The organism is Pseudomonas sp. MF09150 (assembly GCF_059862355.1).
Genome location: NZ_JCBCUS010000003.1, coordinates 1 through 113,237 on the forward strand (window position 1 = coordinate 1; position 113,237 = coordinate 113,237).

General features: G+C 61.1%; 114 protein-coding genes, 1 tRNA gene and 2 pseudogenes (1 of these 117 running past the window's edge). 67 read left to right on the forward strand and 50 right to left on the reverse strand.

The features are described from left to right. Positions 1-232, forward strand: a pseudogene (locus AC19YX_RS12810) (hypothetical protein); the annotation flags it as partial. Positions 233-354: 122 nt separating this feature from the next. Here the strand turns inward: AC19YX_RS12810 and tyrS are convergent. Then, complete coding sequence (gene tyrS, locus AC19YX_RS12815) at positions 355-1,554, reverse strand: tyrosine--tRNA ligase (protein ID WP_500606381.1); 1,200 nt, start codon at positions 1,552-1,554, stop codon at positions 355-357. 209 nt (positions 1,555-1,763) lie between these two features. Between tyrS and AC19YX_RS12820 the strand changes: the two genes are divergently transcribed. Beyond that, entirely contained in the window at positions 1,764-3,185 is a 1,422-nt protein-coding gene (locus AC19YX_RS12820; RefSeq protein WP_500606382.1) for a peptidoglycan DD-metalloendopeptidase family protein, read from the forward strand. Between the two features lie 3 nt (positions 3,186-3,188). Beyond that, a complete protein-coding gene (locus AC19YX_RS12825) occupies positions 3,189-4,280 on the forward strand; it encodes an anhydro-N-acetylmuramic acid kinase (RefSeq protein WP_078472900.1) in 1,092 nt (363 codons plus the stop codon). 66 nt (positions 4,281-4,346) lie between these two features. Here the strand turns inward: AC19YX_RS12825 and erpA are convergent, their stop codons facing one another. Both erpA and argC read right to left on the reverse strand, forming a co-directional pair. Then, a complete protein-coding gene (erpA, locus tag AC19YX_RS12830) occupies positions 4,347-4,697 on the reverse strand; it encodes an iron-sulfur cluster insertion protein ErpA (RefSeq protein WP_007947969.1) in 351 nt (116 codons plus the stop codon). Between the two features lie 138 nt (positions 4,698-4,835). Then, positions 4,836-5,870 carry an N-acetyl-gamma-glutamyl-phosphate reductase gene (argC, locus tag AC19YX_RS12835; protein WP_421549384.1) on the reverse strand — a complete coding sequence of 345 codons (1,035 nt, stop codon included), beginning with the start codon at positions 5,868-5,870 and terminating at the stop codon, positions 4,836-4,838. A 135-nt stretch (positions 5,871-6,005) separates the two neighbouring features. Between argC and hemJ the strand changes: the two genes are divergently transcribed. From hemJ to coq7, 6 genes are all read left to right on the forward strand, one after another. Next, positions 6,006-6,437, forward strand: a complete 432-nt coding sequence (gene hemJ / locus AC19YX_RS12840; protein ID WP_078472898.1) for a protoporphyrinogen oxidase HemJ — start codon at positions 6,006-6,008, stop codon at positions 6,435-6,437. A gap of 33 nt (positions 6,438-6,470) precedes the next feature. After that, positions 6,471-7,439 (forward strand): NAD(P)H-dependent flavin oxidoreductase, encoded by a 969-nt coding sequence (locus tag AC19YX_RS12845; protein WP_201128258.1) that lies wholly within the window; start codon positions 6,471-6,473, stop codon positions 7,437-7,439. Positions 7,440-7,531: 92 nt separating this feature from the next. Continuing rightward, the gene (locus AC19YX_RS12850) at positions 7,532-8,461 is read left to right on the forward strand and encodes a DUF805 domain-containing protein (RefSeq protein ID WP_500606383.1); all 930 of its coding nucleotides are present in this window, start codon (positions 7,532-7,534) and stop codon (positions 8,459-8,461) included. A 60-nt stretch (positions 8,462-8,521) separates the two neighbouring features. Beyond that, on the forward strand, positions 8,522-9,310 hold the full coding sequence (locus AC19YX_RS12855; protein ID WP_500606384.1) for an SDR family NAD(P)-dependent oxidoreductase: 789 nt from the start codon (positions 8,522-8,524) through the stop codon (positions 9,308-9,310). Between the two features lie 76 nt (positions 9,311-9,386). Then, on the forward strand, positions 9,387-9,725 hold the full coding sequence (locus AC19YX_RS12860; RefSeq protein ID WP_020295495.1) for a histidine triad nucleotide-binding protein: 339 nt from the start codon (positions 9,387-9,389) through the stop codon (positions 9,723-9,725). A gap of 126 nt (positions 9,726-9,851) precedes the next feature. Continuing rightward, entirely contained in the window at positions 9,852-10,499 is a 648-nt protein-coding gene (gene coq7, locus AC19YX_RS12865; RefSeq protein ID WP_500606385.1) for a 2-polyprenyl-3-methyl-6-methoxy-1,4-benzoquinone monooxygenase, read from the forward strand. Positions 10,500-10,560: 61 nt separating this feature from the next. On the opposite strand, the gene speD is transcribed toward coq7, so the two are convergent. After that, positions 10,561-11,355: an adenosylmethionine decarboxylase gene (gene speD / locus AC19YX_RS12870; RefSeq protein ID WP_020295493.1), complete on the reverse strand. Its 795-nt coding sequence runs from the start codon at positions 11,353-11,355 to the stop codon at positions 10,561-10,563. A gap of 239 nt (positions 11,356-11,594) precedes the next feature. After that, on the reverse strand, positions 11,595-12,017 hold the full coding sequence (locus AC19YX_RS12875; protein WP_421549386.1) for an OsmC family protein: 423 nt from the start codon (positions 12,015-12,017) through the stop codon (positions 11,595-11,597). 235 nt (positions 12,018-12,252) lie between these two features. Between AC19YX_RS12875 and crp the strand changes: the two genes are divergently transcribed. Beyond that, complete coding sequence (gene crp, locus AC19YX_RS12880) at positions 12,253-12,897, forward strand: cAMP-activated global transcriptional regulator CRP (RefSeq protein ID WP_020295491.1); 645 nt, start codon at positions 12,253-12,255, stop codon at positions 12,895-12,897. Here crp and AC19YX_RS12885 read toward each other — a convergent pair. The 17 genes from AC19YX_RS12885 to AC19YX_RS12965 form a co-directional block, all read right to left on the reverse strand. Continuing rightward, entirely contained in the window at positions 12,894-13,595 is a 702-nt protein-coding gene (locus AC19YX_RS12885; protein WP_078472894.1) for a lipoate--protein ligase family protein, read from the reverse strand. The genes crp and AC19YX_RS12885 overlap by 4 nt on opposite strands. A gap of 68 nt (positions 13,596-13,663) precedes the next feature. Next, positions 13,664-14,500 (reverse strand): indole-3-glycerol phosphate synthase TrpC, encoded by an 837-nt coding sequence (trpC, locus tag AC19YX_RS12890; protein ID WP_078472893.1) that lies wholly within the window; start codon positions 14,498-14,500, stop codon positions 13,664-13,666. After that, on the reverse strand, positions 14,497-15,546 hold the full coding sequence (gene trpD, locus AC19YX_RS12895; protein ID WP_020295488.1) for an anthranilate phosphoribosyltransferase: 1,050 nt from the start codon (positions 15,544-15,546) through the stop codon (positions 14,497-14,499). The genes trpC and trpD overlap by 4 nt, the downstream gene beginning before the upstream one ends. A 9-nt stretch (positions 15,547-15,555) precedes the next feature. Then, entirely contained in the window at positions 15,556-16,149 is a 594-nt protein-coding gene (locus AC19YX_RS12900; protein WP_500606386.1) for an aminodeoxychorismate/anthranilate synthase component II, read from the reverse strand. A 12-nt stretch (positions 16,150-16,161) separates the two neighbouring features. Then, positions 16,162-17,649, reverse strand: coding sequence for an anthranilate synthase component I (gene trpE, locus AC19YX_RS12905; protein ID WP_078472892.1), 1,488 nt, complete (start codon positions 17,647-17,649; stop codon positions 16,162-16,164). Positions 17,650-17,719: 70 nt separating this feature from the next. Then, entirely contained in the window at positions 17,720-18,538 is an 819-nt protein-coding gene (locus tag AC19YX_RS12910; protein ID WP_078472891.1) for a phosphoglycolate phosphatase, read from the reverse strand. Continuing rightward, complete coding sequence (gene rpe, locus AC19YX_RS12915) at positions 18,535-19,209, reverse strand: ribulose-phosphate 3-epimerase (RefSeq protein WP_078472890.1); 675 nt, start codon at positions 19,207-19,209, stop codon at positions 18,535-18,537. The genes AC19YX_RS12910 and rpe overlap by 4 nt, the downstream gene beginning before the upstream one ends. Positions 19,210-19,289: 80 nt before the next feature. Beyond that, positions 19,290-20,438, reverse strand: coding sequence for an iron-containing alcohol dehydrogenase (locus AC19YX_RS12920; RefSeq protein WP_201128264.1), 1,149 nt, complete (start codon positions 20,436-20,438; stop codon positions 19,290-19,292). A gap of 119 nt (positions 20,439-20,557) precedes the next feature. Continuing rightward, positions 20,558-22,003 carry a hypothetical protein gene (locus tag AC19YX_RS12925; protein WP_421549388.1) on the reverse strand — a complete coding sequence of 482 codons (1,446 nt, stop codon included), beginning with the start codon at positions 22,001-22,003 and terminating at the stop codon, positions 20,558-20,560. Positions 22,004-22,082: 79 nt separating this feature from the next. After that, positions 22,083-23,231 carry an iron-containing alcohol dehydrogenase gene (locus AC19YX_RS12930; protein ID WP_500606387.1) on the reverse strand — a complete coding sequence of 383 codons (1,149 nt, stop codon included), beginning with the start codon at positions 23,229-23,231 and terminating at the stop codon, positions 22,083-22,085. A 195-nt stretch (positions 23,232-23,426) separates the two neighbouring features. Beyond that, positions 23,427-24,800 (reverse strand): sigma-54 interaction domain-containing protein, encoded by a 1,374-nt coding sequence (locus AC19YX_RS12935; RefSeq protein ID WP_421549390.1) that lies wholly within the window; start codon positions 24,798-24,800, stop codon positions 23,427-23,429. Between the two features lie 102 nt (positions 24,801-24,902). Beyond that, positions 24,903-25,727: an ABC transporter permease gene (locus AC19YX_RS12940; RefSeq protein ID WP_020295479.1), complete on the reverse strand. Its 825-nt coding sequence runs from the start codon at positions 25,725-25,727 to the stop codon at positions 24,903-24,905. A gap of 13 nt (positions 25,728-25,740) precedes the next feature. Continuing rightward, entirely contained in the window at positions 25,741-26,988 is a 1,248-nt protein-coding gene (locus AC19YX_RS12945) for an ABC transporter permease (RefSeq protein WP_078472885.1), read from the reverse strand. A 68-nt stretch (positions 26,989-27,056) separates the two neighbouring features. After that, entirely contained in the window at positions 27,057-28,100 is a 1,044-nt protein-coding gene (locus AC19YX_RS12950; protein WP_020295477.1) for an ABC transporter substrate-binding protein, read from the reverse strand. 44 nt (positions 28,101-28,144) lie between these two features. Next, entirely contained in the window at positions 28,145-29,269 is a 1,125-nt protein-coding gene (locus AC19YX_RS12955; protein WP_020295476.1) for an ABC transporter ATP-binding protein, read from the reverse strand. 259 nt (positions 29,270-29,528) lie between these two features. Next, positions 29,529-30,158, reverse strand: a complete 630-nt coding sequence (locus AC19YX_RS12960; protein WP_020295475.1) for a response regulator — start codon at positions 30,156-30,158, stop codon at positions 29,529-29,531. Between the two features lie 44 nt (positions 30,159-30,202). Continuing rightward, on the reverse strand, positions 30,203-32,596 hold the full coding sequence (locus tag AC19YX_RS12965) for a PAS domain-containing sensor histidine kinase (RefSeq protein WP_201128267.1): 2,394 nt from the start codon (positions 32,594-32,596) through the stop codon (positions 30,203-30,205). Between the two features lie 74 nt (positions 32,597-32,670). Here AC19YX_RS12965 and AC19YX_RS12970 point away from each other — a divergent pair, with 74 nt between their 5' ends. Further along, entirely contained in the window at positions 32,671-33,666 is a 996-nt protein-coding gene (locus AC19YX_RS12970; RefSeq protein WP_421549392.1) for an alpha/beta hydrolase family protein, read from the forward strand. Positions 33,667-33,706: 40 nt separating this feature from the next. On the opposite strand, the gene AC19YX_RS12975 is transcribed toward AC19YX_RS12970, so the two are convergent. Genes AC19YX_RS12975 through AC19YX_RS12985 form a run of 3 tightly spaced genes read right to left on the reverse strand, consistent with a single transcriptional unit; the run spans position 33,707 to position 36,172 of the window. Further along, positions 33,707-34,474: a TerB family tellurite resistance protein gene (locus AC19YX_RS12975; protein ID WP_078472881.1), complete on the reverse strand. Its 768-nt coding sequence runs from the start codon at positions 34,472-34,474 to the stop codon at positions 33,707-33,709. 1 nt (position 34,475) lies between these two features. Next, on the reverse strand, positions 34,476-35,150 hold the full coding sequence (gene murU / locus AC19YX_RS12980) for an N-acetylmuramate alpha-1-phosphate uridylyltransferase MurU (protein WP_078472880.1): 675 nt from the start codon (positions 35,148-35,150) through the stop codon (positions 34,476-34,478). Next, on the reverse strand, positions 35,147-36,172 hold the full coding sequence (locus AC19YX_RS12985; RefSeq protein WP_500606388.1) for an aminoglycoside phosphotransferase family protein: 1,026 nt from the start codon (positions 36,170-36,172) through the stop codon (positions 35,147-35,149). The genes murU and AC19YX_RS12985 overlap by 4 nt, the downstream gene beginning before the upstream one ends. A gap of 130 nt (positions 36,173-36,302) precedes the next feature. Between AC19YX_RS12985 and AC19YX_RS12990 the strand changes: the two genes are divergently transcribed. From AC19YX_RS12990 to AC19YX_RS13040, 11 genes are all read left to right on the forward strand, one after another. Continuing rightward, positions 36,303-39,077, forward strand: coding sequence for an LPS-assembly protein LptD (locus tag AC19YX_RS12990; protein WP_078472878.1), 2,775 nt, complete (start codon positions 36,303-36,305; stop codon positions 39,075-39,077). Next, positions 39,058-40,374 (forward strand): peptidylprolyl isomerase SurA, encoded by a 1,317-nt coding sequence (gene surA, locus AC19YX_RS12995; protein ID WP_020295468.1) that lies wholly within the window; start codon positions 39,058-39,060, stop codon positions 40,372-40,374. The genes AC19YX_RS12990 and surA overlap by 20 nt, the downstream gene beginning before the upstream one ends. Continuing rightward, the gene (pdxA, locus tag AC19YX_RS13000) at positions 40,371-41,360 is read left to right on the forward strand and encodes a 4-hydroxythreonine-4-phosphate dehydrogenase PdxA (RefSeq protein WP_500606389.1); all 990 of its coding nucleotides are present in this window, start codon (positions 40,371-40,373) and stop codon (positions 41,358-41,360) included. Before surA ends, pdxA begins: the two co-directional genes overlap by 4 nt. Continuing rightward, entirely contained in the window at positions 41,357-42,175 is an 819-nt protein-coding gene (rsmA, locus tag AC19YX_RS13005; RefSeq protein WP_421549395.1) for a 16S rRNA (adenine(1518)-N(6)/adenine(1519)-N(6))-dimethyltransferase RsmA, read from the forward strand. The genes pdxA and rsmA overlap by 4 nt, the downstream gene beginning before the upstream one ends. A gap of 122 nt (positions 42,176-42,297) precedes the next feature. Beyond that, a complete protein-coding gene (gene apaG / locus AC19YX_RS13010) occupies positions 42,298-42,678 on the forward strand; it encodes a Co2+/Mg2+ efflux facilitator ApaG/CorD (protein WP_020295465.1) in 381 nt (126 codons plus the stop codon). Then, positions 42,678-43,562, forward strand: a complete 885-nt coding sequence (locus AC19YX_RS13015; RefSeq protein ID WP_078472875.1) for a symmetrical bis(5'-nucleosyl)-tetraphosphatase — start codon at positions 42,678-42,680, stop codon at positions 43,560-43,562. Before apaG ends, AC19YX_RS13015 begins: the two co-directional genes overlap by 1 nt. A gap of 33 nt (positions 43,563-43,595) precedes the next feature. Then, positions 43,596-43,925 (forward strand): thiosulfate sulfurtransferase GlpE, encoded by a 330-nt coding sequence (glpE, locus tag AC19YX_RS13020; protein WP_078472874.1) that lies wholly within the window; start codon positions 43,596-43,598, stop codon positions 43,923-43,925. Positions 43,926-44,222: 297 nt separating this feature from the next. Continuing rightward, entirely contained in the window at positions 44,223-46,145 is a 1,923-nt protein-coding gene (locus tag AC19YX_RS13025; protein WP_078472873.1) for a PrkA family serine protein kinase, read from the forward strand. 118 nt (positions 46,146-46,263) lie between these two features. Beyond that, positions 46,264-47,535 (forward strand): YeaH/YhbH family protein, encoded by a 1,272-nt coding sequence (locus tag AC19YX_RS13030; protein ID WP_020295461.1) that lies wholly within the window; start codon positions 46,264-46,266, stop codon positions 47,533-47,535. Further along, positions 47,532-49,094: a SpoVR family protein gene (locus tag AC19YX_RS13035; RefSeq protein WP_078472872.1), complete on the forward strand. Its 1,563-nt coding sequence runs from the start codon at positions 47,532-47,534 to the stop codon at positions 49,092-49,094. The genes AC19YX_RS13030 and AC19YX_RS13035 overlap by 4 nt, the downstream gene beginning before the upstream one ends. A gap of 64 nt (positions 49,095-49,158) precedes the next feature. After that, positions 49,159-50,388: a multifunctional CCA addition/repair protein gene (locus AC19YX_RS13040; RefSeq protein ID WP_500606390.1), complete on the forward strand. Its 1,230-nt coding sequence runs from the start codon at positions 49,159-49,161 to the stop codon at positions 50,386-50,388. A 57-nt stretch (positions 50,389-50,445) separates the two neighbouring features. Here AC19YX_RS13040 and folK read toward each other — a convergent pair whose 3' ends face one another. Further along, positions 50,446-50,961: a 2-amino-4-hydroxy-6-hydroxymethyldihydropteridine diphosphokinase gene (gene folK, locus AC19YX_RS13045; RefSeq protein WP_078472870.1), complete on the reverse strand. Its 516-nt coding sequence runs from the start codon at positions 50,959-50,961 to the stop codon at positions 50,446-50,448. After that, on the reverse strand, positions 50,952-51,305 hold the full coding sequence (gene folB, locus AC19YX_RS13050; RefSeq protein ID WP_020295457.1) for a dihydroneopterin aldolase: 354 nt from the start codon (positions 51,303-51,305) through the stop codon (positions 50,952-50,954). The genes folK and folB overlap by 10 nt, the downstream gene beginning before the upstream one ends. A 74-nt stretch (positions 51,306-51,379) precedes the next feature. Here folB and plsY point away from each other — a divergent pair, with 74 nt between their 5' ends. After that, positions 51,380-51,949, forward strand: a complete 570-nt coding sequence (plsY, locus tag AC19YX_RS13055; protein ID WP_500606391.1) for a glycerol-3-phosphate 1-O-acyltransferase PlsY — start codon at positions 51,380-51,382, stop codon at positions 51,947-51,949. 52 nt (positions 51,950-52,001) lie between these two features. On the opposite strand, the gene tsaD is transcribed toward plsY, so the two are convergent. Continuing rightward, positions 52,002-53,027 (reverse strand): tRNA (adenosine(37)-N6)-threonylcarbamoyltransferase complex transferase subunit TsaD, encoded by a 1,026-nt coding sequence (gene tsaD, locus AC19YX_RS13060; protein ID WP_078472867.1) that lies wholly within the window; start codon positions 53,025-53,027, stop codon positions 52,002-52,004. 200 nt (positions 53,028-53,227) lie between these two features. Here tsaD and rpsU point away from each other — a divergent pair, with 200 nt between their 5' ends. The 5 genes from rpsU to AC19YX_RS13085 all read left to right on the forward strand — a co-directional run bounded on the left by rpsU (position 53,228) and on the right by AC19YX_RS13085 (position 61,768). After that, positions 53,228-53,443, forward strand: coding sequence for a 30S ribosomal protein S21 (gene rpsU, locus AC19YX_RS13065; RefSeq protein ID WP_002551877.1), 216 nt, complete (start codon positions 53,228-53,230; stop codon positions 53,441-53,443). A gap of 487 nt (positions 53,444-53,930) precedes the next feature. Next, a complete protein-coding gene (gene dnaG / locus AC19YX_RS13070; RefSeq protein WP_500606392.1) occupies positions 53,931-55,898 on the forward strand; it encodes a DNA primase in 1,968 nt (655 codons plus the stop codon). A 67-nt stretch (positions 55,899-55,965) separates the two neighbouring features. Then, positions 55,966-57,813, forward strand: a complete 1,848-nt coding sequence (gene rpoD, locus AC19YX_RS13075; protein ID WP_078472865.1) for an RNA polymerase sigma factor RpoD — start codon at positions 55,966-55,968, stop codon at positions 57,811-57,813. A 119-nt stretch (positions 57,814-57,932) separates the two neighbouring features. Further along, positions 57,933-61,676: an EAL domain-containing protein gene (locus tag AC19YX_RS13080; RefSeq protein ID WP_500606393.1), complete on the forward strand. Its 3,744-nt coding sequence runs from the start codon at positions 57,933-57,935 to the stop codon at positions 61,674-61,676. Positions 61,677-61,691: 15 nt separating this feature from the next. Further along, positions 61,692-61,768, forward strand: a tRNA-Ile gene (locus tag AC19YX_RS13085). Positions 61,769-61,869: 101 nt separating this feature from the next. Here the strand turns inward: AC19YX_RS13085 and AC19YX_RS13090 are convergent. Genes AC19YX_RS13090 through AC19YX_RS13100 form a run of 3 tightly spaced genes read right to left on the reverse strand, consistent with a single transcriptional unit; the run spans position 61,870 to position 63,441 of the window. Further along, the gene (locus AC19YX_RS13090) at positions 61,870-62,952 is read right to left on the reverse strand and encodes a phage integrase (protein ID WP_500606394.1); all 1,083 of its coding nucleotides are present in this window, start codon (positions 62,950-62,952) and stop codon (positions 61,870-61,872) included. Between the two features lie 4 nt (positions 62,953-62,956). Next, positions 62,957-63,196, reverse strand: a complete 240-nt coding sequence (locus tag AC19YX_RS13095; protein WP_500606395.1) for a helix-turn-helix domain-containing protein — start codon at positions 63,194-63,196, stop codon at positions 62,957-62,959. After that, the gene (locus AC19YX_RS13100; RefSeq protein WP_500606396.1) at positions 63,193-63,441 is read right to left on the reverse strand and encodes a helix-turn-helix domain-containing protein; all 249 of its coding nucleotides are present in this window, start codon (positions 63,439-63,441) and stop codon (positions 63,193-63,195) included. The genes AC19YX_RS13095 and AC19YX_RS13100 overlap by 4 nt, the downstream gene beginning before the upstream one ends. Before the next feature lie 87 nt (positions 63,442-63,528). Between AC19YX_RS13100 and AC19YX_RS13105 the strand changes: the two genes are divergently transcribed. From AC19YX_RS13105 to AC19YX_RS13150, 10 genes and pseudogenes are all read left to right on the forward strand, one after another. Then, positions 63,529-63,756 (forward strand): hypothetical protein, encoded by a 228-nt coding sequence (locus tag AC19YX_RS13105; protein ID WP_500606397.1) that lies wholly within the window; start codon positions 63,529-63,531, stop codon positions 63,754-63,756. Between the two features lie 10 nt (positions 63,757-63,766). Beyond that, the gene (locus tag AC19YX_RS13110; RefSeq protein ID WP_500606398.1) at positions 63,767-66,439 is read left to right on the forward strand and encodes a toprim domain-containing protein; all 2,673 of its coding nucleotides are present in this window, start codon (positions 63,767-63,769) and stop codon (positions 66,437-66,439) included. After that, complete coding sequence (locus tag AC19YX_RS13115; protein WP_500606399.1) at positions 66,436-66,753, forward strand: hypothetical protein; 318 nt, start codon at positions 66,436-66,438, stop codon at positions 66,751-66,753. The genes AC19YX_RS13110 and AC19YX_RS13115 overlap by 4 nt, the downstream gene beginning before the upstream one ends. Before the next feature lie 151 nt (positions 66,754-66,904). Then, positions 66,905-67,198 carry a hypothetical protein gene (locus AC19YX_RS13120; RefSeq protein ID WP_500606400.1) on the forward strand — a complete coding sequence of 98 codons (294 nt, stop codon included), beginning with the start codon at positions 66,905-66,907 and terminating at the stop codon, positions 67,196-67,198. A 13-nt stretch (positions 67,199-67,211) separates the two neighbouring features. Then, positions 67,212-67,463: a hypothetical protein gene (locus AC19YX_RS13125; protein WP_500606401.1), complete on the forward strand. Its 252-nt coding sequence runs from the start codon at positions 67,212-67,214 to the stop codon at positions 67,461-67,463. Between the two features lie 62 nt (positions 67,464-67,525). After that, positions 67,526-67,798, forward strand: a complete 273-nt coding sequence (locus AC19YX_RS13130) for a hypothetical protein (RefSeq protein ID WP_500606402.1) — start codon at positions 67,526-67,528, stop codon at positions 67,796-67,798. Continuing rightward, positions 67,795-68,235: a DUF2528 family protein gene (locus tag AC19YX_RS13135; RefSeq protein WP_500606403.1), complete on the forward strand. Its 441-nt coding sequence runs from the start codon at positions 67,795-67,797 to the stop codon at positions 68,233-68,235. Before AC19YX_RS13130 ends, AC19YX_RS13135 begins: the two co-directional genes overlap by 4 nt. Beyond that, positions 68,232-68,375 (forward strand): annotated as a pseudogene (locus AC19YX_RS13140) (Arc family DNA-binding protein); the annotation flags it as partial. The gene AC19YX_RS13135 and the pseudogene AC19YX_RS13140, both read left to right, overlap by 4 nt. 79 nt (positions 68,376-68,454) lie before the next feature. Then, a complete protein-coding gene (locus tag AC19YX_RS13145) occupies positions 68,455-68,697 on the forward strand; it encodes a hypothetical protein (RefSeq protein WP_500606404.1) in 243 nt (80 codons plus the stop codon). A gap of 602 nt (positions 68,698-69,299) precedes the next feature. Next, positions 69,300-69,512 carry a hypothetical protein gene (locus AC19YX_RS13150; RefSeq protein ID WP_500606405.1) on the forward strand — a complete coding sequence of 71 codons (213 nt, stop codon included), beginning with the start codon at positions 69,300-69,302 and terminating at the stop codon, positions 69,510-69,512. Here the strand turns inward: AC19YX_RS13150 and AC19YX_RS13155 are convergent. From AC19YX_RS13155 to AC19YX_RS13165, 3 genes are all read right to left on the reverse strand, one after another. After that, a complete protein-coding gene (locus AC19YX_RS13155; RefSeq protein WP_500606406.1) occupies positions 69,488-69,745 on the reverse strand; it encodes an ogr/Delta-like zinc finger family protein in 258 nt (85 codons plus the stop codon). The genes AC19YX_RS13150 and AC19YX_RS13155 overlap by 25 nt on opposite strands. Before the next feature lie 79 nt (positions 69,746-69,824). After that, on the reverse strand, positions 69,825-70,691 hold the full coding sequence (locus AC19YX_RS13160; protein ID WP_500606407.1) for a phage portal protein: 867 nt from the start codon (positions 70,689-70,691) through the stop codon (positions 69,825-69,827). Beyond that, the gene (locus AC19YX_RS13165) at positions 70,603-72,654 is read right to left on the reverse strand and encodes a terminase large subunit domain-containing protein (RefSeq protein WP_500606408.1); all 2,052 of its coding nucleotides are present in this window, start codon (positions 72,652-72,654) and stop codon (positions 70,603-70,605) included. The genes AC19YX_RS13160 and AC19YX_RS13165 overlap by 89 nt, the downstream gene beginning before the upstream one ends. Before the next feature lie 163 nt (positions 72,655-72,817). Between AC19YX_RS13165 and AC19YX_RS13170 the strand changes: the two genes are divergently transcribed. The 24 genes from AC19YX_RS13170 to AC19YX_RS13285 all read left to right on the forward strand — a co-directional run bounded on the left by AC19YX_RS13170 (position 72,818) and on the right by AC19YX_RS13285 (position 90,144). Further along, a complete protein-coding gene (locus tag AC19YX_RS13170; protein WP_500606409.1) occupies positions 72,818-73,723 on the forward strand; it encodes a GPO family capsid scaffolding protein in 906 nt (301 codons plus the stop codon). 1 nt (position 73,724) lies between these two features. Then, positions 73,725-74,762, forward strand: a complete 1,038-nt coding sequence (locus AC19YX_RS13175) for a phage major capsid protein, P2 family (protein ID WP_500606410.1) — start codon at positions 73,725-73,727, stop codon at positions 74,760-74,762. After that, positions 74,759-75,469, forward strand: coding sequence for a phage terminase small subunit (gene gpM / locus AC19YX_RS13180; RefSeq protein WP_500606411.1), 711 nt, complete (start codon positions 74,759-74,761; stop codon positions 75,467-75,469). The genes AC19YX_RS13175 and gpM overlap by 4 nt, the downstream gene beginning before the upstream one ends. A gap of 97 nt (positions 75,470-75,566) precedes the next feature. Beyond that, positions 75,567-76,028 (forward strand): head completion/stabilization protein, encoded by a 462-nt coding sequence (locus AC19YX_RS13185; protein ID WP_500606412.1) that lies wholly within the window; start codon positions 75,567-75,569, stop codon positions 76,026-76,028. Continuing rightward, positions 76,025-76,471, forward strand: a complete 447-nt coding sequence (locus AC19YX_RS13190) for a phage tail protein (RefSeq protein WP_194237423.1) — start codon at positions 76,025-76,027, stop codon at positions 76,469-76,471. The genes AC19YX_RS13185 and AC19YX_RS13190 overlap by 4 nt, the downstream gene beginning before the upstream one ends. Further along, positions 76,461-77,138: a phage virion morphogenesis family protein gene (locus AC19YX_RS13195; RefSeq protein ID WP_500606413.1), complete on the forward strand. Its 678-nt coding sequence runs from the start codon at positions 76,461-76,463 to the stop codon at positions 77,136-77,138. Before AC19YX_RS13190 ends, AC19YX_RS13195 begins: the two co-directional genes overlap by 11 nt. A gap of 11 nt (positions 77,139-77,149) precedes the next feature. After that, the gene (locus tag AC19YX_RS13200) at positions 77,150-78,265 is read left to right on the forward strand and encodes a DUF2586 domain-containing protein (RefSeq protein WP_500606414.1); all 1,116 of its coding nucleotides are present in this window, start codon (positions 77,150-77,152) and stop codon (positions 78,263-78,265) included. A 6-nt stretch (positions 78,266-78,271) separates the two neighbouring features. Further along, complete coding sequence (locus AC19YX_RS13205) at positions 78,272-78,721, forward strand: phage protein (RefSeq protein WP_194237420.1); 450 nt, start codon at positions 78,272-78,274, stop codon at positions 78,719-78,721. Next, a complete protein-coding gene (locus AC19YX_RS13210; protein WP_500606415.1) occupies positions 78,721-78,933 on the forward strand; it encodes a TraR/DksA family transcriptional regulator in 213 nt (70 codons plus the stop codon). Before AC19YX_RS13205 ends, AC19YX_RS13210 begins: the two co-directional genes overlap by 1 nt. Then, on the forward strand, positions 78,930-79,232 hold the full coding sequence (locus tag AC19YX_RS13215) for a hypothetical protein (RefSeq protein ID WP_228102279.1): 303 nt from the start codon (positions 78,930-78,932) through the stop codon (positions 79,230-79,232). Before AC19YX_RS13210 ends, AC19YX_RS13215 begins: the two co-directional genes overlap by 4 nt. Further along, positions 79,229-79,762: a lysozyme gene (locus tag AC19YX_RS13220; protein WP_500606416.1), complete on the forward strand. Its 534-nt coding sequence runs from the start codon at positions 79,229-79,231 to the stop codon at positions 79,760-79,762. The genes AC19YX_RS13215 and AC19YX_RS13220 overlap by 4 nt, the downstream gene beginning before the upstream one ends. Next, positions 79,762-80,217, forward strand: coding sequence for a lysis system i-spanin subunit Rz (locus AC19YX_RS13225; RefSeq protein ID WP_500606417.1), 456 nt, complete (start codon positions 79,762-79,764; stop codon positions 80,215-80,217). The genes AC19YX_RS13220 and AC19YX_RS13225 overlap by 1 nt, the downstream gene beginning before the upstream one ends. Before the next feature lie 46 nt (positions 80,218-80,263). Then, the gene (locus AC19YX_RS13230; protein ID WP_194237417.1) at positions 80,264-80,554 is read left to right on the forward strand and encodes a putative phage tail assembly chaperone; all 291 of its coding nucleotides are present in this window, start codon (positions 80,264-80,266) and stop codon (positions 80,552-80,554) included. 20 nt (positions 80,555-80,574) lie between these two features. Next, positions 80,575-80,718, forward strand: coding sequence for a DUF6890 family protein (locus tag AC19YX_RS13235; protein ID WP_500606418.1), 144 nt, complete (start codon positions 80,575-80,577; stop codon positions 80,716-80,718). A gap of 6 nt (positions 80,719-80,724) precedes the next feature. After that, entirely contained in the window at positions 80,725-82,707 is a 1,983-nt protein-coding gene (locus AC19YX_RS13240; RefSeq protein WP_500606419.1) for a phage tail tape measure protein, read from the forward strand. Then, positions 82,704-83,021 (forward strand): DUF2590 family protein, encoded by a 318-nt coding sequence (locus AC19YX_RS13245; RefSeq protein ID WP_194237415.1) that lies wholly within the window; start codon positions 82,704-82,706, stop codon positions 83,019-83,021. The genes AC19YX_RS13240 and AC19YX_RS13245 overlap by 4 nt, the downstream gene beginning before the upstream one ends. Then, a complete protein-coding gene (locus tag AC19YX_RS13250) occupies positions 83,018-84,193 on the forward strand; it encodes a baseplate J/gp47 family protein (RefSeq protein WP_194237414.1) in 1,176 nt (391 codons plus the stop codon). Before AC19YX_RS13245 ends, AC19YX_RS13250 begins: the two co-directional genes overlap by 4 nt. Continuing rightward, positions 84,186-84,710: a phage tail protein gene (locus AC19YX_RS13255; protein WP_500606420.1), complete on the forward strand. Its 525-nt coding sequence runs from the start codon at positions 84,186-84,188 to the stop codon at positions 84,708-84,710. The genes AC19YX_RS13250 and AC19YX_RS13255 overlap by 8 nt, the downstream gene beginning before the upstream one ends. Positions 84,711-84,719: 9 nt before the next feature. Beyond that, on the forward strand, positions 84,720-86,654 hold the full coding sequence (locus AC19YX_RS13260; RefSeq protein ID WP_500606421.1) for a phage tail protein: 1,935 nt from the start codon (positions 84,720-84,722) through the stop codon (positions 86,652-86,654). Next, positions 86,651-87,025: a tail fiber assembly protein gene (locus AC19YX_RS13265; protein WP_194237411.1), complete on the forward strand. Its 375-nt coding sequence runs from the start codon at positions 86,651-86,653 to the stop codon at positions 87,023-87,025. The genes AC19YX_RS13260 and AC19YX_RS13265 overlap by 4 nt, the downstream gene beginning before the upstream one ends. Beyond that, a complete protein-coding gene (locus tag AC19YX_RS13270; protein ID WP_500606422.1) occupies positions 87,022-87,945 on the forward strand; it encodes a hypothetical protein in 924 nt (307 codons plus the stop codon). The genes AC19YX_RS13265 and AC19YX_RS13270 overlap by 4 nt, the downstream gene beginning before the upstream one ends. Further along, positions 87,942-88,493 carry a baseplate complex protein gene (locus AC19YX_RS13275; RefSeq protein WP_500606423.1) on the forward strand — a complete coding sequence of 184 codons (552 nt, stop codon included), beginning with the start codon at positions 87,942-87,944 and terminating at the stop codon, positions 88,491-88,493. The genes AC19YX_RS13270 and AC19YX_RS13275 overlap by 4 nt, the downstream gene beginning before the upstream one ends. Next, on the forward strand, positions 88,490-89,194 hold the full coding sequence (locus tag AC19YX_RS13280; RefSeq protein ID WP_500606424.1) for a hypothetical protein: 705 nt from the start codon (positions 88,490-88,492) through the stop codon (positions 89,192-89,194). Before AC19YX_RS13275 ends, AC19YX_RS13280 begins: the two co-directional genes overlap by 4 nt. Next, positions 89,167-90,144, forward strand: a complete 978-nt coding sequence (locus AC19YX_RS13285; RefSeq protein ID WP_500606425.1) for a hypothetical protein — start codon at positions 89,167-89,169, stop codon at positions 90,142-90,144. Before AC19YX_RS13280 ends, AC19YX_RS13285 begins: the two co-directional genes overlap by 28 nt. Positions 90,145-91,052: 908 nt before the next feature. Here the strand turns inward: AC19YX_RS13285 and AC19YX_RS13290 are convergent. The 15 genes from AC19YX_RS13290 to AC19YX_RS13360 all read right to left on the reverse strand — a co-directional run bounded on the left by AC19YX_RS13290 (position 91,053) and on the right by AC19YX_RS13360 (position 105,736). Continuing rightward, positions 91,053-91,328 carry a hypothetical protein gene (locus AC19YX_RS13290; protein WP_500606426.1) on the reverse strand — a complete coding sequence of 92 codons (276 nt, stop codon included), beginning with the start codon at positions 91,326-91,328 and terminating at the stop codon, positions 91,053-91,055. A gap of 25 nt (positions 91,329-91,353) precedes the next feature. Then, complete coding sequence (locus AC19YX_RS13295) at positions 91,354-91,605, reverse strand: hypothetical protein (RefSeq protein ID WP_500606427.1); 252 nt, start codon at positions 91,603-91,605, stop codon at positions 91,354-91,356. Between the two features lie 638 nt (positions 91,606-92,243). After that, positions 92,244-92,762, reverse strand: coding sequence for a hypothetical protein (locus tag AC19YX_RS13300; RefSeq protein ID WP_500606428.1), 519 nt, complete (start codon positions 92,760-92,762; stop codon positions 92,244-92,246). Further along, on the reverse strand, positions 92,720-93,028 hold the full coding sequence (locus AC19YX_RS13305; protein WP_500606429.1) for a type II toxin-antitoxin system TacA family antitoxin: 309 nt from the start codon (positions 93,026-93,028) through the stop codon (positions 92,720-92,722). The genes AC19YX_RS13300 and AC19YX_RS13305 overlap by 43 nt, the downstream gene beginning before the upstream one ends. Positions 93,029-93,872: 844 nt before the next feature. Next, entirely contained in the window at positions 93,873-94,424 is a 552-nt protein-coding gene (locus AC19YX_RS13310) for a serine acetyltransferase (protein WP_500606430.1), read from the reverse strand. A 44-nt stretch (positions 94,425-94,468) separates the two neighbouring features. Continuing rightward, positions 94,469-95,155: a CatB-related O-acetyltransferase gene (locus AC19YX_RS13315; protein WP_153050272.1), complete on the reverse strand. Its 687-nt coding sequence runs from the start codon at positions 95,153-95,155 to the stop codon at positions 94,469-94,471. A 244-nt stretch (positions 95,156-95,399) separates the two neighbouring features. Next, a complete protein-coding gene (locus tag AC19YX_RS13320; RefSeq protein WP_421549402.1) occupies positions 95,400-96,320 on the reverse strand; it encodes a CobW family GTP-binding protein in 921 nt (306 codons plus the stop codon). Continuing rightward, positions 96,317-98,065: an amidohydrolase gene (locus AC19YX_RS13325; RefSeq protein WP_500606431.1), complete on the reverse strand. Its 1,749-nt coding sequence runs from the start codon at positions 98,063-98,065 to the stop codon at positions 96,317-96,319. Before AC19YX_RS13325 ends, AC19YX_RS13320 begins: the two co-directional genes overlap by 4 nt. Before the next feature lie 92 nt (positions 98,066-98,157). Next, a complete protein-coding gene (locus AC19YX_RS13330) occupies positions 98,158-99,339 on the reverse strand; it encodes a pyridoxal phosphate-dependent aminotransferase (protein WP_078472859.1) in 1,182 nt (393 codons plus the stop codon). A 48-nt stretch (positions 99,340-99,387) separates the two neighbouring features. Further along, the gene (locus tag AC19YX_RS13335; RefSeq protein WP_078472858.1) at positions 99,388-100,077 is read right to left on the reverse strand and encodes an ABC transporter permease; all 690 of its coding nucleotides are present in this window, start codon (positions 100,075-100,077) and stop codon (positions 99,388-99,390) included. 9 nt (positions 100,078-100,086) lie between these two features. Next, positions 100,087-100,800: an ABC transporter permease gene (locus tag AC19YX_RS13340; protein ID WP_500606432.1), complete on the reverse strand. Its 714-nt coding sequence runs from the start codon at positions 100,798-100,800 to the stop codon at positions 100,087-100,089. 36 nt (positions 100,801-100,836) lie between these two features. Further along, complete coding sequence (locus AC19YX_RS13345) at positions 100,837-101,613, reverse strand: transporter substrate-binding domain-containing protein (RefSeq protein WP_078472856.1); 777 nt, start codon at positions 101,611-101,613, stop codon at positions 100,837-100,839. 55 nt (positions 101,614-101,668) lie between these two features. Further along, a complete protein-coding gene (locus tag AC19YX_RS13350) occupies positions 101,669-102,457 on the reverse strand; it encodes an ABC transporter ATP-binding protein (protein ID WP_020295443.1) in 789 nt (262 codons plus the stop codon). Between the two features lie 59 nt (positions 102,458-102,516). Beyond that, the gene (locus AC19YX_RS13355; protein WP_500606433.1) at positions 102,517-104,100 is read right to left on the reverse strand and encodes a zinc-binding metallopeptidase family protein; all 1,584 of its coding nucleotides are present in this window, start codon (positions 104,098-104,100) and stop codon (positions 102,517-102,519) included. 34 nt (positions 104,101-104,134) lie between these two features. Further along, entirely contained in the window at positions 104,135-105,736 is a 1,602-nt protein-coding gene (locus tag AC19YX_RS13360; protein WP_500606434.1) for a 5-guanidino-2-oxopentanoate decarboxylase, read from the reverse strand. Positions 105,737-105,930: 194 nt separating this feature from the next. Between AC19YX_RS13360 and AC19YX_RS13365 the strand changes: the two genes are divergently transcribed. Together AC19YX_RS13365 and AC19YX_RS13370 are read left to right on the forward strand one after the other, a co-directional pair. After that, a complete protein-coding gene (locus AC19YX_RS13365) occupies positions 105,931-106,848 on the forward strand; it encodes a LysR substrate-binding domain-containing protein (protein WP_078472852.1) in 918 nt (305 codons plus the stop codon). Positions 106,849-106,956: 108 nt separating this feature from the next. Beyond that, complete coding sequence (locus AC19YX_RS13370) at positions 106,957-108,075, forward strand: succinylglutamate desuccinylase/aspartoacylase family protein (RefSeq protein ID WP_500606435.1); 1,119 nt, start codon at positions 106,957-106,959, stop codon at positions 108,073-108,075. Positions 108,076-108,198: 123 nt separating this feature from the next. On the opposite strand, the gene AC19YX_RS13375 is transcribed toward AC19YX_RS13370, so the two are convergent. Continuing rightward, positions 108,199-110,568: a glucose/quinate/shikimate family membrane-bound PQQ-dependent dehydrogenase gene (locus AC19YX_RS13375; RefSeq protein WP_500606436.1), complete on the reverse strand. Its 2,370-nt coding sequence runs from the start codon at positions 110,566-110,568 to the stop codon at positions 108,199-108,201. Between the two features lie 240 nt (positions 110,569-110,808). Here AC19YX_RS13375 and AC19YX_RS13380 point away from each other — a divergent pair, with 240 nt between their 5' ends. The 3 genes from AC19YX_RS13380 to AC19YX_RS13390 form a co-directional block, all read left to right on the forward strand. Beyond that, complete coding sequence (locus AC19YX_RS13380; protein ID WP_500606437.1) at positions 110,809-111,720, forward strand: sugar ABC transporter substrate-binding protein; 912 nt, start codon at positions 110,809-110,811, stop codon at positions 111,718-111,720. A gap of 68 nt (positions 111,721-111,788) precedes the next feature. After that, the gene (locus tag AC19YX_RS13385) at positions 111,789-112,250 is read left to right on the forward strand and encodes an Lrp/AsnC family transcriptional regulator (RefSeq protein WP_078472848.1); all 462 of its coding nucleotides are present in this window, start codon (positions 111,789-111,791) and stop codon (positions 112,248-112,250) included. Positions 112,251-112,517: 267 nt separating this feature from the next. Further along, positions 112,518-113,237 carry the start of a flavin monoamine oxidase family protein gene (locus tag AC19YX_RS13390; RefSeq protein WP_201128296.1) on the forward strand. It continues 963 nt past the right edge of the window, so the window shows 720 of its 1,683 coding nt (coding positions 1-720); its start codon is at positions 112,518-112,520; its stop codon lies beyond the right edge, outside the window.

A 113,237-nucleotide genomic window follows, 5' to 3' on the forward strand; every position in this document is an offset into this window, starting at 1 on the left:
TCTACAGCAGCCTCATTTGCTGTCAAGTGATTATTTTCAGAAGTTTTCGAAGATTTCTTCAACAACTTCAACCACTTGCGCTTCCGATCTCTCGTTAGCGGGAGGCGAATTCTACAGCGTTACTCGCCGTTGTCAACACCTTCTTTTCACCGCTTTCGACCGAGAAGATCGAACCGCTAATAGAGCCAAACAACACTGCTCTATCAACTCCTTCTGGGCTTCGATGATCTGAAGCAGCTCGCTGTCGAAAACCGCGTAACTCTTTGTTTACCAAGGAGTTTTCCGTTTCGACTGCGCCGGAAGTGGGGCGAATTATAGACTTCCAGAATCTGCCGTCAACCCCTAATTTCAGCTTTATTCAGATTTGAGGGTAATTCGTGCAAATGCCTTCTTGCCGGCTTGGCAAACATGAGTCGCGCCCAGCTTATATATAAAGGTGCGATCAACCACTTCACCATCTATACGCACACCACCCGAGCCGAGAAGATCCCGCGCCACGGCAGAGTTCTTCACCAGGCCTGCCTTATTAAGGACAGCCGCGATCGGCATATCCTCGGCTGCAACCAGTTCGACCTCTGGCAGATCATCCGGCAGCTCGCCATCCTTCATGCGATTGCCCGCGCCGCGATGAGCGTTCGCCGCAGCCTCTTCGCCATGGAAGCGCGCAACGATCTCTTCCGCCAGCTTGATCTTGATATCCCGTGGATTGGCACCCGCTTCAACATCCGCTTTAAAGGAAAGGATCTCTTCCATCGTGCGGAAGCTGAGCAGCTCAAAGTAACGCCACATCAGCGCATCCGGAATGGAGACCAGCTTGCTGTACATGACGCCCGGCGCTTCCTGAATACCGACGTAGTTACCCAGCGACTTGGACATCTTCTTGACGCCATCCAGCCCTTCGAGCAACGGCATGGTCAGGATGCACTGAGCCTCCTGACCATAACCACGCTGCAGCTCACGCCCCATCAGCAGATTGAACTTCTGATCAGTACCGCCCAGTTCGACGTCGGCACGCAATGCCACCGAGTCATACCCCTGAACCAGCGGGTAGAGAAACTCGTGAATCGCAATGGGTTGATTGGTCGAGTAGCGCTTGTCGAAGTCATCGCGCTCAAGCATGCGAGCTACGGTGTACTGAGAAGTCAGGCGAATGAAATCCGCCGGCCCCATCTTGTCCATCCATGTGGAGTTGAAGGCCACTTCGGTTTTGGCCGGATCTAGAATCTTGAAGACCTGACTTTTATAAGTCTCGGCGTTATCGAGAACCTGATCACGGGTCAAAGGAGGACGCGTTGCGCTCTTGCCACTCGGATCGCCGATCATGCCGGTGAAGTCGCCAATCAGGAAGATCACCTGGTGACCCAGATCCTGGAACTGACGCAGCTTATTAATAAGCACGGTATGACCCAAGTGCAAATCCGGCGCAGTCGGATCGAAGCCAGCTTTAATACGCAGCGGCTGACCGCGCTTGAGCTTCTCGATCAGCTCGGACTCGACCAATACTTCTTCCGCACCACGTTTGATCAGCGCTAGCTGCTCTTCAACCGACTTCATAACAGACCCGTAAGGCTCAGATTCAAAGGGAACCAACCATACAAGATCACGGACTAATTACAAGTTTTGCCCCGCGCGCGGAGGCCATTGCACGAGCAGAGTGTCCGCGAGCTTGCGTCACAGATGATTTGGTTATATTTTATACAGTTATTTCATCTTCATCATGTCATTCATCTTTTCCAATTCATCTTTTCAAAGTCAAATTACCTATGACCACAGAACCGTCTAAAGCGCCGCCGCTTTATCCGAAGACCCACCTGCTCGCAGCAAGTGGTATCGCCGCCCTCCTCAGCCTGGCTCTCCTGGTATTCCCTTCCAGTGATGTAGAAGCCAAACGAACAACCCTGAGTCTTGACCTGGAAAGTCCAGCAGAACAACTGACACAAGATCAAGACGCTGCCGACGCCGTCCAAGCCACAAATGAAGCCGTCGCTTCGCCTTTTGCACAGATTGAAAACACCACAGAAGACCCCGCGCAAACCGCTGAAGCCGAACCCGCTCCAGTCGCGGCAGAAGAGCCGAAGGCGCCGGGCCATAGAGAAGTCATAGTTAGTAAAGGCGATACGCTTTCCACGCTGTTCGAAAAGGTAGGCCTGCCCACCTCATCGGTGCATGAACTGCTGGCCAGCAACAAACAGGCCAAGCAATTCACCCAACTCAAGCACGGTCAGAAACTGGAGTTCGAACTGAGCCCAGACGGCCAGCTGAACAACCTGCACAGCAAAGTCAGTGACCTCGAAAGCATCACCCTGACCAAAGGCCCCAAGGGTTATGCCTTCAATCGCGTCATCACCAAACCGGTTGTGCGCTCGGCTTATGTACATGGCGTGATCAACAGCTCGCTGTCCCAGTCGGCGGCGCGCGCAGGCCTGTCCCACAACATGACCATGGACATGGCCAACGTGTTTGGCTACGACATCGACTTTGCTCAGGACATTCGCCAGGGCGACGAATTCGACGTGATCTATGAGCAGAAAGTGATCAACGGCAAGACGGTCGGTACCGGCAACATTCTTTCTGCTCGTTTCACCAACCGCGGCAAGACCTACACCGCAGTGCGCTACACCAACAAGCAAGGCACCAGCAGCTACTACACCGCTGACGGCAATAGCATGCGCAAAGCGTTCATCCGCACCCCAGTGGACTTCGCACGCATCAGCTCGCGCTTTTCCATGGGGCGCAAGCATCCGATCCTGAACAAGATCCGCGCTCACAAGGGCGTTGATTACGCGGCACCACGCGGTACACCAATCAAGGCCGCAGGTGATGGCAAGGTATTGCTGGCCGGTCGCCGCGGCGGCTACGGTAATACGGTGATCATCCAGCACGGCAATACCTACCGCACGCTGTACGGCCACATGCAAGGTTTCGCCAAGGGCGTGCAGACCGGCGGAAACGTCAAGCAGGGCCAAATCATTGGCTATATCGGTACTACCGGTCTATCCACTGGCCCGCACCTGCACTATGAGTTCCAGGTCAACGGTGTCCACGTCGACCCGCTGGGCCAGAAGCTGCCAATGGCCGACCCAATTGCAAAAGCAGAACGCGCGCGTTTCCTGCAACAGAGCCAGCCGCTGATGGCGCGCATGGATCAGGAACGGGCCACCATGCTGGCCTCGAGCAAACGCTAAGCCATGGTGCTCTATATAGGTGTGATGTCCGGAACCAGCCTTGATGGCCTGGACATCGCACTGATTGAACAGAGCCCGGCGATCAAACTGCTCGCCACCCATTACATCCCCATGCCTGAATCCCTGCGCGCCGAGCTCTTGGCTTTGTGCGCCAGCGGCCCCGATGAGATTGCCCGTTCAGCCATCGCCCAACAACACTGGGTCCGGCTGGCCGCACAGGGCATTCACAGTCTTCTCGAAAAGCAGCAATTGAAACCCGACAGCATTCGAGCGATTGGCAGCCATGGGCAAACCATTCGCCACGAACCCGCTCGGGGGTTTACGGTGCAGATCGGTAACCCGGCGCTGCTGACAGAGCTGACCGGGATCACCGTAGTCAGCGACTTTCGTAGCCGCGACGTGGCTGCAGGCGGGCAAGGCGCCCCGCTAGTCCCGGCCTTTCACGAAGCACTGTTCGAGCAGCGCGCCGGCCAGCGTGCGGTGCTGAATGTGGGCGGCTTCAGCAACCTGAGCCTGATAGAACGCGACAAGCCGGTGGCCGGATTCGACTGCGGCCCAGGCAACGTGCTGCTGGATGCGTGGATCCACTCCCAGCGTGGGGATAACTTTGACCGGGACGGCAGATGGGCTGCCAGCGGTAACGTCGAAGCCAGCTTGCTGAAGACGCTATTGAGCGATCCTTTCTTTGCCACCCAGGGCCCAAAAAGCACCGGCCGCGAAGTGTTCAATCTGCCATGGTTGCAACAGCATCTCGCCACATTGCCAGCCTTTGCGCCGGAAAACGTTCAAGCAACCCTGCTCGAACTCACCGCGCTGACCATCGCCGAGTCACTGCAAGCCGCCCAGCCGGCCACCCAGGAGCTGCTGGTCTGCGGCGGCGGCGCTCATAACTCCGCCCTGATGAACCGCCTGGCCCAGTTGCTCCCTCACAGCAAGGTGGCCAGTACCGCGACCCATGGCGTGGACCCGGATTGGGTCGAGGCCATGGCTTTCGCCTGGCTGGCTCATTGCTGTCTTGAGGGTATTGCCGCCAACCGACCGAGCGTCACTGGCGCCCATGGCCTGCGAGTACTGGGCGCGATCTACCCGGCCTGATCGCCAGACAGCAAAACGCCGCAAGGCCTTGAAGCTATGCGGCGTTGAGTAAAACCTTGAATCGGATCAGATCGAGAACGATGAACCGCAACCACAGGTGGTGCTGGCATTCGGGTTCTTGATCACGAAACGCGAGCCCTCCAGACCTTCCTGGTAATCCACCTCGGCACCCGCCAGGTATTGGAAACTCATCGGATCAACCACCAGACTCACACCTTCGCGCTCGACGATGGTGTCGTCATCGGCCACTTCCTCATCGAAAGTGAAACCGTATTGAAACCCTGAACAACCGCCGCCCGTAACGAATACGCGCAGCTTCAAGCGATCATTACCCTCTTCATCGACCAGGCTCTTCACCTTGTGCGCAGCACCGTGGGTGAATTGCAAAGCCGTGGGGGTGAAGGATTCGACGCTCATGCTGACTATCTCCCGGCGTTACGCCGCCATAATGCGTGATGACGGGCATTATCCGCTTCTCCTAGAAAAGCGGTCAACTATTAGCGGAGCAGCGGCAAGCCTGAAGCTACAAGCCGACCGCCTGGATGCCCTGTGCAGTTACGGCAACATGCCGGCGTGGGACAGGCCCAAACGCTCATCCAGACCGAACATGATGTTGAGGTTCTGCACTGCCTGGCCGGATGCGCCCTTGACCAGGTTATCGATCACCGACAACACCACCACCAGATCGCCGTCCTGCGGCCGATGCACGGCAATCCGGCAGACGTTGGCGCCGCGCACACTGCGCGTTTCCGGGTGGCTGCCCGCGGGCATCACATCCACGAAAGGCTCGCTGGCATAGCGCTTTTCGAACAGTGCCTGCAAATCGACCGACCTGTCGACCACGGTTGCATAAAGCGTGGAGTGAATGCCGCGAATCATCGGCGTCAGGTGCGGGACAAACGTCAGGCCCACATCCTGGCCTGCTGCCCGGCGCAGGCCCTGGCGAATTTCCGGCAGGTGGCGATGGCCTTTGACGGCGTAGGCTTTCATGCTTTCCGAGGTTTCTGAATACAGGGAACCAACGCTGGCGCCGCGACCGGCACCGCTGACCCCGGATTTGCAGTCGGCAATCAGGCGGGAGCTATCGGCAAGGCCGGATTCCAGCAACGGCAGGAAACCCAGCTGGGTCGCCGTCGGATAGCAACCTGGTACAGCAATCAGGCGGGCGTTCCTGATCTGCTCGCGATTGACTTCCGGCAGTCCGTAGACCGCTTCGCCCAGCAACTCGGGCGCACCGTGGGGCTGGCCGTACCACTTGGCCCACTCCTCGGCATCCTGCAGACGGAAATCGGCCGACAGATCGATGACCTTGGTCCCGGCCGCCAGCAACTCACCGGCCAGCGCGTGGGCTACGCCATGGGGCGTCGCGAAAAACACTACGTCGCAGGCGCCCAGGGTGTTGATATCCGGCACGCTGAATTCCAGGCCGTCATAGTGGCCTCGCAGGTTGGGGTACAGATCGGCTACAGCCAGCCCGGCCTCGGATCGCGAAGTAATGACTTCCACTTGCGCCTGCGGGTGCTGTGCCAATAGACGCAGCAATTCGACACCGGTGTAACCCGTGCCGCCGACGATACCGACCTTGACCATATACCTGCCCTCAACGAACCCACTGGAAAGCCGTCGATGATAGGGCGCGCCCTGCCCTGCGACAACCGTCAAGGTGACGTGCGGACGCTCTACCCTCTACTATCTCGCCTACCGTGAACCTGGGAATAACTAAAAATGCTTTATCTATGGCTCAAAGCTTTTCATATCGTCAGTGTGGTCTGCTGGTTTGCCGGCCTGTTTTATCTGCCACGACTGTTTGTCTACCACGCCCAAAGCGAGGACACCGTGAGCAAGGAGCGCTTCAGCCTCATGGAGCGCAAGCTGTATCGCGGGATCATGGGCCCGGCGATGGTCGCGACCCTGGTGTTCGGCATCTGGCTGCTGAGCCTCAACCCCAGCGCCTACTTCGGCCAGGGTGGCTGGATGCACGCCAAGTTGACCCTGGTGGTGATCCTGATCGGCTACCACCACATGTGCGGCGCGCAAGTGAAACGTTTTGCCCGTGGCGAAAACACCCGCAGCCATGTCTTTTATCGCTGGTTCAATGAAGTACCCGTTCTGATATTGCTGGCTATTGTAATTTTGGTTGTTGTACGACCGTTCTAACCTCTACAGACGTCATTAACCGGGGTACTTCCAATGTCGCTGCCTGCTCTGCTCGAACAACGCCTGCGTCTGCCAGTGGTCGTGGCGCCCATGTTCCTGATTTCCAACCCGCAATTGGTCCTGGCTTGCTGCCGTAATGGCGTGGTCGGCAGCTTTCCGGCACTGAACCAGCGTGAAAGCAGCGGGTTCAAGGCCTGGCTCGAGGAAATCGAAGCGGGGCTGGCGACACTGGAAAATCCCGCGCCCTATGCCGTCAACCTGATCGTGCATAACAGCAACCCGAGATTGCAGGCCGACCTGGAGATTTGCATCGAGCACAAAGTGCCGATCGTCATTACCAGCCTGGGCGCCGTGAAGGAATTGGTCGATGCGGTGCACAGCTATGGTGGCCTGGTGTTCCATGACGTCACCACGCGTCGCCATGCGGAAAAGGCAGCCGAGGCCGGGGTCGACGGACTGATTGCCGTGGCCGCCGGCGCGGGGGGCCACGCCGGCACCTGGAGTCCCTTCTCGCTGATCGCGGAGATCCGCCAGTTCTTCGACAAGACCCTGTTGCTCGCCGGCTGCTTGAACCACGGCCACGAGGTGCTCGCCGCACAGATGCTAGGCGCGGACCTGGCTTACTTCGGCACCCGTTTCATCGGCACCACGGAAAGCCACGCCCCGGATGCCTATAAAGAGATGCTGCTGAGCTCCCGAGCCGCCGATATCGTGCACACCGCCGCGGTGTCCGGGGTTCCCGCCAGTTTTATGCGCCAGAGCTTGGAAAATGCAGGTTTCGACCTCGCCGCCCTGCAAGGCAAGGGCGAGGTCAACTTCGGCTCCAAGCTCAAACCCGTCAGCGACGAGGCCAAAGCCTGGAAAACCGTGTGGTCTGCGGGTCAAGGGGTAGGCGAGATCCACGATCTGCCCAGTGTCGACCAATTGATTGCACGCCTGGATGCCGAGTACCGCCAGGCACTTGAGCAGGCGAGCCAACTGCCGAAACGTTGGCCACGCTGAAATGTCTGAGGTTTGTTAGCCAGCCACGGGTACCTGGCCTTAAACTGCTGACCTTTATGTAAGCCTTCATTTCAGATGACAAGGATGCCCCTATGAGCGAACCCCGCTTCAAGATTGTTTTCGATGGCGCCCTGTTACCCGGTGTCGAAAAAAACAGCGCTCAGCAAAAGCTCGCCGAGCTGTTCAAGAGCGACATTGCCGCAATCGAACCCCTGTTCGGCGGCCAGCCGGTGGTACTCAAGCGCGAACTGTCCCAAGCCGATGCCGACCGCTACCTCGAAGCCCTGCACAACACCGGGATCGCCGCGCGCATTGAGGCTGAACAAGCCCTGGACCTGAACCTCGCGCACGTCGAACACACGCCCCCCGTCGCGGCCCCGATCGCGGCCAGCAATCCTGAATCGCCCTACGCCCCACCCCGGGCCACCGTGGGTGAAGTGCTGCCAGAGTTTTCCGAGCTCAAGGTCTTCAGCATCCAGGGCCGTATCGGCCGCCTGCGCTACCTGGCCTGGACCCTGGTACTGACCGTAGCGATGATGGTGGTGGTCGGGATCGGCGCCCTGATCGGCTTTGCCAGCCTGATGTCCGCGGAGTCTTCAGGGTTGGCCATGGGGTTTGGTGCCCTGGTCGCGATTGTGCTGTTCGTGGCCTTCGTCGTGGTCAGCATCCAGATCAGTGTTCAGCGTCTGCATGACCTGGGCTGGTCCGGCTGGCTCTGGCTAATCAACTTTGTGCCCATCGTGGGCAGCTTCTTCCCACTGGTCCTGGTCGTCAGCCCCGGCAGCAACATCGCCAACCGTTACGGCCCGCCACCACCGCCAAACACCACAGCCGTAAAAGCATTGGCGTGGATGTGGGTGGCGTTGATCGCCCTGATCATCGTTGCCGGCGTGGCAGGCGGCCTGAGTTCGCTCAGTGAGTACAGCGAAAGCAGCTCCAGCTACAGCGAAAGCCAGAACGCAACCGGCGATGAAGACGCGGCCGAAGCGGCCTCACCCGCTGTAGACTATGAAGAAGAATAAACGTACCTGAGCCTGCGACCTCTCTGTCGCGGGCCATTGGCCGTTGCGATGGAGAACTGCATGAGCCGTTACGCTCTGATCACTGGCGCTTCCAGCGGCATAGGCCTGGCCTTGGCGGAAGCACTGGCCCGGCGCGGGCGCAACCTGATTCTGGTGGCCCGTCAGCGTGATCAGTTGGAAAGTATCGCCCTTGAACTGACCCAGCGCTTTGGCGTAGAGGTGCTGTTTCGCGCGTGCGACCTGGGCGAGCCACTGCGTCTCTCGGGCTTTCTGCTGGAACTCGAAGAAGGCGATCGGCAGATCGATCTGCTGGTCAATTGCGCCGGCATGGGTACCAGCGGCCCATTCCTGGCACAGGACTGGATGACCGAACAGGACCTGATTGAAGTCAACATCCTGGCCCTGACCCGCCTGTGCCATGCCCTGGGCAACAGCATGGCCTTGCTGGGCGGCGGGCAGATTCTTAATGTCGCTTCAGTTGCCGCCTTTTATCCCGGCCCCTGGATGAGCACCTACTACGCGAGCAAGGCTTACGTCCTGCACTTTTCCGAAGGCTTGCGCGAAGAGTTGAAAAACTGCGCGGTCAAGGTTTCGGTGCTCTGCCCCGGCCCGACACGCACCGCGTTCTTTCGCACCGCCCAACTGAACGCTGAAAAGCTGCAAGCCAGCAAATTGCTGATGAGCCCCGAGGAAGTTGCACTCTATGCCGTGCGCGCCATGGAAAAGAATCGCGCGATCATCATTCCCGGCCGCCTGAACCGCTGGATGGCATTCAGCAGCCGCCTGGGCTCACGCTGGCTGACGCGCAAGCTGGTCGGCTACGCCAACAGGGCCTATTGCCCGCGCTAGGCATCACGTAAATGGCTGGGCGCACGCAGGTCGCCTGAGTACACTCAGCCCGGACCCACCCAATGGAGAAACAGCTGTGGATACTCTGTTCACCAAGATCATCAACAGAGAAATACCCGCGAAGATCATTTACGAGGACGACCAGGTCCTGGCCTTCCACGACATTGCTCCGCAAGCGCCAGTGCACTTTCTGGTGATCCCGAAGAAACCGGTGCGCACCCTCAACGACCTCACCGAGGACGACAAGGCCCTGGCCGGCCATATTCTGTTCACCGCTCAGCGCCTGGCCAAGGAGCTGGGCTGTGAAGATGGTTTCCGTGTGGTCATGAACTGCAATGAGCTGGGCGGGCAAACCGTCTATCACATTCACATGCACGTACTTGGCCAGCGCCAGATGAACTGGCCTCCGGGCTGATCGCTCTATCTGGCCGTTTTGCGGCGCACTCTCAGCCTGTTTCAGGCGAGGGTGCGCTGATCCAGCGCAGGTTTCGTCCCATCGATTGGGGTAAACTGGCCGCCGTGATTTTTCCCGGAGGTAAGCATGACTACCCAACGTCACTACTCGCCGATTGACCGTCTGCTGCTGCAAGCCGATACGGCCATGCGCACCCTGCTGCCCTTCAGTGGCCAGCCTTATCGCCCTTCGCCAGCCATTGTGCAGCCCGATGCGCAGATGACTGAAGAAGACACCCGCCACGTCGCGGGCCTGATGCGGATCAACCATACCGGCGAGGTCTGCGCCCAGGCGCTGTATCAGGGCCAGGCCCTGACCGCCAAGTTGCCCCAGGTGCGCGCGGCCATGGAGCACGCCGCCGAAGAGGAAATCGACCACCTGGCCTGGTGTGAACAACGCATTCGCCAGTTGGGCAGCCACCCCAGTGTGCTCAACCCGCTGTTCTACGGCCTTTCGTTCGGTATCGGCGCGGTCGCCGGCTTGATCAGCGACAAGGTCAGCCTGGGTTTCGTGGCCGCCACCGAAGACCAGGTGTGCAAGCACTTGAATGAACACCTGGAGCAATTGCCGGCCGAGGACGAAAAGTCCCGGGCGATCCTGCAACAAATGCGCACCGACGAAGAACACCATGCCCAGAGCGCACTGGAGGCCGGCGGTTTCCGCTTCCCGGCACCGGTAAAGTTCGGCATGAGCCTCTTGGCCAAGGTCATGACCAAGAGCACCTACCGCATCTGACGCGGTAAATCGCAGGCACAAAAAAGGGCGCTATCTCAGCGCCCTTTCTTTTGCCTGAAAATCAGCTCGGCATGTTGCGCGCGTAGAAGATTTCCAGCATTTCGTGCTTCACACGCTCTGTCACCTGGGCACGCTGCTCGGTGGACAGGTTGCTGGTGGCGTCGCCGAACAGGTAGTTATCCAGTTCGAAGTTCTTCAGCAGCATTTTGGTGTGGAACATATTCTCCTGGTACACATTCACATCGGTCATCTGGTAACCGTCGCGGGTGTCTTCGGACAAGTAGTTCTGGATCGAGTTGATCTCGTGGTCGATGAAGTGCTTCTTGCCTTCGACGTCACGGGTGAAACCCCGCACGCGGTAATCCACGGTCACAATGTCCGACTCGAACTGGTGAATGAGGAAGTTGAGGGCTTTAAGCGGTGAAATGACCCCGCAAGTCGACACATCGATATCCACACGGAAAGTTGCAATACCGTCCACCGGATGGATCTCCGGATAGGTGTGCACCGTGATGTGGCTCTTGTCGAGGTGGGCCAGGATAATTTCAGGCAACGGGCCTGGGGACTCTTCGATCTGGCTCTCGGTAGGCGTTACCGGCTCTTCCGAGATCAGAATGGTCACGCTGGCACCTTGGGGATCGTAATCCTGACGGGCGATGTTCAGGATATTGGCACCAATGATATCGACAACTTCCGTGAGGATCTGCGTCAGGCGTTCCGCGTCGTACATCTGGTTGATGTATTCGACATAGGCCTGCTGGTCCTGCGGGGTTTCCGCATAGCAGATGTCATAGATGTTGAAGCTCAAGGTCTTTGTCAGGTTATTGAACCCATGGAGCTTGAGTTTGCTTTTCACCGTTTGAAAACTCTCTGTGTATTGCGGCACGGCCGCGTGATCAAGCATGCCCGTCAGATGCGAACGACGCAGCTGCGTAGGACGGTTAACACCTCTTCGCGATGGCGATTTTGGTTGTCTGTTCGGGCGCGTGACCTGTTGATTAACCGATCACTGCCCTGAAAAAAGTGGCGCATTATGCAGACCTCAGCCAGTGATCGCCAGAGTCTGCGCCGCTTTTATGATAGTTGAATGTCGATTCAAGCCAGCTCGACGATTTCGTAATCGTGAGTAATGGCTACGCCGGCAGCGCCAAGCATGATCGATGCCGAGCAATACTTTTCGGCCGACAGCTCGATGGCGCGCTTGACCTGGGCTTCCTTGAGCCCGCGGCCCTTGACCACAAAGTGCATGTGGATCTTGGTAAACACCTTGGGGTCTTCGGTGGCGCGCTCGGCTTCGAGGAAGGCTTCGCAGCTTTCAACGGCCTGCCGAGACTTCTTGAGAATGCTGACCACATCGAAGTTACTGCAACCGCCCACGCCGAGCAGGAGCATTTCCATAGGGCGAACGCCCAGGTTGCGGCCACCGGCTTCCGGCGGGCCATCCATTACCACCACATGCCCGCTGCCCGATTCACCGAGGAACATGGCTTCGCCTGCCCATTGGATGCGTGCCTTCATGGCCAAGACTCCACTGCTAAAAAAGGGTCGCCAGCTTAGCACAGGGGCCTGAAACGGCGGCGTGCTGACGATTCATCGGCACCCGCGGCTGTCACTCGGAAATATCTTAATTTGAGCGAGATCCGTCTGTTAAGCTGGCGCCAAATCAATGGCGCATCGCCAGCTTGAAATGGCCCGGCAACAGGCCTCATAAGAAAACCAAAACACCACCGTGTAGTCTTTTCGGGATACAACCATGGTTGCTATTGCCCCCACCCCCAAGATCAAGAACCTCGACAAGCTGCTGATGCACTGTCAGCGCCGTCGCTATCAGGCCAAGAGCAATATCATTTGCGCGGGCGATGCGTCGGACACGCTGTTCTTCATCATCAAGGGCTCGGTCACCATCCTCATCGAAGACGATGACGGACGGGAAATGATCATCGCCTACCTCAACTCCGGGGATTTTTTCGGTGAGCTGGGGCTGTTCGAGCAGGCCGGACACGAGCAACAACGCAGCGCATGGGTCCGGGCCAAGGTCGAGTGCGAGGTGGCGGAAATCAGCTACGCCAAGTTCCGTGAGCTGTCCCAGGTCGACCCGGACATTCTGTACGTGCTCAGCGGGCAAATCGCCCAGCGCTTGCGCAACACCACCCGCAAGGTCGGCGACCTGGCCTTCTTCGATGTCACGGGGCGGGTTGCCCGCTGCCTGCTGGAGTTGTGCAAGCAGCCGGACGCCATGACTCACCCCGATGGCATGCAGATCAAGGTCACCCGGCAAGAGATCGGGCGCATCGTCGGCTGTTCGCGGGAGATGGTCGGTCGGGTGCTCAAGGACCTCGAAGAGCGCAACCTGGTGAGCGTCAAAGGCAAGACCATGGTGGTGTTCGGCACCCGTTAAGCGGCGAATACCTGCGCCAGCATCTGCCGATACAGGGTCTCCAGGCGCTCCATGGCCTGAGGAGCGGCAAAGGCCTCATGCAGCGCGATATGACTCTGGGCGCGACAGCGCTGCTCCAGGCCACAGGCCTGATTGAAGCAATTGACCGCGGCGACCATCGACTCACGCTCGTTATCCAGCAGCAGCGCACCATGCACCAACCCCACCGGGCGCTGCCCGCCCCGGCTCTGGCGCCAGCGTTGCGCCGTGCCCACCAGCTTGCGGCCATCCAGATTGACGTTGAAACGTCCATCGCAGAAGGCGCCGTCCACCTCCCCCAGCGAAGGCGTACCGCCCAGCTCGCTCAGCAGGTCGCAGATCGGCTGGCACAGCCGGCGGTAGGCGGTTTCGATCCGACTCTGATCCCCTTCGCTGCGCGGCGGCGCATAGACCAGGGCGATATTCACCGTCGCGGCCGATTGGGGCACCGGTTCGCCGCCGGTCTCACGCAGCAGCACCGGCCAGCCGGTGGCCGCCACCGCCGTGCAGGCCTGTTCGAAATCCGCCAGTCGACTCAGACGACGGGGCATGACCAGGGCTTTATCGCTCGGCCGCCAGAACAGCAGGCCAAAATCTTCATCGCCGGCACAGATGCGCGCCAGCAGGTCCTGTTCGGCTTGCAGGCCGGCTTCGACGGTCAGGGCAACGGGCTGAGTCATGGCAGTAGAGCTTCCTTGGCGATGGCTATAAAAAAGCCGGCATCGCCGGCTTCTTCATGGGGTCAGGTTCAATCCAGCGTGGAGCCGGTCACCGGCAGGCCACGCTCCGGGAAGAACAGACGCTGCAACTCCGCGCCCGGGCTTTCGGCGCGCATGAACGCTTCGCCAACCAGGAACGAATAGACGTCGCTGATTTCCATCAGCTCCACATCGGCGCGGTTGAGAATGCCGCTCTCGGTGATCACCAGGCGATCGCGGGGAATACGCGGCAGCAGGTCGAGGGTGGTTTCCAGGCTGACGTCAAAGGTGTGCAGGTTGCGGTTGTTGACGCCGACCAAGGGCGTGTCGAGGGTCTTCAGCGCGCGCTCCAGTTCGTCACCGTCGTGCACTTCGACCAGTACATCCAGGCCCACGCTTTTGGCGACGGCGGCCAGTTCGGCCATTTTCCCGTCGTCCAGGGCCGCCACGATCAGCAACACGCAATCGGCGCCCAGGGCGCGGGCCTCAATGATCTGATACGGATCGATCATGAAGTCCTTGCGGATTACCGGCAGCTTGCAGGCCGCACGGGCCTGCTGCAGGTAGGCATCGGCGCCCTGGAAGTAGTCGATATCGGTCAGCACCGACAAACAGGTCGCCCCGCCCTTCTCGTAGCTCTTGGCGATATCCGCCGGCACGAAGTTTTCGCGAATCACGCCCTTGCTCGGCGAGGCTTTCTTGATCTCGGCAATCACCGCTGGCTGCTTGAGCTTGGCCTGCGCCAGCAGAGCCTTGGCGAAACCACGGGGTGCATCAGCAGCCCGAGCCAGGCCTTCGAGTTCAGCCAGGCTGACCCGCGCGCTACGCTCGGCAACTTCCTGCACCTTGCGGGCAAGAATCGCTTCCAGAACCGTCGGCACACTCATCCCTCATTCTCCTGCTTGAATACCGCGGTAAAGGCACCCAGTTCCTCGAGCTTCTCCCGGGCCAGGCCGGTGTGCAACGCATCGTGGGCCAGGGCAACGCCCTCTTTGAGGCTGCTGGCATGGTCGGCGGCATACAGCGCGGCGCCGGCATTGAGCACGATCATCTCCGCTGCTTTCTGCCCATGTTCGGTCTTGCGCCGGCCGAGCGCGTCGCGGATCAACTCAAGCGACGCCGCAGGGCTTTCGACCACCAGGCCGAACAGGCTCTGGCTCTTCATGCCCAAGTCTTCGGGCTGGACCCAATACTCGGTGATGGCATCGTTTTTCAACTCCGCGACAAAGGTCGGCGCGGCCAGGCTGAACTCATCCAGGCCATCCTGGGAATGCACCACCAGCACATGCTTGCTGCCCAGACGCTGCAAGACTTCGGCCAACGGACGGCACAAGGCCTGGCTGAACACCCCGACCACCTGGTGCTTGACCCCGGCCGGATTCGTAAGCGGGCCGAGCATATTGAACAGGGTACGCAGCCCCAGGTCGCGGCGCGGCCCGGCGGCGTGCTTCATCGCACCGTGGTGCGACTGGGCGAACATGAAGCCGATGCCGACGTTATCGATGCAGCGCGCCACCTGGACCGGGGTCAGGTTCAGGTAGATCCCGGCCGCTTCCAGCAGGTCGGCACTGCCGCTCTTGCCGGAAACTGCACGATTACCGTGCTTGGCCACGGTGCAACCGGCGGCGGCGACCACAAACGAAGACGCGGTGGAGACGTTGAAGATATTGGCCCCATCGCCGCCAGTGCCGACCACGTCGACCACGCCGTCGAGGGTTTTCAGTTCGACCTTGTCTGCCAGCTCACGCATGACCGAGACCGCGCCGACAATTTCGTCGATGCTCTCGCTTTTCATTCGCATGGCCATCATGAAGGCGCCAATCTGCGCATCGGTGCATTGACCGGTCATGATTTCGCGCATGACATCGCGCATTTCGTCCGTGCTCAGGTCCAGATGGCCGACGATACGGCTCAGGGCAGTCTTGATATCCATGGAAAGTCCTTAGCGCGTGCCGCCGCTCTGTTTAAGAAAATTGGCGAACAGCTCGTGGCCCTGCTCGGTGAGAATAGACTCGGGGTGAAATTGCACACCCTCGATATTCAGCGTCTTGTGGCGCAACCCCATGATCTCGTCGACGGAGCCGTCTTCCAGCTGCGTCCAGGCAGTCAGTTCCAGGCAGTCGGGCAAGGTTTCGCGCTTGACCACCAGCGAGTGATAGCGGGTCACGGTCAGCGGATTGTTCAGGCCGCCGAAAACGCCCTGATCCTTGTGGAACACCGGGCTGGTCTTGCCGTGCATCACTTGCCGGGCCCGTACCACGTCGCCACCAAAGGCCTGGCCGATGGACTGGTGGCCCAGGCACACGCCGAGAATCGGCAGTTTGCCGGCGAAATACTTGATGGCCTCGATGGACACACCGGCCTCGGTCGGCGTGCACGGGCCGGGAGATACCACGATCCGCTCAGGCTTGAGCGCTTCAATCTGCGCCACGGTCAGCTCGTCGTTGCGCACCACTTTGACTTGCGCCCCCAACTCGCCGAGGTACTGCACGACGTTATAGGTGAAGGAGTCGTAATTATCGATCATCAGCAACATAGTAAAAGCTCCTCAGGCATCGGACGCGGGGGATTGTGCAGCGAGCGCAACGGCACGAAACATCGCGCGGCGCTTGTTCAGCGTCTCTTCCCACTCCAATGCCGGCACCGAGTCGGCCACAATGCCGCCCCCGGCTTGAACATGCAGTTCGCCGTCCTTGATCACCGCCGTGCGAATCGCAATCGCGGTGTCCATGTTGCCGTTCCAGGCGAAATAACCCACTGCGCCACCATAGACGCCACGCTTGACCGGCTCCAGTTCGTCGATGATTTCCATCGCGCGAATCTTCGGCGCCCCGGACAGGGTGCCCGCCGGCAGAATCGCCCGCAGCGCATCCATGGCGGTCAGCCCGGCTTTCAACTGGCCGGTGACGTTGGAAACAATGTGCATCACGTTGGAATAGCGCTCGATCACCATCTTCTCGGTGAGTTTCACCGAACCGATCTCGGATACCCGACCGGTGTCGTTGCGGCCCAGGTCGATCAGCATCAGGTGCTCGGCGATTTCCTTGTCGTCAGACAGCAGGTCCTCTTCCAGCGCCAGGTCCGCCTCTTCAGTGGCGCCACGCGGGCGGGTGCCGGCAATCGGTCGCACAGTGATCAGGTTGTCTTCGACCCGCACCAGCACTTCCGGCGAACTGCCCACCACGTGGAAATCGCCGAAATTGAAGAAGTACATATAAGGCGTCGGGTTGAAGCAGCGCAGCGCGCGATACAGATCGATCGGCGCCGACGTGAAGTCGATGGACATGCGTTGCGATGGCACCACCTGCATGCAGTCACCGGCCAGGATGTATTCCTTGATGGTGTCGACCGCACGCTCGTAGTCGCCTTGGGTAAAACTGGAGCGGAACACCGGATCAGCCGCCTGTTGCTGGCTGAAGTCCAGGCCGCGACGCGGCGTGATCGGCTGACGCAATTGCGCCAGCAATTCCTGCAGACGCGCCTGGCCCTTCTCGTAGGCATCGTCCTGGGCCGGGTCGGCCAGCACGATCGCGTGCATCTTGCCTGCCAGGTTGTCGAACACCACCACGGCATCGGAGACCATCAGCAGAATGTCCGGCACCCCCAGCGGATCCGGGTTCGGGCACTTGCCCAGACGCCGCTCCACATAGCGCACACAGTCATAACCGAAATACCCCACCAGGCCGCCGTTGAAACGCGGCAGGCCGGCGATGGTCGGCACGTTGTAGCGCGCCTTGAATTCTTCGACAAAGGCCAGCGGGTCGGCCACTTCGAGGCTTTCGATCTCGACGCCGTCGTGGGTCACGCTGACCTGGTGGTCATGCACCCGCAACACGGTGCGGCACGGCAGGCCAATGATCGAGTAACGCCCCCACTTCTCGCCGCCCTGCACCGACTCCAACAGATAGGAGTTGGGCTGGTCGGCCAGTTTCAGGTAGATCGACAGTGGCGTATCGAAGTCGGCCAGGGTTTCGCAGGCAAGCGGAATGCGGTTGTAGCCGGCAGCGGCCAAACGCAAGAATTCTTCACGGATCATGAGGTGCCTCGTGGCTTGAGGGTCTAACAGTCAGGTATGCAAACGTGCCGGCGAAGCCGGCCAGAAAAAGTCAGGCGCGCCAACGCCAGCGGGCCAGGGCCTTGATGACTTTCATCCAGAGTTTGCGAGTGACCACCACGATGGAGTTTCCAGGAGGGGATGGAACAGCGTCGGGCAACGTTATCTCAGCGGCAGGATCCAGGCAACCGGGAATTAGCTGGCGCAGGTCGTCGATCACCAGCGCTGGCGACTCTTCGGCAATCGGCCGGCCATGGTTGTAGCCGTAACTCAAGGCCACGCACTTCACCCCGGCGGCCTTGGCAGCCAGCACATCACTGCGCGAATCCCCGACAAACAGCGATTGCGACGCCGGGACGCTGGCCATTTTCATCACGAAAAACAGCGCCGCCGGGTCAGGCTTCTTCTGCGGCAGGGTATCGCCGCCGATGATCCAGCGGAAATACCGGCCGATCTTCATCTGATCCAGCAGCGGCGCGACAAAACGCTCCGGCTTGTTGGTGATGAGCGCCATCTCCACGCCCTGCTTGTGCAGCCACTTGAGGGTTTCCCGCGCGCCGGGGTAGACCACGGTCAGCGCATGCCCATCCTCATAGGCCACATTGAACAGCTCCAGAGCGTGTTCGGCTTCGACGTCATCGACGCCTTCGGGATCCAGGCTGTTGGCCAGGGCCCGGCGTACCAGCATCTGCACGCCGTTGCCGACCCACTCGCGCACCGACTCGATGCCGGCGGGCGGGCGCCCCAGTTTGAGCAGCATGTCGTCCACGGCCGCCGCCAGGTCTGGCACCGAATCGACCAAGGTGCCATCGAGGTCGAACATCACCAGCCGTGGCAGGCGCCCGGGGAACAACTGCTCAAATCCGCTCATGGACGAGCCAACGCCAGTTCGGAGCGCATCTTGTCGATCACTTCCTGATAGTTCGGCGTGTTGAAGATCGCCGAGCCGGCCACAAAGGTGTCAGCGCCAGCGGCGGCGATTTCACGGATGTTATTGACGTTGACCCCGCCGTCGATCTCCAGGCGGATGTCGCGTCCGGACGCATCGATCAAGGCCCGCGCTTCGCGCAGCTTGTCGAGGGTGCCGGGGATGAACTTCTGCCCGCCGAAGCCCGGGTTGACGCTCATCAGCAGGACCATGTCGACCTTGTCCATCACGTACTTGAGCGCATCCAGCGAGGTGGCCGGGTTGAACACCAGACCCGCCTTGCAACCGCCTTCGCGGATCATTTGCAGGGAGCGGTCGATGTGCAGCGTGGCTTCCGGGTGGAAGGTGATGTAGGTCGCACCGGCCTCGATGAAGTCGCCGATGATGCGATCCACCGGGCTGACCATCAGGTGCGCATCGATTGGCGCGGTAACGCCGTACTTGCGCAGGGCGGCGCACACCATCGGACCGATCGTCAGGTTCGGCACGTAGTGGTTGTCCATGACATCGAAGTGCACGAAGTCGGCGCCGGCGGCGAGAACGTTGTCCACTTCCTCACCCAGGCGGGCGAAATCGGCGGAGAGAATCGACGGAGCAATTACGAAGGGCTGCATGACGCACCTTTTTTGAGCAGAATCACGGTGGCGCGCATTGTATACCTCATGCTTTGGGGCGCACACCGTGGCTGCGATGATCAGTAGGCTGCGCGATAGATCTTCTCGATATCGGCAGGGCTCAGTTGGCGAGGATTATTGCGCATCAGACGCTCGATGCCCGCCGCTTCCTGGGCCATGGCCGGGATCGCCTCTTGCGGCACGCCGAAGCTGCGCAACCCCAGGGGAATCTCCACCGCCGCGCACAATTGGGTCATCGCCGCCACCGCGCTCTCGGCAGCCTCCAGGGCGCTGAGATGGGCGGTCTTCACCCCCATGGCTTCGGCGATATCCTGCATACGCTCGACACAGGCCATTTTGTTCCAGGTCATGACATAGGGCAGTAGCAAGGCGTTGCTCACGCCGTGGGGGATATTGAAGCGCCCGCCCAGTGGATAAGCCAACGCATGCACCGCACCGACCCCGGCATTGCCGAACGCCATGCCGGCCATCAGGCTGGCAGTGGCCATGTCTTCGCGGGCCTGCTGGTTGGCGGGGTTGGCGTAGGCCTTGGGCAGCGCCCTGGCGATCAGTTTGATAGCCCCCATGGCCAGGGCGTCGGTGATCGGCGACGCATTCAGCGACAGATAGGACTCGACCGCATGCACCAGCGCATCCACCCCGCTGGCGGCGGTCACGCTGCGCGGGCAGGTCAGGGTCATCTGCGGGCTGACCAGCGCCACGTCCGGCAGCAGGTAGTCACTGACGATGCCCTTCTTCAATTGCGCCGCCTTGTCGGAAAGAATCGCCACATTGGTCACTTCGGAACCGGTGCCGGCCGTGGTTGGGATCGCAATCAGCGGTGGCCCCTTGCGCGGTACCTGGTCCACGCCAAACAGGTCCGCCAGGGCGCCGTGATAACCGGCGTACGCCGCGACGCTTTTGGCGATATCAATCGCACTGCCGCCGCCCAGGCCGATCAGGCCGTCGTGCCCACCCTCGCGGTAGACCCGCATGCAGTCTTCGACGATGGTGATTTCCGGGTCCGGTTGCACCCGGTCGAAGATTTCGTAGCTGCGTTCACCCAATTGCGCCAGCGCCAGCTGCACCGTGCCGGACTTGACCAGTGCGGCATCGGTGACGATCAGCGGGTTATCCACATCCAGGCGGGTCAGTTCAGCGGACAACTGCTCGATGGCGCCAGCGCCGGTGAGCAGTTTGTGAGCGATTTTGAACGAGGAAAGACTCATGGGCGCAGCCTCTTATAACGATGGGAGCTGGCACAAAGAGTAGCTGGGGATCGGAGTTTGTCAGTTCGGCTCGCCCTGCCGCCGGCCCATGCCAGTAACGGGGCGAACCGCACCATCACCTAGACCGATTCGCGGGCCGCCTGGCGTTGCACCGTGGCTGCAGTGGCCGCAGGCTCGGCGGGCGCTGGCGGCGCGTCGGGGCTGTTCAGGTCCTTGCTGAAGGTCTTGTCGTTCTCGCCCTTGAAGAAGTTCTTGCCGTAGATCAGCAGGCACAGCACCACGCCAATCGCAAACCCCCAGCTGGCGCCCTTGATCGCCAGGACCGCGCCGATCACCCCGGCAATGCCCAGGTCACGCTGGCTGCGCGCTTCGAGAATCCCCAGGCGCACGCTGACATAGCCCTGGATCAGCAAGGTCAAGGCCAGGGCCACGCCAAGAATCGGCTGCACCAGGGTCACCACCGGCAGCAACAGCAAGCCGGTATTGGTGCCCCAGCGGAACGAACCCATGCCGCCATAGATCGACTTCATGGCCTTGGGCCCGCCCTTGAAGCGTTCGATGACCACTACCAGCATCGCCGCCCACTTCGGGCCGCACATGGCGATGTCCGGGCCAAAAATACTCATGAAGGCGTTACGCCCACCGAAGATCAGGTGCGAGCGGTCCGGGTCATAGTCGATCTTCTCGTCCTTGCGGATCTGCTCGGCCTCGTCCAGCAGCACCTTGGCACTGAGCACGTCGCCGAACACGATGATGTACACCGCCAGCATGGTCGGCAACGCGGTAATGAACATCGACAGCGGCGGCATGCCCAGGCCGAACACCGTGTAGTTGCTCCACAGGCCCACGAAGTCCGGCTTGCTGAAGCCCCATTGGATAGTCGGCCACGGCGCCTCGCCAAACAGCGGCGCAATCACCACCGCCAACAGAATGATCGGCAGGATGCCGAGCTTGGCGAAGTTCCACCAGAAGCGGTTGCGCAGCTTGAGCTGGGCAAAGTGCTGGGAAAAGATCAGGTAGAAGGCAATGCCGATGGCGATGGAAATGGTCCAGGGCAGGCTGTCGAACTTGCCGCCCACCTGGAACACCGCCGTGACCGCGCTGATGCCGGCGCCGACGATGATCCCCGACTTGATCGCCGAGGGCACGAACCCCACCACCTTGCGCGCCATGCCGGTAGCCCCCAGGGCAATGGAAAACACCCCGAGCATCAACTGGAAGGCAATCAAGGCATGGACACGCTCCGGGCCCATGGGGAACTGCGAGCAGTAGGCCATCAACAACGGCACCGCCGGCGTGATCCAGCCCGGCACCACGGGGTCGCCCAGCAGGTGGTGGGCCAGGTACAGCAAGCCATTGAGCATCACCACGGCCAGGGCGATTTCGAACGGCATGCCGAGAAATTCGGTCATCAACGGAATGGCCGCCAGGTCGACGGCGCACATCAACAGGCCCTGCAGGTAATCCGGCAGTTCGAACTTGTAGTGGATAAAGGGCAAACGCACCTTGAACGGGCCAAGGGGTATGTACGGCGACTCGTGCCGCGTATCGGAAGGGGTTGGCATCAACTGCACCTGTCTTATTGGTATTGGTTGCGGTGTAAAACCGCCCGCAGCGGCACGGACCGCCACGGGCGTGGGTCGATCAGTACGCGGCGCGGTAGATCTGCTCGATATCGGCGGCGCTGAGCTTGCGCGGGTTGTTGCGCATCAGGCGCTCAATGCCGGCGGCTTCCTGGGCCATGGCCGGGATCGCCTCTTCGGGCACGCCGAAGCTGCGCATGCCGGTGGGAATATCGACGGCGGCGCACAACTCGGCCATCGCCTCCACTGCCAGGCTGGCCGCCTGCTGCTCGCTCAGGCCTGCCAGGGGCACGCCCATGGCGTCGGCGATGTCGCGAAAGCGCTCGACGCAGGCCATTTTGTTCCAGGCCATGACATAGGGCAGCAGCAAGGCATTGCTCACGCCGTGGGCGATATTGAAACGCCCGCCCAGCGGGTAGGCCAGGGCATGCACCGCGCCGACCCCGGCATTGCCAAAGGCCATGCCGGCCATCAGGCTGGCGGTGGCCATGTCTTCCCGGGCGTGCAGGTTGGCCGGGTTGGCGTAGGCCTTGGGCAGCGCCTTGACGATCAGGCGAATCGCCCCCAGGGCCAGGGAATCGGTGATCGGCGAGGCATTCACCGACAGGTAGGACTCGATGGCATGCACCAGGGCATCCACCCCGCTGGCGGCGGTTACGCTGCGCGGGCAGCTCAAGGTCATCTGCGGGCTGACCAGGGCCACGTCCGGCAACAGATAGTCGCTGACGATGCCTTTCTTCAGTTGCGCCGCCTTGTCGGAGAGGATCGCCACATTGGTGACCTCGGAACCGGTGCCGGCCGTGGTTGGAATGGCAATCAGCGGCGGCCCCTTGCGCGGCACCTGGTCGACGCCAAACAGCGCCTCCAGCGGGCCGTCATGACCGACAAAGGCCGCCACCGCCTTGGCGATATCGATGGCGCTGCCGCCGCCCACGCCGATCAGGCCATCGTGGGCTCCAGCCCGATAGGCCCGGGCACAGTCTTCGACAATGGCAATCTCGGGCTCGGGTTTGACCTCATCGAAAATCCCATATTGGCGCCCGCCCAACTGGGCCAGGGCAAGGTCGACGGTGCCGGACTTGACCAGAATCGCGTCGGTGACGATCAACGGATGGCTGATCTTGAGGCGCGTGAGTTCGCCGGCCAGTTGTTCGATGGCGCCTTGGCCGGTAATCAGTTTGTTGGCAATTTTGAACGCGGAAATACTCATCAGCTCGGCCTTGATTAATTGTTGTGGCAAGAGCCGCGCAGGGGCGGCTCTCCGAAGGGCTCGAACGCTATAGAGCGAAAGCTGTGCCAAGATGTCGCAGGCTTTGTAGATCAAGGCCTGCCGGGGTGCGAGGGGCAAATGACCGGGCACTTGCGATTGGTTTTCTAATCAACCGGGCGGCCCTTGATCAGCAATCTAATCAGAGCGCTCCCAGCGCTTCATCTTCTGCACCACCGTGGCCTGGCTCACCCCCAGCGCCTTGGCCGCCAGGCGGGTGGTCTTGTGCAGCTGCAAGGCTGAACGTATGGCCTGGCGCTCGGCGTTCTCCAGCACCTTGCGCAGCGGCAGGCGGCTGTCATCGGTGTTGCGTGCCTGCACATCGATGATTTCCTCGGGCAGGTCCAGGGCTTCGATCACGGGGTTGCTGCAGGTCACCACCAGACGCTCGACCACGTTGATCAGCTCGCGGATATTGCCCGGCCAGGCGTATTCCCCCAGCAGGTCGAGGGCTTCCAGGCTCCATTGCGCCTGGCGCTGATAGCGCTGGTTGAAGTGCTGCAGGTAGTACTCGAGCAAGGGCCCGACCTCCTCGCTGCGCTCGCGCAATGCCGGAATCATGATCGGCACCACATTCAGCCGGTAGTACAGGTCGGCGCGGAACTTGCCCTCGGCCACCCGTTGCTTGAGGTCGTGGTGGGTGGCGCTGATGATGCGCACATCGACTTCCTTGAGCTCCAGGCCGCCCACCGGGATAAAGCGGTTTTCCTCGATCACCTTGAGCAGCTTGACCTGCACCGCCAGCGGCAGGTCGCCGATTTCATCGAGAAACAGCGTGCCGTTGTGCGCCAACTCCAGCAGCCCGCGCTTGCCCTTGCTGCCGGCACCGGTAAAGGCCCCCGGGGCGTAGCCGAACAGCTCGGCCTCGATCAGGTTTTCCGGCAGGGCCCCGCAATTGAGTGCGAGGAAGGGTTCGCGGGCGCGCCCGCTGGCAGTGTGGATGTACTGCGCCACCAGGGTCTTGCCGACACCGGTCTCGCCCTGGAGCAAAACCTTCACATCGCAGTCGGCCACCTGCCGCGCCAGGGCGAACACCCGCCCGGAGACCTCCTGGTCGGCCATCAGAGGTGATTGCAGCAGGTTGTCGCGCTGGCCGGCGTGCAACCGGGCGGTGCTGTTGCGCAATTGCTTGAGCTGCTGCAACTCGTCGCGCTCGCGCTTCATGCGCAGCAGTTCGGTCATGTCTCGCACGGTGCTGACCACGTAGCGGATGCTCTGGTCGGCCGCCAGGATCGGCGTAGCACTGACCAACAGTTTTTTGCCCTGGCTCAGGCTCTGCATCACCGACGTCGGCTTGCCGTCCTGCAGCACGCGTAACGAGGCGGACTGGGAAATCAGCCCGGACTTGACCAGTTCCTGCATCTGCCGCCCGAGCAAATCGGCGCCGCTCAAGCCGGTCAGCCGTTCGTAGGCCTGGTTGACCTTGAGGGTCTTGCCCTGGCCGTCGGTGATGTAGACACCGTCATGCAGGGCATTGAGCAGCTCTTCGAAACTGGCATCGTTGAAGTTCACCCGGGACTCCGCGGTCGGCTTGTGGGACGCGAAGTTTACGGCTGATCGGCAGGCAGGTGTTGCGCGGCGGCCCCGACCTTGGTCCGAGGCCGCCGAGAGGATTCAGACTTGTGCGGTACGCAGCTTCTCACTGCGCCCGCGCAGCCATTCCAGGGTCAGCAACAGCACCACCGAGAAGGCGATCAGCAGTGTTGCCGCCGCGGCGATGGTCGGGCTGAGGTTTTCGCGGATGCCGCTGAACATCTGCCGTGGCAGGGTTGCCTGTTCCGGGCCGGCGAGAAACAGGGTCACCACCACTTCATCGAACGAGGTGGCAAAAGCGAACAGGGCTCCGCTGATCACCCCCGGCGCGATCAATGGCAAGGTCACCCGGCGAAACGCCGTCAGCGGCGACGCGCCCAGGCTGGCCGCCGCCCGCACCAGGTTGTGGTTGAACCCCTGCAAGGTGGCCGAGACGGTGATGATCACAAAGGGCACGCCCAGCACCGCATGCACCACGATCAGCGAGAAGAAGCTATTGCCCATGCCCAGCGGCGCGAAGAACAGGTAGCTGGCAACACCGATAATCACCACCGGCACCACCATCGGCGAGATCACCAGCGCCATCACCAGTGCCTTGCCCGGGAAGTCGCCGCGGGTCAGGCCGATGGCCGCCAGGGTGCCGAAGATCATCGCCAGCACCGTGGCCGCCGGGGCGACGATGATGCTGTTCTTCAGGGCGCGCATCCATTCGGCGGAGGCGAAGAAGTCCTGGTACCAGTGCAGCGAGAAGCCCTGCAACGGGTACACCAGAAAACTCCCCGAGTTGAACGACAGCGGGATGATCACCAGCACCGGCAGAATCAGGAACAGCAGGATCAGCCCGCAGAGAATGCGCAAGCTGTAGAACCAGACCCGCTCGACGGGCGACATGTAAGGGCTCAGCATTTCGATTCTCTCCTTAGCTCAGGCGCAGGCGACTGGCGCCTACCAGCCAGCTGTAAATCAGATAGAGCACGATGGTCGCCAACAGCAGCAGCCCACCCAGTGCGGTCGCCATGCCCCAGTTGATACTGGTGTTGGTGTAGAAGGCGACGAAGTAGCTGACCATCTGATCGTTCGGGCTGCCCAGCAGCGCCGGGGTGATGTAGTAGCCGATGGCCAGAATGAACACCAACAGGCAACCGGCGCCGACACCGGCATAGGTCTGCGGGAAATACACCCGCCAGAAGCTGGCGAACGGATGGCAGCCCAGGGAGATCGCCGCCCGCATGTAGGTCGGCGAGATGCCTTTCATCACGCTGTAGATCGGCAGAATCATGAACGGCAGCAGGATGTGCACCATGGAGATGTAGACCCCGGTGCGATTGAACACCAGCTCCAGCGGTTTATCGATCACGCCCATGGCCAGCAGGGCGCCATTGATCAGCCCGCCCGATTGCAGCAGCACGATCCAGGCTGCCACCCGGACCAGGATCGAGGTCCAGAACGGCAGCAGCACCAGGATCATCAACAGGTTGCTCTTGCGCGCCGGCAGGTTGGCCAGCAGGTACGCCAGGGGATAAGCCAGCACCAGGCAGATGGCGGTGATCACCAGGCCCATCCAGAAGGTGCGGGCAAAAATATCGAGGTAGATCGACTGGTCCGGGGTGGCCGGAGCCACTTCGCCGAGGTCGTCGATCCGATGGTCGACGGCCGCCAGCAGGTAATACGGCGTCAGGCTACTGGTGTTGCGGCGGATCGCCTGCCAGTAGGCCGGGTCGCCCCAACGCTCGTCCAGGGCTTCCATGGCTTCCTTGTAAGAAGCCGGCTGCTCCTTGAACGGCAAGGCGCGGGCGGTTTTGGTCAGCAGGCTGCGATAGCCGGCCAACTCCATGTTCAGGCGCTTGGACAGATCGCCCAGGGTTTGATTCTTGCGGGCCTCGGCCAGGTCTTCGCTCAAGGCTTGGTACACCGGCTCGGCCGGCAGGCCGCGACCATCCCAACTGGTCACCGCGGCCACGGTACGCGGCATGCCACCGACCACTTCCGGGTTACCGACGCTTTTGTACAGCAGCGCCACAATCGGCACCAGGAACACCAGCAACAGAAACAGCACCAGGGGCGCGATAAGGGCCTGCGCCTTCCAGCGGTTGACCCGCTCGGCACGTGCCAGGCGCTGCTTCAAGGTGGGGCTGGTGACCTCGTTCAGGGGAACGGTGATGGCCATGACAAACTCCGCAAAACTTTAAACGATGGCGGCGTCACCCAGGGGTGACGCCGCGTTTGCACGGCGCCTTACTTGGCCGCCCAGGCGTTGAAGCGCTGTTCCAGTTGCTCGCCGTTGTCAGCCCAGAAGCTGACGTCGATCTGCACCTGGTTGGCGATGTTTTCCGGGGTGGTCGGCATGTCTTTCAGCACGTCCTTGGGCAACAACGGCACGGCTTGGGTGTTGGCCGGGCCGTAGGCGATGTTTTCCGAGTAGGTCTTCTGCTGCTGCGGCATGACCGAGAACGCGATGAATTTCTTCGCCGCTTCTGCACGGGCCTTGTCCAGGCCACGTGGAATGGCCCAGGCGTCGAAGTCGTAGATGCCGCCGTTCCACACCACCTTGAGGTTGCTTTCTTTCTGTACCGCGGCGATCCGACCGTTGTAGGCCGAGCTCATGACCACGTCACCCGAGGCCAGGTACTGCGGTGGCTGGGCACCGGCTTCCCACCATTGGATGCTCGGCTTGAGTTCGTCGAGTTTCTTGAAGGCACGGTCCTGACCATCTTTGCCGGCCAGCACTTTGTACACGTCCTTGGGCGCCACGCCGTCGGCCATCAAGGCGAATTCCAGGGTGTACTTGGCGCCTTTACGCAGGCCACGCTTGCCCGGGAACTGCTTGGTGTCCCAGAAATCCGCCCAGCTGGTGGGCGCGGTCTTCAGCTTGTCGGCGTTGTAGGCCAGCACGGTGGACCAGACGAAGAAACCCACGCCGCACGGCTGAATCGCGCCCTTGACGTAGTCTTCAGACTTGCCGAACAGCGCCGGGTCCAGTTGCTCGAACATGTCCTCGTCGCACCCACGGGACAGTTCAGGCGACTCAACCTCGACCAGGTCCCAGGACACGCTTTTGGTGTCGACCATGGCTTTGACCTTGGCCATCTCGCCGTTGTATTCGCCCGCCACGATCTTGCCGTGACCTGCCGCTTCCCACGGGGCATAGAAGGCTTTGACCTGGGCCGCCTTGTTCGCGCCGCCAAAGGACACCACGGTCAGGTCCGGGCCTGCCGCCATCGCGTTTGCCGCACCCATCAAGCCCAGGGTCAGGGCGGTGAATTTCAGGGATCTCAACATTTATTGTGTTCTCCACGTGCAGGGTTGGTGAAGCAAGGGGGCGATCAATGCGCCTCTAGAAGTGGGTCGAGCGCACGAACGTGCTCGACTTGCCAGCCAAGCGGAACCACATCGCCCACCGCCAGCGCAGGATCGAGCTCGGCAATCGGCTGTTTCACAAAGAAGTCGGTCTTGCCACAGACTTCCAGGCGAACCCGGACGTGGTCGCCCAGATAGATGAATTCCGCCACCCTTCCCGAGAAGCGGTTAACGCAACTTTCGCTGGAACCGTTGAGGCTCACGCGCTCCGGGCGGATGGACAGGGTGACCGGACCGCCGATCTGGCCGACGTTGACCGCCAGCGCCTCGACCTTCTCGCCACGGCCCAGCTCAACCACGCAGCGATCACCGGTGTGGCTGTGCAGGCGGCCATTGAGGCGGTTGTTTTCGCCGATGAAGTTGGCGACGAAGGTGTTCTTCGGCTCTTCATAAAGCGTGCGCGGCGGGGCGATCTGCTGGATCTCGCCTTGATGGAACACCGCCACCCGGTCGGACATGGTCAAGGCTTCGCCCTGGTCATGGGTCACGTAGACCACGGTCACGCCGAGGCGCTGGTGCAGGTGCTTGATCTCCATCTGCATGTGTTCACGCAGCTGTTTGTCCAGCGCCCCCAGGGGTTCGTCCATCAGCACCAGTTGCGGCTCGAACACCAATGCCCGGGCCAGGGCCACCCGCTGTTGCTGGCCACCGGAGAGTTGCGCCGGGTAACGCTGGGCGAAGGCATCGAGCTGGACCATGCTCAGCACGCGTTTGACCCGCTCACTGACGTCGGTCTTGCTGAGACCGCGCACCGACAGCGGGAACGCCAGGTTCTCGGCCACGGTCATGTGCGGGAACAGCGCGTAGTTCTGGAACACCATGCCGATGTCGCGCTTGTGCGGCGGCACGTTGTTGATGGAGCGGCCGGCCAGCTGGATCTCGCCGGCGGTCGGGGTCTCGAAACCGGCCAGCATCATCAGGCTGGTGGTCTTGCCGGAGCCGGAAGGCCCGAGCAAGGTGAGGAATTCGCCTTTGCGAATCTCCAGGTTGAGGTCTTTGACGATCAGGTTCTCGCCGTCGTAGCTCTTTTGCACTCCACGAAAGCTGACCAGAACATCACTCGCCCCAGCGCTTGAATCGACCTCGCTCATACCCGCACCTTTGTGTTCTTCATATATAGGACTGCTGTGGACTAAGCCTAGTGGAGGCCACAGGCCCCGCAAATCGGGGGGTAGGAGAGATTTGCCTCAGGTGCTTGGAAGGTTCCTTGTAGGGATTGCCCTACAAGGATGGCGGGGATAGATAAGAGCAGCGGCTAGCGACACGCTGTAAGCGGCAAGAACAGGCAAAAGCCCTGGAGTGGGGATGTCGCAAATGGGTATGTCGCCCTTTTGGGCGGTGAGGGGCTGGTCAGAGCAGTTTGTGCTCCATGGCGTATTTCACCAGCTCGGCGAGAGAGGTGATGTTGAGTTTCTGCATCAGCCGCGCCTTGTGGGTGCTGATCGTCTTGCTGCTCAGGGCCAGTTGCTGGGCGATGTCATTGACGTTGGCGCCCTGGGCCAGGCGTTCGAATACCGAAAACTCGCGCTCCGAGAGCAGCGAATGCAAGGGTCGGGAATCGGTCAGGCCAACCTCGAACACCATGCGGTCGGCCAGGTCGGGGTCGATATAACGACCGCCCGCCGCGACTTTGCGAATGGCGGTCAGCAGTAGCGCGGGATCGCTGTCCTTGGTGGCATAGCCGGCGGCGCCGACTTTGAGGGCGCGGGCCGCCATTTGCGCTTCGTCATGCATCGACAACACCAGGATCGCCGGCGGATTGTGCAACGCGCGAATCCGCGGAATCGCCTCCAGGCCGTTGACCCCGGGCATGGAGATATCCAGCAGCACCACCTCGCAGGGAACATGGCGCAGGGTTTCGAGCAATTGCTCGCCGTTGCTCGCCTCCCCCACCACCGTCAGGTCCTTGGCCAGGCCGATCAGTTGCTTGATGCCCTCACGCACGATGGTGTGGTCTTCGGCTACCAGTACACGGATCACTCGTTTCTCCTCTTTATTAGGGCGATCGTTGCAGGCTTCACGGTCTATGGATCCAGCGGCACCCGAACGGTGAGGGACGTGCCCTCACCCTGCTCGCTGTGCAAGTCCAGGCTGCCGCCCATGATCAACACCCGTTCACGCATACCCACCAACCCGAAGGATGTGGGGCGGCCGGAGTCGACCACGAAACCCTGGCCGTCATCACTGATGCTCATGCACAACTCGTTGCCCTCAAGTACCAGGCTCAGTTCGACAGTATGCGCCTGGGCATGGCGCATGACATTGGTCAGGGCCTCTTGCAGGATCCGAAACAAACCAATGGCCTTGGCATCGCTGAGCAAGGGCAGGTTGTCCGGCACCTGCACCAGGCACGGGATCTGGGTGCGCGCCTCGAAACGCCGGGCCTGCCATTCGATAGCCGAGGCAATCCCGGCGTCGAGGATCGGCGGGCGCAGGGCCGTGGCCACATCGCGGACCAGTTGGAACAACTGGGCGATCAGGCGCTTCATGCTGTTGAGACGCTCCTGCAGGCCAGGATCGAGCTGGGCATAGGCCAGCTCGCACATCGAGGTTTCCAGCTTGAGCACCGTCAGCATCTGCCCCAGTTCGTCATGCACCTCACGGGCGATACGGGCCTTTTCCTCTTCGCGCACGCTTTCCAGGTGCGCCGACAGCTCCCGCAGTTGCTCGCGAGAGGCGGCCAGCTCCAGTTCGATGCGCTTGCTTTCGCTGATGTCCCAGACGATGCCGTCCCAGACGAAGGCGCCATCGTCGAGACGGCGGGTCACGGCCTTGATCTCGGCCCAGCGCTGCTCGCCCTGGCGCGTAAGAATCCGCCCCTGCCAGGACCAGTCGCTGTCGGTGTCCAGGGCCAGGTCCTGGGTCCGGTGGTAGCTGGCCTTGTCATCCGGATGGACCAGGCTGCGCAATCCGGTATCGCGCTGGCTGAGCACCGCTGGGGCGTAACCCACCAGGCTCTCGCTGCCTTCGCTGATGTAGGCGAAATCGATCTGCCCGGTGACCGGCGCCCGCTCCAGGCGGAACACCAGCCCCGGCACGTTGGCGGCGATGCCTTGCAGCCGCGCCTCGCTTTCCTGCAACGCGGCCAAGGCCCGACGGCGTTCGGTGACGTCGTTGAGGTAAACCACCAGGTACTCGCTGTCGCGAAAGCGCAGGAAGCTCAGGGACACATCGGCCGGCAGGATGCTGCCATCGGCCCGCACGCAACGGGTTTCAAAACTTTGCGCGGAGCCTTCGCTGGCCCGGGCGCGCTTCCACAAGCCGAGCCAGCGGTCCATGTGCAGGGTGGGTTCGAAGTCGATCAGCGGGCGGTCGATGACCCCGCCTGCGGGGTAACCGAGCATGTCTTCGGCGGCCCGGTTGGCGTAGCGAACGTGGCTGTCCCAATTGACCCAGAGAATGCCCACGGTGCTCTGGTCGATGGAAAACTGGGTCAGGCGCAGCGCCTCCTCGGCCGTTTCACGCAGGGCGATATCGGCCCGGGCCGCCAGCAGGCGCTGCTCCAGTCCACGCTGTTGGCGCCGCTGCCAGAACAGTATCCCCAGGCAGGCGAAAAACAGCACCGCGAACAACAGGCTGAGGTTCTGCCAGAACCCCGGGGACTCGGCCAGCCGTGGGTATTGCGGCTGCAGCCAGCGATTGTGCAACTGCTCGATGTCCCGGGCGGGAATGGCATGCAACGCGCGCTCGATGATGCCGGCCAGCTCCGGCCAGTCACGGCGCGTGGCGACCCGCAGCAATTGCGGCAGGCCGATATCACCGACCACCGCCAGGCCGGCGAACTCCGGTTCGCTGGACAAGCGGCTGAGTTGGGCCTCATCGATCACCGCATAGCGCGCCTGCTGACTCAACAGCAGTTGCAAGGCCTGGCGCTCCAGCGGCACCCCTTGCAGATTCAGATTGGGATAAGTGGCCCGCAGGTAGTCAGCCACGGCACCGGGCATGCGTACGGCTACCCGAGATTGGGCGTCGAGTTTCTCCAGCTCCACCGCGCCGGCGCCCTGGCGTTCGCCGACCACCAATTGCGGGACTCGCATATAAGGGTCGCTGAATTGCCACAGGCGCAGGCCGGCGGGGGTCTGGGTCAGGCCTGGCGCGAGGTCCACCTCACCTTCGCGCAATGCTCTCTCCAACTGCGCCTGATCCGGAAAGTTACGCCAGCTCAGCTCGACCTGCAGCGCCCGGCCCACCCACTGCATCAACTCGACGTTGACCCCGGACAACCGCTGCAAGCGCCGGTCGTATTGGGCGAAGGGCGCCTGCAACACCACGCCAACCCGCAGCTCAGGGTGCTGGACCAGCCATTCGCGCTGTCCGGCACTCAGGTTGGCCGCAGGCACATGGGGCCCGGGAGCCGCCCAGGCCATCAAGGGAAAACTCAGCCAGCCGATAACCAACAGACAGCGAAAAAGCATCATCCGAACTCTCGCACACTGACAAATACTGACCAACCCATTAGGCTGCCGGAATTACTTCTGGCCTGGAATCTCCGATGCCCTTCGTTTACCGCTCGGCACTGAACGCATTGTGCCTGTCGCTGCTGTTGCCTTGTGCTCTTTCCGTCCAGGCTGCCGATCCGGCGCCTGCTGCCGGCGACAAGGCGGCCCAGGAAAAACCCGCCGAACGCCAACCCTTGCTGGAGCGTAGCCAGGAAGATGCGCTCGCCCTTGAGCGCCGTATTCCGCAACAGGAACAACAGCAGTTGCAGGCTGGCGGCGACACCTTCCTCGCCCTGTGGAAACCGGCCAACACCAGCGAGCCCCAGGGCGCGGTGATTATCGTCCCGGGCGCCGGCGAAACGGCTGACTGGCCGCAAGCAATCGCTCCGCTGCGCAACAAACTGCCGGATGTCGAATGGTCCAGCCTGAGCCTGACCCTGCCAGACCTGTCGAGCGAAGCCAGCACGCCACGCATCGTCGAAGCCGCCCCGACGCCGCCGACCAAGGACACCAGCAGCAAGGACGCCAGCACCGAAGCCAAGCCGATCGAACAGGCTGCTGGCGGTGAAGCCGATATCGCCGATCGCGCGGTGGCCGAGAGCACCGAAGAACAAAGTAAGGCCGATGCCGAGCGGATCTTCGCCCGGATTGACGCCGCCCTGGCCTTTGCCGAGCAGCAGAATGCCCGCAGCATCGTCCTCCTTGGACACGGCACGGGCGCCTACTGGGCCGCGCGCTACCTGAGTGAAAAGCAGCCCTCCCAGGTGCAGAAATTCGTCATGGTCGCCGCCCAGGTGCCGACCAATGCCAAGCCGCCGTTGGCCGAGCTGACCCCGACCCTGAAGCTGGCGACCGCGGACTTCTTCTATAAAGACACGCCCCTGGCGCAAAAAGCCGCACTCGAGCGACTCCAGGCCAGCAAACGGCAAAAGACGTCGACCTTTACCCAGATCGCCCTCAAGGCCTTGCCCGGCAATAGCGCGGCGCAGCAGGAGCAACTCTTTCGCCGTGTGCGCGGCTGGCTGAGCCCGCAGCCCGTCGCCGACTGAGCCTTGCGCCATCGCGGCCCCGGCCACGATGGCGGCTGTTTCAGCGGAAGTCCCGACGTTCACGGATCAGCGTATAGGCACTGTGCAGTTCACGGGTTTTCTCCGTGGCTTCACGTACCTGAGCCGGTCCGGCGCCGCTGCCGGCAATCTTGTCCGGATGGTGGCGACTGAGCAGGCGCCGGTAAGCGCGCTTGATCTGGGCCGGCTCACTGGTGCTCGATACGCCGAGTAGCCGCAGCGCTTCCTGATACGCCCCGGCACTGCTGAGCGCAGGCTTTCTAGCCGGCTCGTAATCCGCCGCCAGTGCCTGCACCTGCTGCGGCGTCCATCCCAGCCACTTGCCCCAGAGTTGAATCAACTCGCGCTCGGCGCTGCTGGCCCGCGCGTCAGCCCAGACCATGCGCCAACAAGCTCGCAACACGCCCTCGGTGGCATGGGGCTGCGCGCTCAGGCGACGCAGGTAGCCGCGCAGGGAGTCGTTGCCCGACTTGCCCCGGTTGAACGCGGCAATGGCCCGGCGCTGCGCCGACTCGTTCATGTCCAGCGCGCGCATTTCCTGGCGCGCCTGCTGGATATGGCCATCCACCACCTGACCATCGCTCTTGGCCAGACGCCCGAGCAAGACAAACAACAGTTCATCGTTGCGCAGCGCCGGGCGCCCGCCCAGGCGCTCGCGCAGTTGCGCCCAGCTGTGCAGTTGCAGGCGCCGGTCCAGCGCCTGGCCCAACAGCGCACCCAATATGGCCCCCGGAATACTGGCTATGGCATAGCCCGCTCCGGCTCCGATCAGAGTCCCTGGCCACCACATATCAGCGACTCGCTTCTAGCAATTGTTCCACCTGTGCCAGGCGCTCGACGGTGCCGACATCGACCCAGCGGCCCTGCATGTGCTCGCCACTGACCTGACCACGAGCCATGGCCTGGCGCAGCAACGGCGCCAGCTTGAACGGACCCGGCACGCAGTCGGCGAACAGCTCGGGGTGCATCACCGAAATACCACTGAAGGTCAGGGCCTCGGCGCCGGGCGTTGCGTCATGCAGCAGGCCGTTTTCCAGGCAGAAATCACCGCCGCCCGGGTGATGGGGCGGGTTGTCCACCATCACCAGGTGAGCCAGGCCGGGACGCGGCTGGCGCAGGGTAGCGAAGTCGTAGTCCGTCCAGATGTCGCCATTGACCACCAGGAACGGCTCAGTCCCCAGCAACGGCAGGGCGCGGAAGATCCCGCCGCCGGTTTCCAGGGCCTCGGCCTCTGGCGAATAGGCAATGCTCAGCCCGAACGCCGAGCCATCGCCCAGGTGATCTTCGATCTGTTGCCCCAGCCAGGCATGGTTGATCACGACCTGGGTAAAACCTGCCGCAGCCAACGCCCGCAGGTGATATTCGATCAGCGGGACACCGGCCACGCGAATCAGGGGTTTGGGGGTGGTCAGCGTCAACGGGCGCATGCGCTCGCCTTTGCCGGCCGCAAGAATCATTGCCTTCATTGCGCGGCTCCAGGCGAACGACCCAGGCTGGCCAACAACTGGCCCAGTTCCGCCAGTTCAGGCCGACGCGCCACCACCGCTTCTATATAAGCGAAGAAGCGCGGCACATCGGCCAGGTAGCGCGGCTTGCCATCGCGATGGCAGATCCGCGCGAAAATACCGATCACCTTGAGGTGACGCTGTACGCCCATCAGATCGCTGGCGCGCAGGAAGTCTTCAACATCGGCGTGCACCGGGATGCCAGCACGACCGGCTTGCTGCCAATAGTCCTCGAGCCAGCCGCGTACCCGGGCCTCAGGCCAACTGAGGAAGGCGTCCTTGAACAGGCACGTGACGTCGTAGGTCACGGGGCCGTAGACCGCGTCCTGGAAGTCCAGCACGCCTGGATTTGGCTGGCTGAGCATCAGGTTGCGCGGCATATAGTCGCGATGCACCAGGACCTTGGGCTGGGCCAGGGCACTGTCGATCAGCACCTGGCTGACCCGCTGCCACTGTGCTTGCTGCTGCGGATTCAGCTCTGCCGCCAGCTCGCGCCCCACGTACCATTCGGGGAACAATTGCAGCTCGCGGCGCAACAGGGCGTCATCGTAGCTGGGCAATGGCGCCTCCATCGGCAACTGCTGAAAAGCCAGCAATGCCGCCAGCGCATCCTTGAACAAGGTGTCGGCATTCTCTTCGTTGATCACGTCCAGGTAGGTCTGATTACCCAGGTCGTTGAGCAAAAGAAAACCGCGCGGTAAATCCTCGGCATAAATTTTCGGCACATTTATGCCGGATGTGGCCAGCAAATGAGCAATATCCACGAAGGGTTTGCAGTTTTCCTGGGGCGGCGGAGCATCCATTACCACAAAGCTGCGCCCCTCCCCCTGCCAGCGGAAATACCGGCGGAAACTCGCGTCGCTGCTGGCTGCAGTCAATGTGGCCGGGGGTACGGCACCCCAGCCATGGGCGGCGTAAACGATTGCCAACTGCTCATCGAGCCAAACTTTCAGGTGTTGCAAGCGTACATCTTGGTCAGGCATTGCAAGGGTCTCCGACGGCGCTAGCCGTCAAGCGGGTCATGCTTTATTATCCAGCATCTTTTTCAGACCATCGAGAGGCGTGCGGCCCACACCGCGGGCAGATGGCACGCAGGAAGCCCGGACTAATAAGATGGCATTGAAATCCCCCGCGTTTCGTAAAAAATTTCCGTTGTTGGTTACCGGCAGTTTGCTGGCCCTGCAACCTCTAGCCACTTCATTCGTGGTCGCCGCGGAACAGTATGACTGCTCAGTCTCTGCTTCCGGTGCCTGGGACTGTGCGCCGAAAACCAACTCGGCCCAATTGCCGCCGCGGCCGGTGCATGACGCCAGCTCGGTCAGCTCCAGCAGCCCGACCCCGACAGACAGCGGCTCCACCGCAGAAGCCGGTGACAAGCCGGTGCTGGTTACCGAAGCCAAAGGCCGTGGCCTCAAGGCTCGCAGCGCCGACTACAGTCACCTCGACTGGGTACCGCGGGATAAGCTGACCCCTGCCCAATTGGCTGAGACCGGTCCTTACTGCTCTGGTAGCTATATCGAACCAATTCGTCCTGGCATGAATGACAAGACGAATAAAAGTGACGCCCCGACCTTTATCGGCGCCAAGGCATCGCGTTATCAGCAGGATGAGCAGGTTGCCACCCTCGCCGGTGACGTGGTCATGCGCCAGGGCAGCATGCAGGCCGAGGCTGACGAAGCCAGCCTGTATCAGGCCGAGAACCGTGGCGAACTGAACGGCAACGTTCGGGTGCGCGACAACGGCGCCCTGCTGGTCGGCGATCACGCTGAAGTCCAGCTCGACACCGGTGAAGCCAAGGTCGACAACGCCGAGTACGTGCTGCACAAATCGCGGATTCGCGGTAACGCGCTGTACGCCAAGCGTGCGGAAAACGCCATCATCCGCCTCAAGGATGGTACGTACACGACGTGCGAGCCGAACAGCAACGCCTGGCAGCTCAAGGGCAACAACATCACCTTGAACCCGGCCACCGGCTTCGGCACCGCGACCAACGTGACCCTGCGCGTCAGAGACATCCCGGTCCTGTACACGCCGTACATCTACTTCCCGATCGATGACCGTCGCCAGTCCGGCTTCCTGCCGCCAAGCTTCAGCAGCGGTGGCGAAAGCGGATTTACCCTAGTCACGCCGTACTACTTCAACCTGGCACCCAACTACGATGCCACGTTGTACCCGCGCTACATGAGCAAGCGCGGCATGTTGATGGAAGGCGAGTTCCGCTACCTGACCAAGTCCAGCGAAGGACAGTTCGGTGGTGCCTACCTCAACGACGACAACGACGAGCGCAGCCGTCAGTCCGATTACGAGAAGACGCGCTACATGCTCAACTGGCAGCACAAGGGTGGCCTGGACTCTCGCGTCCTGACCGAGGTCGATTACACCAAGATCAGCGATCCGTATTACTTCCAGGATCTGCAGACCGACCAGATCGGCGTCGAAAGTCAAAGTTTCGTGAACCAGCAGGGCGCAGTGACCTACCGCGGCGATAACTACACCGCGCGCGTCAATGCCCAGGCTTATGAGCTGGCCACCGTTTCCGAGATCACCCCCTACAATCGCCTGCCGCAAATCACTTTCGATGGTGCGCTGCCTTACCACCCAGGCGGGGTGAACTTCGCTTATGAAACTGAAGCGGTCCGGTTTGAACGCGATCTGCAAAACGGCATATTCACCGACGAAGGCGGACTCCCGACTCGTCGCTTGGATACCTATGTCACGGGCCTGACTCGTGCCAACGGTACTCGTTTGAATGCCGCTCCAAGCGTCGAGCTGCCGCTGAACTGGACCTACGGCTATGTCACGCCGAAGCTCAAGTACGAGTACACCAAGTACGATCTCGACCTCGATGGCACCGGCAAGTCGCAAATGGCCACCGCGGGCCAGAAATTCAAAAGCTCCCAAGACCGTGCGATTCCGATCGCCAGTGTCGACAGCGGCCTTTATTTCGACCGCAACACCCAGCTGTTCGGCAAGACCTACAACCAGACCCTGGAGCCACGCCTGTTCTATCTCTATGTTCCCGAGAAGGATCAGGACGATATTCCGGTGTTCGACACCAGCGAATACAGCTTCAACTACGCCTCGCTGTTTCGTGACAACCGCTTCGCCGGCTCCGACCGTGTCGGCGATGAGAACAAATTGTCGCTGGGCGTGACCAGCCGCTGGATCGAAGAAAACGGTTTCCAACGTCAACGGGTATCCGTCGGCCAGGCGCTGTACTTCAAGGACCGCGAAGTTCAATTGCCGGGTGTGGTCGCCAAGGACCGCTCCGACGCGCAGTCCAATGTGTCGCCTATCGCCATGGACTACGAGTTCCGCTTCAACCGCGACTGGCGCGCAACCGCCGACTACAACTGGGATCCGGACAGCCACAGCCCACGCTCGGGCAGCGCGATGTTCCACTACCAGCCTGAAGACAACCCGAACAAGGTCATCAACGCCGGCTATCGCTATCGCAACGACCAGGTGGTCTACAACCAGTTGACCGGCAAATGGCAATTCGGTGGCGACTACGGCACCCCGGGCGCCGAGAACTTTGTGAAGGACTACTACAAGATTCAGCAACATGACTTCTCCGTCATGTGGCCGATCGTTCCGCAGTGGAACCTCATCAGCCGCTGGCAGTATGACTATGCCCGCAACCGTACCCTGGAAGCCTTCGGTGGTTTCGAGTACGACAACTGCTGCTGGAAACTGCGCCTGATCAATCGCTACTGGGTTTCTAACGACGAATACACGCAGATCGCTCCTCTCAATGAAAAAGGCGACCACGGCCTCTTCCTGCAAATTGTCCTCAAAGGGCTGGGCGGGCTGACTGGTACCAAGGTAGAGAGCTTCCTCGACAAAGGCATCCAAGGTTATCGTGAACGTGAAGACCAAGCTTTCTGATTGTCTGCGCCCGCTGATGCTGGGCGCGCTGTTCCTGGGTACCGCGGCCAACGCCGCGGTGCAATCCATCGACAAGGTCGTGGCCATCGTTGATAACGACGTGGTCATGCAAAGCCAGCTGGACCAGCGGGTTCATGAAGTGCAGCAGACCATCGCCAAGCGTGGCGCCGGCCTGCCGCCGACCAGCGTATTGGAACAGCAGGTACTGGAACGCCTGATCGTCGAAAACCTGCAACTGCAGATCGGCGAACGTTCCGGCATCCGCATTACCGATGAAGAGCTGAACCAGGCCATCGGCACCATCGCCCAACGCAATAACATGACGATCGATCAGTTTCGCGCCGCACTGGCTCACGATGGTTTGTCTTATGAAGACGCCCGTGACCAGGTCCGTCGCGAAATGATCATCAGCCGTGTTCGTCAGCGCCGGGTAGCCGAGCGCATCCAGGTTTCCGAACAGGAAGTGAAAAACTTCCTGGCATCGGACTTGGGCAAGATGCAACTCTCCGAAGAGCTGCACTTGGCCAATATCCTGATTGCGACCCCGGAAAGCGCCAACTCTGAAGCCATTCAGAATGCTGCGCGCCAGGCGATGGACGTTTATCAGCAACTCAAGCAAGGTGCGGACTTCGCCCAATTGGCAATTGCCAAATCCGGCAGCGACAACGCTCTGGAAGGCGGCGACATGGGCTGGCGCAAGGCGGCGCAACTGCCGCCTCCGTTCGACCGTGAGCTGAGCAGCATGGCTGTTGGCGACATCACCCAACCAGCGCGCACACCTGGAGGCTTCATTATCCTGAAGCTCCTGGAGAAACGCGGTGGCGGCAATCAGGTGCGCGATGAAGTGCACGTGCGTCACATCCTGATCAAGCCAAGTGAAATTCGTAGCGAAGAAGAGACCAAGCGCCTGGCGCAGAAGCTCTACGAGCGGATCGAGGCCGGTGAAGACTTCGCCGAACTGGCAAAAAGCTATTCGGAAGACCCGGGTTCGGCACTCAACGGCGGCGATCTGAACTGGATCGACCCGAACGCCCTGGTTCCAGAGTTCCGCGAAGTGATGGCCAAGACCCCACAAGGTCAGCTGTCGAAGCCGTTCAAGAGCCCATATGGCTGGCACGTACTGGAAGTCCTTGGCCGTCGCGCCACCGACAGCACCAGCCAGGCCCGTGAGCAGCAAGCGATGACCGTACTGCGTAACCGCAAATACGACGAAGAGCTGCAGACCTGGTTGCGTCAGATCCGTGACGAAGCCTACGTCGAGATCAAACTCCCTGGCGCCGACCAGGCTGCACAGTGAAACCCCAGCGTTTCGCTGTGACACCCGGCGAGCCGGCCGGCATTGGTCCTGACCTGTGCCTGCTGCTTGCCTCGCAACCCCAGCCGCACCCCCTGATCGCCATTACCAGCCGCGACCTGCTCCTTGAGCGGGCCGCGCAGCTGGGTGTGGCTGTCGACCTGTTGCCGGTCACCCTGGCGAACCTGCCGGATGCTCCTGCGCCGGCCAACAGCCTGTATGTCTGGGACACGCCACTGCAAAACAAGGTCGTTGCCGGTCAACTGGATCCGGCCAACGCCGCGTTCGTCCTGGAGACCCTGACCCGCGCCGGCCAAGGCTGCCTGGATGGACATTTTGCCGGGATGATCACCGCCCCCGTACACAAAGGCGTGATCAACGACTCCGGCATTGCGTTTTCCGGGCATACCGAGTTCCTGGCCGACCTGACCCACACCGAACAAGTGGTGATGATGCTTGCGACCCACGGCCTGCGCGTAGCCTTGGTGACCACCCATCTGCCGCTGCGCGAGATTGCCGACGCCATCACCAGCGAACGCCTGGAACGTGTCACCCGAATTCTGCATGCCGACTTGCGCAACAAGTTTGGCATCGCCCAGCCACGCATCCTTGTCTGCGGGCTCAACCCTCATGCCGGCGAAGGCGGGCATCTGGGCCATGAAGAAATAGACATTATCGAACCCACCTTAGAGCGCTTGCGCACCGAAGGCATGGACCTGCGTGGTCCGTTGCCCGCCGACACTCTGTTTACCCCCAAATATCTGGAGCATTGCGACGCAGTGCTGGCGATGTACCACGACCAGGGCCTGCCCGTACTGAAGTACAAAGGCTTCGGCGCGGCGGTCAATGTGACCCTCGGCTTGCCGATCATCCGCACCTCGGTCGACCACGGCACCGCCCTGGACCTGGCCGGCAGCGGCAGGATCGACACCGGCAGCCTGCAGGTCGCCCTGGAAACCGCCTACCAGATGGCCGAGACCCGTATATGACCGAGCATTACCAACACCGGGCGCGCAAGCGTTTCGGCCAGAACTTCCTGCACGACGCCGGCGTCATCGATCGCATTCTGCGTTCGATTCATGCCAAGCCCGATGACCGTCTGCTGGAAATCGGCCCGGGCCAAGGGGCACTGACCGAAGGCCTGCTCAACAGCGGCGCACAACTGGACGTGGTTGAACTGGACAAGGACCTGATCCCGATCCTCAACCAGCAATTCGCCGGCAAGAGCAATTTCAGCCTGCATCAGGGCGATGCCCTGAAGTTCGACTTCAAGTCCCTGGGCGCCGAGTCGAACAGCCTGCGGGTGGTCGGCAACCTGCCCTACAACATCTCCACCCCGCTGATCTTCCACCTGCTGCAGAACGCCAGCCTGATTCGCGACATGCACTTCATGCTGCAAAAAGAAGTGGTGGAGCGCCTCGCTGCCGGTCCGGGTGGCGGTGATTGGGGGCGGCTGTCGATCATGGTGCAGTACCACTGCCGCGTGGAGCACCTGTTCAACGTCGGTCCGGGCGCGTTCAACCCGCCACCGAAAGTCGACTCGGCCATTGTGCGCCTGGTACCTCACGCCGTGCTGCCGCACCCGGCCAAGGATCACCGCCTGCTGGAGCGCATCGTCCGCGAAGCCTTCAACCAGCGCCGCAAAACCTTGCGCAACACCCTCAAGGCCCTACTGACCAGCGCCGAAATCGAAGCCGCCGGCGTCGACGGCAGCCTGCGTCCGGAGCAGCTCGACCTGGCCGCGTTCGTACGCCTGGCCGACAAGCTCAGCGAGCAGCCTGTGGATAACCCAAGCGCCAGTTGACACGCCATGAGCGTTATCGGGTAGGACGCCAGGCGCGATGTCTGGTTTACTACCCGATACTTGGCCTAGACTGAGTCTCATCTGTCTTGTCCCGCGCCCCGCTTGCTTTTAAGGCCTCTTGCATGTCCGATCCTCGCTATCAGGTCGACGTCAGCGTCGTCACCCGCTTTCTGGCAGAACAATCCCAACCCGAGCAAAATCGCTTTGCCTTCGCCTATACCATCACCGTCGAGAACCATGGGCTGCTGGCAGCCAAGCTGCTCTCGCGGCACTGGGTCATCACTGATGGCGACGGTCATGTCGAGGAAGTTCGCGGCGCCGGCGTCGTCGGCCAGCAGCCGCTGATCGCCCCGGGCCAAAGCCACACCTACAGCAGTGGCACAGTGATGACCACCCGAGTCGGCGCCATGCAGGGCACCTATCAAATGCTCGCCGACGACGGGCAGCACTTTGATGCCGTCATCGCCCCCTTTCGCCTGGCGGTGCCCGGAGCCTTGCACTGATGGCGACTTACGCCGTCGGCGACCTGCAAGGCTGCCTCGAACCGCTGAAATGCCTGCTTGAACAGGTGGCCTTCGACCCAACCCGGGATCGCCTGTGGCTGGTGGGAGACCTGGTAAACCGTGGTCCGCAGTCCCTGGAAACCCTGCGCTTTCTGTATGGCATGCGTGAGTCGCTGGTCTGTGTACTGGGCAATCACGACCTGCATTTACTGGCGGCGTGGCGCAATATCGAGCGCCTGAAAAAATCCGACACCCTGCGTCCGATCCTCGAAGCTCCCGATTGCCCGGAGCTGATGCAGTGGCTGCGCCAGCAAAAGCTGATGCACTACGACGAACAGCGCAACATTGCCCTGGTCCACGCAGGCATTGCGCCACAGTGGTCAATCAAGAAAGCCCTCAAGTGCGCCGCAGAAGTCGAAGAAGCACTGCGTGACGACAATCTGTTCCAGCCTTATCTGGATGGCATGTACGGCAACGAGCCGGCGAAATGGGACAGTGACCTGCAAGGCGTGACCCGGCTGCGGGTGATCACCAACTACTTCACCCGCATGCGTTTCTGCACCAGCGAGGGCAAGCTCGACCTCAAAGGCAAGGAAGGCGTGGATACCGCGCCTCCCGGGTACGCACCATGGTTCAGCTATAAAGAGCGCAAAAGCAAAGACGCGAAGATTATTTTCGGACACTGGGCAGCCCTGGAGGGCAAATGCGACGAGCCCGGCATCTTTGCCCTCGACACCGGTTGCGTCTGGGGCGGCGCCATGACGCTGCTCAATGTCGACACCGGTGTCCGCCTGCAATGCGCCTGCGATGCCCAGGGCCATGCCAGCCAGCAGCCCTCACCCCCCAACCCGATAGCGCCACAGCCGGTCACGGCCAAGCACTAGACCGCGCCTTTATTCAGGCCCCAGGAGCCCGCCATGAGTGAATTCAAACGCATCCCCCCCGATCAGGCCCAGTCGCTGCGCGAACAGGGCGCGGTCGTGGTCGATATCCGCGATCCGCAGACCTACGCCCTGAGCCACATCAGTGGCTCACAGCACCTGGATAACCACTCCATCAGTGACTTTATCCGTGGCGCCGATCTCGACGCCCCGCTGGTCGTGGTCTGCTATCACGGCAACTCCAGCCAAAGCGCGGCGGCCTACCTGGTCAGCCAGGGCTTCTCCGACGTCTACAGCCTGGACGGCGGCTTCGAACTGTGGCGCACCACCTACCCGGCCGAAACCGCCCAAGGCCAAGCCGAATAAATTTTTTCCAGGCTCTAGCCCGCGTGCTACGCGGGCTGGGCAGCGGCAGACGAACGGTCAGTCGCAACTAATTACTCATCTCGCCTTTACCTCTCGGATTCCGAACTATCCTTAGCCTCAGGCCATCCAAATCAGGGGAGAGCCGGTACACCGGCGCACGGGTCATCGGTACTAGCTTTCAAGGTAGATAGCTTTGAAAGTGTTCTGGGGGGTAAACAGCAACTGGACTTTCAGTTGCATGCCAGCACTTGACTGACTGATCCGGCGACGGCTCCACGTATCGAGCGAGGTGACGTCATGAGTATTTTTAGCCACTTCCAACAACGCTTCGAATCCACACGCCAGGAAGAGTTCTCGCTGCAGGAATACCTGGAGCTATGCAAAAAGGACCGAAGCGCCTATGCCTCCGCCGCCGAGCGCCTGCTATTGGCCATTGGCGAGCCCGAACTGCTCGACACGTCGACCAATTCGAGGCTGTCGAGGATCTTTTCCAACAAGGTGATCCGCCGCTATCCGGCCTTTGAAGACTTCCATGGAATGGAAGAATGCATCGATCAGATCGTCTCCTACTTCCGCCATGCCGCTCAGGGCCTGGAAGAGAAGAAACAGATCCTCTACCTCCTCGGCCCGGTGGGCGGCGGCAAGTCGTCCCTGGCGGAAAAACTCAAACAACTGATCGAGAAGGTGCCCTTCTACGCGATCAAGGGCTCACCGGTCTTCGAGTCGCCCCTGGGGCTGTTCAACGCCACTGAAGACGGCGCCATCCTCGAAGAAGACTTCGGCATTCCTCGGCGCTACCTCAATACCATCATGTCGCCCTGGGCCACCAAGCGACTCTCCGAGTTCGGTGGTGATATCAGCCAGTTCCGGGTGGTCAAGCTCTATCCGTCGATCCTCAACCAAATCGCCGTGGCCAAGACCGAGCCGGGTGATGAAAACAACCAGGACATCTCCGCGCTGGTGGGCAAGGTCGATATCCGCAAGCTGGAAGAGTTTCCCCAGAACGACGCCGACGCCTACAGCTACTCTGGCGCCCTGTGCCGGGCCAACCAGGGCCTGATGGAGTTCGTGGAGATGTTCAAGGCACCGATCAAGGTGCTGCACCCACTGCTGACCGCCACCCAGGAAGGTAACTACAACAGTACCGAAGGCCTGGGAGCAATCCCGTTCACCGGGATCCTGCTGGCCCACTCCAACGAATCGGAGTGGCACACCTTCCGCAACAACAAGAACAACGAAGCCTTCATCGACCGTATCTACATCGTCAAGGTGCCGTACTGCCTGCGGGTCAGCGATGAAATCAAGATCTACGACAAACTGCTGTTCAACAGCTCCCTGGCCAAGGCCCATTGCGCGCCCGACACCTTGAAGATGCTGGCGCAGTTCACTGTGCTTTCGCGGCTCAAGGAGCCGGAAAACTCCAACATCTACTCCAAAATGCGGGTCTACGACGGGGAAAACCTCAAGGACACCGATCCCAAGGCCAAGTCGATCCAGGAATACCGGGATAACGCCGGGGTGGATGAAGGGATGAACGGGCTCTCGACCCGCTTCGCCTTCAAGATCCTGTCCAAGGTGTTCAACTTCGACCCCCATGAAATCGCCGCCAACCCGGTGCACCTGCTGTACGTGCTGGAACAGCAGATCGAACAGGAGCAATTCCAGGCCGAAACCCGGGAACGCTACCTGCGCTTCCTCAAGGAATACCTTGCGCCGCGCTACATCGAATTCATCGGCAAGGAAATCCAGACCGCCTACCTCGAGTCCTACAGCGAGTACGGACAGAACATCTTCGACCGCTATGTGCTCTACGCCGATTTCTGGATCCAGGACCAGGAATACCGCGACCCGGAAACCGGCGAGATCCTCAATCGCGTGGCACTGAACGAAGAACTGGAAAAAATCGAAAAACCGGCCGGCATCAGCAATCCGAAGGATTTCCGCAACGAGATCGTCAATTTCGTGCTGCGGGCCCGTGCCAACAACAATGGCAAAAACCCGACTTGGCTCAGCTACGAAAAACTGCGGGTGGTTATCGAGAAGAAAATGTTCTCCAACACCGAAGACCTGCTCCCGGTCATCAGTTTCAACGCCAAGGCCAGCAAAGAGGACCAGCAGAAACACAACGACTTCGTCACACGCATGGTCGAACGCGGCTACACCGACAAACAGGTACGGCTTCTTTCCGAATGGTACCTACGGGTCCGGAAGTCGCAGTGACGCAGCTGCAAGCTTCTAGCTACAAGCTGTAAGAAAGAAGTGTGTGAACCGGACATCCGGGTAGTCGCTTCTGCTTGCAGCTTGCAGCTCACAACTTGAAGCTGCCCGGAGGGCCACCATGAGCTATGTGATCGACCGACGTCTCAATGGCAAGAACAAGAGCACGGTAAACCGCCAGCGTTTCCTGCGGCGCTACCGTGACCACATCAAAAAGGCCGTCGAAGAGGCCGTCAGCCGCCGCTCCATTACCGACATGGAGCATGGCGAACAAATCAGCATTCCCGGTCGCGATATCGACGAGCCGGTGCTTCACCATGGCCGCGGCGGCAAACAGACCGTGGTGCATCCCGGCAACAAGGAGTTCACCAGCGGCGAGCATATCGCCCGCCCGCAAGGGGGCGGCGGCGGTAAAGGTCCGGGCAAGGCCGGCAACTCCGGCGAGGGCATGGACGAGTTCGTGTTCCAGATCACCCAGGAGGAGTTCCTCGAATTCATGTTCGAGGATCTGGAACTGCCCAACCTGGTCAAACGCAACCTGACCGGCACTGATACCTTCAAGACCGTACGCGCCGGCATCAGCAACGAAGGCAACCCGTCGCGCATCAACATCATCCGCACCCTGCGCTCGGCTCATGCACGGCGCATCGCCCTGTCCGGCAGCAGCCGCGCCAAACTACGGGAAGCAAAAGAGGAGTTGGCCCGATTAAAGCGGGAAGAACCGGATAACTTCGGCGATATCCAGGAACTGGAAGCAGAAATCGAGAAACTCAGCGCGCGCATCCATCGCGTGCCCTTCCTCGATACTTTCGACTTGAAGTACAACCTGCTGGTCAAGCAACCCAACCCCAGCTCCAAGGCTGTCATGTTCTGCCTGATGGACGTCTCCGGCTCCATGACCCAGGCGACCAAGGACATCGCCAAGCGCTTTTTTATCCTGCTGTACCTGTTCCTCAAGCGCAATTACGACAAGATCGATGTCGTCTTCATTCGTCACCACACCAGCGCCAGGGAAGTCGACGAGGAGGAGTTCTTCTACTCCCGGGAAACCGGCGGCACTATCGTCTCCAGCGCCCTGAAGCTGATGCAGGAGATCATGGCCGAGCGTTATCCGAGCAACGAATGGAACATCTACGCAGCCCAGGCGTCGGACGGTGATAACTGGAACGACGACTCACCGATCTGCCGGGACATCCTGATCAATCAGATCATGCCCTTCGTGCAGTACTACACCTACGTGGAAATAACCCCACGTGAACACCAGGCCTTGTGGTTCGAATACGAGCGAATCGCCGACGCCTTTTCTGACACCTTCGCCCAGCAGCAATTGGTCTCGGCCGGAGATATCTATCCGGTCTTCCGTGAACTCTTCCAGCGCAGGTTAGTGACATGACCGCCAGAGAGCAGAAACGCCAGCCCATCTCTACCGGCTCGGAATGGACATTCGAGCTGATCCAGGCCTACGACCGCGAAATCAGCCGTATCGCGGACCGCTACGCCCTGGATACCTATCCCAACCAGATCGAGGTCATTACCGCCGAGCAGATGATGGACGCCTACGCGTCAGTCGGCATGCCCCTGGGTTATCACCATTGGTCCTACGGCAAACACTTCCTCAGCACCGAAAAATCCTACAGCCGCGGCCAGATGGGACTGGCCTACGAGATCGTGATCAACTCGGACCCATGTATTGCCTACCTGATGGAAGAAAACACCATCTGCATGCAAGCCCTGGTGGTGGCTCACGCCTGCTATGGCCACAACAGCTTTTTCAAGGGTAACTACCTGTTCCGCACCTGGACCGACGCCAGTTCGATCATCGATTACCTGGTGTTCGCCAAGCAGTACATCATGCAGTGCGAGGAGCGGCACGGCATCGACGCGGTGGAAGACCTGCTGGACTCCTGCCACGCCCTGATGAATTACGGCGTCGACCGCTACAAACGCCCATACCCGATTTCGGCCGAAGAAGAACGGCGGCGGCAGAAGGACCGCGAAGAACACCTGCAGAAGCAGATCAACGACCTGTGGCGCACCATTCCCAAAGGCGCGGACAAATATAGCGACAAGGACAATGCGCGCTTCCCCGCCGAACCTCAGGAAAACATCCTCTATTTCATCGAAAAACACGCGCCGCTGCTGGAGCCTTGGCAGCGGGAAATCGTGCGAATCGTGCGCAAGATCGCCCAATATTTCTACCCACAACGCCAGACCCAGGTGATGAACGAAGGCTGGGCGACCTTCTGGCACTACACCTTGATGAACGACCTGTATGACGAAGGCCTGGTGACCGACGGTTTCATGATGGAGTTTCTGACCTCGCACACCAGCGTGGTCATGCAGCCCGGCTTCGACAGCCCCTACTACAGCGGCATCAACCCCTACGCCCTGGGCTTCGCCATGTATCGCGATATTCGCCGTATGTGCGAAGAACCCACCGACGAGGACCGCCACTGGTTCCCGGACCTGGCCGGGACCGATTGGCTGTCGAGCATCAAGTTCGCCATGAGCAGCTTCAAGGACGAAAGCTTTATCCTGCAGTACCTGTCACCGAAGGTGATCCGTGACCTGAAACTGTTCAGCATCCTCGATGATGACCAGAAGGATGACCTGCTGGTGCCAGCCATTCACGATGAAGGCGGCTATCGGACCATCCGCGAAACCCTGGCCGCACAATACAACCTGGGGAATCGCGAACCCAACGTTCAGATCTGGAGCATCGACCGCCGCGGCGACCGCTCGCTGACCCTGCGTCACCAGCAACATGACCGCAAGCCCCTGGGCGACTCCACGGATGAGGTGCTCAAGCATCTGCACCGCCTCTGGGGGTTCGACATTCACCTGGAAACCCTGCAGGGCGACCAGATCATGAAAACCCACCACGTGCCGCCCAGGGGCGAGCACAGCGAAGGTGACTACGGCCGCCTGGACTTGGCCGTCATCCATCTTTAAGCCGAGATCAGACCTCCGGAAGTTCGACGCAAGGGTTATCCTGTCGGGCTAACGGAGGTTTTTTATGCAGATTTACAAGGTCGGCGGCGCAGTGCGCGATCGCTTGCTCGGCAAGCCGGTCACTGATATCGACTGGGTGGTGGTAGGCGCAACAACCGAAGAAATGCTGGCCCAGGGCTTTCGCCCGGTCGGGGCCGACTTCCCGGTATTCCTGCACCCTAAAAGCGGCGAAGAGTATGCCCTCGCGCGCACCGAGCGCAAAAGCGGCCGAGGCTACGGCGGCTTTACCTTTCATGCCAGCCCCGAGGTCACTCTCGAAGAAGACCTGATCCGGCGCGACCTGACAATCAATGCCATGGCAGAGGATGCCCAGGGCGTGCTGACCGACCCCTATCATGGCCAACAGGATCTTGAAGCCCGCCTGCTCCGCCATGTTTCCTCCGCGTTCGCCGAAGATCCCCTCAGGGTATTGCGAGTTGCCCGCTTCGCTGCGCGCTATGCCGATCTGGGTTTCACCGTCGCGCCAGAGACTCTGGAACTGATGCGCCAACTGAGCGCCTCAGGCGAGCTGGAAGCCCTGACCGCCGAACGCAGCTGGAAGGAAATCTCCCGCGCCCTGATGGAAAACCAGCCTCAGGTATTTATCCAGGTGCTGCGCGATTGCAACGCCCTCAAGGTGCTGATGCCCGAGGTCGACGCCCTGTTCGGCGTTCCTCAGCCTGAAGCGCATCACCCGGAAATCGACACCGGCGTGCATACCTTGAGCGTGCTGCAACAGGCCGCGCAACATCAGCAGCAGCTGACGGTGCGCTGGGCCTGCCTGCTGCACGACCTGGGCAAAGGACTGACGGCGCAGGATGAGTGGCCGCAGCACATCGCCCATGAGCAAAAGGGGCTGGCGCCGATCAAAGCCATCAATGAACGCTTCAAGGTGCCGCGGGACTGCCAGGAACTGGCGCTATTGGTCGGCCAATATCACACCCATGGTCATCGCGCCCTTGAACTGCGGGCCTCGACTCTGCTGGAACTGCTGCAAAGCTTCGACATCTACCGCCGCCCGCAGCGCTTCGAGGAGTTTATCGCCGCCTGCGAGATGGACGCCCGAGGGCGCCTTGGCCTGGAATCACGCACCTACCCGCAGGCCGACTACCTGCGAGGCGCCGCCAATGCTGCACGCGCGGTCGCGGTGCAACCGCTGCTGGAACAAGGGTTCAAGGGGCCAAAGCTGGGGGAAGCCCTGAGGCTGGAACGCCTCAAAGCATTGAAAGCCTACAAGGAACAACACGCCCCCTGAGCACAGGTCCGGCAGGCCTGCCCGTCAGCAGGTCCGCCACCGCCAAGCCAGGCGCGATCAGAGCCCCGGCGGCGTCAGCTGCACACCGCGCCACTCAAAGGCCACGGGCGCCAGCACCTGATTGATCTGCGACTCTCGCCAAAGCGTGCCCAGGCTCTGCCCGGCAACCGGGTGCAGGCGCTCGGGCGCCATCAGCGACAACGGCCAGAGCACGAAGGCATTTTTCAGGATTTCTGCACGGGGCAGGATCAGTCCATCGAAATTGCCAACCAGATCGCCATACAGCAGCACGTCTATATCCAGCGGCAGGCCTATGCGATCGGGGGCATAACGGCCGTTATCCGCCTCGATGAACTTCAAACGACGATCCAGCTCGTTCAACGGCAAATCCGTGAAGGCGGACACCACCAGGTTGAAAAACGGACCACTCTTGATCCCCACCGGCTGGCTCTCGAACACTGCCGAGCAGCGCATGTCCTGCAGAAACGCGGCCAAGGCTTCGAGCCCGGCCTGCAAATGGGTTTCGCGCTCGATATTGCTGCCGAGCCCCAGAAAAACCTGAGTTAGCGACATCCGCGCTCGATCTCCACGCCAACACCGGTGGCGGCGGGAACTGCGCCGGGCTTGGTCAGCTTGAGGCGCAGCCAAGGAATATGAAACTCGCTCATCAACACCTCGGCCAGACGCTCGGCAAAGGTTTCGACCAGTTGGAACTGCGCCTGCTCGGCGAAGGCTTGAATGCGCGACGAGACGCTTGCGTAATCGAGCGCGAGGGTCAGATCATCACCTGCAGCTGCCGGGCGGTTATCCCAGGCAAAGCTCAGGTCCAGACGCAGGCACTGACGGATGCCGCGCTCCCAGTCATAGGCACCGATCACGGTGTCGACTTCCAGGCCTTCGATAAACACTCTGTCCAAGCACTCTTCTCCGCAGCACGACAAGGGCGCAATGCGCCGTTAGAATCAGGGCGTCCTCGCCCGGAATAGTTAGCATGTTTTGGTTACTGGCGATCCTCGCCTACCTGCTCGGCTCACTGTCCTTCGCCATTTTGCTCAGCCGCCTGACGGGTAATCCCGATCCGCGAATGAGTGGCTCGGGCAATGCCGGTGCCACCAACATGCTGCGTCTGGCCGGCAAGAAACTCGCCGTCCTGACCTTGCTCGGCGACCTGTGCAAAGGGCTCTTGCCCGTCCTGATCGCCGCCGTGGCAGGCCTTTCACTGCAACAACAAGCCTGGATTGGCCTGTGCGCCGTTCTCGGCCACTTGTTCCCGTTGTACTTTCGCTTCCGCGGCGGCAAAGGTGTCGCCACCGCCGCCGGCATGCTGCTCGGGCTTTACCCGCCAGCCGCTCTGCTGGCCATGTCCGCGTGGGTCCTGGCGTTCTACCTGACCCGCACCAGCTCGCTGGCCGCACTGATCGCCACGCCCCTGACCTTGCCGCTACTGGCCTGGCAGGAACCGGAAGCGCTACTGCCGATGAGCGTGCTCACGCTGCTGATCGTCTGGCGCCACCGGGGCAATTTACGCGACCTGTTTGCCGGGCGCGAACGGCATTTCTGAATCGTCCGGTGAAAACCGTTCAAGCTCGCTGACCGGAAACACCCCTAACGCCCTACAAGGGCGTCAGTTGCTCCATGGGCCAGCGCGCCTGCACGCTAATCGCCAAGCTTTCCTGCTGCCCGGCTTGCAAGCGCTGACAGCCGGCAAAAGCGATCATCGCGCCGTTATCGGTGCAAAACTCGGGGCGGGCGTAATACACATGGCCCTTCATATCCCCGAGCATTTTTTCCAGCGACACACGCAGGGCTTTGTTGGCACTCACGCCGCCGGCGATCACCAGACGCTTGAAACCGGTCTGCTTCAACGCACGCTTGCACTTGATGGTCAAAGTTTCCACCACCGCCTGCTGGAACGCGAGCGCGATGTCGCAACGGGTTTGCTCGCCGTCGTCCCCAGCACTGACGCGTTGCTGCCAGGTATTGAGTGCCGAGGTTTTCAAGCCACTGAAGCTGAACTCCAGGCCCGGACGGTCGGTCATCGGCCGCGGAAAGACAAAGCGCCCGGCCACGCCCTGATTCGCCAGGCGAGCAATCTCCGGACCACCCGGATAATTGAGCCCCATCATCTTTGCCGTCTTGTCGAAAGCTTCGCCTGCGGCATCGTCCAGGGTCTCGCCCAGTAGTTCGTATTGGCCGATCCCATCGACCCGAACCAGCTGCGTATGCCCACCGGAAACCAACAAAGCGACGAACGGAAACTCCGGCGGTTGTTCTTCCAGCATCGGCGCTAGCAAATGGCCTTCCATGTGATGCACACCCAGGGCCGGAATGCCCCAGGCGAACGCCAGCGCCTGAGCACAGGAAGCCCCGACCAGCAAGGCTCCGACCAGTCCCGGGCCGGCGGTGTAGGCAATGGCGTCGATCTCGGTCGGCACGCAGTCGGCTTCCGCCAACACCTGGCGAATCAACGGCAGCATGCGTTTGACGTGATCACGCGAAGCCAGCTCCGGCACCACGCCGCCGTAGGCGCGATGCAGGTCGATCTGACTGAACAGTGCATCGGCCAAAAGCCCGCGTTCACTGTCGTAGAGCGCGACGCCGGTCTCGTCGCAGGAGGTTTCTAATCCCAGTACTAGCATGGGTTTGCGCCTTGTAGAGGCTAAATTCGAAGGCGCGCATAATAGTCGCCACTCCCGCGCCCGACCAGCGGTTTTCGATCAGAGGCTTTGCATTCCGAGCGATGAGGGGTTAACATCCGCAACCCTTAAAAACCGACGACCTCAGCCGTGATTTTTGCGACGAGAACGTTGACCCCGGTAATGAATGAAGGTAGCTCTGGATGCCAGCCGTCAAAGTTAAAGAGAACGAACCCTTCGACGTAGCTCTGCGTCGTTTCAAGCGCTCCTGCGAAAAAGCCGGTGTTCTGGCTGAAGTTCGTAGCCGCGAATTTTACGAGAAGCCGACTTCTGAGCGTAAGCGTAAAGCAGCAGCCGCTGTTAAGCGTCACGCCAAGAAAGTTCAGCGCGAACAGCGCCGCGCCGTTCGTCTGTACTAATACACAGACGTTCGCTGCAAGCTTCTGCCAAGCCCGGCCCTCAGCCGGGCTAATGGCATTTGCGGATATCGCTTGATGCTTCACTGTCAAAGCCGCCCATGCGACCGAGACAACCTGCTTCACCACGTCAGACCTGGCTTATCGCCAGCGGTGCACGTCTCTTCTGACGAGCCTTCCAAGGCTACTGACGAGCACACTTTTTCTGATTTCCTACAGACGATCAGCCCAAGGCGCCCTTCTCCAGCGCCCGCTTATGAGCTATCCGAGGCCTCCCACGGGCCGCAGTCGGACTCAGAGCAACATCTTCGAATAGTCGATTACTGATTGGAACTAACGTCAGTGAACCTTCGGCAGATACACTTCCCGACAGCGATCAAGCCGACGACAGATGGTCGAGCCGCACTGCGTTTGCGCCTCATGACGCCCCTGTTTCGACGCCTTCGCGCCGGTTCAATTCACGCTTGCGCGCAGTGATGACGAGAACGCCATGGCCGGGCTAATTCCCCAGAGCTTTATTGACGACCTTCTGAACCGCACCGACATCGTCGATGTTGTCAGCTCGCGCGTGCAAATGAAAAAAGCAGGCAAGAATTACACGGCCTGCTGCCCGTTCCACAAAGAAAAAACCCCGTCCTTCAGCGTCAGCCCCGACAAGCAGTTCTACTACTGCTTCGGCTGCGGCGCCGGCGGCAATGCCCTCGGCTTCATCATGGACCACGACAACCTGGACTTTCCCCAGGCCGTCGAAGAACTGGCCAAAGCCGCCGGCATGGAAATCCCCCGCGAGGAAAGCGGTCGGCCGCACAAACCACGGCAACCGACCGACTCGCCGCTGTACCCGCTGCTCACCGCAGCCGCTGATTTTTATCGCCAGGCACTCAAGAACCACCCCGCGCGCAAGGCAGCCGTCGACTACCTGAAAGGCCGCGGCCTTACCGGGGAGATCGCCCGCGATTTTGGCCTCGGTTTCGCTCCGCCCGGCTGGGACAACCTGTTCAAGCACCTGAGCAGCGACACCTTGCAGCAGAAGGCCATGATCGATGCCGGGCTGCTGATCGAAAACGCTGAAACCGGCAAGCGCTATGACCGCTTCCGCGACCGGGTAATGTTTCCGATCCGTGACAGCCGTGGCCGGATCATCGCCTTCGGCGGCCGAGTGCTGGGCGATGACAAACCGAAGTACCTGAACTCGCCGGAAACCCCGGTCTTCCACAAGGGCCAGGAACTCTACGGCCTGTTCGAAGCCCGCAAGAACAACCGCAACCTCGACGAAATCATTGTCGTCGAGGGCTATATGGACGTGATTGCATTGGCCCAGCAGGGGTTGCGCAATGCCGTTGCCACCCTGGGCACCGCCACCAGCGAAGAACACCTCAAGCGTCTGTTTCGCGTGGTGCCGAGTGTTCTGTTCTGCTTCGACGGCGACCAGGCCGGGCGCAAGGCCGCCTGGCGCGCACTCGAAGCGGCGCTGCCGTGCCTACAGGATGGGCGCCGCGCACGCTTTCTGTTCCTACCCGAAGGCGAAGATCCGGACACCCTGGTGCGCTCCGAGGGCACTGATGCCTTCCGCGCCCGCATCAATCAGCACGCCCAACCGCTGGCCGATTATTTCTTCCAGCAACTGATCGATGAAGCCGATCCGCGCTCGCTTGAAGGCAAGGCCCATATGGCCACCCTGGCGTCACCGTTGATCGACAAGGTTCCCGGGGCCAACCTGCGCACCCTGATGCGCCAGCGCCTCAGCGAAATCACCGGCCTCAACAACGAGGCCATGAGCCAATTGGTACATAGCGCGCCGCAAGAAGCGCCGCCGGCCTATGACGCCGGCATCAATTACGACGCCATGCCCGATTACGCCGATTACAACGAACCACAGGAGGCCTATGCGCCCCAGCAGGAGTGGACGCCGAAGAAGAGTGGCGGCGGCAAGAAGTGGGAAAACAAGCCCTGGGACAAGAATGCCAAGGGCAAACGCCAGGGCGATCGCGACCAGCCTCGCGGCCCGCGCATCCCGGCCGCAGTCGAGCCGCCGACCCTTTCCGCCCTGCGTACGCTGCTGCATCACCCGCAACTGGCGGAAAAAGTTGAAGATGCCGGACATTTTGCCGATGACAACAACACCAACACTCAGTTGCTGGTGGCGTTGATCGAAGCCGTACAGAAAAATCCTAAGCTACGCTCTATACATCAACTCATGGCGCGCTGGCACGGCACCGAACAGGGTCGCCTGCTCAAGGCGCTGGCAGAAAAGGAGTGGTTGATTGACGGCGATAACCTTGAACAACAGTTTTTCGACACCATTAACAGTTTATCGGTGCGTCAACGCGAACGTGTTTTAGAGCAACTTCTAAGGAAATCGCGTCAAAGTGACTTGAGTGGCGAGGAGAAAGTCCAACTACTTGAGCTTTTAAGACGCAATGTTCCCGCATCAAGCCCGACCTCAACTGGCGCGTGAGGTCATAGCTCAGGTATAATCCTCGGCTTGTTTTTTGCCCGCCAAGACCTTCAGTGGATAGGGTGTTATGTCCGGAAAAGCGCAACAGCAGTCTCGTATCAAAGAGTTGATCACCCTGGGTCGTGAGCAGAAGTATCTGACTTACGCAGAGGTCAACGACCACCTGCCTGAGGATATTTCAGATCCAGAGCAGGTGGAAGACATCATCCGCATGATCAATGACATGGGGATCCCCGTACACGAGAGTGCTCCGGATGCGGACGCCCTTATGTTGGCCGACGCCGATACCGACGAAGCCGCAGCTGAAGAAGCTGCTGCCGCGTTGGCAGCGGTTGAGACCGACATTGGTCGCACTACTGACCCTGTGCGCATGTATATGCGTGAAATGGGTACGGTAGAGCTGCTCACACGTGAAGGCGAAATTGAAATCGCCAAGCGTATCGAAGAGGGTATCCGTGAAGTGATGGGCGCGATTGCGCACTTCCCTGGCACGGTTGATCACATTCTCTCCGAGTACACTCGCGTCACCACCGAAGGTGGCCGCCTGTCCGACGTCCTCAGTGGTTATATCGACCCGGACGACGGCATCGCGCCGCCTGCTGCAGAAGTGCCACCGCCTGTCGATGCCAAGGCCGCGAAAGCGGACGATGACACCGAAGAAGAGGACGCCGAAGCCAGTGACGACGAAGAAGAAACCGAAAGCGGTCCTGATCCGGTCATCGCTGCACAGCGCTTTGGCGCCGTGGCCGACCAGATGGAAATCACCCGCAAGGCGCTGAAAAAGCACGGCCGCGCAAACAAGCAGGCAATTGCCGAGATGTTGGCCCTGGCTGAGCTGTTCATGCCGATCAAACTGGTTCCGAAGCAATTCGAAGGCCTGGTCGAGCGTGTTCGTAGTGCCCTGGATCGTCTGCGTCAACAAGAGCGCGCGATCATGCAACTGTGCGTTCGTGATGCACGCATGCCGCGTGCCGACTTCCTGCGCCAGTTCCCGGGCAACGAAGTTGATGAAAGCTGGACCGACGCGCTGGCCAAAGGCAAAAGCAAATACGCCGAAGCCATTGGTCGCCTGCAGCCCGATATCATTCGCTGCCAGCAGAAGCTGACTGCGCTTGAGACCGAAACCGGTCTGACGATTGCCGAGATCAAGGACATCAACCGTCGCATGTCGATCGGTGAGGCCAAGGCCCGCCGCGCGAAGAAAGAGATGGTTGAAGCGAACTTGCGCCTGGTGATCTCCATCGCCAAGAAGTACACCAACCGTGGCCTGCAATTCCTCGACCTGATCCAGGAAGGCAACATCGGCTTGATGAAGGCTGTGGACAAGTTCGAATACCGTCGCGGCTACAAGTTCTCGACTTATGCCACCTGGTGGATCCGTCAGGCGATCACCCGCTCGATCGCCGACCAGGCCCGCACCATCCGTATTCCGGTGCACATGATCGAGACCATCAACAAGCTCAACCGTATTTCCCGGCAGATGCTGCAGGAAATGGGTCGCGAACCGACCCCGGAAGAGCTGGGCGAACGCATGGAAATGCCTGAGGACAAGATCCGCAAGGTATTGAAGATCGCTAAAGAGCCGATCTCCATGGAAACCCCGATCGGTGATGACGAAGACTCCCATCTGGGTGACTTCATCGAAGACTCGACCATGCAGTCGCCAATCGATGTCGCCACTGTTGAGAGCCTGAAAGAAGCGACTCGCGAGGTACTCTCCGGCCTCACTGCCCGTGAAGCCAAGGTCCTGCGCATGCGCTTCGGCATCGACATGAATACCGACCACACCCTCGAGGAAGTTGGTAAACAGTTCGACGTTACCCGTGAGCGGATTCGTCAGATCGAAGCCAAGGCGCTGCGCAAGCTGCGCCACCCGACGAGAAGCGAGCACCTGCGCTCCTTCCTCGACGAGTGATACCAAAACCCCCAGCCCTGCTGGGGGTTTTGCTTTACGCAGATTAAATTTCCCTCCCCCTCCCCGCCTCGCGTTGCCGTCTACACTCGACACATTCCCCGTGCCATAACGAGACGGTTATGCCCAGACTGCCGGCCGTGCTTCTGCTGTCGCTGCTCGCCTGGACCGCTACGGCTGGCGCGTTGACTCTCACCGATGAAGAGCGTGACTGGCTGGCGGCCCACCCCACATTGCGCCTGGGCGTCGATGCCTCCTGGCCGCCGTTCGAGTATCGCGACGAGGACGGGCGTTACCAGGGCCTGGCCGCTGACTACATCAGCCTGATCCAGAGCCGCCTGGAGATAAAACTCAACCCGATCGAACCGGTCAGCTGGACCGCCGTTCTCGAGCAGGCGAAACAGGGCAAGCTGGACCTGCTGCCGGGGATCATGTCGACCCCGGAACGCCAGACTTACCTGGCCTTTACCCGGCCTTACCTCGACTTTCCCATCGTGATCCTCGCCCATGAAGGTGGCGCCCAGCCCCACAACCTCAGGGAACTCTACGGCCTGAAGATCGCGGTGGTGGAAAATTATGCCCCCCATGAACTGCTGCGCACCCACCATCCGGACCTGAACCTGGTGGCCTTGCCCAATGTCAGCTCGGCCCTGCAGGCCCTCGCGACCGACCAGGTCGACGCGGTGGTCAGCGACCTCGCCTCGAGCATCTGGAGCCTGCGACAACTCAAGCTGGATGGGTTGTATGTCAGCGGAGAAACCCCCTACCGCTATCAACTGGCGATGGGCGCGCCACGGGATGAAAAGATCCTGATCGGCATTCTCGACAAGGTCCTGGCCGACCTCACCCCTGCGGAAATCAGCGTGATCCAGGAACACTGGGTGGGCAATGTGCTGGATCACCGTTCGTTCTGGTCAGACCTGCTGGTCTACGGCCTGCCCACTGTGCTGTTGTTGTTTGCGGTACTGGCGGTGGTGATCCGCATCAACCGCCGCCTGAGTTCGGAAATCTCCCGGCGCGTGGCCCTCGAGCAGCAGCTGCGCAGCAGCGAGTACCACTACCGCGGCCTGGTGGAGAGCCTGTCGGCCATTGCCTGGGAAGCGCGGATCAGCGACTACACCTACAGCTACGTTTCACCCCACGCCGAGGCGCTGTTGGGCTACCCGCTGTCCCATTGGCTGATTCCGGGGTTCTGGCGCAACATCATCCACCCCGCCGACCTGACCCGCGCCCAGACCTTCTGCGACCACGAAGTGCTCGCCGGGCGTGATCACAGCCTCGACTACCGGGTCATCACCGCCGATGGCCGATGCCTGTGGGTACGGGACATTGTCAGTCTGATCGAACATGGCCACGAACCGGTGATGCGCGGACTGATGATCGATATCAGCGAAGCCAAGCACACCGAGGAAGCCTTGCGCCTGTCCGAGCAGAAGTTCGCCTCGGTGTTCCAGCAATGCCCGGACATCCTGGTGATCGCGCGACTGTCGGACGGCTGCCTGCTGGAGGTCAACAAGGCCTTTGAGGAACAGATCGGCTTGCGGGCCGAACAGGTGCTCGGCCAGACCGCCTCCAACCTCAATATCTGGGGGATCCAGGGCGTCGGGCCGGGCCTGCTGCTGCGCCTGCAAGCCGGGAGTATCCGCAACCTGGAGATGCCCTTTCGCCGACACAACGGCCAGTTGTTCACCGGCCTGATTTCCGCCGAACCCTTCGACCTCGACACCACCCCGGCGCTGGTGGTGGTGGTGCGCGATATCAGTCGGCTCAAGGAGACCCAGCAGTTACTGCAGACCTCCGAGGAGAAGTTCGCCAAGGCCTTCCACGCCTCGCCTGACGGCTTGCTGTTGAGCCGCCAGCGCGATGGGCTGCTGATCGAGGTCAACGAAGGCTTCAGCCGCATTACCGGATTCAATAGCGCCATGTCCCTGGATCGCTCGACCCTGGACCTGGGCATCTGGGTCAACCTCAACGAGCGCAAACACATGCTCGACCTGCTGAACCGCGATGGCTACGTGCGGGATTTCAGCTGCCATATCCGGCGCAACGACGGTCAGATCCGTTTGTGCGAGCTGTCCAGCCGCCCCCTGCCCATCGGCAACGAAGACTGCATGCTGACCATCGCCCGCGATATCACCGAACGCCACGTGATGCAGGAAAAGCTCCAGCAAGCCGCCACCGTCTTCGAGAGCACCGCCGAAGGGGTGCTGATCACCGACACCCAGCAACACATCAGCGCGGTCAATCGGGCATTCACCGAGATCACCGGTTACAGCGAAGCCGAAGCCCTCGGCCACACGCCGCGCCTGCTGGCATCCGGCCTGCACGACAGCGCCTTCTACGCCGCCATGTGGTACCAGTTGACGGCAGAAGGACACTGGCAGGGCGAGATCTCCAACCGGCGCAAGAACGGCGAGCTGTACCCCAGCTGGCTGACCATCAGTGCCGTGCGCAACAAGGAGCAATCGATCACCCATTTCGTCGCGGTGTTCGCCGACATCTCAAGCCTCAAGCACGCCCAGGCACGGCTCGATTACCAAGCCCACCACGACCCGCTGACCGGCCTGCCGAACCGCACCCTGTTCGAGAGCCGCTTACTGACCGCGCTCAACGGCCAGCAGGAAAACGGCAGCCAGGGCGCGGTGCTGTTTCTCGATCTCGACCGTTTCAAGCACATCAACGACAGCCTCGGCCATCCGGTCGGCGATCTTTTGCTCAAGGGCATTGCCGTACGCCTCAAGGAGCAGTTGCGCGACATCGATACCGTGGCGCGCCTGGGCGGCGACGAGTTCATCATCCTCCTGCCTGGGCTGCAACAAGCCAGCGATGCCGACCACATTGCCGGCAAACTCCTGAACTGCTTCAGCGCGCCCTTCCAGGCCGGGGAACATGAGTTCTTCATCAGCGCCAGCATCGGCACCAGCCTCTACCCCAAAGACGGCACCGACGTTGCCACATTGATCAAGAACGCCGACGCGGCGATGTATCGTTCCAAGGCCAAAGGCCGGAACCGGGTGGAAAGGTACACCCGCGACCTGACCGCCCAGGCCAGCGAGCGGGTCGCCCTGGAACACGAATTGCGCCGCGCCATCGAGCGCAACGAACTGTCTCTCTACTACCAGCCCAAGATCAGCCTTATCGATCAGGAACTGGTCGGCGCCGAGGCGTTGATCCGCTGGCGGCACCCGACGTTTGGCGATGTGCCTCCGGAGCACTTCATCCCGCTGGCCGAAGAAAACGGCATGATCCTGCAGATCGGCGATTGGGTGCTGGAGCAGGCCTGCCAGCAGATGTCTGCCTGGAACGACCGCTATGCGCCCTTCGGCCCGCTCTCGGTGAACCTGGCCGGCGCCCAGCTGCGCCAGCCCAACCTGCTGGGGCGCATCGAACAACTGCTCAAGGACAACCACCTGCGGCCAGGCTTCCTGCAGCTGGAGATCACCGAGAACTTCATCATGAGCCAGACCGAAGAAGCGCTGGAGGTGCTGCACCAACTCAAGCACCTGGGGGTCCAGTTGGCGATCGACGACTTCGGCACTGGTTATTCCTCACTCAGCTACCTCAAGCGCCTGCCCCTGGACTTCCTGAAAATCGACCAGTCGTTTGTCCGCGGCCTGCCGGACGACCCTCATGACGTAGCGATCGTGCGCGCCATCATCGCCCTGGGCCGCAGCATGCAATTCACGGTGATCGCCGAAGGCGTCGAAAGCCACGAGCAACAGGCATTTCTCGGCGCCGAAGGCTGCGAGCAGATCCAGGGCTACATCGTCAGCCTGCCGCTGTGCGCCGATGAGTTCGCCGCGACTTTTCTGCAGATGGGCGTTTCCGATTTTTCGGATAGCACAGCCGAGAATCCGTCGTTATAATCCGCCGCCTACTGAGGGCCTATAGCTCAGTTGGTTAGAGCAGAGGACTCATAATCCTTTGGTCCACGGTTCAAGTCCGTGTGGGCCCACCACATTGAAAGCCGCGCACTGCGCGGCTTTCGCCGTTTCTAGCCCCTGATAAATTCGGATGGGTTCATTTCAAAAAATGGATTCCGTCCAAGATTCGTCCAAATCACTTTTGGACGACGTTTTCCAAAGGCTCTTCATCGTCCGTTTTCTTCTCGAAAATGCTCGCCAACGGATTCAATGAAACCACCTCAGCCATATGCCCTGGACTGAAGTGCGCGTACTTCTGAGTCATGGCCAACGTCGCATGCCCCAACACCCGCTGAAGCGTCAGGATGTCTCCGCCATTCATCATGTAATGACTGGCGAAGGTATGTCGCAGAACGTGCGTCATTTGCCCCTCGGGCAGCTCCAGGCCAATGGCCTCAACAGCACGACGGAAAGTGTTGTAACAGGGCGTGAAGGGTAGCGCTGCTTTGAGTCGATCTTCCAGGCGCTGGGAGATAGGCACCGATCGGTTCTTGCTGGATTTTGTGCGACTGTAATGAATCAGCTTATGGCGCACCTGGCGCAGTTGAAGCTTCTCCGCTTCGCCCCACCTAGCGCCGGTGGCTAGGCACACTTCCGCGATCAGCCCAGCATCTGAATCACGCTTGGCCAGATCACCCAGCAGCGCCTCGATCTGCTCGCTCAGCAAGTAAACCATCTCGGTTTCATCGAACTTCAGCTTGCGAACCTTGCCCAGCGGATTGTCGTTATCCCACTCGCCCAATCGCGCCAGTTCGTTGAACACAGCCGTCAGATAGGCCAACTCATGGTTGAGCATGTTCGCGCTGATTGGTTTCGGGTCTTCGTCAGGCTTGGTAAAGCCGGCGCCAGGTTTCGCCCTGGAGTGCTTGCCTTCGGCTCGCTCGGCTCGGTACTGGGCAAAGTGGGCAGACGTGAATTTGTGTGCCTTGGGGTTACCCATGCGATTGACCATGCTGATCAGCAACGACAACCGCTGAGAGCCGGTCTTGAGAGTTTGGCCATGAACGGTGTACCAGCGATTGACCAGGTCAAGCATGCTTCTGGAGTCGTGCTTGGCTGGCTTCGCGGTGCCACCCGACGCGCCCTCCCCCATCACTTTGTTCTGGTAATGCAGCGCCTCGTTTTTAGTACGGAAGATCCGCCGGGTTCGATAGCCATAGCTGCCATCAGGGCGACAGTCCACCTCATAACGGCCATCTGACAATTTTTTTATCGGCACGGGTTTACACAGGGCTGATCTGCCCAGCCTCCGGGATCGTCTGGCCGGTCATCAACCACATCGTGTATTGGGTAAAACGGGGATGCTCAGTGATCTTGAGCAACTCGTTCGAGCTGACAGATTCACGCCGGCCGTACTCATACCCTTTCCACGTTTCCAGCTTTATGCCGGTCAGCGCACAGATATCGGTCTGGGTCAGTTGTTGGTGCGTTCGGATCAACTTCAGCTTCTCGCCAATCGTCATTGACCGATCACCGGACTGATCTGCCCAACCTCAGGTGCAACTTCGTCAGTGACCAACCAGAGCGCGTACTTCTTGAAACGCGGATGCATCGTGACTTTAAGCAGCTCAACCGAGCTAACAGACTTGCTACGGCCGTATTCGTAACCCTTCCAGGTTTCCATTTTGACGCCTGTGATCTCGCATATCTCCGCCTGGGTTAGACGCTCTGTCAGACGCACTTCCTTGAGCTTGCTTCCTAAATCCATCACGGCCTCTTGATTTTATGTAGGTACATACATACTCTGTGTATGCAGACACACATCTGCTGCATATATACCCACGGAGCTTATCAAATGCAGATCACTATCGACACGCCATACACCACAGTTCGGGAGCTTTCGCGGCGTTCAGGCCAATCGGAGCGGGCCATCCGAAATGAAATTGAGCGCGGGCGAATCCTCATTCGTGAAAAGAGCGAAGGGTCTAAAGAGGCGGTACTGGTGAACATGCTTGCCTTGGCCATCGAAGCGGCAGAACAAGCAGAACGCGTGTCAGCAAAACCGACTGCCTCCAAGCGCTAAGGGGCGGTCAATGCAATTCGAAGACATCTATCGCCTGGAAGTGGTCAATGCCCTGGAGCATGACCATGACCTGGACTTCAAAGACATCAAAAGCCCGAAGTACCTACAGCAGGGCATTTGTCCAGGATGCGGCGAGCGCACGCTGTACATCGCCCGTAAGCAGCCGTACCAGCTCAAGTGCAACCGCCTCATTCAATGCCAGTTCGAAGAGAAAACCCGTGAACGCTACAGCTACCTGTTCGAAAACCTCAGCGAGCGGTTCCCCAGAACTGAGCTGAACCCAAACGCCACGGCCGATGCCTATTTGCTGCGCAATCGCGGCTTCGATATCAGCAAGATTAAGGGTTGGTACGAACAGGGCCGACGCAAGATGGCCGATGAGCAATGGGCCGACACAGTTCGCTTTCCGCTTTGTGATGGCTACTGGGAACGCATCATCGATGCCACGATGGTTGCCGCAAACAAAGGCGACAAGGCGGGCATCAAATCCAAAATGAGCTACAAGTCCGGCGGCTGGATGCCACCTGGGATGGCCATAGAGAACGGGGACAGCGTCTACATCGTCGAGGGCATTTTCCACGCCATTGCTTTGCACCTCGCGGGCTACAAAGTCATCGCATCGATCTCGGCCAACAACTTCCCATGGGATGTGATCAAGGCGAACACGGGCAAGAAAGTTCGCTGGATCATCGCCCTGGACGATGACAAGGCCGGTCACCTGGTTACTCCAAAGTACCGTAGCCAACTGCTCGCAATGGAAGAAATTGCTTGGGTTGCACTCGCAGGCCGCGATCGCGACTGGGACGACGTTTATCGCGATGGCCAACTCGACGACGTGTTTATGCAGGAAGCCAGTTACCGGGGGCGGCTATTCGTTGCTCCAAACCCGGCTAAACGCGCCTTTCTGCTTCACCTCAAAAAGCCGCTCAGTTTCTTCCTGCTGGAGTTCGGCGACCGGCTCTATACGGCCAAGGTCAACACGGACGAGTTCAACAAAGAACTCAACAAGGACCAGGAAGGCGGAACGCTCCCCAAAACCCGGGAAGAGCTTTTCGACAAGTATTGCGACATCAAGCAGGTGGCCAACTGCGTACCACACTTTGAATACATCCAGCGCGATGCGCTCAGTGGCGATCAGCAGTTTTTCTTCCAGTTCAACTTCCCGAACCCGGCGCAGAACTGCAAAGAGCCCTTGGCTCCAAACTCGATCGGGGATCCGCGGAGCTTTTCCAAATCGCTCCTGGAGCGCACACCTGGCGGCAACTTCGAGGGCGGTGAAAAAGTCCTGGCCATGCTGCGTAGCAAATGGCTGGAAAACGCCCTGACGGTTCGGTCCCTGCCTTTTGTGGGTTACGACGCCACCAGCAAGACCTACTGCTACCAAACCTTCGGTTATCACAAAGGGCGCGAATACATGGCCAACAAACACGGCTACCTAGAGATTGGCAAAACAGGCTTGAAAACCTCTCTGAACAGCTTGTCGCTGACTCGCGGCACCGACTTTGACTCCAACTGGTTCGCTGACTTTGTTGAGGTCAATGGCCTGAACGGTCTGGCGTCACTGTCCTGGTGGACGGGCACACTGTTTGTTCAGCAGATCCGCACCAAGCAAGAGTCGTGGTTGTTCTTTGAACTAACCGGGGATGCCGGTGCGGGCAAGTCCAGCTTGCTACGGTTTCTGTGGCGCCTGCTGGGTCGAGCGAACTACGAGGGGATGAAGCCCAATGCTAACGGTGCTAGTGCTATCGGGCTAACCCGTGCGCTGTCACAGGTCAGCAATCTGCCGGTGGTGCTGATTGAATCCGACAGCCAGATCGTCGACGCACAAGGGCGCGCCACGGTCAGTCAATACAACTGGGAAAACTGGAAGGCTCTGTTTGACCACAACGCCACCCTGCGCACCGTTGGGGTGAAGTCATCGAGCAATGACACCGACAGCCTGATTTTCCTTGCTGGCCTTTGTATCTCTCAAAACGCCAGTGTCGAGGGATCCGACGCGATCCTGACTCGTATCGCTCATATGCACGCCACACGGGCCGGCCATACACCTGCTCGCAAAGTCGTGGCCACACGCTTGAACGCCATTCCCGTCGAGGAGCTTTCCGGCTACTTGCGCCGGTGCCTGGAACAGGAACTGAATTGGCTGGAGCGCTACTTCGAAGCCTTCGGTGAATACGAGGCGCGACTGCAGGCGAACCCCGCTATCCAGCATCAGCGCATCGTGCATTGTCATGCACAACTGATGGCAGCCGCCAAAGCCACTCAGGCGCTGTTTCCGGGCTGGAATGACACACTGCTGGAGCAACTGTTTAAGCACGTCGAGAGTCGCGCCATCGACCGGCAGCAACGTGTCAGCAGCGAGAACCTGACCGCCGCCCGGTTCTGGCAGATCTACCACTACCTGAACGAAAGGGTGATTTCGACGAGCGATGCCACCGGCGATCGGGACCACATTCAGGAAACGCTCAACCACAGCATCGATAAAGAACTGATCGCCATCAACATCGAGCACTTCCACAACGCTTGCCGGCTTGCTGGCCAGGAAGTGATTCACGCTACCCAACTGCACAAGGCACTCCCGCTGAGCACCACCCACACCTTCATCGAGACGCGAAAGGTTCGCTCGGTCATTGAGAAACGGTCGCTCAACTGCTGGGTGTTCCGCAAGGGGAGCAAATCGTGAACGACGTCCTGGGAGTCAACTGTCCTGTGCGTGGGCTGGCAGGTGTTTTTTGTAAAAAGCGCGTACTGCCGATTACTGTGTGGAACATCTGGAACATTCATAGTCATCTAAAAAATATCTATAAAAAACATACAGATAACAACACTCATCAATCAATCAGCACCGGAACTCACCGGATCACGCTGGAACAGCTTTCCATTGTTTGTTCCGAGGATGTTCCGGCGGGGCATTTCCCTGCGCCCCACCGCAAAGCCTTACAAATCAAGGCCTACAGCCAGATGGTGAAAAAAGCTGTTCCGGCTTGTTCCGGTTGAACGGTGCGAAAGCCTTATCGGCTGGAGACCGCGTATTTCGTGGGCTACAGACCATCAATCTATAGATGTTCCAGATGTTCCGGGGTACACGCGGACACACGCGACATTTGTTTTCCCGTGAATAACCGCGATTCAAAAAAGGAGCAACACCATGCAACTACAAGTCATCACTGGCCATGCCGACACAGGTAAAACCACCAAGCTACAGGCGATTCAAACCGAGCTGGCCAGCCAAGGTATCGACGCACCGATCATCGTCGGTGCGAGCTGCACCACTCCGTTCTTTCTGAACCAGATCTCCAGCCGGGCTATGGCCGGGGCCAAGTACTTCCTGGCCGACGACTGCACCAGGGCTCAAATCAAAGCGGTGCACGACCTACGTGCACGCGGCATCAATTCGGGGTTACCGGAGTACTTGGTTATCCACCTGGTGCAGCAGGCTTAAAGGGGACGTGGCCATGAACATTCGATACAGCGCCAATGCCCTAAACGGGAGTCTGCAACTACCGAACTTCTACGTGGAGCTATCCACACCCGAGGATCTTGCCGAACTAGTGACCATTGCGCACTGGCAGGAACATTCAGAAGAAACCCCAACGATCATCACCGTCGTTCACCTGCTGGAGGTCGACGGCCACGACTTGGGATTGTTTGAAGTGCGCTGTGAGCAGCGCCCGATATTCACGGCAAGCCAATTGCGGCAAGCCTGATAAAGACGGTGTCGAGGAGTTCGCACCTCCTCGACACCAACCACCACAAGAGGAGCAACACCATGCAAGCACAGCACCCGAGCAGCAGCGAGGACAAGGCTATCACAACCCCACGGCAAGCCCGCAGCACCTTTAAGCCGCCCCGCCCGCTACTGGCTACCGCAGTGATCGGCGCCGCGCTGATTGGTTACCTGGTCCACAAAACGCCGGATGCTCGGCAGCGCCTTGAGAGGCTGGCTGAGATGGCCCAAACCCTGGGCGACTTGTCTGATCGGGACGCCGCCGTGGTCGCCCAGTTACTCGCTAAACCTATCGTCGCAGGAGACTTCGCATGAGCGACTCGACAGCAAGCCCAAGCAAAATTAAGCGCTACATCGTCAAAGAGATCTGGAAGGATTATGAAGTAATTCTGGAGGTCAACCACGATCGGTTGACCGTGGAAGTTGCCACCATGATCAACAGCTTCTGGTCTAACCACCAGTGTCGGATCAATGCGGAAAACGGTGATGTCGTCAAAGCTGTGATCCGGATGTTCGGCCAAGTCATGATCAACATGATGCTTAGTGAGGGTGGATGCTGCTTTAGCCCCGGAAGTAAACACCATCTATTCGATAACCCGGGGCCGGTCTGGACTGCGGATCTTCATAACGAGGAGGGCTGGGGCGGCAAGATTGAGGGCGACGCTTATGGCTGGTGCGGAATTCAAGTGATCGGCGCCGACGTTGAGGCCCCCAGTTTTGATGATGTCGATTTGGTAGAGGTAGCAGCGTGAACGATTCCAGAGAGCAAGATAAATTCGTCATACGCTTACCCGACGGCCTGCGCCCTCAGATCGCCGCTGTAGCTCGCACCAACCACCGCAGCATGAACGGGGAGATCATCATCCGCCTGCAGCGCTCCCTCATCCTGGAACAACTCCATAAGAGGCAAGTTGAACTCATCGTCCAGTTGCTCAAACGCATCGATGCGCTGGAGTCAAAGGAGGTATCCCATGCTGATTGATGGACAGTTCATCGCCATAAGTGAGGCGCAATACGCTCACGCCCTTAAACAGCTGGAGCTGCCTTCAGACTTTCACCTGGTCGAAGCCACTGCCCTCCTCCACCACGACACTGGTAACGGCATTGCGCACATTCCACTACCGGCGGGACTTGTCGTCGCGGCCTTCGAGGATAGCCAAGGTCATCGCCGCTATGGGGTCGTGGCCCTTACTCCGACCAGCAGCACGCCATAATTCAGTTACAAAACATCCCCGTACATTTTTGACTTGACCTGGGCGCTTCGGCGCCCTTTTTTTTGCATGAATAATTTCCGCACTGGCTGTTAACAAGCAACCTAATAACTGTCAATTTATGCATAAATGGTAGCCCGACAATACAACCCGCACAAAAAGAAGAACATGCATGAAACTAGGAATTCATGCAGCAACCCCACAGGACAACCCGCAACAAACAAAGCGTTTTCAGCACGAAAAACAAAGACCAAAGGTGAAAAAGCACTTATGTACTTATGTATTTACGCAGACATAAATTCAAAAAAACGTGCTTTCGCTAATTCGTTAATTCGCTATTTCCATAAATCAAAAAACACAAAAACGCTAATGCGCTAATACGTATCACCGCTAACAATGTGCAATACCATCGCACCGAGTTATTTCGACCAAAACCACGCACGCCGCCATACCAGCAGGGGCTTCCATGGTATGCACGAACCGTGTAGGTTGGTTTTATTAGAAGTTTTTCAGCCACACCCTTACTTGAAAATATTATTTGACAATCTAATTTTCAAATCCGTAAAGTGCGCCGTATCTGACCTGAAAAACATGGAGCCATTAAAATGGACGAGCGCACCATTACAACTACCCGAGACATCATAGAAGAGGTAGCCAAAGTTATAATTTCGCTAAGTGTATCGGTGGGCGCAAGGCCATTAAATGATGAAGAAAGCGGCGGAGTTGTGGCGACCATGATCTGGAGTCATGGCCGTTTATTGGAATGTTCCAGGGATTTAGGAGGTGTATTCCATCAGGCTGGCAAAGAACTTAGCTGATCGAATAGCTGCTGCTGCTTGGAAATAGGAAGTTCGCGTAGTCGGTCGAAAATCAACTGGTCGACCGACGATGCCGAAGGACGCAAGGGGTGTGAATAGCTAAGGTTCATCACAAAAGAGTGCCCGCAAAGCGGGTTGAGGCACTGGCAATACAACTTGGCATACTCAACAGACATATTCTCCCGTGATCCAATCAGAGCTTTACCGCCACAGTCCCTGCAAACAATCCGCATTGCATCCATCCCCCAAGGTGTACGTATGCACACTATTGTGCCACATCTGTAGTGGCACACTCTCGAAAACGGTTTCGCATCAAACAGTTGCGGCGGGTGCCGGCGCCTCGATCCAAGCAATCCGCCGATCTTCCCGCAACGTATCGTTGAGCTGGTTGAACAGCTGACAAATCGGCCTGATTTCGTTGCTGGTGTAGACCCGATCGATCTTTTCGATATCGCCAAAGCCCCCGCTGTTTTCCGGAATGATCCCGGCCAGTGCTGGGTTCATGCGCCATGCAGCGATTACATCATTGCGGGTGATGTTCTTGACCTTCTCTAGCTCGTCCTTGGCCTGGAAGTCACCCACGGGGATGATCTGGATTGCCTTCTCTGTGCCCCCCGGGATGTTCACGAACATCGATCTGAAGTTGCCCACGCCCTTACTGGCGCTGATCTGGTCCCGCAGGTTGTCTTCGTCCTCTTCCGACAGGTTCGCGTCGTTGGTATAGAAGATGTAGCCCGCGTGTGCCCCGTTGCTGTAGTAGCGCCGGCGGAACAAGGTCGCCGCTTCATTGAGCAACAGCGACTGCAGGCCGCCCAGGTAGTCGGGGATGCCATAGATGTTCTGTTCCACGTCGTAGTTCATGACGTGCTCGATCTCGTCCTGGTCGAACTCCTCTTCTTTGCCGTCCTTGCGCAGCATCACAAACCCGCCATCCACCTTTACCCGCATGTTGATCGCCGGCAGGTGCTCCAGCTCCAGCACTTGTCCGAAGGCGTTGGAGTGGCGCAGTAAATACGCCTCGCCGAACACCACGAAATCCAGGAAGGCACGGCCTGCAGTGGCGACCCCACAGCCTAGGGACGGGATGAACTCACGCAGCAGCAGGTTGCGTTTGAATCCTGGAATGGCGCCGTGGTGAGCGTTGGCGCGCAGCAGTTTGGCCAGGCCTTGGCGGGACACCGGCGGGGTGTAGATCCGTCCGTTGTCGCTGGCGAAGACGCCCAGGTACTGCCCGATGTTCTCGGTCAGTACCTGCTCCGGTGCTCCGAACGAAAAGGCCCGCGTGGGCCGTGGTGCCGGAGTTACCTGGTGCTCTTTTTTTGTGTTGGCCATTACCTGATCCGCTGAGTGCATAGCGGCTGCGCCGCTGCTTGTTGGTGTTGAGGGGTTCATGGGCCAGGGCATGCATGATTGCCCAGGCCACGTCGGCGTGGCCGGTGGCGTCGGTGCGCGATGCGCTGTAAGTCACTTGGCCGCTGTTGGTGGTGCCGCGCTTGATTGTCAGGAACGCCTGGGCGATGTCGTTCCAGCCGGCGTCCCACTCAATCCGGCTGCCCGTGATCGTGTCCTGGGCCTTGAGTACCAGCGTGTTCTTGGCCTCAAGGCTGTAGTGAATAGCCGTTGCACGCGGGTAGAAGTCGCGCACCAGGTCATACACGCCGTACCCAATGCCGGTGGTATCGATGCCGATGTGTTGAACGTTGAAACGCTCGGTGAGCTTCTTGACCTGGGCGGCCTGGTACGTGAACGAATGCCCACGCCAGCTGTGCTTTTCCAAGATCCGGAACTTGGCCCCGGGTTCCAACGGTGGCGCGATGACCACACAGGTGGCGTCGTCGCGCGTGCGGCTGGGGTCATACCCAAGCCAAACCGGGCTATTGCCAAAGGGCCGCTCATGGTCGGGGTCGAAGTCGGTCCACAACGACTGATCGGAATAGCAACGCTCCAGGTCGGCTAGGGAAAAGGCGCTCATCGTGCTGTCGATGAATTTGCACATGAACAACTGCTGAAACTTGTCCTCGTCGTACTCCAGCTGCAGCTGCTCGAGGTCGAACAGATCGCAGCCACCGGCGATGGCGTCGAGGATGGTGATGACCTTGCGCCATTGGCCATCCGGGCACAGCGTGCCAGCCGCAGCTTGGGCCTCGCTGGGCCACGGATCCTTGGCGTTTTTTCGTTTGCTGTTGCGGAATTTTTCGCCGGTCCAGAACGGGTACGCCTGGTGCGACACGGCGCTGGGCGTTGAAAAGTAGGTCTTGCGCCACTTCTTGTGGGTGGCCATGGCGCTGGCGACGGTGTTCAGCTTCTCGAAGTCGCGGATCCAGAAGTACTCGTCGACGTAGACGTGGCCATGGTGACCCTGGGCGGTGCTGCTGTTGGTGCTGAGAAAACGCAACTCGGCCCACGGCTTGCCGTCTTTGCTGAGCACAATCGGGTTGCCCGTCAGCTCCAGGCCAAACCACTCCTGGGCAAACGAGATGATGTAGCTGCGGAAAATCTCGGACTGGGCGCGGCTGGCCGACAGGAATATCTGGTTGTCACCGGTCAGCACGGCGTCCATGAACGCTTCGCCGGCGAAGTAATACGTCAGGCCGACCTGGCGGCTTTTAAGGATGTTGCGGATCCGCGCTGTCAGCGGGTTTTGTTTCGCGGCGAACAGCTCTTTCTGATAGCCGTACATCTTGCTTATGAACTTGTCGAGAAAGTCGACCTCGGTCAGCTCGCTGACGTCGTTCTTCACCTTCTTTTCGCGCTTCTTGCCACCTTTGTCGCCGCGCGCTCGGCGATCACCACGCGGCCGATCGCCGCCGTCCTGGTGCTCAGCAGTTGGTTCCCCGATCGGAGCCGGCGCTGGCTTTTGACATTGCTTAGCCAGGCGCTCGCGAAGGGTCGTGAGACGGTCCAGCTCGTTCAACTCGTCCTTGGTCAGCGTGTTCGGCTTTTCCAGCAACAAGGTGATACGGCGGCTGACAGCGGTCAGCGGCTCCTCATCCGTGAGCATGTCCTCCCAGCCGCCTTGGCGGATCCAGTAATAGACGATCCGGATGTTGGGCAGGTTGAGTTGCGCCTGAATTTCCTTGGCCTTGTGGCGGCGTAGAAATAGGCGTTTGGCGGCTTCTTTGACTTCGGCTGAATAGAACATGGGCCGCAGTCTATGCGGCGAAAACGCGGGAAACGCGGGGTTAAATTCCGCCTTCTTCCTAGATTGTGAATCTAGGAGAAGCGCGGATTTGAATCGTTTGTTTGGGCCTGGATCGCTCCCTATCGTGGCGGCTCATTCAACCGATTGAGCGCAGTTAACGCCCATGCCCCGTTCCCTTGTTTCGTTCTGGAAACGCGTCGCCACCAGCGGCCTGACCGCCGATGGTCGCGAGATTCTGGCCCAGGATCTGCGCGACATCGCCGAGACCTATAAGTCGTCTTTCTATACCGCTGTGATCTGGTGCGACCACGAACGCTGGCCTGGCTCCCATGGCACCGTTTACGCGGTTCGTTTGCTCGAAGAGGGCGACGATCTGCAACCAGGTGAGGTTGCGCTTGAGGCGCAGTTGAAGCCAAACGACCAACTGCTCTACCTCAATGATCGCGGCCAGAAGCTGTTCACCAGCATCGAGATCACCCCGAACTTCCGAGGCACGGGCAAAGCGTACCTGACCGGCCTGGGCGTCACCGACGAACCCGCAAGCGTCGGCACCCAGGAACTGTACTTTTCGAACCGCTCCAACAAGACCGCCTATTACGCCGCTTCGGTGGCAATCGGCTCGTTCCGTGACGCCCAGCCCCAGGGTGAGATCGGCCGGCTCGCGTCCATGTTCACGCGCCTGTTCAAGCACTTCGGCCTCGAAGAAGCCCCCGCAACCCCGCAAACCCCAACCGAGAGCAAACCCCCAATGGATGAAGCTACAGCCAAGGCGCTGCAGGCACTGCTGGAGCAGCTGTTGCTCGTTGCTGCCGGCATTCAAGCAGTGATCGAGCCGGCCACCGCCGAGATCGAAGAGCCCGATCAAACTCCAATCGACGATGTTGAAGCCGCCGTTGCCGGCATTGTTGAACAGGCCGAGGCCGATCGTGAGTTTGCCCGCAAAGGCAACACCGACAAGCGTCTGGCCAATATCGAAAACCTGCTGACCAAGGCTTTCAGCACCGTCAAAACCCGCCAGGTGGCGCGCACCACCGGCCCAGCCGGTCCTGCCAAGAAGCGGGTGGTCTGACATGAGCAAAGCACTGTCCAATCACGCGTTGAATCAATACTGCCTGCTGCGCCTGGCGATCGCCGAGGCGTACAGCGTCGACGACGCCAGCCAGCAGTTCAGCGTTGAGCCGTCCGTAGCCCAGGAACTCAACGACAAAATCACCGAGAAATCGGACTTTCTGGGCCGCATCAACGTAATCGGCGTATCCGAGGTCAAGGGCGAAAAGGTCATGCTCGGCGTGTCCGGCCCGGTGACCAGCCGTACCAACACCAAGACCACCGACCGCGAAGCCCGCGACGTTTCGGGCCTTGATAAGCACGGTTACGAGCTGTTCCCGACCGAGTCTGACGTGGGCCTGCCCTACGCTAAGATCGATGCATGGGCGAAGTTTCCCGACTTTGCCGAGCGCTACGCTGCAGCTGTTCAACGGCAGATTGCCCTGGACCGCATCATGATCGGCTGGCACGGCACCCACGCGGCCCCGCAAACCGACCTGACCGCCTTTCCAATGCTCCAGGACGTGAACAAGGGCTGGTTGCAGATCGCTCGCGAACAGATCCCGGCACAGGTGCTCAAGGAAGGCAAAGCGGCCGGAAAAATCACCCTCGGCGTCGGCGGCGACTACGCCAACCTTGACTCCCTGGTGCATGACGTCAAACAGATGATCGACCCGGTCCACCGCGATGCCGGCGACCTGATTGCGATCATCGGCAGCGACCTGCTGGCCCATGACAAGGGCAAGTTGTACGCCAAACAGGGCGACACCCCGACCGAGAAAGAACGCATTGAAGGCGCCCAGGTGATTGCCACCTATGGCGGTCTGCCCAGCTTCATCATTCCGTTCTTCCCGGTGGACGCTGTCACGGTCACCAGTTGGGACAACCTCTCGATCTATTTTCAGGACAGCAGCTGGCGCCGCCAGTTGATCGAGAACCCGAAACGCTCGCGCACCGAAGATTACAACAGCCGCAACGAGGGCTATGTGATCGAGCAACTGGAGAAGTTCGCGGCTGCCGAAAACGTGGAAGTGCTGCCAACGCCGGTGCCCGCGCCATGAGCCTGGCCCTGGCGCACAAGCGCCGGCTCTTGGCCTTGGGGCCGGAGTTAGCCGCCGCTCAAACGGTGGTGGCTTACTCCGCCGATACGGCCCTGGCCAGCCCGGCGAACGCTCAAAAGCACCTGCAGTTGATGATGTCGGCGCTGGCCGGTGATCTGGAGCGCGTGAGCGCGATCAACAGCCGCGACGACCGCCAGAAGCTCAAGCGCGACGAGTTGTTGCCCAAATACCTGGAGTACGTGACGCGCTACCGCGACAGTGGCCTGAACTACCCCAACCCGGTGGTGATGCAGGTCCTGGTGTGGTTGTTCGACACCGTCCAGTTTGAGCAGGGCCTGGAGCTGGCCAACTTCGCCATGGAGCAAGGCCAGGCCATGCCGGAGCGCTTCAACCGCGACGTGCCGACCTTCGTGGCAGACGAGCTGATCGACTGGGCCGAGGCCGAACACAAAGCCGGCCGCAGCCCTGAGCCTTATGTCTCCAACCTGCTGACGTGGGTCGACGGTCGCTGGGATCTGTTCGAGCGCATCCCGGCTCGCTACCACAAGTTGCTTGGCATCTTGGCCATTGAAGCCAAGGACTGGGCGAAAGCAGTCACCCACTTTGAGCGTGCCACCGAGCTTTACAAGGAGATCGGCGTAGGGACGCGCCTGGACGGCGCTCGTAAGGCACTTGCAAAACAACTGGCCCAACCGGCCACCGAGTAACCGACTACCCCCCCAGCGGGGAACTGTGGACGTGAGTCGACCATTTATGGCCAGCCCTACGAGAAACAGTTTCCCCGCCCTATTTGAGTGCCCAGCGATGAGCTTTTCCGGTAACCCCACCACCTTTGTGGAACAGCAGATCGAGAACGACGGCTTCTGGCCCGACCTCTCGCTGTCGCAGTTTCAGAAGGCCTATCGCCTTCCTGGGGAGTACCTGGTGGAAACGCTGATCGATGGTTTGACCACCGCTATGGTCGAGGTCAACACCGACCTGGCCAAGTGCAAAGCCAAATGGCAAGACGCCGGCGTCGACAATGTGAGCACCGCGGATTCGCGTCTGTTGCAAGAGCGCACATTCAAGGTCGCGACCTATCACCGAGCCGTCTACTGCCGCGCCAAAGCCAACCTGCTGACCCAGTTCGCCACGATTACGCGGCGTGATATCGCCGAGAACCTAGGCAAGGAACTGCCTGAGCGTGGCGAAACCTTCCTGGAGTTCAGCCAGCAGGCTGTGCGCTCCCTGCAGGGCCGTGGCCGTATCACGGCGGTGCTGCTGTGAACAAATTGCGCGCCCTGACCAAGTTCTTGATCGATCGACGCCTGGTTATGCCTGAGCAGATCGACAGCTGGGCCGAGGCGTTCAACCTGGACCTGATCTGGAAGCCCACCACCAAGGGCCTGCACATGGGCGACATGCGCTATCGCGCTGTCCTGGTGATCGAGCGCTTTGCTGCAAACCCCGCGCTGCTGATGGCTCTTGTGGGCAGTTGGCTGGAAACCCAGGATCCGGATCGCGACGACGACCTGCCGGCGCCGCTGTTCAACATCGAGCAGCTGGATAACGACGGAGCCGACGTCGAGCTGACCCTGGAATTCATCGAGCCCCAGCACCTGGCCGAAGACCCTGATGGCCTGGTCGAGGCGTTCGGCAAGACGTGGGGCCTGGTCGACTTTGACCTGTGGACGGCCGAGCAGGGCGAGGTGCGCAGCCATGGCGCCTAGCCCACTGGCAACCGACATCCGGGGCTTGCTCGATGTGAATGGGCAACTGGCCCTGCTGAACCTGAAGCCGCAGTTACGCCGGCGTCTGCTGAACAACGTCACCAAGCGCGTGCGCAGCATGAGCCGCAAGCGGATCCGCGAGCAGAAGAACCTGGACGGCTCGCCCTTTGAGGCCCGCAAGGGCTCGGCCAAGGGCAAAAAGAAGATGGAAGCCGGCCTGGGCAAGCTGCTGCAGGTGACCCGTGTCAGCGCTGACGAAGCCGCGTTGGGCTGGCGTAACGCGTTGACCAGTTATGTCGCCGCCCAGCAGCACAACGGCGCGTCGGAGCGGCGTACCGCTGCCCAGATGCGCCAGTTAAGCCGCGTGCCGGATGGCCAGCCCTCGACCGTGTTGCAAGCCAAGCGCCTGCGCAAGCTGGGATTCAAGGTGCACCAGCCGGGCAAAAAGGGCCGTACGCGGCCGGCTGTGGCCTGGATTCAGACAAACATCGGGTACGCCCAGGCGGGCCTGCTGATTCGCATTCTTTCAAACGGAAACGCCGAAAGCACCGGTGCACAGAGCTGGGAAATCACCCTGCCTAAGCGCCAGTTCCTCGGCAGCAGCGATCAGGAAACCAGCGCGCTGGTGACCCTGGTACTGCAACAAATCCTCAATTCACCCAGCTAACGAGGCACTGCATGGCACTCGGCAAAGTCAGCGTTCATAACCTCAACCTCGGCCAGGGCGCCGTGACCGAGATCGAGCGCTATTTCCTGATCATCGGTCCCGGCGCCAAGAACGTCGGCCAGTTGATCCCCTTGAACACCGACAGCGACCTGGACGTGATGCTGGGCATTCCCGACAGCGACCTGAAAACCCAAGTCAAAGCCGCAAGCCAGAACGGCGGCGACCGTTGGGCGTGCATTGCGGCCCCGATCGCTGCAGACGGCGAGTGGACCGACGCCCTGGGAAAAGCCCAGCAACAAGGCTTTTCAGTCGAAGCGGTGCTGCTGACCAAACCGGTCACCAGCGGCGCCGAGCTGTCGGCGATGCATGACGAGGTCGTGACCATTGGCAACACCTACGGCCGTCGTTTGTTCGTGATGGCTGCCGTTGCCGGCATCACTGCCCAGCAGACCTGGTCGGAATATCTGGGGGAGTGCAAGGCGATCACCAAAGACCTTTCCGCGCCGCGTGTCCTGGTCGTGCCTCAGTTGCATGGCAACAACCTGGGCGTGCTGGCCGGTCGCCTGGCCAACGCCGGCGTGAGCATTGCTGACAGCCCGATGCGCGTGGCCACGGGCGCCGTGTTGGGCCTGGGCCCCACGCCTGTGGACAAGGAAGGCATCCCATTGCCGACCGCGATCCTGTCGGAGCTGGACACCGCCCGTTATTCGGTCCCGCAGACCTACGCCGATTACCCGGGCGTGTTCTGGGGCGACGGCAACATGCTGGATGCCCCGGGCAGCGACTACCTGGTGATCGAGTACCTGCGCCTCGCTGATAAGGCCGCTCGCCAGATCCGGCCGCTGCTGATTCGTCGTGTCGCCGATCGGCGCCTGAACAATTCGCCAGCGAGCATGGCCGCCGCTGTCAGCACCTTTATGGCTCCCCTGCGCGCCATGGCGAAGTCCGCGACCTTTGCCGGCCAAGTGTTCCCGGGCGAGATCGAGTCGCCCAAGGACGGCGACGTCGTCCTGGTCTGGAAGAGCAAAACCAGCGTTGAGCTGTTCCTGAAAATCAAACCCCTCAACTGCCCGAAAGACCTCACGGCGAACATCGCCCTGGACCTTTCCACTGACGATTCGGAGTAACCCCCCATGTCCCGTATTGGCGGCAAAAACTTCGACATCGCCCTGGGGGATCTCCAGGCGCATGTCGAGAGCTGCACCTTGGATATCACCGATAACACCGCCGTGGCGCAATCGCGGGGCGTGCCTGACGGCTACGTCGACGGCGACGTAGCGGCCAGCGGTGAATTCGAGTTCGACACCAACAATTTCAACCTGCTGATCGAGGCCGCCCGTTCCGCCGGCAGCTTCCGCCAGTTGGAACCCTTCGACGTGGTGTTCTTCGCCCAGGCGGGCCAGGAAGAACTGCGCATTGAGGCCTTCGGCTGCAAGTTGAAGGTGGCCAGCTTGCTCAGCGTGGACCCCAAGGGCGGCGAAAAGACCAAGCACAAGGTGCCGTTCGACGTCACCAGTCCGGACTTTATCCGTGTGAACGGCGTGCCGTACCTGGCTGCCGCCGAGATCGAGGGCCTGCGCTGATGTCTTGCCCGTTCGACCGCGCCCAGGCCCTGGAGCAACGCCAGCGTGACCAGGCGATTGCCGCCCAACTCGCCCTGACGCGTCCGGACGGGCCGAGCCTGACCCATTGCGAGGACTGCGATAAGCCGATCCCCGAGAAGCGCCAGGCACTGGGGGGCATGACCCGCTGCGTGCCTTGCCAAACCCTACTTGAGCAAGGAAAGCGCCGATGACAGATTCAGTAGCCAACGATCCGGTGCGCCTGCTGGAGCGCGATATGGCGGTGTTTAAGCACCGCCTGGTCAGCTTGGAAAGGCACCACGAGTCGGTCCCGACCCGCGTCACCAAGCTGGAACAACAGTTTGAACACATGTCTGGCCAGCTGTCCGAACTCAACCAGGGCCAGCAAAAGCTGACCATCGTTGTGTCCGACATTGGCAAGAAGATCACCTGGGCCCTTGCCATTGCCAGCACCCTCTGGGCGATCCTGCAGATGGTCGGCCCGACCCTATTGCGGGCGGTGTTTCCATGAGCCTGCGCAAAAAGATCGCCGCCGGCGTCATCGTCCTGGCCAGCGCGCCGTTGCTCGCGTTCCTGGGCAAGTGGGAAGGCAATGGCCAGAACATCGTCTACGCCGATCGATTGGCTCGCGGGCTGGCCACGGTGTGCAAGGGCATCACCCGTTACACCAGTCCTTACCCGTTGGTGATTGGTGACTATTGGTCGCCGCAGCGCTGCGCCGAGGTGGAGCAACTGGTGGTCGAGAAAGGCCAATTGGCGCTTGCTGACTGCCTCACCAATCAGCAGATCGGCCAGAACACCTTCGACGCGCTGACCAGCCATAGCCACAACTTTGGCGTGCCCAGCACCTGCGCCAGTCGTGCCGTGGGCCTGATCAACGCCGGCCGCATCGCCGAGGGCTGTAAAGCCCTGGCCTGGGGCCCCGATGGCAAAACCCCGGTCTGGGCGTCTGTAACCGATGCCCTGGGCCGCAAACAGTTCGTTCGCGGGCTGCATGCGCGCCGGTTGGCCGAAGCGGCGATGTGCTCGGAGGGTCTGTGATGCTGCGCGAGATCCTGTTTCCGCTGCTGGTGTGCCTGGCGGCCTTTATCGGATTCGAGATCCTGGAAGGCCAGCGCGACACCGCCCGCGCCGAACGTGACACCGCCCAGGACGAGGTGGCCAGCCTGCGCGAAGCGGCCCGAGTCAGCGCCGAAAAGCTGGCTGCCCGTGACGAAATCGACCGTGTCCGTACCCAGGAACTGAACCATGCACGTACTGAAAACCTCGACCTGCGCCGCGCTGTTGACGCTGGCCGTCAGCGGTTGCGCATCGCCGCCACCTGCAGCGCCGCAGTGTCCACCGACGCCGACGCCGGCGGCCTGGCTGATGCAGGCACCGCCGAACTCGCAGCAGACGCTCGACCGGATTATTTCACCCTCAGAGATCAGCTTGCCCTGAGCAAGCAAATGATCCTGGGCCTGCAGGACCACGTGCGCCGGGTTTGCCTGCGCTGACGGGCACCACGGCCACTACTTTTAACCATTGAACGGAGCATCACCCATGAGCATCAACAGCCGCGAAATCACCCTGGAAGTAGGCGAAAAAGACTTCAGCTTCACCCTGTCGCCCCAGGACGTGACCAAGTACTTCAACGCCATGACCGCGACCAACAAGGTCGCGCCGTCTCACAACCTGCTGAGCACCACCGTCAACCAGGAACAACGCGCAGGCCTGCGTGAGGTGCTGGTCAACCCGGTGATGACCATGCAGATCGCCGGCGCGCTCCTCGAGGAGTACGCGCCTGACGTTGAGATCATCGTAAAAAAGCCCTCGAACACGCTGACCGCCTGACCGAGGACGGCCTGGGCCAGTTGCTGGCCCTGACCCAACGCTGGCTGCCTGGTGCTGAGCCCTCTATCGAGAACATGGGCACCGCGCAGTGGCTGGAAACTGAGCACTGGCGACGCATGGAAATTGCCGTGGCAAACGGCATTGCCCATGCGTTGAACGGATAAAAGAACATGGCAAACAGCGCTCACCTGGAGTTCATCCTGGCCCTGACCGACAAGGTCACCGGGCCTTTGGGCAAGGTGAAAAAGGGCTTTTCCGACCTGGCCGAACAGGGCGAAAAGAACATCAAGACCATGGGTATGGGTCTGGCCGGCATGACCGGTGCTTTCGTCGGCATCAACCAGTCGTTGCAGCCCGCCCTGGAGATGAACCGCGCCCTGGGCGAAGTTCGATCGCTGGGCGTGGCCGAGGACGCGTTGACCTCGCTCAACCAAAAAGCCCTGGAGTTCTCCGTAGCCTACGGCGAGAACGCCCGGGACTTTGTCGCTTCGGCGACCACCATCGAGGGCGCCATTAAGGGCCTCACCGGCAACCAACTGGCGATGTTCACCAACACCAGCGACGTGCTGGCCAAGGCCACCCGGGCGGACGCCGAAACGATGGGGCAGTACGTCGGCACCATGTACAACCTGTTCAAGGGCCAGGCGGATGCCATGGGCAAAACCGAGTGGGTCGAGAAGCTGGGCGGGCAAACGGCCTTGGCCGCGCAGTTGTTCCGCACGGACGGCGCGCAGCTCAAAGACGCATTCAAGGAAGTGGGGGCCATTGCCGCCGCCGGCGGCGTCAACATCGCCGAGCAGTTCGCGGTGATCGGCACGCTCAGCAGCACCATGGAAGGCGGCGATGCCGGTGGGCGTTATAAGGCCTTCTTTGAAAACCTCGGCGCTGCGTCCGAAAAGCTGGGCATGAAGTTCACCGATGACCAGGACCGCGTTCTGCCAATGCTCGACATCATGGACAAGCTCCAGGGCAAGTTCGGTGATCTGACCAGCGCATCGGCGGCCAACAAGCTGGTGGAGGCTTTCGGCGGCGAAGGCGCCCAGGTACTGGGCGCGCTCGCGAAGGACTCCGATCGCTTGCGCAACGGCCTGGATAAGTTGGGCAAGGTGCGCGGCCTGGAGGAAGCGGAGAAGATGGCCAAGGCCATGGTCGACCCGTGGCAGCAGTTCGCGGCCGCTGTCGAGGCGCTGCGCATTGCCTTCGGCCAGGCGTTGATTCCGATCCTGACGCCCCTGATGGCCAAGCTGACCAGCATCGCCGGTAGGCTGACCCGCTGGACCCAACTGTTCCCGAACATTACCCGGGTGATCGGCATTACCACCCTGAGCATCCTGGCGATCATCGCCACCATGTCCTTGCTGACCTTCACCGTGGGCGCCTGCCGGATGGCCTGGCTGGCCATCGTCACCGTGTGGAAAGTGGTGCAGATGATCAACCTGCGCACCATTGCCGGCTTTCTCCTGCAGGTGGCGGTGATCGGGGCGTACGTCGCCGCACTGACCTTGCTCTACACCGCCATGGGCATCATTCGCGTGGCCATGATGCTGTGGCAGGGCGTGATCTGGTTGGTCAACGTGGCACTGACCGCCAACCCGATCGGCGCGGTGGTGATGGGCATTGCTGCCCTGGTCGCGATCGTGATCGCCGCCGTCTACTACTGGGACGAGTGGACCGCCGCCCTGACCAACAGCGAGGCGTTCAAGTGGGTGCTCGAGCAGCTGCAGGGGCTGACCAATTGGTTCAACTCCATGGGCGGTTGGGCCGGCATGGCCAAGGGCGCGTGGGATGGAATCGTGGGCATCTTTCAGGGTGCGATCAACAGCCTGATCGAGATGATCAACAAGATCCCCGGGGTAAACATCGAGGCCCGCCTGGGTGACATGCCGAAGATCCCCGGCGCCGAGCAAGCGGTGAACGCGGCCGATGTGGCCAGCGCTTCGCAGAAAGCCCAACAGACCATCAGCGGCGCCATTCCAAGCCTGTCGCCGGCGCGGCCTAACGCGGTGCCCCCGGGCGGCCTGCTGACCAGCATTCAGAACAACAACAGCAGCCAGAACAAGGGCACCCGCGTGGAGAACGTGAACATCCACACCGGCAAGGCCATGACCCCGCTGGAGCTGGAAAACATGATGGCCATGTCGGTGGGCGGATGAGCGACTACATAGACCTTTGGATCGTCGACAACGACCTGGTGCTGGATCCGTCCCGCCAGCCGTTGCTGATCGAGGACCGGGCCAGCATCGCCCAGGACATCGCTCACATGATCCGCGACAGCGGGTTGCTGGTGACCCTGGTCGCCGAACGTGACCGCCTCCGGCAGCGCGACTGCATCCAGCAGCTGGAGCTGCTGGTGGAGGCCGACGAACGCCTGGTGCCGGGCACCGCCCTTATCACCCAGCTGGAGCCAGGCCAGTACCTGGTCACGGCTACCACCCTGCAATTTGGCAACATTGAGGTGACGTTGTGAGCGACGTAGATTTTAAACAGGCGCTGAGTGACGCCGGCATCCCGACCACCGAGGCCGCCCTGCGCCAGGCCTGGGAGGTCGAGGTGGCGGCCCAGGGCTGCAAACTGAACAACACCAGTACCTATTCACCGTTCTGGCGTGTAGTCACCGCCCTGGTGACCAAGCCTGTGCTGTGGATCCTCGACTTTTTTGTCAGCACCGTGCTGCCTAACTTTTTCGTCAAGACCGCCGGCGGCGCCTGGCTGGATATGCTGGCCTGGGCGGTGAACGTCGAGCGCAAAGGTGCGACCAAGGCCCAGGGCGTGCTGCTGTTCACCCGCATGAACGCCGGCGGCGCCCTGGTCGTGCCCGCCGGAACCCTGATCCAGTCGGCCGCGATCAACGGCCACGTGTACCAGCTCGTCACCACCGTGGCCGGGGCTTTCACCGACGGGCTGATGCAGCTGGAAATCCCGGTGCAGGCCACGGACACAGGATCCGGCTACAACCTGGCCCCGGGTTATTACGCGATTCTGCCAGTCCCGGTACCGGGAATTGCCCAGGTGGTGAACAACGACGGTTGGTTGATTGCACCAGGTGCAGATCCTGAGGCCAACGACGAGCTGCGTTTGCGCACCCGCAACCAGTTCTCGGCGGTCAACCAGTGGCACACCGACGCGGTCTATCGGGCCATGATCTCGGCCTTCCCGGGCGTGCGGCCGGATGGCGTCTACTTCGAACACGGCGCGCCGCGTGGGCCAGGCAGTGCCAACGCCTTTGTGCTGTTTGAAGCCGGTGTGCCGGCGGCGACGTACCTGGCGCAGATCAACGCCCATATCCGCGACCAGGGCAACCATGGCCACGGCGACGACCTGCTGGTGATGGTAATGCCGGAAACCTTCCACGCGCTGCAGGTGGAGATCTGGCCGCGCTCAACCGTCACCGTCGAACAGCGGCAAAAGCTCCAGGACGAGGCCGAGCAGTTCATTCGTGCGGCGTTCCGCGAGAGCACGGCCAGCGACTACCAGCCGACGCTGACTTATCCACAGTCGCGGTTTTCCTTTAGCCGCCTGGCCGAGGAGCTGCACCAGCAGTTCGCCGGCATCGAGTCGCTGCATTTTGCCACCGACGACATTCTGGCCGAGCTGAACATTCCGCGAATCGAGAGCCTGCAGGTGGTGCTGCATGATTAAGCTCGAGCTGAAATTCTGGCTGGCCGGCACCGAGCTGACCAAGCTCAAACAGGCCACCCAGGCCTGGTGGGAAAAAGTAGAGGGCTGGCTGCGCTGGCCCTTGTTGCAGATGGATGCTGACACCTGCCACCTGGTCGTGCTCGACCTGCTGGCCTGGCAGCGCGACATCAGCCGCTTTAAGGGCGAGCCCGAGGGCCTTTACCGGCTTCGGGTCAAGTACGCCTTTATCAACGCCGTGGACGCCGGCAGCACCGCCGGCATGAAACGCATTCTGGAGCGCCTCGGCGTCGGCTACGTCGAGATCGAAGAGCGCCAACCCGACCGTGACTGGGATGTGGTGCTGCTGCGTTTCTCCGACTCCCAGCTGTCGCAGAACCCCGAGCTGCTGCGCGTGCTGATTCAGCAATACGGCCGCACCTGCCGGCGTTACGACTTCTCGACCATCACCCCGGTGCGCCTGTCGGCCGCCATCGTTCACTTCAATGACGACCAGCAAACGCTGGTCGCCAGCCTGTAGGAGCCCCCCATGGGAGCCAGCATTACCCTTGCAGGTGAAAACCTGATCGCCCAGAAGCAAGCCGCACACGCAGGGCTGAAAGTCGCCCGATTCCTGTTTGCCAACGTGCCCGGGTTGGACCCTAACGCCCCGGTGGACCGTGCCGCCGCCAAACCCGCGCCGGCGCAGATCGTCCACACCCAGCCGATCGGAGACGACCAGGCCGGCTATGTGAACCCTAACCAGGTCGTGTACAGCGCGCAGGTAGGGTCAGACGTCGGCGACTGGGACTTCAACTGGATCGGCCTAGAAACCGCCGAGAACGTGCTGTTTGCCGTGGCTTACGTGCCGCTCCAGCAAAAGCGCCGCAACATCCCGCCGCTGCAGATCGGCAACAACCTAACCCGCAACTTCCTGTTGGTGTTCGACGGCGCCCAGGCGCTGACCGGCGTCACCATCGACGCCAGCACTTGGCAACATGACTTTACCGTGCGCCTGGCGGGCATCGATGAGCGTCAAAGGCTGAGCAACTACGATCTGTATGGGGTTGCGTGCTTCATTGGAAACTCCCTGCAGGTTGAAAAAGTCGACGGCCTGTACCGACTTAAGCGGGGACACGCCTATGTGCGCGGTCTACGGATAGGCAGTCCATCGGTACTGCCCATCATCCCCCCAGCGTTTCCAACCACGGTTTGGATCGATGTTTCTCTACAGCGGGATTTAAACAACGTCGTGGCGACCTGGTCGGTGGTATTCGCTGCCGATTACCCTGATTACACCGACAGCAACGGCGTGCAGCACTACTGCGTTGCCCTGGCGGATCTGCCCAACGCCAACACCATCAGCGACCGGCGCCCCACTGAAGCCATTGACGGGGCGCTGGTGACGCACTTCGCAGCACGCCAGGGCGACTATGCGGGCCTGCGTGCCCGCGCCACGACCAAAGAGGACGTGGGCCTGGGGAACGTACCCAACGCCATCAGCGACGACCCGGAAACCAACAGCAGCGCGATTTTGGCGACCACCAAGGCATTGAAGTCCGTGGCCGCGCCGATCTGGTCGGCGATCGCCAATATCGTGTCAGGCGTAACAGTGGTCGGGAAAGCCGCAAGGTTGGCCACGGCTCGAAAAATCACGTTGAGCGGTGCCATGAGCGGCACCGTGAACTTCGATGGATCCGCTGACGTGACGATTGATACCGTTTCCAACCTGGTATCCACCGAGGGCGTCGCGGGTTCGTTCTCAAACTTGAGGGGATCCGCCACAGGTTTGGACTCGAATGTGAAATTCACCGCCGACGAGCTGTGCGTTAAAAACGCCCTTGGCCAGCAGTTGGTGCTCAAAGACGTATCAATCACCCTTAGCACTGTCGCATTCGGCCCAGGAGGGCTGGACACTGGCCCCGTCGCAAACAACACCTGGTACAGCGTGTGGGTGATCTGGAACGGTTCAAACAGGGCCGGTCTGCTGTCGTTAAGCCCCACGGCACCGCTGATGCCGGCGGGGTACACCCATAAGGCCCGCGTGGGCTGGGTTAGAACCGACGACGGGGCCAAGTACCCCCTTTCGTTCATCCAAAGCGGGCCGCATGTCCAGTACAAGGTGGCAGCCGGATCGAATGTCCAGTCGATGCCACTGGCGGCAAGCGGCAGTGCGGGCAGCCCGACGGCGCCGACGTGGGTCGCTGTTTCAGTTTCAGCATTTGTCCCGCCCACTGCCGGAATAATCATGCCGGTGCTCAGTCTTCCGCTGGCCACATCGGCAACAGCCAATGTGGCCCCCAATACCTCTTATGGCGGCTACAACTCGCCAACCAATCCCCCGCCATTCGGTATTTCCGCTAGCGGCTCGCTTCTTCCGTCGTCGGTCAAAGGGGAACTGCTCCTTGAGTCCTCGAACATCTACTGGGCATCAAATTCACCGGCGTCGCGCCTATACATTGGCGGTTGGGAGGACAGTTTATGAGTGGTTTCGCAGTGAGAAATGATGGCGAGGGTTGGGTATCGGTTGGCGGTCCTGATGATGTCGGCCCAGATGCCTGGTACAGCCTTAAACAACCGCCGCCGACCTACCCGCGTCCGCCCACACGTGAAGAGTCCGCTGAATCCGTGAGGGAGAGTCGCGACCTGCTGCTATCCATGGCCGCAAATCGTATGGGGCCGCTACGCGATGCGGTTGATACGGACAGCGCGACCACTGAAGAAGTTGAGCGCCTGAAGCGTTGGCAGTTGTACCGGATTGCCCTCAACAGGATTGAGCAACAAGAAGGCTTCCCGACCGATATCCAGTGGCCGGACTCGCCCGAGGCACCGCCACTGGGGAGTGCTCAGCCATGACCTGGGCGCCGGTGACCATGCGTTGGCCCGAGCAGGCCACACAATGGATGGGCGAGCTGTCAGCGGCCAAGGATCTGGCCGGCGGCGAGCTGGCCAGCACGGCCCAGCGCCTGGCCGGCCTGGACGGCATGACCAGCACCAACCCCGGGCCGGTCGGCGCCGCCGCTGAAAGCGCGATCGCCTCCGGCCGTGCCGCACTGGCCGGCCAGATGGGCGAGGCGCCGGCGTGCCTGGCGGTGACCCCGTTTCAAAGCGGGATCGGCCAGGGCCAGGGGCATCAGCGCTTTCTGTCCGCGCCCAACTTGCTGCAGCAGCTGGCCGACAAACTCACCGACGCCGGCGACGGCGGTTTGCCGATCGGGCCGCAATACGCGCTGTCGATCCTGTTCCTGGGCACGCGCTACGACCAGTTGGCCGACACCCTGGCACGCTTCAATGCGCTGCTGCCGATCCCTGACCTGGTGCGCACCGAGCGCCGAGCCCGCCACCTGTCCCAACTGGAGACTGAAAAGTGGGTGATCCCCCAGGCCAGCCCGCTGCCGCGCTGGCAGTCGTTGCCCCTGGAGCGCTGCACGGTGGTCAAAGCGGCCAAGCAATCCATGGCCGGCCAGATCGCCGCCCTGGAGAGCTACGCGGCCGACAGCTCGCCCATGGGTGACTTGGCCGCACTGGCGGGCCGCAAGGCCGCTCAGCAGCAGGGCCGCGATCAACAATTGAATGACTTGAAAGCGCTGCTGGCCGGCGGCAATGCAGACCACAGCATGCGCGCGCGGATCCTGGGCCCCGGCAACACCACCGAGCTGCGCCGGTCCCTGCTCGAGGGCGAGGCCCCGGGGCACGAATGGGTGCTGTCTGCCGGTGTACTGCTGGTTGGGTCGCACCAGGGCCTGAGCTTTGTTCGTGAACTGGTGGGCCTATGACGCTGTTACTCGACGGCCAGCAGGTGCGGGGCAAGCGGCTCAAGGTCACAGCCAACCTGCGTATTGAAAGCGACGACCTGTCAGGCCAAACCAGCAACACCGAAACGGCCCACAAGGGCTTCAAGCCCAAGACATTGGCCGTCACGCTGATGATTCCATTTGTTGACCAGGTGCAGCTGCGCGACCTGATGCGCCTGGCCGAGGGCACCGCCGGCGGTGGCCAGCTCAAGATGTACCGCATCGTCAACGACACGGCCTCAGCCTTCGGCATTCGTGAGGTGCAGTTCTCCGAGGGCGTCAGCGCCCGGGAGGATGATTCCCTGAACGCCTGGCTGGTGCAGTTCACGCTGTCCGAAAAGCAGTCGAACCCGGAAAAGGTCGAGAAGCGCCGCGCCGGCAACGCAGTCAACGCGCAATCGGCGCCCGGGCAAGGCGTGGGTGGCGAAGGTGGCAGCGGTAGCGGCACTGGCGAGGCCGGCCAGGAGCTGAGCGGCTTTGAATCGGTCCTGAAAAAGGTGGATGACTACCTGGGCGGCGGCAAAGCATGAAACTGCACAAGGTGCTGACGATTGGTGGCCAGGCCTATGCCCTGGTCAACGACGACGTGCGGCTGGACAGCAAAAGCCCCGGCCGGGCGACGTTCACCATTCAGGCCAGTGCACCGGTCAAAGGCCTGGTAACGCTGGATATCGGCTACAACGAGCGCACGCTGCAGCGCCACTTTATCGGCTACGTCGAGCGATCGACCGCGGCTAATGCGGTGCAGCAGATCCTGGTCTGCCGCGAACTGGCGGCGATCCTCGCCAACCCGCTGCCGCTGAACCTGCGCCATGTCGACCTGCAGGCGGTGCTGGCTGAGATCAGCACCAAGACCGGGCTGCGCTTTCGGGTGCCTGATCAGCCGTACGCCAGGGTCAAGGCGCCGTTCTTCTACAGCCTGGCCACCGGTTACTTGGCCATGGACAGCCTGGCCCAGGTGTTCAACATCCCCGACTTTATCTGGCAGCAGCAGGGCGACGGCGAAGTGTTTGTGGGCAGTTGGGCCGACAGCTTCTTCGGCGCCCGGGCACCGCTGCAGTTGCCCACCGGGCTGTTTGACGGCTACCAGGGCAATCAGAGCGCCATGATCGCGGTTCTTCCAGGACTTCGCCCGGGCGCAACCTTCAACCAGGGCGAGCGGATCACCAGCGTGACCCTCGCCGGCAATCAAATGGCAATCAAATGGACGACGCAATCCGTCGCAGCGTAGAGCGGCAATTCCCCGAACTCACTAGCGGTTACCACCTGCCACGCTTTGGCCGGGTGGTGGCCGTGCCAGATGCGCCGGCGGCGCCCGGGCTGTGCGATGACTTCCGGCCGCGCTTTGGCGTCGACGTCGAAGTGCTGCTGCCCGACGGCGAACCAGATCCTGCGCTGCCGATCCTGAGCGGCCTGCCGCTGCCGGCGCCGATGGGCGGGCAAGAGGCCGGCATGTTCGGCTTTCCGGAGGAGGGCACCACCGTGGTGGTCAGCTTCGCCTATGGCCTGCCGCACAAGCCCTTTATCACCCAGATCCTGCCGCACGGCCTGAGCCTGCCCCGGGTGCCGAAAGGCGACCAGGTGTGGCAGCACAGCGAGGCGTGCCAGCAGCGCGTCGACGCCGACGGCAACTGGCTGCGCCAAACAGACGGCAAGATCCAGGACAAGGCGATCGAGCGCGAAGTGGAAGCCCTGGAGAACACCGAGAGCTTCCAGAACCACACCAGGACGGTCGACGACCATTCGAAAGAGTCAGTGGGCGGGATCAAGACGATCGAGGCGCTGGGCGCGCTCAAACTGCTGTCGGGCGGGTCCGCGAGCCTAGCCGCCGTCGACGACCTGCACCAGGCCACCGGCCGCGACCTGAACCTGGTGGTGGGGCAGAAGCACAACGCCACGGTGGGTGGCGACATGCAGGAGCAGATCCAGGGCCTACGCAAAAGCGTGGCCGGGATCAGTCAGCGCCTGCAGGCGCCCAAGACCTGGTTGGGGTCGGAGTCGGTCAACGTGCTGCAGGTGCTGTGTGATCTGCTCGACCTGGTGCAGCGAATGAACACGCAACTGGCTGCGCATACACACGTACCAGGGCCAACGCCGAGCCCGACCGATGCAGCGGCTTTCACGGCGAATACGGCGAAAGCTTTGGCGCTAGCAATTTCAATGAAGCCAATCACGCTTTGATTTCATCGTTAAAACTATACGGAGTAATTTGGGGTTAAAAAAACGTCACATTTAGCGGCCGCCTTATGCGGCAAACTTAGACTTCTAAATATATAGGCATAATTTATGTGCTGTTTTTTTGCGCCCGGCCGAGAAACTAAGCGCCCGGGCGGTTTGATGTAATCCCCGGGGGCATACCGCTCGTCGGATCGCAAGCCATCAATAGTGTATTACTACTCGCAATTGCACTTCGTTAAGGGTGCCCACTGTTGCAATTGCGCCGGGGACGGTAAACCCGCTATCTGCCGAGGTTTGGTGTGTGTGTCATGAGGCGGCCGGCCGAAGAAAGGGACGGCGCCGGCGCAGAATGCAGAAGGGCCGGGCATGTGCCCGGCCCTTCTACGATAGCGGCAAGTGGTTTCCAAGCCTCAATCTTGTGTTAGATTGATTTCCAGCACTCAACGCCCAACAACTTTTGAATCTAGAGAACTCGAAGGTTAGGGCTTACCCATAGAGCAGTCAACCCTACGGTCATTCGAACTCCGTTGAAAGTTACGCTAGAAAGCATATTAGTTACTGCAAACAGTATATTAATTGCGGACTAGTGTGACGGTTAACAGCTCCGTTGAGTGCGTGCTTATGCAGCATCAATCTGATGAAGCAAAGCATTCAACCATAGGAGTTTCAAAAAATGGCTTTATTTGTTCAACGCTACCTTCCAGCAGAGTTAATTCGTTTGCTACAAACGGCCTATTGGATGATCAAACTGTTTAGGGTCATTCAAAAGTTTGAATGGTCGTAACAATGGCGGGGGCTTCGGCCCCTGTTTTTCTGGCGTTGACTCGAACGAATCAAGGCCAATGTGTTGCACCCTACGCCCTGAGTCATGAGAGGGTTTGACCTTGATTCTGCGCTGACCTGGCTGGCACCTATCCCTCCCGGCACCACCAGGATTGCGCATAGGCGCAACCGTCGACGACCTCAATCCCGGTCAACACAAAACCTGTCGGCGCCATGCCGGACAAGGTCGCATCCAGCAGTCGCGGCAGAGGATCCGGATCTCGCGGCATGCAGCCCAGTACGCGTGCGACATTTGAGCTGCGCCCGAATTGTTCCTCAACTTGCGCATGCACCTGGACGTCTCCCCTTATTGCCGGATAGCGCTTTCTTTCTTTGGGGTCCAGAGCCACGCCCTTGAGGCGCATCGGGGTTACCAGTACGTGCCCCTACCTATTCGTCGCCGTGAGGATCAAGCAGTTCCTCAACGGCATACGCCAGCGCACCATCCGCTTGTTCGAGCAGGTCGCTGAGTTCATAGCGGTCAATCACATCAGCCCTGTGCAGCTCATAGGCCTTCGTAAGCAGCGCTTTGTGGTGGGCGCCAGGGTTTCTGAACAGAGCCGTTTGGTCTGACAGAAGAGATTGCCAGGCCGCCGTCGCGCTGGTCGTGGTGGTGGGACTATCAAAGTTCGCTTCGTGCATCGCCTGTTGCCCTCTGTGGCTCAGCAAAATACTGTACGCATACACAGTATATCTGCAGACGGGTATTCCGGTGCTGTTGCCCGATGAAATGCTGCTCAGCTTCAAAATCCCGAAAAATCATCAGCAAAGAAAAAATCATCTGAAAAAGCACTTATCCCCCTCCCGCCGACGGGCTTTGTGTCCCTTTTTTGTGCAAATCCAGATGTAGTGCAAACGATCCTCCAGCCCAGGCCAGCTGTGGGCCTCTGCAGGGGATCGGCCATTGCACAAAATGAAAGGTTTGGAAGGAAAGTGAAGCGCGATTGCACAGCGGCACAGCGGACGGTCACTAACGGGGCAAGGCTGGAGCCCCCGGTTTCATTGAGTGAGAAACGCGAAAGCGTGGTTTTTTGGCTGTTTTCAGATTTTGAATAAGTCACAAAAGTTGAGATTCTTCGGCTCATAGGCAGAGCGCTGAAAGCAGCTGCAAGCCATATCAGCCGAGCTTCTCCGTGATATCAGTCGTTTTCACAGCCTAGCCACCATCCTGCACTACGTGGTTCGCTCGTTGTATTGATGTCAGAGGAGATGAAAATGAAGACGTGGAAAAGCATTTCACCGGCCGCAGTGGAGTGCGGCCAGTCGCTGCGCGGTACCAGTCAGGTGAAAGGCAGCATCATCGTGATCGGGGAAATTTGCGGGCAGCGAAGAAATCCAGCCTTCTCGTAAAGCCCCACCAACCTATCGTTAAGCGGATGGACTACGAGTGCAGTTGATGCAACTTCTTCAGAAGCGGCAAGCGCACGAAGAACGGCATCCTGGATCAGATCTAGCGACAGTCCGGTACCCTGGAGCGTCTTACACACCCCCATGCGGCCCAGGACCGTAATCGGGTGCTGTTGGGGCGAGTTGCGCTGCGCTTTCTTGGGTACGACGTCTGCCCGCATTATCGTCCCGTTGGACAATGTGTAATAACCAACGACGGTATTCGTGCCTTTAATGCAAATGACAAGCACGGTGGCAGTCCTAGAAGACTGGGCTTTGATAGCCAGTTTTTTCAAGAACTCGTTGATCGACTCCTCACCGCAATCAAAGGGATCCAGATTGTGGGTCTCATTCAGCTTTACCGGGGCACTCAGCTCCAGCGAGAGGGTCTGTTCAGAAGCTTCTGTACGCATTTATTACTCCTTACGGGATTATTCTGTAAGGCTTGCTCGAAAGCATCGAAGTCATCGTCAGCAAGGACAAACAGGCGTTGATCCAGAATGACTTCCTCTGCTTTTTTACAAGCAGCATCCAGGATGAAGCTGGTTCGATCACTTCCCGAGATGGCTGCGGCCACATCGATCAAGTCTCGTTTCTTAAAATCGACCCGCATGTTGAGCGGTACGGATTTGGTTTTTTCTGTTGCAGCTGAATACGCAGGCAATAGAGAGCTAGTCATCGGTCTTTCTCCAGTGGTCGTTCGGGTGATTTGGTGGCTTACCTCCTTAGGTTCATTTGATGGTTGCTCGGCTGGTTTGAAGAGTCATGGCGGCTTACCTTTAGCTAGTTTTGAGTTTTGAGTTTTGAGTTTTGAGTTTTGAGTTTTGAGTTTTTGGCTTTCCGAGTAAGGGATCTTTTCCCCGAGGCAGATCATATCCACGCCGTGTATCAGACGTCTACACGTAACGCAAAAAGCTATACGAAATCTGATGAGCGGTTTAAGGTAATTCCGTTCGAGTTACCATGGACTCGTTTTTCTTTTTGTGACGCAGGAACCATATGGACATCAGCAAGCTTAAGCACGGTAAGCGAGTCAGCGTACCGAAGGAAATGGTGAAGCAGGGCCGACCTTGGGAGGAGCGCTACGGCACAGTTATAGGCACACCCAGCCAGCATGGAGTGTCAGTGCGACTTGACGGTGAATGCGCAACGATAATCAGAGTTCGTCCACAGGATCTGGACGATGAGTGAAATCTGACCCAAGCTGGGATGCAGTTCTGGGAGTATTTTCCGTCCAAATACCGTCCAATTTAGGAAGATTTCATTGCTGCATATATACACAGAAACATTCTAAAACCGCCGTATCTTCTGGCTTTACCTAATGAGTACGCGACTCTAAGGCGGGCTCATAATCCTTTGGTCCACGGTTCAAGTCCGTGTGGGCCCACCAAATAAAAAGCCGCGCATTGCGCGGCTTTCGTGTATCTGGACGTTACGTTTCAGCATTCAAACGTGCTTCCAGCGAAGTTCGCGGAACACTCGGCACCCCGCTCCCCTGCCTACCTCAAAGGATGCCAACGCATTTACCGCGAAGGCCGGACCTGGGTCTTGCGCTCGTTGTAAAAGGTGCAATTGGCGGGGACGTCTTTGTTTACCAGGGACATCGCGCCGATCGTGGCGTTATCCCCCACCACCAGTTCGTCACCGATGATGCAGCTGTTAGCCCCGACGCTGACGTTGTCACCGATCCTCAGGTTGTAGTGATCGAGGCCGAGGGTCTTGATCCCGACCGTCGTATTTTGCCGGATAAAGAAATTCCGACCGATTTTTGCATGGCCGGAAATCACCACTCCGGGCAGATGCGCAATGCGCAGCCCCGGGCCGATGTCTGCGCCCAGATCAATATCGACCCCGTATTTGAGGTTGAGCTTTTGTTGCATCCGACGTGCACGCGCGGCCCAGAATCCACCCCGTCGATGCAGGTACTGGGCAAGCCGGAAAGAGAACAGGAAGCGCAGTTTATTGTCTCTCCTGGCCCGCCGGAGAATGTTGGAGATCAGGCCGGTCCGGCTGCCCACTTTCTTCTTGTTGGATACTTCAACCCGCCAATACTCAAACAACTGGTCAAGAGTCACGCGTTCGGTCCTATGTGTTTCCGGGATTGATCATTTGAACACCATCAGCGCAGCACTTTGCACCCTTTGCAGGTCAGCTGGATCTGTCGGTAGTTGGCTGGCGCCAGCTGTGGCAGTTGCTCGAGGCAGGAAGCCGGGTCGTTGAGGGGCAGGTCCTTGAGTTGCGACATGTCCCGCTCCCACCACTTTGAAGCCAGCAGGCGCTCAATCATTTCCGCTGAATAGCGGTAGCGGATCAGCTTGGCCGGCACCCCGGCCACCACAGCGTAAGGGGGCACATCCTGAGTGACCAGGGCGCGAGTGGCGATGATCGCCCCGGTGCCGACGTTGACGCCCTCCAAGACCATGGCGTCGCGCCCGATCCAGACGTCATTGCCGACGGTGCCGAAGTCGATGTGCGCGTCGTATTGCCAGGCGGTATCGGTGTACTGGAAGGGGTGGGTGCTCAGCCAATCCGCAGGGTGGTTGTTTTTCTCCTGGCCAAGGATCACACCGGCACCGATCGAGCAGAAACGCCCGATCGAGGTCACCATTTGCAGGCAACTGTCACTCCTGATGTAGGTATGGGCACCGATCGACAGCTCGCCTCGAACGTCGATGTCCACCTGGCCCATGCGTACGCCTTCCTCCAGCTTGAGCGTGGCTCGCTTGCCGATGGTCGAAATAGCGGTGCCAAACTTGAAACCATGCCGCCGGACCTGGCGATTCCAGTACCAATCCCTTATGCCCAACACAACCTCCGACCATCGAAATATGCCTGCCCTGCACCCACCTGAGCAACGCTCACGGTGCAGCACATTACATCAGCAAGAGGAGTTTTTGTTGGCACTTGGCGCTTTGTTCAGGAAACAGAATGGACGCGCGGCGCCTGGATTTCGGCGCCGTCCGATTGGCGCCTGAATCGATCAAAACCGGGGGCTCCGGGCAAGGCCACAACGGGCGCGCGAACACCCTTGCAGCCGCTGCCGTTGTCACTCAAGCCGCAATCAAACACGCCTCCAGGCTGCGGCCCAGGCTTTCGCGCAGTTCACTGCCGCGACGGGCGATGAACACCAGTTGCACCGCCTGCTGTGCATCGCTATTTTGCGCGGCGCTGAACTGGCTGCGCTGGCCGACATGTTGCAACCACTGGGGAGCCTGGATGCCTTGCAGGTGCACCAGGCCCTTGACCCGGAAGACCTGGGGCGGGATCTGCGCCAGCCACTGGCGAAAGCGCTCCGGGTCCAGGGCTTGCGGGCTCTGCCAGAGCCAGGATTCGAACAGTTGGTCATGGCGGGTGGCGGCCGGGAGCATTTTCAGCGAGCCAGCCTCGCCCCGGTCGCTGAGCAGCAGGCTGTCGGGCAGTTCGGCGTACACCGTCTCGATCACCGGCACCCTCGCCCCCAACTTGCTGCGTATCACGGCCAGTTCCTGCGGGGCGAGCAGATCGGTCTTGTTCAGCAGCACTAGGTCGGCACAGGCGACCTGGGCCCGGGACAGGCGGGCAAACTCCCCTTCCAGGCTGCTGTAGCCGACCCCGTCGACCACGGTGATCACCGCATCGAGCTGCAATTGGGCGCGCAGTTGCGGGTAGGCCAGGGTTTGCAGGATGCGCTGCGGATCGGAAACCCCGCTGCATTCGATGACGATGCGCTCCAGGCGCGGGCTCAGTTGGCTGAGACTGACCAACTGGGCCAGCAGGTCTTCCTGGACGGTGCAGCAGATACAGCCGTTTTGCAGGCTGTACACGGCATCGGTCACCTCGGCGATGATCGCCGCGTCGATGTTGAGCTCGCCAAAATCATTCACGATCACCGCCAGGCGCCCAGCGTCGTCGCGCTGGACCATGCGGTTGAGCAAGGTGGTCTTGCCGGCGCCGAGAAAGCCGCAGATCACCGTCACGGCAATACGGTTCATGACCCCTCTCCTTCCAGCACCGGCGGTTTCCCACGCCAGGTGGCCTGCAGCGGGGTGTCATCGAACAGCCCCTGCAAGTCGTACACCGGCTGGCCTTCAACCAGGGTCAGTTGCACCTGGGTGCGGTGGATATAGTTGCGCGCCGGCTGGGCGAACAGGTCGCGGTCGAGCACGATCAGGTCCGCCGACTTGCCCACCTCCAGGCTGCCGGTGAGGTGCTCCAGGCCCATGGCGTAGGAGCCATTGCTGGTCACCACTTGCAGTGCCTGCTCCAGGGAGATCGGTTCACCGAAGCAGTCAGGCTCCTGGTTCCACGGGTTCTGCCGGGTGACCATGGTCTCCAGTGCCAGCCAGGGGTCGATCGAGGCCACCGGCCAGTCGGTGCCCATGACCGCGATACCGCCCGCCGCCAACACGCCCTTGAAGTCATAGATACGCTTGAGGCGCTCCTGGCCGTAGCCGGAGCGGGCGCCGGTGGCGAACGGCGTCGGGTACCAGGCCGCCGGGGAAAATTCGGCAATCACTTCCAGCTCGCGAAAGCGCTTGAGGTTGCCCGGGTGCAGCAAGGTGCTGTGGGCGCACTGATGGCGAATGCCGCTGAAGCCATTGCGCCGGCGCGCCTCGGCCACCGCATCGAGGAACACGTCGGAGGCGCCATCGCCGGTGCAGTGGGCGATCACCCGCAGGCCACGGCGGTCCATGTCGACCACCATGTCGGTGATGTGCTCAGGCGTCAGGTTGAGCTTGCCGCGCCAGCTCGCTTCCTGCGGCCAGGGGGTCAGCAGGTAGGACGAGCGCGGCTCCACGGTGCCATCAAAGTGGAACTTGATCGCGTTGGCACTGAGCCGCGCGCTGCGGTAATAGTGCCGCTCGCCACTGAGCAGCTCCCAGCGCCGGCGCACCGGGAAGATATCGTCTTGCCAGCTGATGGCCGCTTCGATACGGACCGTCAACTGGCCCTGGTCGTCGAGTTCCTTGAGGGCTTGCAGGCGCTGCTCACAGACATGCACGTACTTGCTGGCCGTCACGCCCCGGGCACTCTGGAAGTGCACGCCATCGCGGTAGGCCTGGCGCAGCACCTCCACCGGGGTCGGCGGCATGGCGGCGTGGATCATGGCGTAGGCGCCGTCGATCATCAGCCCGGTGGGTTCGCCCGTCAGTTCGTCGCGTTCCAGGTAGCCGTTGCGCGGGTCGCTGGTATGGCGGTCGATGCCTGCCAGCTCCAGGGCCCGGGAGTTGACCATCATGGTGCCCCACATGCGATCGAGCAGCGCGATCGGGCGATCCGGCAGGATGCTGTCGAGCCAGGCCCGCCCGGGGGTCAGCCCGGCCTCGCGAAAGGTGTAGCGCACCCAGTACTGACCATGAATCCAGCCATCGCCCGGGTGACTCTCGGCGTAGGCCAGGATCGCCTGCTTGAGCTGCTCCGGGGTCGGGTCTTCGATGCCCACGTCCAGATCGTCGCTGTAGCGTGGCGCCAGCGCCAGGTCCGGGTGGGTGTGCATATCGTGCAGGCCAGGCATGCAGAACGCCCCTTGCAGATCATGCACCCGGGTCAGCGGGCCCTTGAACGGCAGCACGTCGCCGCGCAGGCCCACCGCAATCAGGCGGCCGCCACGAATCGCCACGCTTTCAGCCCAGGGCTGGGCCGGGTTCATGGTACGGATCCTTCCGTTATCGAGGATCAGATCGGCAAACAGCCCACTGCTGGAGTGGGTCGATGTGAAGTTGTCGATGGCTGTCATGTGCGGCACCTGCTTTTTTCTAGGCAAAGGGAGGCCCTGCGGCGCGTTTTCGCGCCGTTGGACGAAGTCAGTCAGCGGGGTTGGGGCAGACTCTAGCGGCCGGCCTCCAGGCTTTCGACGAAGCGGGCGATGCGCCGGCAGGCTTCGCTGAGGGCCGTGTCGGAAACCGTGAAGGAGACCCGGACAAAGCCTGCGGTGCTGGCGCCGAACGCACTGGCATCAAGCACCGAGACACCGGTGGCACGGAACAGCTGCCAGGCGAATTCGGTGCTCGACAGCCCCGTGCCGCGCACGTCCACCAACATGAACATGCCCGCCTCCGGGACCTTGCACTTGAGCAGCGGCAACTGGCCCAGGCCGGCCACCACCAGGTCGCGGCGCCGGCGATACAGCTCACGGGCCTGGCCGACGATCTGCTCGTCCAGCTCCAGCGCCTTCAGCGCCGCCGCCTGGATAAACCCCGGCAAGCCGTACAGCATGCACAGCAGCAGGTTATCCAGATGCCCGACCAGCTCGGTGGGCGCCACCACCCAACCAACGCGCCAGCCGGTCATGGCATGGGACTTGGACAGGCTGTTGAGCACCACGGTGCGTTCCAGCATGCCGGGCAAGGTGGCCACGCTCTGGTGGGGCCGGTCGTAGGTGAGCTGGCCATAGACTTCGTCGCTGATCACCCACAAGTCATGGCGCCGGGCGACCAGGGCCACCGCTTCCAGTTCTTCGAGGGTGTAGACGTTGCCGGTGGGATTGTTCGGCGTGGCCAGGGCGATGCCCCGGGTGCGCTCGGTGATCTGCGCCTCAAGGGCCGCCACGCTGAGCCGGAAATCCTCCGCCGCCGGCTGCGCGATCGACACCAGCCGCGCGCCGCTGGCCTGGATGCTGGCGGCGTAGGTCAGGTACATCGGCTCCGGCACCAGGACTTCGTCGCCCTGCTCGAACAGGCACATGGCGGTGGCATACAAGCCATTCTGCGCACCGGCGACCACTGCGATGTTTTCCGCAGTTACCGGCAAGTCGAGCAGGGCTGCCTGCTTGGCGGCGATCGCCGCGCGCAGGGCCGGGCGCCCGACCACGTGGGTGTAATGGGTGTCGCCTTCCTTCAAAGCCTGGACGGCTGCGGCGCAGATTGCCTCGTCGGTGGCGAAGTCCGGATCGCCGATGCTCAGCACAATCGCATCCTCGCCGCGCTCCTGGGCGTCGCAGGCGGCGTAGTGGATGTCCCAGGCACTGACGGTCTCGCCGCTGATGCGTTTGACCACGGATGAATACTGCATTAGCCACTCCTCGCCGGCCCTCGGCCAACGCTTAAATGAATTCAGATCTCAGGCCTGGCGCTGTGGCGTCTTGCCAATGCGGTTGAAGGCCTGCTCGATCACGATCGCCAGAATGATGTAGATCACCGCTACCACCAGCAGCGGCTCGTAGACCCGCAGGGTCTGGGCACGCACCAGGTTGGCCGCACCCAGCAGGTCGGTGACCGCCACAGTGGACGCCAGGGCCGTGGCCTTGAGCAGCATCACGCTTTCCCCGGCCAGGGTCGGGCGCAGCATCTGCAAGGCTCGGGGCATCCACACCCGGCGCAGCACCAGCCAGGGCCGCATGCCATAGGCCCGAGCCGCTTCCAGCTCACCCCGCGGCACCGCGCGCAGGCCGCCGCGCAGTACTTCGCCGACATAGGCCGACACGCTCAAGGTCAGGGCCAGGGCCACGTACCAGAAGCCTTCACGCAGGTACGGCCAGAGCAGGCTGCCGCGAATCAGCGGGAAGCTGGCAAACACGCTGCCGACACCGTAGTAGAGGATGTAGATCTGCACCAGCAGCGGCGTGCCGCGCAACACGCTGGTGTAGAAACGCAGCCCGTTGGCCAGCAGCGGGTTGCGCGACAAGCGACCCAACGCCACGCCGACCGCCATCAGAAACCCCAGGGCGCCGGAAATCAGCAGCAACTGGAAGGTGATCCAGGCGCCACGGATCAGTTCGCTGGAAAAGTTGTTCAGCCAGTTGAAGTCCATGCCCGCCTCCTAGACGTGTCGTGGCATCCAGCGTTCGAAGCGCACTTCGAGCTGCCGGAACACCGAGCTGGAGACCAGCGTGATCAGGTAATAGAACGCCGCCACCGCGAGGTAGAACAGCAGGTAGTGTTTGGTCGATGCCGCCGCCTGGCGCCCCGCCGACAGCAGCTCGGTGTAGCCGACAACGCTGATCAGCGCGCTTTCCTTGACCAGCACCAGCCACAGGTTCGACAGCCCGGCGATGGCGAACGGCATCATGCTCGGCAGCACGATGCGCCGCAGCAGCAACAGGCGATTGATGCTATAGGCCCGCGCCGCCTCGATCTGGCCATGGGGAATGGCCTGGATCGCGCCGCGGATGATCTCTCCGGAGTAGGCGCCCTGGACGATCCCCAGCACCACGATGGCCGCCATGAAACCGTTGACCTCCACCCCCGGCCGCCCCAGCTGGGCCATCAGCAGGTTGATCAGGTCGGTGCCGGCGTAATACAGCAGCAGGATCAGCAGCAGTTCCGGCACCGCGCGGTACAGGGTGGTGTAGCAGTTGGCGCACAGCACCAGCCAGCGTGGGCCACGCAGCTTGACCATGGCCACCAGCAAGCCGATGGCCAGCCCGAGGATAAAGGCGCCCAGGGAGATACCCAGGGTTTTCACCATCCCCTGGGCCAGGGCCTGGAGCCAGCCCTCGGCAAAAAACAGCCGGTAGATTTCCGATACAGTCATAAGCGCACCTGCCGGGGATGGACCTGTAGAGCGTGATTATTCAAGGGACGAGATATCGGTCTTGAAGTACTTGGCGCGAATCTTCTCGTAGGTGCCATTGTCCCGCAGGGCCTGCAAGGCCACGTTCAGGCGCTCGCGCAGGGCATCGTTGCCTTTGCGCACACCGGCGCCGACGCCTTCGCCGAACAGCGGGTCCAGGGGCGCCACGCCTTTGCTGGCGAGCATCGCGTTGTCCGGGCTGTCCAGCAGCGGCTCCACCGCCAATTGATCGGCCAGGAAGATGTCGATGCGGCCACTGCGCAGGTCGGCGAGGATGTCGTCCTGGTCGTTGTAGTAGCGCACGGTGGAGTTGGCGCCGAAGTACTTCTTGATGTACGCCGAGTGAGTGGTGGAACCCTGCACGCCGATGATCTTGCCTTTCAGGCCCTCGGGCGTGGGATCGACCTTGAGGCTGGCGTCGGCCACCCACAGCGCACGGGTGAAGAAGTAAGGCTGGGTGAAATCAATCACCTCCTTGCGCTCCGGGGTGATCGACAGCGAGTTGAGCACCACATCCACCTGCTGCGACTTGAGCGCCGGAATCAGCCCGTCCCAGGCCATTTCATTGAGCTTGCAGTCGGCCTGCATCTGCGCGCACACCGCGCTGATCATGTCCGGCTCGAAACCGCTCCAGGCGCCACTGCCATTTTTGTAGGAGAACGGCGGATAGGGTTCCAGGGCGATGCCGAACACCACCTTGTCTGCGGCGAAAGCCGGTGCGCCGGCACACGTCAGGACGCACGCCTGGAGCAGAAGCAACAGTGTCTTTTTCATGATGAAACCCTCGTTTTATCGATTGTTATTGTTGGGTCAGGCCGTTTGAGCCAGGTCAGCGGTTGTCCTGCGCCATCACAAATTGTCGGCAGCGTTCGCTGCGCGGGTCCAGTAATACCTGGGCCGGTGGCCCTTCCTCTTCCACCTGGCCTTGATGCAAATACACCACCTTGCTCGAAACATCCCGGGCAAACGCCATTTCGTGGGTGACCAGGATCATGGTCCGGCCCTCTTCGGCGATGCCCTGGATCACCCGCAGCACCTCGCCCACCAGCTCCGGATCGAGGGCCGAGGTCGGCTCGTCAAACAGCATCACCTGGGGCCGCATGGCCAGGGCCCGGGCAATGGCCACCCGTTGCTGCTGGCCGCCGGAAAGAAAGGCCGGGAACACGTCACGCTTGTCGATCAGGCCGACCTTCTCCAGCAGGTGCTCGCCGTGGGCGATGGCCTCCTTGCGGTCTTCGCCCAAGACAAATACCGGGGCTTCGATGACGTTTTCCAGCACCGTGCGGTGCGGCCACAGGTTGAAGCTCTGAAACACCATGCTCAGCCGGGTACGCAAGCGCTCCACCTGGCGCGCGTCGGCAATCTGCGCCACGCCCCGGGCGTTGGTCTTCAACTTCACCTGTTCGCCATTGATGCGCAAGCTGCCGCTGCACGGCACTTCCAGCAGGTTGATGCAGCGCAGCAAGGTGCTTTTTCCCGAGCCGCTGGAGCCGATCAGCGAGACCACTTCGCCCTCGTTGGCGCGCAGCGAAATCCCCTTCAGGACATGGTGATCGGCATAACTCTTGTGCAAGTCGTCAATCGCGACTACCGGGGTGTCCGGACTGTTTTTATTCACTGCTGCAGGCACGTCTGTGTCTCCCCTGGTTGCTCTGGTTGCGCGGCGTAAGCCAGCCGTCATTCGTCATCGCGGGCGGGAATCCACCACTCTTCGCCCCGCGCGGTGCGGATGTACTCCGGCCAGCGGAAGCGGTGCGGGGCCTTGAAGTCCGCCGGCAGCAGCGGCGCCTGCCAGCGACTGCCGCCAATCCCGCCGCCGGTGCGCTGCTCGAACTCGGCCTTGGCCGCGCCCAGCAGGTCGGCATCGCCGAACAGGTCGAGCAAGGTGCAGGCAATGGTCTTGGCCGCAACATCGATCATTGGGTCGATGGTCTGGGCAATCCCGCCCAGGGCGTTGGAAACCCAGTCCGGGTAGACCGTGCCCGGCGGCGCGGCAAGCATCGGCCGGGCCACCAGCAGGCGCACGGTGGGGCAGTGCCAGGTGTATTCCGGGTAGTCGTCGGAGGTCAGGTAGTTCTGCCAGGCCGGCATTTGCAGGCGCAGCTGGCGCTCGCATTCCTGGGGGTCGATCAACTCCTCGATGGCCGGCAGGAAGGGCTTGTCCATCGGCGCAAGGCCCAGGTTGACCTGGATCTCGCGGGCAATGGCACAGGCCTCTTCATTCCAACGCGGTGCGCCGATGGCGGCCAGGTTGTCGTAGGTGGACTGAGCCAGCACATGGTTGGGCAGGCCGCCGCGGGACTTGCAGACCCAGGTTTTTTTCCATTGGCAACCGGTGGCCATGGCGGCCGCAGCGGCGTTGTTGTCCATCACCTGGGAGATGGTTTCGGCCTGCTCGATGGAGTCGCAGCGCAGCAGGTACTGGATTTGCGACAGGTGTGGCGGCAAGTTGTCGGCGGTGGCCTGGCCGGCGGTGAGAATCGCCTCGTTGTAGCTCCACAGGCCGGTGAACGGCAGGGTCGAGCGACGCAGGCTTTCGTTCAGGGTGTAGAAGTGCACCAGGGCATCGTTGGCCCCCGGCGCCCGGGCAGCCAGGTGGTTTTGCGGGATCGGGCTGTAGCGATCGGCGGCGATCCAGTTTTGCGGGTCGTCGCAGGTGAAGCTGTAGATATAGGCGTAGGCAATACCGCAATGGGTATTCCAGGTGGTGGTGTTGTTCAGCGGCAGCATGTAGGTCGGGTGAAAGCTGATGGCCGCGTCCAGGTCGTCGTAGTAACCCTTGGCCGCGTGCACCGGCTTGGAGGCGCGGAGTTTTTCCGCCGGCTCGCCGAAGAACTTGATGGTGCCCTGCAGGCCGAATTCGAGCATCGCCGCTTTTGCCGCCAAGGCCCCGCCCAGGGCGCTGATGCCCAGGGCCGAATGCGGGTCGGTATGCCCCGGGGCAAAGCGCGACAGGCCGTCACGGGGCATTTTGCGGGTGGTCGCCGCCTGGCAGTTGCCGGGCACTGCGTCGTACTCGGCGTAGGTCGCCAGCACCGGGCCCGTGCCCTGGGTGAAGGTGGCGCAGAAGGCGGTGGGCATGCCGCCGCTGTTCTGCTCCACGGTGAAGCCTTCGGCTTCCAGCAACTGCACGTACCAGGCGCAGGACTTGTATTCGCGAAACGCCGGCTCGGCGTAATGCCAGATGATCTGATGCCAGTCCGACAGCTGCTGGCGATGGCGTTCGACCCAATCGAGGGCAAATTGCTTGTAGGGAGACATGCACACAACTCCAGGTGGTTTCGCGGCTGTTGGGTCAGGCCGAGAGAAAGGCTTGGGCGTCCACTTCGATCAGCACCGGCTGCCGTGTATCGGCCAGGCTGGCCAGCAATTCGCCCAGCGCTGCGCGTGCGCTCACGCGGTGGTACTGCACGTGGCTGGCCTGGGCCAGGGCGGCGAAATCCGGGGTCAGGATGTCCACCCCCAGCGGCGCGATATCCCGTGCGGTCATGTAGTCGCGAATCTCGCCGTAGCAGTGGTTGTTCCACAGCACCAGAATCACTCCCAGCCCGGCCTCCTGGGCCGCGATCAGCTCCGCGCTGGAGAACTGCGCCCCGCCATCCCCCACCAGCGCCAGCACCGGACGGCCCGGCATCGCCAGCTTGGCGCCAATGGCGGCCGGCAAGGCGTAGCCCAGGGTGCCGAACCCGGTGCCGGCGTTGAACCAGCTATTGGCCTGCGGCGCCCGGTAGCCCAGGGCGCCCTGGTACACCGGCTGGGTCGAATCACCGACCACTATCGGTGCCGGCAGGCTGTCGCGCAGGGTATCGAGCAGCGCCTGCATCCGCCCTTGCTTGTGGTTCCAGCCCGCGCGCTCAGCCGCATTCACGGCGGCCACCCGCGCCTCGGCCCAGGTACCCGCAGGCTGCTCCGGCAGAGCGTCGTGCAGCGCCTGCAAGCCCTGCCCGGCATCCCCCAGCAGGCCGATGTCGGCCCGCAGGGCGCCGAGAATCTGCAGCGGATCGATGTCCAGCCGAATCAAGGGTGCGTTCAGGCGCAAGGGCCCGAGGCCGAAGAAGTCGTAGTCGGTTTCCCCAAGTTCAGTGCCCACCGCCAGCACCACGTCGGCCTCGGCGATCAGCTCGCGACCATGGCTCGACGACTGCACGCCATCAAGCAGCAACGGGTGTTCCGGGGGCAGCAGGCCTCGGGCGTTGGTGGTCAGCGCCACCGGTGCCTGCAAGCGTTCGGCCAGGGCGCGCAATGCACCCGCGGCGCGACGTGCGCCGCCTCCGGCAAGGATCAACGGCTTGCGCGCCTGACTCAGCAACTGCACCGCGCTGGCAATGGCTTCGGCCGCCGGTGCGGGCGCCTGGGGCAGGGCGCGGGGGCGCAGGTCGAGGTCGTCGGCCGGCATTTCCAGTACATCCAGCGGGATCTCGATATGCACCGGGCGCGGACGCGAGCAGCCGAACAGGGCAAAGGCCCGGCCGAGCAGTTCCGGCAGTTCCTGCGGGCGTTGCAGGGTGTGGCTGAAGGCGCAGACCCCGGCGACCATGGCACGCTGGTCAGGCATCTCATGCAGGTAACCGTGGCCCAGGCGCAGATGCTCGCGGCGGCTGGTGGTGGAAATCACCAGCATCGGCACCGAGTCGGCGTAGGCCTGGCCCATGGCCGTGAGGATGTTGGTCATGCCGGGGCCGGTAATGATGAAACACACCCCCGGCTTGCCGCTGGCACGGGCGTAACCGTCGGCCATGAAGCCGGCACCCTGTTCATGGCGCGGGCTGACATGACGCAGGGAACTGCCGTGCAACCCACGATAAAGCTCGACCGTATGCACGCCTGGAATGCCGAATACCGACTCCACGCCATAGCCTTCAAGCAACCGGACCAACGCCTGGGCACAACTGACCATGGGAGCTCCTCACATTATTTTTATTAGTGGCCAGGCTCACCCGGAGCTGGCGCAGGCCCCTAGTATTGGTGAATGAATAATTACATCAATCGAATTTATTTTGCGTTAATGTCAAATTAAATTACCCAAACATCAGCCGCCTTGTTGCCTGTCTGCCCGGGCTGGAAGGCACCCCATCGCTGCCAGGAGGTTGCATGCGTTACCCCTCGATGACCGCCCTGCGCGCCCTGGATGCGGTCGCCCGCCTGGGCAGCGTGACCGACGCCGCGCGCCAGTTGAACCTGACCCGCAGCGCCATCAGCCATCAGATCAACAGCCTCGAACAGAGCCTGGGCTTTGCCCTCACCGAACGCATCGGCCGTGGCATTGGTCTGACCTATCGCGGTGAATGTTATGCCCGCGAAGTGCACCAGATCCTCGCCGACATCCAGGAAGCCGGCCGCCGCTTCGAGGACCAGCAGATCTCGGGCAAATTGCGTATCAGCTGCAACCCGGGGTTCGCCAGCTTCTGGCTGTGCTACCACATCAACGATTTCCTGCGGCAGTACCCGCAGGTGCAATTGCAGGTGGTCACCCCTCGCGCACCGGACGATACCAGCGACCCGAATGCCGACCTGTTCATCGCCTATGGCATTGGCGACTGGCCGGACCTGCTGGTGGAGCAGATCGTCGCCCTGCACTTTTTCCCGGTGTGCAGCCCACGCCTGATCAACGCCCTGGGCGGCCTGAAAACACCTCAGGAGCTGGCCGGCTTTCCGCTGATCCACATGAGCGACCAGACCGACTGGCGGGTCTGGCTGGCGGCGGCCGGGGCCTCCAGTATCGACGCCAGCAGCGGGATCATTTTTTCCGACGCCCATTGCGCCCAATCGGCCTGCATCGCGGCCCAGGGCGTGGCCATCGGCGACAACCTGCTCAGTGGCGATGCCCTGGCGCGAGGCCTGCTGGTCAGGCCGTTCGAGATAGCCATCAACCCGCTGCGCGGCTACTTCCTGGTGGTCGACCCGACCAAGGCCGAACGCTCGGTGGTGCAGGCCTTCAGTACCTGGCTGAAAAACCAGTTGCTGGCCACCACCCAGGGCATCAGCGACAAGCCGCCGATCAGCAGTTGAGGCGCGGCAATGGGCAATTGCGCTCACCAGTGAGGCGCAAATTCTTCGATTGATGGGCTGTTTTGCTTTACCGAGAATGGCCCGCCATCACTGCCGAGGAAGCCCCCCATGCGTGTCCAACACCAGCCCTTGCTGGCCCGCAGCCCCTGCACCCGACGGGACCTGACGAGCTTCCATTACGGCGAACCCGGACGGGGCAAAAAGGTCTACCTGCAGGCCAGCCTGCATGCCGATGAACTGCCCGGCATGCTGGTGCTGCATCACCTGCGCCAGCGCCTGGACCAGGCCCTGGCAGAGGGTGCAATCCACGGGGAAATCGTCCTGGTGCCGATCGCCAACCCGGTGGGCCTGGAACAGACCCTGATGCACGATGCCATGGGCCGCTTCGACTTCAACAGCGGGGAAAACTTCAACCGCCGCTACCCCGACCTGGCGGCGTTGATCAGCGACGGCCTTGAGGCACGCCTGGGCCAGGACGCCTCGGCCAATCGGCGCCTGATCCGTCAGGCCATGGGCCAGGCCCTGCAACAATGGCCGGTCACCAGCGAGCTCGACTCATTGCGGCGGGCCCAACTGCTGCTGGCCCATGACGCCGATGTGGTGCTGGACCTGCACTGCGACGCCCAGGCCATCCTTCACCTGTACGCCGAAACCCCTTACTGGCCACAGATCGAACCCCTGGCGCGCTACCTGGGCGTGCACGCCAGCCTGCTGGCCAGCGGCACCGGCGCCGGCTCGTTCGACGAGGCTTGCGGCCAACCCTGGTGGCGCCTGGCCGAGCGGTTCGGCGAACACTTCCCGATCCCCCTGGGCTGTGCCAGCGTGACCCTGGAGCTGCGGGGCGAAGCCGATGTCGAACACGGCCTGGCACAGAGCGATGCCGGGCAGCTCTTCGCCTACCTGCAGCACCTGGGGGTCGTGGGCGGCGAAGCTCCGGCAATGCCGGCGCTGCAAAACCCGGCGACGCCTTTTGCCGGCTCGCTGACCTTGCGTGCGCCCTGCGCCGGGCTGGTGGTGTTCCTGCATAAACCCGGGGCCTGGATCAACCACGGGGACCCGGTGGTGGAACTGATCGACCCACTGTCCGGCGTGACCCAGGTGGTGCGCAGCTCAACCTGCGGTGTGATGTACATGCGCTCTGCCATCCGCTTCGCCGCCCCGGGCGTGGAACTGTGCAAGATCGCCGGTGCCGCCCCCCTGCCGGAAGGGGTGCAGGTATCGGCCTGACGCTGGGCCCCTCAGTAAACCAGACGTCACTCTGCAGGTAGGGCGCAGCCCCAAGCCGACGCAAAACCCCGCCCCATGAAAAAGCCGCGCAATGCGCGGCTTTTCACTGTGCGGTGTCAGCCCTTACTTGGGCAGCGCATAGGCGATCACGTAATCGCCCCGGTCCGTCGACTGACGGGCGCCACCGGCGGTGAGCAGGATGTACTGCTGGCCGGTTTTCGGTGACACGTAGGTCATCGGCCCCGACTGGCTGCCCACCGGCAGGCGGGATTTCCAGATTTCATTGCCGTTGCCGGTGTCGAAGGCGCGCAGGTAGAAGTCCTGGGTGCCGGCGAAGAACAGCAGGCCGGATTGGGTGGCCAGGGAGGCGCCCAGGGTCGGCATGCCGATCGGGATCTGCATGTGCATGCGGATGCCCATCGGGCCGGTGTCCTGCACGGTGCCCACCGGCACCTGCCACATCAGCTTGCGGGTCTTCAGGTCGATGGCCGACATGGTGCCGAACGGGGGTTTCTGGCACGGAATGCCAGCCGCCGACAGGAAGCGTTCACGCATGGCGCCAAACGGCGTGCCGGCCTGGGGCACCACGCCCATTTCGATGCCGCTGGCACCGGCGGCGATCTTGTCCCGCGGGATCATGTAGTTGGCCAGGCCCAGGCGCATGTCGTTGACGAACATGTAGTTCGTGTTCGGGTCCACCGACACGCTGCCCCAGTTCATGCCCCCCAGGGAACCCGGGAATTGCAGGGCACGGTCCAGGCCCGGCGGGGTATAGACGCCCTGATGGCGCATGCCCTTGAACTGGATCCGGCACATCAACTGATCGAACGGCGTGGCACCCCACATATCGGCTTCGGTGAGGGTCTGGTTACCGATCGACGGCATTTCCACGGAGAACGGCTGGGTCGGCGAATAACGCTCGCCCGGCACATTGCCCTGGGGCACCGGCCGCTCTTCGACCCGGGCAATCGGCTTGCCGGTCTCGCGGTTGAGCAGGAAGATCTCGCCCTGCTTGGTGACCTGGGCCAGCGCCGGTTGCACGCCACCCTTGTCGTCCGGCACGTCGTACAGCAGCGGCTGCGCCGGCAGGTCGAAATCCCAGAGGTCGTGGTGGGTGGTCTGGAAGTGCCAGCGCACCTGGCCGGTTGCAACGTCGAGGGCGACGATGGAGGAGCTCCACTTGTCATCGAACTCGGTCCGCTCACCCGCAAAAAAGTCCGGGGTCGCGTTGCCGGTCGGCAGGTAGACCAGGCCCAGCTTGGGGTCATAAGACATCGCCGACCACACGTTAGGCGTACCGCGGGTGTAAGTCTCGCCCGCCGGTGGCCGCTTGGTGGTGTTCGGGTTGCCCGGATCCCAGGCCCAGACCAACTCGCCGCTGCGCACGTCGAACGCACGCACCACGCCCGGTGGTTCGCCGGTGGAGAAGTTATCGGCGACGCGGCCGCCGACAATCACCACATTGCCCGCCACCAGGGGGGTCGAGGTCTGCTGGTAATAACCGGGTTTGACTTCGCCCATGTCGGTTTTCAGATCGACCGTGCCCTGGTCGCCAAAGTCGGCGCAGGGTTTGCCGGTTTCGGCGTCGATGGCGATCAGGCGGGCATCGATGGTCGGCAGGAACAGCCGTTTGACACAGGCGCTCGCCGCCACGGGCTGCGTGGTCCCGGTCGCTGCGCTGCTGCTATCGAAGTAACCCAGGCCACGGCAACGCTGCCAGTTCGGTGCGCTGCCCTTGGGGTCGAACTTCCAGCGCTCGGCACCGGTGTCGGCGTCCAGGGAGAAGACTTTGCCGTAGGCGGTGCAGACGTAAATATTGTCGCCGACCTGCAATGGGGTGTTCTGGTCTTCGGCGCCAGAGCCGTTGCTCTCGGGAATGTCGCCGGTGCGGAAGGTCCAGGCCACTTGCAGCTTGTCGATATTGCCTTTGTTGATCTGGTCCAGCGCGGCAAAGCGGTTGCCCGCCGTGGTGTTGCCCCAGTGCGCCCAGTCTTTCTGCTCGGTGCCCGGAACCACCGGGGTCACCGCCGGCTCAACGCTGGCCTTGACCACATGGGTCGGCACGAACATGTAGGCCAGGGTCGCCACCACGCCAAGGCCGAGCACACCGGCCAGGCCATAGGCGCCACGGCCGGCGGTCGCGCCGGAAGCCCGCACCAGGGTCGGATAGACCAGAGCCACCACCAGGCCGATCACGGCGAAGGTCAGGACCCGCGACACCAGCGGCCAGTATTCCAGGCCGGTGTCCCACACCGCCCAGATCGCGGTCAGCACCAGGGCCACACCATAAAGCCAGGCACCGCGAGGGTTGCGGCGGGCGATCAACAGGCCGGAAACCAGCATCGCCAGGCCCATCAGCAGGAAGTACCCACTGCCACCCAAACTCACCAGGTAGCCACCGCCACCTGCCAGGCCAAGCCCGATCAGTGCGATCAGGACACCCAGGCCCACCAGCAGCCATTTGCTGCCGGCGGCAGCTCCAGAGTTGTTCATGTCGGAAATTTCTCCCATCTTTAACGTGGGCGAGAGAATGTACTACCTAGTTACTTATGACAACTTGTCGCAGCCAATTTGTGGCAAAAAATGTCATGAGCGGTTTCAGATTAGCCATAAAGCCGTACCGCGAAGAAAATAATAAATTCCAAACAGTATTGTTATGGAATATTTATTCCAATAATGTATTTACAGAATCTGCCGTTCCTCGTCTCCCACAATAAAAAAGGATCAGATGCCATGAGACGTTTCCTGGGCTGCCTGTGCGCGTTGCTGCTCTCTGTTTCCGCCCACGCCGAACTGCGCATCGGCGTTACGGTGGGGCAGTACGACAACTACATTTCCTACCTGGTGAAAGCCATGCAAGACCGCGCCAGGCAGGTGCCGGGCGGCGTCACCCTGCAGGTCGAGGACTCCGCCAGCGACGTGGTGCGCCAGTTGAGCCAGGTCGAGAGTTTTATCAGCCAGAAGGTCGACGCCATCATCGTCAACCCGGCCGACACCGCAGCCACCCGCAAGATCAGCGAAAAGGTCCTGGCGGCCGGCATCCCCCTGGTCTACATGAACAGCCGTCCCGAAGTCGAAACCCTGCCGGCCGGCGTGGTGTTTGTCGGCACCGACGAGCGCGCCATCGGCCGCCTGCAGATGCAGTACCTGGCCGAGAAGATGGGCGGCAAAGGCAACCTCGCAGTGATTCTCGGGCGCCTGGCCCACAGCGACACCGGCAAGCGCACCCACGGAGTCAAGGACGTGCTGGCCAACTACCCGGGCATCAAGCTCGTCGAAGAGCAGTCCGGCGACTGGCAGCGGGAAAAAGGCATGGACCTGATGAACGAATGGCTGACCAAGGGCCAGGCCATTGATGCGGTCGCCGCCAACAATGACGAAATGGGCATCGGCGCCGCCATGGCCCTGCGCCAGGCCGGGCGCGACGACATCCTGGTGGGCGGCATCGACGGCACCCCGGACGGCTTGCTGGCACTGAAAAAAGGCCAGTTGGCGGTCAGTGTTTTCCGCGATCCGGTGGCCATCGGTGCCGGCTCCCTGGACGCCGCTGTGCAACTGATCAACCACGAAGCCTTGCAAGGCGATATCTGGATTCCCACGCAGTTGGTCACCCCGCAGAACTACGCGCAGTTCCAGCGTCAGTAGCGCGGCGAGCGTCGGTGCGGGCGAGGCTGTAACATGCTCGCCCACCGATTCCCGCGCCGGAGCCCACCGTGTCTGAAAGCCGCCCTCCCGTCCTCGACGAAATCGATCGTCAACTGATTGCCGCCTTGCAGATCAACGCCCGCGAAAGCGTGGCCATGCTGGCCCGGCAACTGGGCATCGCGCGGACCACCGTGACCTCGCGCCTGGCCCGCCTGGAAAAAGCCCGAGTCATCACCGGCTATGGCGTGCGCCTGGGGCAACGGGTGATCGATGGCGGCCTGCAAGCGTATGTGGGCATCAAGGTCCAGCCGCGCTCGGGCAAGGAAGTGCTGCGCCGCCTCAGCGCCATGGCCCAGGTCCAGCAACTGTGTGCGGTCAGCGGCGAATTCGATTACGTGGCCTGGCTGCGCACCGACTCGCCGGAACAGCTCGACCAATTGCTCGACCAGATCGGCAGCGTCGACGGCGTCGAAAAAACTACCACCTCCATTATCCTCAGCAGCAAAATCGACCGCGGCCACCCCCTCTGACCCTGTAGCCGCTGCCGAGCAGCGCGAGGCGGCGCTAGCCCAAATCGCGCCCGAAAAGTGTCAGGTGTAAACCCATCGTCTGACAGCGCCCGATACTTCACCAGCAGCCACACTTCGTCGTTAATTCACATCAATTCGTCATATCGCCTGATATGAATCCAAAACGACGACACTTTGCGTCTTATTTACGGGCGTTACGCTCCCTAGAATGGCTGCCAGCTTTTTCTATACTCAACGCTCTGCGTGAGCCGCCAGCAAGGTCCCGCCATGAACAAGAACAATCGCCATCCTGCAGACGGTAAAAAACCGATCACCATTTTCGGCCCGGACTTCCCTTTTGCCTTTGACGACTGGATCGAGCACCCCGCCGGCCTGGGCAGCATTCCCCAGGCCAACCACGGCGCCGAGGTGGCCATTGTCGGCGCCGGTATCGCCGGCCTGGTGGCCGCGTACGAACTGATGAAACTAGGCCTCAAGCCCGTGGTGTATGAAGCCTCGAAGATGGGCGGACGCCTGCGCTCCCAGGCCTTTGAAGGCGCCGAGGGCATCATCGCCGAGTTGGGCGGCATGCGGTTTCCGGTGTCATCCACCGCCTTCTATCACTATGTCGACAAGCTCGGTCTGCAAACCAAGCCCTTCCCCAACCCGCTGACCCCGGCCTCGGGCAGCACCGTGATCGACCTCGAAGGCCAGACCCACTACGCGCAGAAACTCGCCGACCTGCCGGCACTGTTCCAGGAAGTGGCCGACGCCTGGGCCGATGCCCTGGAGGACGGTTCGCGCTTCGGCGAGATCCAGCAAGCCATTCGCGAACGCGATGTGCCGCGCCTCAAGCAACTGTGGAATACCCTGGTACCGCTGTGGGACGACCGCACCTTCTACGACTTCGTCGCCACCTCCAAAGCCTTCGCCAAGCTGTCCTTCCACCACCGTGAAGTGTTCGGCCAGGTCGGCTTCGGCACCGGCGGCTGGGACTCGGACTTCCCC

Bases quoted from the DNA above. Each gene is read 5' to 3' on its own strand.
- AC19YX_RS13360 (WP_500606434.1), bottom strand. From the start codon at position 105,736: ATGGTCAGTTGTGCCCAGGCGTTGGTCCGGTTGCTTGAAGGCTATGGC.
- tyrS (WP_500606381.1), bottom strand. From the start codon at position 1,554: ATGAAGTCGGTTGAAGAGCAGCTAGCGCTGATCAAACGTGGTGCGGAA.
- coq7 (WP_500606385.1), top strand. From the start codon at position 9,852: ATGACTACCCAACGTCACTACTCGCCGATTGACCGTCTGCTGCTGCAA.
- AC19YX_RS13260 (WP_500606421.1), top strand. From the start codon at position 84,720: ATGGGAGCCAGCATTACCCTTGCAGGTGAAAACCTGATCGCCCAGAAG.
- AC19YX_RS12940 (WP_020295479.1), bottom strand. From the start codon at position 25,727: ATGCTGAGCCCTTACATGTCGCCCGTCGAGCGGGTCTGGTTCTACAGC.
- AC19YX_RS12925 (WP_421549388.1), bottom strand. From the start codon at position 22,003: ATGCCAACCCCTTCCGATACGCGGCACGAGTCGCCGTACATACCCCTT.
- murU (WP_078472880.1), bottom strand. From the start codon at position 35,150: ATGAAGGCAATGATTCTTGCGGCCGGCAAAGGCGAGCGCATGCGCCCG.
- AC19YX_RS13270 (WP_500606422.1), top strand. From the start codon at position 87,022: ATGACCTGGGCGCCGGTGACCATGCGTTGGCCCGAGCAGGCCACACAA.
- AC19YX_RS13205 (WP_194237420.1), top strand. From the start codon at position 78,272: ATGTCCCGTATTGGCGGCAAAAACTTCGACATCGCCCTGGGGGATCTC.
- trpC (WP_078472893.1), bottom strand. From the start codon at position 14,500: ATGAGTGTGCCGACGGTTCTGGAAGCGATTCTTGCCCGCAAGGTGCAG.
- AC19YX_RS12850 (WP_500606383.1), top strand. From the start codon at position 7,532: ATGAGCGAACCCCGCTTCAAGATTGTTTTCGATGGCGCCCTGTTACCC.
- AC19YX_RS13100 (WP_500606396.1), bottom strand. From the start codon at position 63,441: ATGGATTTAGGAAGCAAGCTCAAGGAAGTGCGTCTGACAGAGCGTCTA.
- AC19YX_RS13145 (WP_500606404.1), top strand. From the start codon at position 68,455: ATGCTGATTGATGGACAGTTCATCGCCATAAGTGAGGCGCAATACGCT.
- dnaG (WP_500606392.1), top strand. From the start codon at position 53,931: ATGGCCGGGCTAATTCCCCAGAGCTTTATTGACGACCTTCTGAACCGC.
- AC19YX_RS13340 (WP_500606432.1), bottom strand. From the start codon at position 100,800: ATGACTGTATCGGAAATCTACCGGCTGTTTTTTGCCGAGGGCTGGCTC.
- AC19YX_RS13155 (WP_500606406.1), bottom strand. From the start codon at position 69,745: ATGCGGATTGTTTGCAGGGACTGTGGCGGTAAAGCTCTGATTGGATCA.
- AC19YX_RS13375 (WP_500606436.1), bottom strand. From the start codon at position 110,568: ATGAACAACTCTGGAGCTGCCGCCGGCAGCAAATGGCTGCTGGTGGGC.
- AC19YX_RS12825 (WP_078472900.1), top strand. From the start codon at position 3,189: ATGGTGCTCTATATAGGTGTGATGTCCGGAACCAGCCTTGATGGCCTG.
- AC19YX_RS13240 (WP_500606419.1), top strand. From the start codon at position 80,725: ATGGCAAACAGCGCTCACCTGGAGTTCATCCTGGCCCTGACCGACAAG.
- AC19YX_RS13025 (WP_078472873.1), top strand. From the start codon at position 44,223: ATGAGTATTTTTAGCCACTTCCAACAACGCTTCGAATCCACACGCCAG.
- AC19YX_RS13105 (WP_500606397.1), top strand. From the start codon at position 63,529: ATGCAGATCACTATCGACACGCCATACACCACAGTTCGGGAGCTTTCG.
- folK (WP_078472870.1), bottom strand. From the start codon at position 50,961: ATGTCGCTAACTCAGGTTTTTCTGGGGCTCGGCAGCAATATCGAGCGC.
- AC19YX_RS12950 (WP_020295477.1), bottom strand. From the start codon at position 28,100: ATGTTGAGATCCCTGAAATTCACCGCCCTGACCCTGGGCTTGATGGGT.
- AC19YX_RS12845 (WP_201128258.1), top strand. From the start codon at position 6,471: ATGTCGCTGCCTGCTCTGCTCGAACAACGCCTGCGTCTGCCAGTGGTC.
- AC19YX_RS13280 (WP_500606424.1), top strand. From the start codon at position 88,490: ATGAAACTGCACAAGGTGCTGACGATTGGTGGCCAGGCCTATGCCCTG.
- AC19YX_RS13220 (WP_500606416.1), top strand. From the start codon at position 79,229: ATGAGCCTGCGCAAAAAGATCGCCGCCGGCGTCATCGTCCTGGCCAGC.
- AC19YX_RS13215 (WP_228102279.1), top strand. From the start codon at position 78,930: ATGACAGATTCAGTAGCCAACGATCCGGTGCGCCTGCTGGAGCGCGAT.
- AC19YX_RS13320 (WP_421549402.1), bottom strand. From the start codon at position 96,320: ATGAACCGTATTGCCGTGACGGTGATCTGCGGCTTTCTCGGCGCCGGC.
- AC19YX_RS13040 (WP_500606390.1), top strand. From the start codon at position 49,159: ATGCAGATTTACAAGGTCGGCGGCGCAGTGCGCGATCGCTTGCTCGGC.
- AC19YX_RS13120 (WP_500606400.1), top strand. From the start codon at position 66,905: ATGCAACTACAAGTCATCACTGGCCATGCCGACACAGGTAAAACCACC.
- AC19YX_RS12900 (WP_500606386.1), bottom strand. From the start codon at position 16,149: ATGTTGCTGATGATCGATAATTACGACTCCTTCACCTATAACGTCGTG.
- AC19YX_RS13230 (WP_194237417.1), top strand. From the start codon at position 80,264: ATGAGCATCAACAGCCGCGAAATCACCCTGGAAGTAGGCGAAAAAGAC.
- AC19YX_RS12945 (WP_078472885.1), bottom strand. From the start codon at position 26,988: ATGGCCATCACCGTTCCCCTGAACGAGGTCACCAGCCCCACCTTGAAG.
- AC19YX_RS12975 (WP_078472881.1), bottom strand. From the start codon at position 34,474: ATGTGGTGGCCAGGGACTCTGATCGGAGCCGGAGCGGGCTATGCCATA.
- AC19YX_RS13170 (WP_500606409.1), top strand. From the start codon at position 72,818: ATGCCCCGTTCCCTTGTTTCGTTCTGGAAACGCGTCGCCACCAGCGGC.
- AC19YX_RS13035 (WP_078472872.1), top strand. From the start codon at position 47,532: ATGACCGCCAGAGAGCAGAAACGCCAGCCCATCTCTACCGGCTCGGAA.
- AC19YX_RS13330 (WP_078472859.1), bottom strand. From the start codon at position 99,339: ATGCAGTATTCATCCGTGGTCAAACGCATCAGCGGCGAGACCGTCAGT.
- AC19YX_RS12965 (WP_201128267.1), bottom strand. From the start codon at position 32,596: ATGATGCTTTTTCGCTGTCTGTTGGTTATCGGCTGGCTGAGTTTTCCC.
- AC19YX_RS13275 (WP_500606423.1), top strand. From the start codon at position 87,942: ATGACGCTGTTACTCGACGGCCAGCAGGTGCGGGGCAAGCGGCTCAAG.
- AC19YX_RS13285 (WP_500606425.1), top strand. From the start codon at position 89,167: ATGGACGACGCAATCCGTCGCAGCGTAGAGCGGCAATTCCCCGAACTC.
- argC (WP_421549384.1), bottom strand. From the start codon at position 5,870: ATGGTCAAGGTCGGTATCGTCGGCGGCACGGGTTACACCGGTGTCGAA.
- AC19YX_RS13030 (WP_020295461.1), top strand. From the start codon at position 46,264: ATGAGCTATGTGATCGACCGACGTCTCAATGGCAAGAACAAGAGCACG.
- AC19YX_RS13245 (WP_194237415.1), top strand. From the start codon at position 82,704: ATGAGCGACTACATAGACCTTTGGATCGTCGACAACGACCTGGTGCTG.
- crp (WP_020295491.1), top strand. From the start codon at position 12,253: ATGGTTGCTATTGCCCCCACCCCCAAGATCAAGAACCTCGACAAGCTG.
- apaG (WP_020295465.1), top strand. From the start codon at position 42,298: ATGTCCGATCCTCGCTATCAGGTCGACGTCAGCGTCGTCACCCGCTTT.
- hemJ (WP_078472898.1), top strand. From the start codon at position 6,006: ATGCTTTATCTATGGCTCAAAGCTTTTCATATCGTCAGTGTGGTCTGC.
- AC19YX_RS12910 (WP_078472891.1), bottom strand. From the start codon at position 18,538: ATGAGCGGATTTGAGCAGTTGTTCCCCGGGCGCCTGCCACGGCTGGTG.
- AC19YX_RS12920 (WP_201128264.1), bottom strand. From the start codon at position 20,438: ATGAGTCTTTCCTCGTTCAAAATCGCTCACAAACTGCTCACCGGCGCT.
- AC19YX_RS12820 (WP_500606382.1), top strand. From the start codon at position 1,764: ATGACCACAGAACCGTCTAAAGCGCCGCCGCTTTATCCGAAGACCCAC.
- AC19YX_RS12985 (WP_500606388.1), bottom strand. From the start codon at position 36,172: ATGCCTGACCAAGATGTACGCTTGCAACACCTGAAAGTTTGGCTCGAT.
- AC19YX_RS13210 (WP_500606415.1), top strand. From the start codon at position 78,721: ATGTCTTGCCCGTTCGACCGCGCCCAGGCCCTGGAGCAACGCCAGCGT.
- AC19YX_RS12970 (WP_421549392.1), top strand. From the start codon at position 32,671: ATGCCCTTCGTTTACCGCTCGGCACTGAACGCATTGTGCCTGTCGCTG.
- AC19YX_RS13110 (WP_500606398.1), top strand. From the start codon at position 63,767: ATGCAATTCGAAGACATCTATCGCCTGGAAGTGGTCAATGCCCTGGAG.
- AC19YX_RS13325 (WP_500606431.1), bottom strand. From the start codon at position 98,065: ATGACAGCCATCGACAACTTCACATCGACCCACTCCAGCAGTGGGCTG.
- AC19YX_RS13300 (WP_500606428.1), bottom strand. From the start codon at position 92,762: ATGCGTACAGAAGCTTCTGAACAGACCCTCTCGCTGGAGCTGAGTGCC.
- rsmA (WP_421549395.1), top strand. From the start codon at position 41,357: ATGACCGAGCATTACCAACACCGGGCGCGCAAGCGTTTCGGCCAGAAC.
- AC19YX_RS13335 (WP_078472858.1), bottom strand. From the start codon at position 100,077: ATGGACTTCAACTGGCTGAACAACTTTTCCAGCGAACTGATCCGTGGC.
- AC19YX_RS12875 (WP_421549386.1), bottom strand. From the start codon at position 12,017: ATGAAGGCACGCATCCAATGGGCAGGCGAAGCCATGTTCCTCGGTGAA.
- AC19YX_RS13165 (WP_500606408.1), bottom strand. From the start codon at position 72,654: ATGTTCTATTCAGCCGAAGTCAAAGAAGCCGCCAAACGCCTATTTCTA.
- AC19YX_RS13200 (WP_500606414.1), top strand. From the start codon at position 77,150: ATGGCACTCGGCAAAGTCAGCGTTCATAACCTCAACCTCGGCCAGGGC.
- AC19YX_RS13365 (WP_078472852.1), top strand. From the start codon at position 105,931: ATGCGTTACCCCTCGATGACCGCCCTGCGCGCCCTGGATGCGGTCGCC.
- AC19YX_RS13380 (WP_500606437.1), top strand. From the start codon at position 110,809: ATGAGACGTTTCCTGGGCTGCCTGTGCGCGTTGCTGCTCTCTGTTTCC.
- rpsU (WP_002551877.1), top strand. From the start codon at position 53,228: ATGCCAGCCGTCAAAGTTAAAGAGAACGAACCCTTCGACGTAGCTCTG.
- trpE (WP_078472892.1), bottom strand. From the start codon at position 17,649: ATGATCCGTGAAGAATTCTTGCGTTTGGCCGCTGCCGGCTACAACCGC.
- AC19YX_RS12885 (WP_078472894.1), bottom strand. From the start codon at position 13,595: ATGACTCAGCCCGTTGCCCTGACCGTCGAAGCCGGCCTGCAAGCCGAA.
- AC19YX_RS13125 (WP_500606401.1), top strand. From the start codon at position 67,212: ATGAACATTCGATACAGCGCCAATGCCCTAAACGGGAGTCTGCAACTA.
- AC19YX_RS13015 (WP_078472875.1), top strand. From the start codon at position 42,678: ATGGCGACTTACGCCGTCGGCGACCTGCAAGGCTGCCTCGAACCGCTG.
- plsY (WP_500606391.1), top strand. From the start codon at position 51,380: ATGTTTTGGTTACTGGCGATCCTCGCCTACCTGCTCGGCTCACTGTCC.
- rpe (WP_078472890.1), bottom strand. From the start codon at position 19,209: ATGCAGCCCTTCGTAATTGCTCCGTCGATTCTCTCCGCCGATTTCGCC.
- AC19YX_RS13295 (WP_500606427.1), bottom strand. From the start codon at position 91,605: ATGCACGAAGCGAACTTTGATAGTCCCACCACCACGACCAGCGCGACG.
- gpM (WP_500606411.1), top strand. From the start codon at position 74,759: ATGAGCCTGGCCCTGGCGCACAAGCGCCGGCTCTTGGCCTTGGGGCCG.
- AC19YX_RS13305 (WP_500606429.1), bottom strand. From the start codon at position 93,028: ATGACTAGCTCTCTATTGCCTGCGTATTCAGCTGCAACAGAAAAAACC.
- AC19YX_RS13175 (WP_500606410.1), top strand. From the start codon at position 73,725: ATGAGCAAAGCACTGTCCAATCACGCGTTGAATCAATACTGCCTGCTG.
- AC19YX_RS13130 (WP_500606402.1), top strand. From the start codon at position 67,526: ATGCAAGCACAGCACCCGAGCAGCAGCGAGGACAAGGCTATCACAACC.
- AC19YX_RS13225 (WP_500606417.1), top strand. From the start codon at position 79,762: ATGCTGCGCGAGATCCTGTTTCCGCTGCTGGTGTGCCTGGCGGCCTTT.
- AC19YX_RS13355 (WP_500606433.1), bottom strand. From the start codon at position 104,100: ATGTCTCCCTACAAGCAATTTGCCCTCGATTGGGTCGAACGCCATCGC.
- AC19YX_RS13135 (WP_500606403.1), top strand. From the start codon at position 67,795: ATGAGCGACTCGACAGCAAGCCCAAGCAAAATTAAGCGCTACATCGTC.
- AC19YX_RS13195 (WP_500606413.1), top strand. From the start codon at position 76,461: ATGGCGCCTAGCCCACTGGCAACCGACATCCGGGGCTTGCTCGATGTG.
- AC19YX_RS13290 (WP_500606426.1), bottom strand. From the start codon at position 91,328: ATGCGCCTCAAGGGCGTGGCTCTGGACCCCAAAGAAAGAAAGCGCTAT.
- tsaD (WP_078472867.1), bottom strand. From the start codon at position 53,027: ATGCTAGTACTGGGATTAGAAACCTCCTGCGACGAGACCGGCGTCGCG.
- glpE (WP_078472874.1), top strand. From the start codon at position 43,596: ATGAGTGAATTCAAACGCATCCCCCCCGATCAGGCCCAGTCGCTGCGC.
- AC19YX_RS13080 (WP_500606393.1), top strand. From the start codon at position 57,933: ATGCCCAGACTGCCGGCCGTGCTTCTGCTGTCGCTGCTCGCCTGGACC.
- AC19YX_RS12930 (WP_500606387.1), bottom strand. From the start codon at position 23,231: ATGAGTATTTCCGCGTTCAAAATTGCCAACAAACTGATTACCGGCCAA.
- AC19YX_RS13345 (WP_078472856.1), bottom strand. From the start codon at position 101,613: ATGAAAAAGACACTGTTGCTTCTGCTCCAGGCGTGCGTCCTGACGTGT.
- AC19YX_RS12990 (WP_078472878.1), top strand. From the start codon at position 36,303: ATGGCATTGAAATCCCCCGCGTTTCGTAAAAAATTTCCGTTGTTGGTT.
- AC19YX_RS13370 (WP_500606435.1), top strand. From the start codon at position 106,957: ATGCGTGTCCAACACCAGCCCTTGCTGGCCCGCAGCCCCTGCACCCGA.
- AC19YX_RS13255 (WP_500606420.1), top strand. From the start codon at position 84,186: ATGATTAAGCTCGAGCTGAAATTCTGGCTGGCCGGCACCGAGCTGACC.
- AC19YX_RS12955 (WP_020295476.1), bottom strand. From the start codon at position 29,269: ATGAGCGAGGTCGATTCAAGCGCTGGGGCGAGTGATGTTCTGGTCAGC.
- AC19YX_RS13265 (WP_194237411.1), top strand. From the start codon at position 86,651: ATGAGTGGTTTCGCAGTGAGAAATGATGGCGAGGGTTGGGTATCGGTT.
- trpD (WP_020295488.1), bottom strand. From the start codon at position 15,546: ATGGATATCAAGACTGCCCTGAGCCGTATCGTCGGCCATCTGGACCTG.
- AC19YX_RS13150 (WP_500606405.1), top strand. From the start codon at position 69,300: ATGGACGAGCGCACCATTACAACTACCCGAGACATCATAGAAGAGGTA.
- AC19YX_RS13185 (WP_500606412.1), top strand. From the start codon at position 75,567: ATGAGCTTTTCCGGTAACCCCACCACCTTTGTGGAACAGCAGATCGAG.
- AC19YX_RS12855 (WP_500606384.1), top strand. From the start codon at position 8,522: ATGAGCCGTTACGCTCTGATCACTGGCGCTTCCAGCGGCATAGGCCTG.
- rpoD (WP_078472865.1), top strand. From the start codon at position 55,966: ATGTCCGGAAAAGCGCAACAGCAGTCTCGTATCAAAGAGTTGATCACC.
- erpA (WP_007947969.1), bottom strand. From the start codon at position 4,697: ATGAGCGTCGAATCCTTCACCCCCACGGCTTTGCAATTCACCCACGGT.
- AC19YX_RS13095 (WP_500606395.1), bottom strand. From the start codon at position 63,196: ATGACGATTGGCGAGAAGCTGAAGTTGATCCGAACGCACCAACAACTG.